General features: G+C 28.5%; 120 protein-coding genes, 4 tRNA genes and 1 pseudogene (2 of these 125 only partly in view). 82 read left to right on the top strand and 43 right to left on the bottom strand.

What is annotated here, in order from left to right; translation table 11 throughout:
• Together CRV03_RS04205 and CRV03_RS04200 are read left to right on the top strand one after the other, a co-directional pair.
• Nucleotides 1-5, top strand: partial view of a phosphate-starvation-inducible PsiE family protein gene (locus tag CRV03_RS04205; RefSeq protein ID WP_129083891.1) — the final stretch only. 421 nt of this gene lie to the left of the window's left edge; 5 of the gene's 426 nt are visible here — the last part of the coding sequence; its start codon lies beyond the left edge, outside the window; it ends in the stop codon at nucleotides 3-5.
• On the top strand, nucleotides 2-889 hold the full coding sequence (locus CRV03_RS04200; RefSeq protein WP_258239002.1) for a radical SAM protein: 888 nt from the start codon (nucleotides 2-4) through the stop codon (nucleotides 887-889). Before CRV03_RS04205 ends, CRV03_RS04200 begins: the two co-directional genes overlap by 4 nt.
• On the opposite strand, the gene CRV03_RS04195 is transcribed toward CRV03_RS04200, so the two are convergent.
• The 6 genes from CRV03_RS04195 to CRV03_RS04170 form a co-directional block, all read right to left on the bottom strand.
• Nucleotides 886-1,917, bottom strand: coding sequence for a cytochrome-c peroxidase (locus tag CRV03_RS04195; RefSeq protein ID WP_129083890.1), 1,032 nt, complete (start codon nucleotides 1,915-1,917; stop codon nucleotides 886-888). The two genes, CRV03_RS04200 and CRV03_RS04195, sit on opposite strands and share 4 nt — an antisense overlap.
• A 205-nt stretch (nucleotides 1,918-2,122) precedes the next feature.
• On the bottom strand, nucleotides 2,123-2,812 hold the full coding sequence (locus CRV03_RS04190; RefSeq protein WP_129083889.1) for a bifunctional 2-polyprenyl-6-hydroxyphenol methylase/3-demethylubiquinol 3-O-methyltransferase UbiG: 690 nt from the start codon (nucleotides 2,810-2,812) through the stop codon (nucleotides 2,123-2,125).
• Between the two features lie 9 nt (nucleotides 2,813-2,821).
• Complete coding sequence (locus CRV03_RS04185) at nucleotides 2,822-3,613, bottom strand: exodeoxyribonuclease III (protein ID WP_129083888.1); 792 nt, start codon at nucleotides 3,611-3,613, stop codon at nucleotides 2,822-2,824.
• 9 nt (nucleotides 3,614-3,622) lie between these two features.
• Entirely contained in the window at nucleotides 3,623-4,195 is a 573-nt protein-coding gene (locus CRV03_RS14095) for a TetR/AcrR family transcriptional regulator (RefSeq protein WP_164968612.1), read from the bottom strand.
• Nucleotides 4,196-4,203: 8 nt separating this feature from the next.
• A complete protein-coding gene (locus tag CRV03_RS04175; RefSeq protein ID WP_129083887.1) occupies nucleotides 4,204-4,857 on the bottom strand; it encodes a peroxiredoxin-like family protein in 654 nt (217 codons plus the stop codon).
• 88 nt (nucleotides 4,858-4,945) lie between these two features.
• Nucleotides 4,946-5,176 (bottom strand): hypothetical protein, encoded by a 231-nt coding sequence (locus CRV03_RS04170; protein ID WP_129083886.1) that lies wholly within the window; start codon nucleotides 5,174-5,176, stop codon nucleotides 4,946-4,948.
• Nucleotides 5,177-5,492: 316 nt separating this feature from the next.
• On the opposite strand from CRV03_RS04170, the gene CRV03_RS04160 reads away from it, so the two are divergent.
• Genes CRV03_RS04160 through CRV03_RS04145 form a run of 4 tightly spaced genes read left to right on the top strand, consistent with a single transcriptional unit; the run spans nucleotide 5,493 to nucleotide 8,451 of the window.
• Nucleotides 5,493-6,209 carry a sulfite exporter TauE/SafE family protein gene (locus tag CRV03_RS04160; RefSeq protein WP_129083885.1) on the top strand — a complete coding sequence of 239 codons (717 nt, stop codon included), beginning with the start codon at nucleotides 5,493-5,495 and terminating at the stop codon, nucleotides 6,207-6,209.
• Nucleotides 6,210-6,220: 11 nt separating this feature from the next.
• Entirely contained in the window at nucleotides 6,221-6,571 is a 351-nt protein-coding gene (locus CRV03_RS04155; protein WP_129083884.1) for a CidA/LrgA family protein, read from the top strand.
• A complete protein-coding gene (locus CRV03_RS04150; protein WP_129083883.1) occupies nucleotides 6,568-7,281 on the top strand; it encodes an LrgB family protein in 714 nt (237 codons plus the stop codon). Before CRV03_RS04155 ends, CRV03_RS04150 begins: the two co-directional genes overlap by 4 nt.
• A gap of 42 nt (nucleotides 7,282-7,323) precedes the next feature.
• Nucleotides 7,324-8,451: an MFS transporter gene (locus CRV03_RS04145; protein ID WP_258239001.1), complete on the top strand. Its 1,128-nt coding sequence runs from the start codon at nucleotides 7,324-7,326 to the stop codon at nucleotides 8,449-8,451.
• A gap of 7 nt (nucleotides 8,452-8,458) precedes the next feature.
• On the opposite strand, the gene CRV03_RS04140 is transcribed toward CRV03_RS04145, so the two are convergent.
• Complete coding sequence (locus tag CRV03_RS04140; RefSeq protein WP_258239000.1) at nucleotides 8,459-8,947, bottom strand: MarR family winged helix-turn-helix transcriptional regulator; 489 nt, start codon at nucleotides 8,945-8,947, stop codon at nucleotides 8,459-8,461.
• A gap of 112 nt (nucleotides 8,948-9,059) precedes the next feature.
• Here CRV03_RS04140 and CRV03_RS04135 point away from each other — a divergent pair, with 112 nt between their 5' ends.
• On the top strand, nucleotides 9,060-9,923 hold the full coding sequence (locus tag CRV03_RS04135) for an MBL fold metallo-hydrolase (RefSeq protein WP_129083881.1): 864 nt from the start codon (nucleotides 9,060-9,062) through the stop codon (nucleotides 9,921-9,923).
• Nucleotides 9,924-9,936: 13 nt separating this feature from the next.
• Here CRV03_RS04135 and CRV03_RS04130 read toward each other — a convergent pair whose 3' ends face one another.
• Nucleotides 9,937-10,764: a LysR family transcriptional regulator gene (locus tag CRV03_RS04130; RefSeq protein WP_129083880.1), complete on the bottom strand. Its 828-nt coding sequence runs from the start codon at nucleotides 10,762-10,764 to the stop codon at nucleotides 9,937-9,939.
• Nucleotides 10,765-10,862: 98 nt separating this feature from the next.
• On the opposite strand from CRV03_RS04130, the gene CRV03_RS04125 reads away from it, so the two are divergent.
• Together CRV03_RS04125 and CRV03_RS04120 are read left to right on the top strand one after the other, a co-directional pair.
• The gene (locus CRV03_RS04125; protein WP_129083879.1) at nucleotides 10,863-12,053 is read left to right on the top strand and encodes a YbfB/YjiJ family MFS transporter; all 1,191 of its coding nucleotides are present in this window, start codon (nucleotides 10,863-10,865) and stop codon (nucleotides 12,051-12,053) included.
• A 20-nt stretch (nucleotides 12,054-12,073) separates the two neighbouring features.
• Nucleotides 12,074-12,280, top strand: coding sequence for a 2-hydroxymuconate tautomerase family protein (locus tag CRV03_RS04120; RefSeq protein ID WP_129083878.1), 207 nt, complete (start codon nucleotides 12,074-12,076; stop codon nucleotides 12,278-12,280).
• 16 nt (nucleotides 12,281-12,296) lie between these two features.
• On the opposite strand, the gene CRV03_RS14220 is transcribed toward CRV03_RS04120, so the two are convergent.
• On the bottom strand, nucleotides 12,297-12,419 hold the full coding sequence (locus tag CRV03_RS14220) for a hypothetical protein (RefSeq protein ID WP_258238999.1): 123 nt from the start codon (nucleotides 12,417-12,419) through the stop codon (nucleotides 12,297-12,299).
• A gap of 153 nt (nucleotides 12,420-12,572) precedes the next feature.
• Between CRV03_RS14220 and CRV03_RS04115 the strand changes: the two genes are divergently transcribed.
• The 7 genes from CRV03_RS04115 to CRV03_RS04085 all read left to right on the top strand — a co-directional run bounded on the left by CRV03_RS04115 (nucleotide 12,573) and on the right by CRV03_RS04085 (nucleotide 20,329).
• Nucleotides 12,573-14,015, top strand: a complete 1,443-nt coding sequence (locus CRV03_RS04115; RefSeq protein WP_129083877.1) for a sodium:alanine symporter family protein — start codon at nucleotides 12,573-12,575, stop codon at nucleotides 14,013-14,015.
• 47 nt (nucleotides 14,016-14,062) lie between these two features.
• Nucleotides 14,063-15,187 (top strand): sensor histidine kinase, encoded by a 1,125-nt coding sequence (locus tag CRV03_RS04110; protein WP_129083876.1) that lies wholly within the window; start codon nucleotides 14,063-14,065, stop codon nucleotides 15,185-15,187.
• 3 nt (nucleotides 15,188-15,190) lie between these two features.
• Nucleotides 15,191-15,874 (top strand): response regulator transcription factor, encoded by a 684-nt coding sequence (locus CRV03_RS04105; RefSeq protein WP_129083875.1) that lies wholly within the window; start codon nucleotides 15,191-15,193, stop codon nucleotides 15,872-15,874.
• A 74-nt stretch (nucleotides 15,875-15,948) separates the two neighbouring features.
• Nucleotides 15,949-17,355: an aspartate ammonia-lyase gene (gene aspA, locus CRV03_RS04100; protein ID WP_129083874.1), complete on the top strand. Its 1,407-nt coding sequence runs from the start codon at nucleotides 15,949-15,951 to the stop codon at nucleotides 17,353-17,355.
• Between the two features lie 11 nt (nucleotides 17,356-17,366).
• Nucleotides 17,367-17,861, top strand: coding sequence for an asparaginase domain-containing protein (locus CRV03_RS04095; RefSeq protein ID WP_129083873.1), 495 nt, complete (start codon nucleotides 17,367-17,369; stop codon nucleotides 17,859-17,861).
• Between the two features lie 60 nt (nucleotides 17,862-17,921).
• Nucleotides 17,922-18,842, top strand: coding sequence for a manganese-dependent inorganic pyrophosphatase (locus CRV03_RS04090; RefSeq protein ID WP_129083872.1), 921 nt, complete (start codon nucleotides 17,922-17,924; stop codon nucleotides 18,840-18,842).
• Nucleotides 18,843-18,982: 140 nt separating this feature from the next.
• On the top strand, nucleotides 18,983-20,329 hold the full coding sequence (locus CRV03_RS04085) for an FRG domain-containing protein (RefSeq protein ID WP_258238998.1): 1,347 nt from the start codon (nucleotides 18,983-18,985) through the stop codon (nucleotides 20,327-20,329).
• A 14-nt stretch (nucleotides 20,330-20,343) separates the two neighbouring features.
• Here CRV03_RS04085 and CRV03_RS04080 read toward each other — a convergent pair whose 3' ends face one another.
• Nucleotides 20,344-21,093, bottom strand: coding sequence for a TIGR00266 family protein (locus tag CRV03_RS04080; RefSeq protein WP_129083871.1), 750 nt, complete (start codon nucleotides 21,091-21,093; stop codon nucleotides 20,344-20,346).
• A 92-nt stretch (nucleotides 21,094-21,185) separates the two neighbouring features.
• Here CRV03_RS04080 and CRV03_RS04075 point away from each other — a divergent pair, with 92 nt between their 5' ends.
• From CRV03_RS04075 to CRV03_RS04050, 6 genes are all read left to right on the top strand, one after another.
• A complete protein-coding gene (locus CRV03_RS04075) occupies nucleotides 21,186-22,262 on the top strand; it encodes a DNA alkylation repair protein (protein ID WP_129083870.1) in 1,077 nt (358 codons plus the stop codon).
• Nucleotides 22,263-22,365: 103 nt separating this feature from the next.
• Entirely contained in the window at nucleotides 22,366-24,711 is a 2,346-nt protein-coding gene (locus CRV03_RS04070) for a diguanylate cyclase (protein ID WP_129083869.1), read from the top strand.
• A 19-nt stretch (nucleotides 24,712-24,730) separates the two neighbouring features.
• The gene (gene ybaK, locus CRV03_RS04065) at nucleotides 24,731-25,201 is read left to right on the top strand and encodes a Cys-tRNA(Pro) deacylase (RefSeq protein ID WP_129083868.1); all 471 of its coding nucleotides are present in this window, start codon (nucleotides 24,731-24,733) and stop codon (nucleotides 25,199-25,201) included.
• Nucleotides 25,202-25,273: 72 nt separating this feature from the next.
• Entirely contained in the window at nucleotides 25,274-28,474 is a 3,201-nt protein-coding gene (locus tag CRV03_RS04060; RefSeq protein WP_129083867.1) for an NAD-glutamate dehydrogenase domain-containing protein, read from the top strand.
• A gap of 85 nt (nucleotides 28,475-28,559) precedes the next feature.
• On the top strand, nucleotides 28,560-28,769 hold the full coding sequence (locus CRV03_RS04055; RefSeq protein ID WP_129083866.1) for a hypothetical protein: 210 nt from the start codon (nucleotides 28,560-28,562) through the stop codon (nucleotides 28,767-28,769).
• Nucleotides 28,770-28,844: 75 nt separating this feature from the next.
• Entirely contained in the window at nucleotides 28,845-29,612 is a 768-nt protein-coding gene (locus CRV03_RS04050; protein WP_129083865.1) for a GGDEF domain-containing protein, read from the top strand.
• Between the two features lie 4 nt (nucleotides 29,613-29,616).
• On the opposite strand, the gene CRV03_RS04045 is transcribed toward CRV03_RS04050, so the two are convergent.
• The 3 genes from CRV03_RS04045 to CRV03_RS04035 form a co-directional block, all read right to left on the bottom strand.
• Nucleotides 29,617-30,054 (bottom strand): globin, encoded by a 438-nt coding sequence (locus tag CRV03_RS04045; protein WP_129083864.1) that lies wholly within the window; start codon nucleotides 30,052-30,054, stop codon nucleotides 29,617-29,619.
• A 91-nt stretch (nucleotides 30,055-30,145) separates the two neighbouring features.
• Complete coding sequence (gene ciaB, locus CRV03_RS04040) at nucleotides 30,146-32,020, bottom strand: invasion protein CiaB (RefSeq protein ID WP_258238997.1); 1,875 nt, start codon at nucleotides 32,018-32,020, stop codon at nucleotides 30,146-30,148.
• A gap of 76 nt (nucleotides 32,021-32,096) precedes the next feature.
• Nucleotides 32,097-32,279 (bottom strand): hypothetical protein, encoded by a 183-nt coding sequence (locus CRV03_RS04035; protein ID WP_129083862.1) that lies wholly within the window; start codon nucleotides 32,277-32,279, stop codon nucleotides 32,097-32,099.
• A 194-nt stretch (nucleotides 32,280-32,473) separates the two neighbouring features.
• Between CRV03_RS04035 and htpG the strand changes: the two genes are divergently transcribed.
• Together htpG and CRV03_RS04025 are read left to right on the top strand one after the other, a co-directional pair.
• Nucleotides 32,474-34,387, top strand: coding sequence for a molecular chaperone HtpG (gene htpG, locus CRV03_RS04030; protein ID WP_129083861.1), 1,914 nt, complete (start codon nucleotides 32,474-32,476; stop codon nucleotides 34,385-34,387).
• 172 nt (nucleotides 34,388-34,559) lie between these two features.
• A complete protein-coding gene (locus CRV03_RS04025) occupies nucleotides 34,560-35,579 on the top strand; it encodes a DUF6602 domain-containing protein (RefSeq protein WP_129083860.1) in 1,020 nt (339 codons plus the stop codon).
• A gap of 60 nt (nucleotides 35,580-35,639) precedes the next feature.
• Here the strand turns inward: CRV03_RS04025 and CRV03_RS04020 are convergent, their stop codons facing one another.
• A complete protein-coding gene (locus tag CRV03_RS04020; protein WP_129083859.1) occupies nucleotides 35,640-35,978 on the bottom strand; it encodes a DUF6172 family protein in 339 nt (112 codons plus the stop codon).
• Between the two features lie 218 nt (nucleotides 35,979-36,196).
• Between CRV03_RS04020 and CRV03_RS04015 the strand changes: the two genes are divergently transcribed.
• The 7 genes from CRV03_RS04015 (at nucleotide 36,197) to CRV03_RS03985 (ending at nucleotide 42,830) form a co-directional block, all read left to right on the top strand.
• Entirely contained in the window at nucleotides 36,197-36,817 is a 621-nt protein-coding gene (locus tag CRV03_RS04015) for an ATP-binding protein (RefSeq protein ID WP_129083858.1), read from the top strand.
• Between the two features lie 99 nt (nucleotides 36,818-36,916).
• Nucleotides 36,917-37,660, top strand: a complete 744-nt coding sequence (locus tag CRV03_RS04010) for a sulfite exporter TauE/SafE family protein (RefSeq protein ID WP_129083857.1) — start codon at nucleotides 36,917-36,919, stop codon at nucleotides 37,658-37,660.
• Between the two features lie 9 nt (nucleotides 37,661-37,669).
• Nucleotides 37,670-38,488 (top strand): LysR family transcriptional regulator, encoded by an 819-nt coding sequence (locus CRV03_RS04005; protein WP_129083856.1) that lies wholly within the window; start codon nucleotides 37,670-37,672, stop codon nucleotides 38,486-38,488.
• 173 nt (nucleotides 38,489-38,661) lie between these two features.
• Nucleotides 38,662-39,612 (top strand): TAXI family TRAP transporter solute-binding subunit, encoded by a 951-nt coding sequence (locus CRV03_RS04000; protein ID WP_129083855.1) that lies wholly within the window; start codon nucleotides 38,662-38,664, stop codon nucleotides 39,610-39,612.
• 11 nt (nucleotides 39,613-39,623) lie between these two features.
• Complete coding sequence (locus tag CRV03_RS03995; RefSeq protein ID WP_129083854.1) at nucleotides 39,624-41,423, top strand: TRAP transporter fused permease subunit; 1,800 nt, start codon at nucleotides 39,624-39,626, stop codon at nucleotides 41,421-41,423.
• Nucleotides 41,424-41,506: 83 nt separating this feature from the next.
• Entirely contained in the window at nucleotides 41,507-41,989 is a 483-nt protein-coding gene (locus CRV03_RS03990) for a GNAT family N-acetyltransferase (protein ID WP_129083853.1), read from the top strand.
• Between the two features lie 10 nt (nucleotides 41,990-41,999).
• Nucleotides 42,000-42,830 (top strand): tetratricopeptide repeat protein, encoded by an 831-nt coding sequence (locus tag CRV03_RS03985; protein ID WP_129083852.1) that lies wholly within the window; start codon nucleotides 42,000-42,002, stop codon nucleotides 42,828-42,830.
• Here the strand turns inward: CRV03_RS03985 and CRV03_RS03980 are convergent.
• On the bottom strand, nucleotides 42,827-43,675 hold the full coding sequence (locus CRV03_RS03980; RefSeq protein WP_129083851.1) for a YitT family protein: 849 nt from the start codon (nucleotides 43,673-43,675) through the stop codon (nucleotides 42,827-42,829). The genes CRV03_RS03985 and CRV03_RS03980 overlap by 4 nt on opposite strands.
• A gap of 116 nt (nucleotides 43,676-43,791) precedes the next feature.
• Here CRV03_RS03980 and CRV03_RS03975 point away from each other — a divergent pair, with 116 nt between their 5' ends.
• A complete protein-coding gene (locus CRV03_RS03975; RefSeq protein WP_129083850.1) occupies nucleotides 43,792-44,355 on the top strand; it encodes a hypothetical protein in 564 nt (187 codons plus the stop codon).
• On the top strand, nucleotides 44,342-44,956 hold the full coding sequence (locus CRV03_RS03970) for a hypothetical protein (RefSeq protein WP_129083849.1): 615 nt from the start codon (nucleotides 44,342-44,344) through the stop codon (nucleotides 44,954-44,956). The genes CRV03_RS03975 and CRV03_RS03970 overlap by 14 nt, the downstream gene beginning before the upstream one ends.
• A 22-nt stretch (nucleotides 44,957-44,978) precedes the next feature.
• Here the strand turns inward: CRV03_RS03970 and CRV03_RS03965 are convergent, their stop codons facing one another.
• The gene (locus tag CRV03_RS03965) at nucleotides 44,979-45,785 is read right to left on the bottom strand and encodes a DUF4197 domain-containing protein (RefSeq protein ID WP_129083848.1); all 807 of its coding nucleotides are present in this window, start codon (nucleotides 45,783-45,785) and stop codon (nucleotides 44,979-44,981) included.
• A gap of 66 nt (nucleotides 45,786-45,851) precedes the next feature.
• Between CRV03_RS03965 and CRV03_RS03960 the strand changes: the two genes are divergently transcribed.
• Nucleotides 45,852-46,286 (top strand): hypothetical protein, encoded by a 435-nt coding sequence (locus tag CRV03_RS03960; protein WP_129083847.1) that lies wholly within the window; start codon nucleotides 45,852-45,854, stop codon nucleotides 46,284-46,286.
• Here CRV03_RS03960 and CRV03_RS03955 read toward each other — a convergent pair.
• Nucleotides 46,283-46,825, bottom strand: coding sequence for an HPP family protein (locus tag CRV03_RS03955; protein ID WP_129083846.1), 543 nt, complete (start codon nucleotides 46,823-46,825; stop codon nucleotides 46,283-46,285). The genes CRV03_RS03960 and CRV03_RS03955 overlap by 4 nt on opposite strands.
• Before the next feature lie 165 nt (nucleotides 46,826-46,990).
• Between CRV03_RS03955 and CRV03_RS03950 the strand changes: the two genes are divergently transcribed.
• Both CRV03_RS03950 and CRV03_RS03945 read left to right on the top strand, forming a co-directional pair.
• Complete coding sequence (locus CRV03_RS03950; RefSeq protein WP_129083845.1) at nucleotides 46,991-47,665, top strand: response regulator transcription factor; 675 nt, start codon at nucleotides 46,991-46,993, stop codon at nucleotides 47,663-47,665.
• Entirely contained in the window at nucleotides 47,652-49,379 is a 1,728-nt protein-coding gene (locus CRV03_RS03945) for a sensor histidine kinase (protein ID WP_129083844.1), read from the top strand. The genes CRV03_RS03950 and CRV03_RS03945 overlap by 14 nt, the downstream gene beginning before the upstream one ends.
• Before the next feature lie 12 nt (nucleotides 49,380-49,391).
• On the opposite strand, the gene CRV03_RS03940 is transcribed toward CRV03_RS03945, so the two are convergent.
• Together CRV03_RS03940 and CRV03_RS03935 are read right to left on the bottom strand one after the other, a co-directional pair.
• Nucleotides 49,392-50,303 carry a DUF2860 family protein gene (locus CRV03_RS03940; RefSeq protein WP_129083843.1) on the bottom strand — a complete coding sequence of 304 codons (912 nt, stop codon included), beginning with the start codon at nucleotides 50,301-50,303 and terminating at the stop codon, nucleotides 49,392-49,394.
• A 73-nt stretch (nucleotides 50,304-50,376) separates the two neighbouring features.
• Entirely contained in the window at nucleotides 50,377-50,997 is a 621-nt protein-coding gene (locus tag CRV03_RS03935; RefSeq protein WP_129083842.1) for a TIGR00730 family Rossman fold protein, read from the bottom strand.
• 160 nt (nucleotides 50,998-51,157) lie between these two features.
• Here CRV03_RS03935 and CRV03_RS03930 point away from each other — a divergent pair, with 160 nt between their 5' ends.
• The 8 genes from CRV03_RS03930 to CRV03_RS03895 all read left to right on the top strand — a co-directional run bounded on the left by CRV03_RS03930 (nucleotide 51,158) and on the right by CRV03_RS03895 (nucleotide 58,586).
• The gene (locus tag CRV03_RS03930) at nucleotides 51,158-52,687 is read left to right on the top strand and encodes a cache domain-containing protein (RefSeq protein WP_129083841.1); all 1,530 of its coding nucleotides are present in this window, start codon (nucleotides 51,158-51,160) and stop codon (nucleotides 52,685-52,687) included.
• 2 nt (nucleotides 52,688-52,689) lie between these two features.
• Complete coding sequence (locus CRV03_RS03925; RefSeq protein WP_129083840.1) at nucleotides 52,690-53,373, top strand: response regulator transcription factor; 684 nt, start codon at nucleotides 52,690-52,692, stop codon at nucleotides 53,371-53,373.
• A 68-nt stretch (nucleotides 53,374-53,441) separates the two neighbouring features.
• The gene (locus CRV03_RS03920; RefSeq protein WP_129083839.1) at nucleotides 53,442-54,398 is read left to right on the top strand and encodes a TRAP transporter substrate-binding protein; all 957 of its coding nucleotides are present in this window, start codon (nucleotides 53,442-53,444) and stop codon (nucleotides 54,396-54,398) included.
• 9 nt (nucleotides 54,399-54,407) lie between these two features.
• The gene (locus tag CRV03_RS03915; protein WP_129083838.1) at nucleotides 54,408-54,890 is read left to right on the top strand and encodes a TRAP transporter small permease subunit; all 483 of its coding nucleotides are present in this window, start codon (nucleotides 54,408-54,410) and stop codon (nucleotides 54,888-54,890) included.
• The gene (locus CRV03_RS03910; RefSeq protein ID WP_129083837.1) at nucleotides 54,883-56,217 is read left to right on the top strand and encodes a TRAP transporter large permease; all 1,335 of its coding nucleotides are present in this window, start codon (nucleotides 54,883-54,885) and stop codon (nucleotides 56,215-56,217) included. Before CRV03_RS03915 ends, CRV03_RS03910 begins: the two co-directional genes overlap by 8 nt.
• Before the next feature lie 27 nt (nucleotides 56,218-56,244).
• On the top strand, nucleotides 56,245-56,994 hold the full coding sequence (locus CRV03_RS03905; protein ID WP_129083836.1) for a 5-oxoprolinase subunit PxpA: 750 nt from the start codon (nucleotides 56,245-56,247) through the stop codon (nucleotides 56,992-56,994).
• Nucleotides 56,995-57,672 carry a 5-oxoprolinase subunit PxpB gene (gene pxpB / locus CRV03_RS03900; protein WP_129083835.1) on the top strand — a complete coding sequence of 226 codons (678 nt, stop codon included), beginning with the start codon at nucleotides 56,995-56,997 and terminating at the stop codon, nucleotides 57,670-57,672.
• Entirely contained in the window at nucleotides 57,669-58,586 is a 918-nt protein-coding gene (locus tag CRV03_RS03895) for a biotin-dependent carboxyltransferase family protein (protein WP_129083834.1), read from the top strand. The genes pxpB and CRV03_RS03895 overlap by 4 nt, the downstream gene beginning before the upstream one ends.
• On the opposite strand, the gene CRV03_RS03890 is transcribed toward CRV03_RS03895, so the two are convergent.
• Nucleotides 58,583-59,380: a diguanylate cyclase domain-containing protein gene (locus CRV03_RS03890; RefSeq protein ID WP_129083833.1), complete on the bottom strand. Its 798-nt coding sequence runs from the start codon at nucleotides 59,378-59,380 to the stop codon at nucleotides 58,583-58,585. The genes CRV03_RS03895 and CRV03_RS03890 overlap by 4 nt on opposite strands.
• Nucleotides 59,377-60,522 carry an EAL domain-containing protein gene (locus CRV03_RS03885; protein ID WP_164968611.1) on the bottom strand — a complete coding sequence of 382 codons (1,146 nt, stop codon included), beginning with the start codon at nucleotides 60,520-60,522 and terminating at the stop codon, nucleotides 59,377-59,379. Before CRV03_RS03885 ends, CRV03_RS03890 begins: the two co-directional genes overlap by 4 nt.
• Before the next feature lie 291 nt (nucleotides 60,523-60,813).
• Between CRV03_RS03885 and CRV03_RS03880 the strand changes: the two genes are divergently transcribed.
• The gene (locus CRV03_RS03880; protein WP_129083831.1) at nucleotides 60,814-61,344 is read left to right on the top strand and encodes a DedA family protein; all 531 of its coding nucleotides are present in this window, start codon (nucleotides 60,814-60,816) and stop codon (nucleotides 61,342-61,344) included.
• A gap of 209 nt (nucleotides 61,345-61,553) precedes the next feature.
• On the opposite strand, the pseudogene CRV03_RS03875 reads toward CRV03_RS03880, so the two are convergent.
• Nucleotides 61,554-63,773 (bottom strand): annotated as a pseudogene (locus tag CRV03_RS03875) (methyl-accepting chemotaxis protein); the annotation flags it as partial.
• 159 nt (nucleotides 63,774-63,932) lie between these two features.
• On the opposite strand from CRV03_RS03875, the gene dbpA reads away from it, so the two are divergent.
• The 3 genes from dbpA (at nucleotide 63,933) to CRV03_RS03860 (ending at nucleotide 66,358) form a co-directional block, all read left to right on the top strand.
• Nucleotides 63,933-65,303 (top strand): ATP-dependent RNA helicase DbpA, encoded by a 1,371-nt coding sequence (dbpA, locus tag CRV03_RS03870; RefSeq protein ID WP_309109185.1) that lies wholly within the window; start codon nucleotides 63,933-63,935, stop codon nucleotides 65,301-65,303.
• A 61-nt stretch (nucleotides 65,304-65,364) separates the two neighbouring features.
• Nucleotides 65,365-65,751 (top strand): thioredoxin family protein, encoded by a 387-nt coding sequence (locus tag CRV03_RS03865; protein ID WP_129083828.1) that lies wholly within the window; start codon nucleotides 65,365-65,367, stop codon nucleotides 65,749-65,751.
• A 10-nt stretch (nucleotides 65,752-65,761) separates the two neighbouring features.
• A complete protein-coding gene (locus CRV03_RS03860) occupies nucleotides 65,762-66,358 on the top strand; it encodes a pentapeptide repeat-containing protein (protein WP_129083827.1) in 597 nt (198 codons plus the stop codon).
• Here CRV03_RS03860 and CRV03_RS03855 read toward each other — a convergent pair.
• Genes CRV03_RS03855 through CRV03_RS03820 form a run of 8 tightly spaced genes read right to left on the bottom strand, consistent with a single transcriptional unit; the run spans nucleotide 66,355 to nucleotide 74,410 of the window.
• Entirely contained in the window at nucleotides 66,355-67,155 is an 801-nt protein-coding gene (locus tag CRV03_RS03855) for a YihY/virulence factor BrkB family protein (protein ID WP_129083826.1), read from the bottom strand. The two genes, CRV03_RS03860 and CRV03_RS03855, sit on opposite strands and share 4 nt — an antisense overlap.
• A gap of 12 nt (nucleotides 67,156-67,167) precedes the next feature.
• Nucleotides 67,168-68,562, bottom strand: coding sequence for an FAD-binding oxidoreductase (locus CRV03_RS03850; RefSeq protein ID WP_129083825.1), 1,395 nt, complete (start codon nucleotides 68,560-68,562; stop codon nucleotides 67,168-67,170).
• Nucleotides 68,549-69,640, bottom strand: coding sequence for a plasminogen-binding N-terminal domain-containing protein (locus CRV03_RS03845; RefSeq protein ID WP_129083824.1), 1,092 nt, complete (start codon nucleotides 69,638-69,640; stop codon nucleotides 68,549-68,551). Before CRV03_RS03845 ends, CRV03_RS03850 begins: the two co-directional genes overlap by 14 nt.
• A gap of 8 nt (nucleotides 69,641-69,648) precedes the next feature.
• Nucleotides 69,649-70,158, bottom strand: coding sequence for a peroxiredoxin (locus tag CRV03_RS03840; RefSeq protein ID WP_129083823.1), 510 nt, complete (start codon nucleotides 70,156-70,158; stop codon nucleotides 69,649-69,651).
• Between the two features lie 28 nt (nucleotides 70,159-70,186).
• Nucleotides 70,187-70,897, bottom strand: a complete 711-nt coding sequence (gene cmoA, locus CRV03_RS03835) for a carboxy-S-adenosyl-L-methionine synthase CmoA (protein WP_129083822.1) — start codon at nucleotides 70,895-70,897, stop codon at nucleotides 70,187-70,189.
• Between the two features lie 28 nt (nucleotides 70,898-70,925).
• A complete protein-coding gene (locus CRV03_RS03830) occupies nucleotides 70,926-72,866 on the bottom strand; it encodes a thioredoxin domain-containing protein (RefSeq protein WP_129083821.1) in 1,941 nt (646 codons plus the stop codon).
• A 31-nt stretch (nucleotides 72,867-72,897) separates the two neighbouring features.
• Nucleotides 72,898-73,734: a bifunctional riboflavin kinase/FAD synthetase gene (locus CRV03_RS03825; protein WP_129083820.1), complete on the bottom strand. Its 837-nt coding sequence runs from the start codon at nucleotides 73,732-73,734 to the stop codon at nucleotides 72,898-72,900.
• A complete protein-coding gene (locus tag CRV03_RS03820) occupies nucleotides 73,703-74,410 on the bottom strand; it encodes a TlyA family RNA methyltransferase (protein WP_129083963.1) in 708 nt (235 codons plus the stop codon). Before CRV03_RS03820 ends, CRV03_RS03825 begins: the two co-directional genes overlap by 32 nt.
• Before the next feature lie 85 nt (nucleotides 74,411-74,495).
• Here CRV03_RS03820 and CRV03_RS03815 point away from each other — a divergent pair, with 85 nt between their 5' ends.
• From CRV03_RS03815 to CRV03_RS03805, 3 genes are all read left to right on the top strand, one after another.
• Nucleotides 74,496-75,071: a YigZ family protein gene (locus CRV03_RS03815; protein WP_129083819.1), complete on the top strand. Its 576-nt coding sequence runs from the start codon at nucleotides 74,496-74,498 to the stop codon at nucleotides 75,069-75,071.
• A 56-nt stretch (nucleotides 75,072-75,127) separates the two neighbouring features.
• On the top strand, nucleotides 75,128-76,546 hold the full coding sequence (locus tag CRV03_RS03810) for a type II secretion system protein GspD (RefSeq protein WP_129083818.1): 1,419 nt from the start codon (nucleotides 75,128-75,130) through the stop codon (nucleotides 76,544-76,546).
• A 79-nt stretch (nucleotides 76,547-76,625) separates the two neighbouring features.
• Complete coding sequence (locus CRV03_RS03805; RefSeq protein ID WP_129083817.1) at nucleotides 76,626-78,272, top strand: BCCT family transporter; 1,647 nt, start codon at nucleotides 76,626-76,628, stop codon at nucleotides 78,270-78,272.
• 4 nt (nucleotides 78,273-78,276) lie between these two features.
• Here the strand turns inward: CRV03_RS03805 and CRV03_RS03800 are convergent, their stop codons facing one another.
• The 3 genes from CRV03_RS03800 to murA are packed head-to-tail and all read right to left on the bottom strand — an operon-like array spanning nucleotide 78,277 to nucleotide 81,285.
• A complete protein-coding gene (locus CRV03_RS03800) occupies nucleotides 78,277-78,897 on the bottom strand; it encodes an HNH endonuclease (protein ID WP_129083816.1) in 621 nt (206 codons plus the stop codon).
• Between the two features lie 9 nt (nucleotides 78,898-78,906).
• The gene (locus CRV03_RS03795) at nucleotides 78,907-80,004 is read right to left on the bottom strand and encodes a DUF5644 domain-containing protein (RefSeq protein ID WP_129083815.1); all 1,098 of its coding nucleotides are present in this window, start codon (nucleotides 80,002-80,004) and stop codon (nucleotides 78,907-78,909) included.
• A 15-nt stretch (nucleotides 80,005-80,019) separates the two neighbouring features.
• Nucleotides 80,020-81,285: a UDP-N-acetylglucosamine 1-carboxyvinyltransferase gene (gene murA, locus CRV03_RS03790; protein ID WP_129083814.1), complete on the bottom strand. Its 1,266-nt coding sequence runs from the start codon at nucleotides 81,283-81,285 to the stop codon at nucleotides 80,020-80,022.
• Between the two features lie 90 nt (nucleotides 81,286-81,375).
• Between murA and CRV03_RS03785 the strand changes: the two genes are divergently transcribed.
• The 16 genes from CRV03_RS03785 (at nucleotide 81,376) to CRV03_RS03710 (ending at nucleotide 92,873) form a co-directional block, all read left to right on the top strand.
• On the top strand, nucleotides 81,376-82,260 hold the full coding sequence (locus tag CRV03_RS03785; RefSeq protein ID WP_129083813.1) for a DMT family transporter: 885 nt from the start codon (nucleotides 81,376-81,378) through the stop codon (nucleotides 82,258-82,260).
• A 1-nt stretch (nucleotide 82,261) separates the two neighbouring features.
• Nucleotides 82,262-84,013, top strand: a complete 1,752-nt coding sequence (locus CRV03_RS03780; protein WP_129083812.1) for an FMN-binding glutamate synthase family protein — start codon at nucleotides 82,262-82,264, stop codon at nucleotides 84,011-84,013.
• A complete protein-coding gene (locus CRV03_RS03775; protein WP_129083811.1) occupies nucleotides 84,000-84,377 on the top strand; it encodes a DUF6394 family protein in 378 nt (125 codons plus the stop codon). Before CRV03_RS03780 ends, CRV03_RS03775 begins: the two co-directional genes overlap by 14 nt.
• Before the next feature lie 19 nt (nucleotides 84,378-84,396).
• The gene (locus CRV03_RS03770) at nucleotides 84,397-86,082 is read left to right on the top strand and encodes a TrkA family potassium uptake protein (RefSeq protein WP_129083810.1); all 1,686 of its coding nucleotides are present in this window, start codon (nucleotides 84,397-84,399) and stop codon (nucleotides 86,080-86,082) included.
• Between the two features lies 1 nt (nucleotide 86,083).
• Nucleotides 86,084-86,884 carry a 3-deoxy-8-phosphooctulonate synthase gene (gene kdsA / locus CRV03_RS03765; RefSeq protein WP_129083809.1) on the top strand — a complete coding sequence of 267 codons (801 nt, stop codon included), beginning with the start codon at nucleotides 86,084-86,086 and terminating at the stop codon, nucleotides 86,882-86,884.
• Nucleotides 86,885-86,935: 51 nt separating this feature from the next.
• Entirely contained in the window at nucleotides 86,936-87,406 is a 471-nt protein-coding gene (gene ribH, locus CRV03_RS03760; protein ID WP_129083808.1) for a 6,7-dimethyl-8-ribityllumazine synthase, read from the top strand.
• A 1-nt stretch (nucleotide 87,407) separates the two neighbouring features.
• Nucleotides 87,408-87,806, top strand: coding sequence for a transcription antitermination factor NusB (gene nusB, locus CRV03_RS03755; RefSeq protein ID WP_129007145.1), 399 nt, complete (start codon nucleotides 87,408-87,410; stop codon nucleotides 87,804-87,806).
• Between the two features lie 9 nt (nucleotides 87,807-87,815).
• Nucleotides 87,816-88,502, top strand: a complete 687-nt coding sequence (pyrF, locus tag CRV03_RS03750) for an orotidine-5'-phosphate decarboxylase (RefSeq protein WP_129083962.1) — start codon at nucleotides 87,816-87,818, stop codon at nucleotides 88,500-88,502.
• 57 nt (nucleotides 88,503-88,559) lie between these two features.
• Nucleotides 88,560-88,649 (top strand) — tRNA-Ser (locus tag CRV03_RS03745).
• A gap of 28 nt (nucleotides 88,650-88,677) precedes the next feature.
• A tRNA-Met gene (locus CRV03_RS03740) sits at nucleotides 88,678-88,754 on the top strand.
• A gap of 14 nt (nucleotides 88,755-88,768) precedes the next feature.
• Nucleotides 88,769-88,845: transfer RNA gene (locus tag CRV03_RS03735), tRNA-Gly, on the top strand.
• A gap of 46 nt (nucleotides 88,846-88,891) precedes the next feature.
• A tRNA-Gly gene (locus CRV03_RS03730) sits at nucleotides 88,892-88,968 on the top strand.
• A 65-nt stretch (nucleotides 88,969-89,033) separates the two neighbouring features.
• Complete coding sequence (locus CRV03_RS03725) at nucleotides 89,034-90,614, top strand: PAS domain-containing sensor histidine kinase (protein ID WP_129083807.1); 1,581 nt, start codon at nucleotides 89,034-89,036, stop codon at nucleotides 90,612-90,614.
• A gap of 9 nt (nucleotides 90,615-90,623) precedes the next feature.
• On the top strand, nucleotides 90,624-91,160 hold the full coding sequence (locus CRV03_RS03720) for a hypothetical protein (protein ID WP_129083806.1): 537 nt from the start codon (nucleotides 90,624-90,626) through the stop codon (nucleotides 91,158-91,160).
• Between the two features lie 9 nt (nucleotides 91,161-91,169).
• Entirely contained in the window at nucleotides 91,170-92,045 is an 876-nt protein-coding gene (locus CRV03_RS03715) for a radical SAM/SPASM domain-containing protein (protein WP_375153733.1), read from the top strand.
• Between the two features lie 9 nt (nucleotides 92,046-92,054).
• The gene (locus tag CRV03_RS03710; RefSeq protein WP_129083804.1) at nucleotides 92,055-92,873 is read left to right on the top strand and encodes an EI24 domain-containing protein; all 819 of its coding nucleotides are present in this window, start codon (nucleotides 92,055-92,057) and stop codon (nucleotides 92,871-92,873) included.
• Here the strand turns inward: CRV03_RS03710 and CRV03_RS03705 are convergent, their stop codons facing one another.
• The gene (locus CRV03_RS03705; protein ID WP_129083803.1) at nucleotides 92,874-93,554 is read right to left on the bottom strand and encodes a response regulator transcription factor; all 681 of its coding nucleotides are present in this window, start codon (nucleotides 93,552-93,554) and stop codon (nucleotides 92,874-92,876) included.
• Nucleotides 93,555-93,625: 71 nt separating this feature from the next.
• Between CRV03_RS03705 and CRV03_RS03700 the strand changes: the two genes are divergently transcribed.
• Nucleotides 93,626-95,173 carry a cache domain-containing protein gene (locus CRV03_RS03700; protein ID WP_258239004.1) on the top strand — a complete coding sequence of 516 codons (1,548 nt, stop codon included), beginning with the start codon at nucleotides 93,626-93,628 and terminating at the stop codon, nucleotides 95,171-95,173.
• Nucleotides 95,174-95,189: 16 nt separating this feature from the next.
• Here CRV03_RS03700 and CRV03_RS03695 read toward each other — a convergent pair whose 3' ends face one another.
• Together CRV03_RS03695 and CRV03_RS03690 are read right to left on the bottom strand one after the other, a co-directional pair.
• Nucleotides 95,190-96,212: a HAMP domain-containing sensor histidine kinase gene (locus tag CRV03_RS03695; protein WP_129083801.1), complete on the bottom strand. Its 1,023-nt coding sequence runs from the start codon at nucleotides 96,210-96,212 to the stop codon at nucleotides 95,190-95,192.
• On the bottom strand, nucleotides 96,202-96,888 hold the full coding sequence (locus tag CRV03_RS03690) for a response regulator transcription factor (protein WP_129083800.1): 687 nt from the start codon (nucleotides 96,886-96,888) through the stop codon (nucleotides 96,202-96,204). The genes CRV03_RS03695 and CRV03_RS03690 overlap by 11 nt, the downstream gene beginning before the upstream one ends.
• Nucleotides 96,889-97,055: 167 nt before the next feature.
• Between CRV03_RS03690 and CRV03_RS03685 the strand changes: the two genes are divergently transcribed.
• From CRV03_RS03685 to CRV03_RS03665, 5 genes are all read left to right on the top strand, one after another.
• Nucleotides 97,056-98,372, top strand: a complete 1,317-nt coding sequence (locus CRV03_RS03685; RefSeq protein ID WP_129083799.1) for a sulfite oxidase — start codon at nucleotides 97,056-97,058, stop codon at nucleotides 98,370-98,372.
• A 10-nt stretch (nucleotides 98,373-98,382) separates the two neighbouring features.
• Complete coding sequence (locus CRV03_RS03680; protein WP_129083798.1) at nucleotides 98,383-98,730, top strand: hypothetical protein; 348 nt, start codon at nucleotides 98,383-98,385, stop codon at nucleotides 98,728-98,730.
• A gap of 76 nt (nucleotides 98,731-98,806) precedes the next feature.
• Nucleotides 98,807-99,637 carry an AraC family transcriptional regulator gene (locus tag CRV03_RS03675; protein ID WP_129083797.1) on the top strand — a complete coding sequence of 277 codons (831 nt, stop codon included), beginning with the start codon at nucleotides 98,807-98,809 and terminating at the stop codon, nucleotides 99,635-99,637.
• 46 nt (nucleotides 99,638-99,683) lie between these two features.
• Nucleotides 99,684-100,367 carry an AzlC family ABC transporter permease gene (locus CRV03_RS03670; RefSeq protein WP_129083795.1) on the top strand — a complete coding sequence of 228 codons (684 nt, stop codon included), beginning with the start codon at nucleotides 99,684-99,686 and terminating at the stop codon, nucleotides 100,365-100,367.
• Complete coding sequence (locus tag CRV03_RS03665) at nucleotides 100,360-100,668, top strand: AzlD domain-containing protein (protein ID WP_129083794.1); 309 nt, start codon at nucleotides 100,360-100,362, stop codon at nucleotides 100,666-100,668. Before CRV03_RS03670 ends, CRV03_RS03665 begins: the two co-directional genes overlap by 8 nt.
• 10 nt (nucleotides 100,669-100,678) lie before the next feature.
• On the opposite strand, the gene CRV03_RS03660 is transcribed toward CRV03_RS03665, so the two are convergent.
• Together CRV03_RS03660 and CRV03_RS03655 are read right to left on the bottom strand one after the other, a co-directional pair.
• Entirely contained in the window at nucleotides 100,679-101,626 is a 948-nt protein-coding gene (locus CRV03_RS03660; protein WP_129083792.1) for an L-lactate dehydrogenase, read from the bottom strand.
• 238 nt (nucleotides 101,627-101,864) lie between these two features.
• The gene (locus CRV03_RS03655; RefSeq protein WP_129083791.1) at nucleotides 101,865-102,890 is read right to left on the bottom strand and encodes an MFS transporter; all 1,026 of its coding nucleotides are present in this window, start codon (nucleotides 102,888-102,890) and stop codon (nucleotides 101,865-101,867) included.
• A gap of 519 nt (nucleotides 102,891-103,409) precedes the next feature.
• Here CRV03_RS03655 and CRV03_RS03650 point away from each other — a divergent pair.
• Nucleotides 103,410-103,676: a hypothetical protein gene (locus CRV03_RS03650; RefSeq protein ID WP_129083789.1), complete on the top strand. Its 267-nt coding sequence runs from the start codon at nucleotides 103,410-103,412 to the stop codon at nucleotides 103,674-103,676.
• Between the two features lie 371 nt (nucleotides 103,677-104,047).
• Here the strand turns inward: CRV03_RS03650 and CRV03_RS03640 are convergent, their stop codons facing one another.
• Nucleotides 104,048-104,617, bottom strand: coding sequence for a recombinase family protein (locus tag CRV03_RS03640; protein WP_129083787.1), 570 nt, complete (start codon nucleotides 104,615-104,617; stop codon nucleotides 104,048-104,050).
• A 426-nt stretch (nucleotides 104,618-105,043) separates the two neighbouring features.
• Here CRV03_RS03640 and CRV03_RS03635 point away from each other — a divergent pair, with 426 nt between their 5' ends.
• A complete protein-coding gene (locus CRV03_RS03635) occupies nucleotides 105,044-105,502 on the top strand; it encodes a hypothetical protein (protein ID WP_129083786.1) in 459 nt (152 codons plus the stop codon).
• 105 nt (nucleotides 105,503-105,607) lie between these two features.
• Here the strand turns inward: CRV03_RS03635 and CRV03_RS03630 are convergent, their stop codons facing one another.
• The gene (locus tag CRV03_RS03630) at nucleotides 105,608-106,501 is read right to left on the bottom strand and encodes a DMT family transporter (RefSeq protein ID WP_129083785.1); all 894 of its coding nucleotides are present in this window, start codon (nucleotides 106,499-106,501) and stop codon (nucleotides 105,608-105,610) included.
• A gap of 39 nt (nucleotides 106,502-106,540) precedes the next feature.
• Nucleotides 106,541-107,344, bottom strand: a complete 804-nt coding sequence (locus tag CRV03_RS03625; RefSeq protein WP_129083784.1) for an AraC family transcriptional regulator — start codon at nucleotides 107,342-107,344, stop codon at nucleotides 106,541-106,543.
• A 234-nt stretch (nucleotides 107,345-107,578) separates the two neighbouring features.
• On the opposite strand from CRV03_RS03625, the gene CRV03_RS03620 reads away from it, so the two are divergent.
• Nucleotides 107,579-108,142, top strand: a complete 564-nt coding sequence (locus CRV03_RS03620) for a hypothetical protein (RefSeq protein WP_129083783.1) — start codon at nucleotides 107,579-107,581, stop codon at nucleotides 108,140-108,142.
• Between the two features lie 43 nt (nucleotides 108,143-108,185).
• Here CRV03_RS03620 and CRV03_RS03615 read toward each other — a convergent pair whose 3' ends face one another.
• Both CRV03_RS03615 and CRV03_RS03610 read right to left on the bottom strand, forming a co-directional pair.
• Nucleotides 108,186-108,800 carry a LysE family translocator gene (locus CRV03_RS03615; protein WP_129083782.1) on the bottom strand — a complete coding sequence of 205 codons (615 nt, stop codon included), beginning with the start codon at nucleotides 108,798-108,800 and terminating at the stop codon, nucleotides 108,186-108,188.
• 149 nt (nucleotides 108,801-108,949) lie between these two features.
• Complete coding sequence (locus CRV03_RS03610) at nucleotides 108,950-109,594, bottom strand: hypothetical protein (protein WP_129083781.1); 645 nt, start codon at nucleotides 109,592-109,594, stop codon at nucleotides 108,950-108,952.
• 564 nt (nucleotides 109,595-110,158) lie between these two features.
• Between CRV03_RS03610 and CRV03_RS03605 the strand changes: the two genes are divergently transcribed.
• The 6 genes from CRV03_RS03605 to CRV03_RS03580 all read left to right on the top strand — a co-directional run.
• On the top strand, nucleotides 110,159-111,124 hold the full coding sequence (locus tag CRV03_RS03605) for a TRAP transporter substrate-binding protein (RefSeq protein ID WP_129083780.1): 966 nt from the start codon (nucleotides 110,159-110,161) through the stop codon (nucleotides 111,122-111,124).
• Nucleotides 111,125-111,126: 2 nt separating this feature from the next.
• Nucleotides 111,127-111,669, top strand: a complete 543-nt coding sequence (locus tag CRV03_RS03600) for a TRAP transporter small permease (protein WP_129083779.1) — start codon at nucleotides 111,127-111,129, stop codon at nucleotides 111,667-111,669.
• Entirely contained in the window at nucleotides 111,657-112,907 is a 1,251-nt protein-coding gene (locus CRV03_RS03595; RefSeq protein WP_129083778.1) for a TRAP transporter large permease, read from the top strand. The genes CRV03_RS03600 and CRV03_RS03595 overlap by 13 nt, the downstream gene beginning before the upstream one ends.
• A 1-nt stretch (nucleotide 112,908) precedes the next feature.
• Entirely contained in the window at nucleotides 112,909-113,694 is a 786-nt protein-coding gene (locus CRV03_RS03590; protein ID WP_129083777.1) for an amidohydrolase, read from the top strand.
• A gap of 13 nt (nucleotides 113,695-113,707) precedes the next feature.
• Nucleotides 113,708-114,190: a ribonuclease E activity regulator RraA gene (gene rraA, locus CRV03_RS03585; protein ID WP_129083776.1), complete on the top strand. Its 483-nt coding sequence runs from the start codon at nucleotides 113,708-113,710 to the stop codon at nucleotides 114,188-114,190.
• Between the two features lie 210 nt (nucleotides 114,191-114,400).
• Nucleotides 114,401-114,505: the 5' end (the start) of a cache domain-containing protein gene (locus CRV03_RS03580; RefSeq protein ID WP_164968610.1), read on the top strand. It continues 1,293 nt past the right edge of the window; 105 of the gene's 1,398 nt are visible here — the first part of the coding sequence; its start codon is at nucleotides 114,401-114,403; its stop codon lies beyond the right edge, outside the window.

Raw genomic sequence — 114,505 nt, 5'->3', positions numbered from 1 at the left:
AATGATAAACTATCACGAACCTGTATATAGACCTCCTGCAGAGGCAAATTCAATAATCATACAAGTTACACTTGGTTGTTCATACAACAAGTGTAGCTTTTGCTCTATGTATGAAACAAAAACTTTCCAAACTAGAAATTTAGACGAAATATTTAAAGACATAGATAGTATGTCTGTTTACTCTGACGAAAGAAGAGTATTTTTAGCAGATGGTGATGCATTAGCTTGTGATACTTCTTTTTTAGTTGAGGTTTTAACTTATCTAAAAAAGAGTTTTCCAAAACTTCAAAGAGTCTCTTCTTATGCAAGTCCTTATAACCTTTTACAAAAATCACAAGAAGAGTTAAATCTTTTAAGAGAGCATGGTTTATCTTTGGTTTATTATGGAATTGAAAGTGGAAATCATGAGTTACTAAAATATGTAAATAAACCTATGAATCCTGACAAAATGGTAGAAGGTCTAAATAAAGCAACAAAAGCAAATATGAAAATATCAGCAACTCTTATCTTAGGGCTTGGTGGTAAAAATCTATCAAAAGAACATATTGAAGATAGTGCAAAACTTATCAATAAATGTGAACATATTAACTATCTATCTACTTTGCAGCTTGGACTTACAAGTACAAAAGAGGATAACTTTTTCAAAAGATTTGAGAAGAAAAATAGTGAGTTTGTTTTTTGTGATGATAAAGATATGTTAGAAGAACAAAGAAGCTTGATATCTTTAATCAATCCTAAAAAGCCTATTGTATTTAGGTCTAACCACGCTTCAAATGCCTTACCTTTAAAAGGAACACTTCCTAGAAATAAAGAGGATTTAATAGGGACATTGAGCCTAGCAATAGAAGACTCTTCTATGCTAAGACCAATGTTTTTAAGAGGTTTTTAGTTCATATCAGGTTTTGGAGTTTTTGAACTACTCACTGGTAACTGAGGATATGAAATATCTGGTTTATCACCTGTAAGAGCTTTTAAGAAAGTAGTAATCTTTTTAGACTCTTTATCAGAGATATTGATACCAAGTTGTACAGAACCCATCTCTTTTACTGCATCTGCAAGTGACCAAATAGCTCCATTATGGAAATATGGTGCTGTCTCTTCGATGTTTCTAAGTGTTGGTGTTTTTACCATACCATTTTTATCACCTTGGAATCCACCTAAAGAAGCAAATTTATATTTTTTTGCTACTTGGAATGGTTGCATTGTTCCACCTAAACCTATGTCATTGTGGCATGATACACAGCCTTTGTCCACAAATAGATTTAAACCTTCTTTTTCAGCAGGAGTTAGAGCATCTAAATCTCCATGCATAAACTCATCAAATCTTGATGGAGTAACTAATGTTCTTTCAAATACTGCAATTGTATCTGCAATAAGTTTGAAGTCGATTTTTACATCATCACCATAAGCATCTTTGAACTCTTCAACATATGCTGGCATAGAAGTAACTCTAGCTTCAACTAAACTTTTCGGTGCTGCCATTTCTGGTCCAGCTTGAATAGGTCCTTGTGCTTGGTCTTCTAAGTGAGGACTTCTTCCATCCCAAAACTGCACTTTGTTTAAAACTGAGTTATAAACAGTTGGTGAGTTTAAGTGAGCTGGATTTGGTGTCCACTTATGTCCTACAGCTGCTGCTACACCATCAGCTCCACCCATACCAAGGTTGTGACATGTATTACATGAAATAAGACCACTTTTTGATAGTCTTGGTTCAAAGTATAACTTCTTTCCTAACTCAACTTTCTTCTCAGTAATTGGGTTGTTGGGGTCATCTACAAGTTTTAAAACTTCTAATTGACTTTGAGGTATTGCTTTAACACCTGCTTTTTTAACTTTGTTTATAAGTTGCATATCACTTGAAGCGAATGCACTTACACCTACTAACGCTAAACTTAAAACTACACTTTTAGTTTTCATTATTCTCTCCTTTTAGTAGATAAATAAAATCATAGGATAATTTTTATTAATTGAAAATTAAAATAAATAAAATATCTTTATTATTGAATAAAATTAATCTTTTATTAAGTTAAGTAATTTGTAATGATATTTTTATAATGAATTTATTTATATTTTATTAGCGGGTTATTTCTTGAAATAGGAAGAATTTTATTTTAGGGTATTATTATTTTTTATATATCCCAAAAAAGTGAGGTACAGGAGGTTCCTGCGTATCATCATAGGCTAAAAAGCTTACTTCAGTAAGCTTATCAAGAGTGACAAATTCGTCCATTTCTGATTTTGATAAGGGAAGAGGAATTACATCTAACATAGTTCCTTCTTCTCTACTTCTACATGATACTAAGATATATCCATCTTTTGCTAAAAGAGAACTCATAGCTTTTCTTGCTTTTTTTCTATATTGGTCAGGCAATACTTGAATAGTGTTACACTCATAAACTACATCAAAACTTTCAAACCAATCTTTTGGATAATCAAAAAGGTCAGCAACTATATAAGATACTTTAGATTTAGGAAATCTTTTTTTGCATAAATTTATTGCAGTAGGGGAGATATCAAAAGCAGTAACTTCAAAACCAAAAGAGCTTAAAGCTTCTGCATCATCTCCAACTCCACAACCAATTACAATAGCTGTTTTATTTTCTTTTGTGATTTTTTGTTCTTTTAACCAAGAGATTAAGTAAGGGCTTGGTTCTAAATCAGCCCAAAAAACTTCTTTATAGTCGCCATTTGCACTTTGGTAGATTTTATCAAACCAGCCAGTAGGGTTGTCATTTTCTTGGAAGACTTTTACCATCTTTTTATATTCTTCAGGTGAAAAAGTTTCTTTTTTTAGAAAGTCTAAGTCTTCCATTTTGTATCCTTACAGTTCTATCTCTAAAGCAACAGGGCAATGGTCACTTCCCATTACTTCTGCCATAATATAGGCATTTTTGATACTATCTTTTAAGTCTTCACTTACATAGAAATAATCAATTCTCCAGCCAACATTATTTGCTCTTGCATTTGCTCTATAACTCCACCAGCTATATGAATCTTTCATATCACCATTTATATGTCTAAAAGTATCAATATAACCATGGGCTAAAAACTTATCAATCCATTCTCTCTCCATAGGTAAGAATCCAGAAGTCTTTTCATTTGCTTTTGGTCTTGCTAGGTCGATTTCTCTATGAGCAGTATTTACATCACCACATACGATGATAGATTTTCCTTCTTTTTTTAGGTTTTCACAATGCTCCAAAAATCTATCGTAAAACTCCATTTTATATGTAAGTCTTTCTTCTTTTGATTGTCCATTTGGGAAGTATACATTAAAGTAAGCAATCTCTTTATCCCCAAGTTTAAAGTGAGCTTCGTTGATTCTTCCTTCATCAAGTATATCAACAGTCGGGCAGTTACAAGTAAAGTGTGGCTCTAAATCAGTAAAAAGTGCAACACCACTTCTTCCTTTTATAGCTGAACTTGATACATGAAGATTTTTATAGTTTTTATCAAAAATAGTTTCTGGGATTTGCTCTGCTTGTGCTTTTGTTTCTTGTAATCCAAGAATATCAATACTTGCATCATCTACCCATTTAAGTGCTTCTTTTTTATCAACTGCTCTAACACCATTTACGTTCCATGAAATAAATTTATAATTTTGTTTCGACATATAGTTCCTTTATTTTTTAAGAGAGTTTAAAAAGATAGTTAGTTGAGACATGCAGTCTTCATAGTTTTGTGAATCTTTTGATTTTTTGCTAAGAAGAATAGCTCCTTCTAAAGTAGCTATTATAAAAGTAGCGCACTGTTGTATATTTGTATTTTCTTTTAATTGATTGTTTTTAAGTGCTTTATTAAGTGCATCTATAAATAGATTTTTCCAGTTTTGAAGTATTTCTTCTAAAACTAAAGCGAAGTCTTCATCTTGGTCAAAAGACTCTTGCATCAAGTTTCCAAAGGCACAACCATTTGTTAAATCCCAACTTTTAGTATCTAACAAAATAGATGTTAAGACAGAGATAGTATCCTCTTTTTCATCTATTAGTGGTTTCCATTTTCTTTCTATTCTTGTTTGTTGTTGCTCTTTTATCATAGCAAGTACCATCTCTTTTTTTGAAGAGAAGTAGTGGTACATAGCTCCTTTTTTTACTTCTGCACGATTTAAAATATTTGCTAGTGAAGCTCCGTTGTAGCCTTTTGTAAAGACTTCTTCAAAGGTAGCTTCTATCAATTTCTCTCTTACCGTACTCATTAAACCTCTTATGAATTTTTCTGTATTATATCCAATATTGTTTGAGGTTCGCTTCGTTTAGTATAATCTTCATCTATGAAACTGTAGATTATTTCTTGGTTTTTATTTATGATATATGTTGCTGGCATCGGCAGTTCGTATGAGTCCTCTTTATTTGAACTTTCAATATCTATTCCAAAACTTTTATAGATAGGTCTTAATTCTTCAGCAAGAGAAAATACTAGTCCATACTCTTTTGCAACCTTGTTTTCTTTATCACTTAAAACCTCAAATGCTAACTCATTTTTCTCTTTTGTTGAAAGAGATGAATCAGGAGTTTGTGGAGAAATAGCTATGATTTTTGTATTTAATTTTGCAAGTTCTTCATTGATAGTTTGTAAAGCTTTTAGTTCTAAATTACAATAAGGGCACCATTGACCTCTGTAGAAGTTTATTACTACAAACTCATTGTTTTCTAAAGCTTTTTTTAGTGAAACATGTTTATTAACTGCATTTGGTAGTTCAAAGTTGATTGCTTTGTCACTTACTTTTAGTGCATCTTTTGAAAGACTTAATCTTTTTAACTCTTCCGTTGCATCTAACATAATTTTTTGAATATCTTCTGGAACTTTCTCTTTAAAAGCTTCTTGGTATTTTTTGATTTCATCTAATAATCTAGACATGATTTTTTCCTTTTAAAATAAAACCGACCAGTTGGTCTGTTGAAATATTAACAAGATTTTTCAATCTTGTCAAGAACTTTTAAAAAAATTATTTTTCTATTTTGATAGTTGGTTGTTTTGGTTTAGAAGGTTCTTTAGGTTTTTTTATTGTTAAGTCTTGTAAAGAGTTAAGACCTTTTTGATTTGAAAAGTGTGATGAGTTTCCAAGTAGTTTATCACCTTTTCCGCCATGCATATCGATTTTACCTTTTTCTTGGTTGTAGTAATTGTTTGCAAACAGTGATGTACAAAGAAGTGCTACAAAAATACTAAGCTTCACTTTTTTTCCTTTTTAAGTTTTTAGCCATACCATAAAGCGTGATTAGTATCCAAAATACTTCAATAATAAATGAACCTAAGTTAAAATGCACACATAATGATATGAATAACAATATTGCACCAACTAGGTTTAAAACCTGATAAGGTAGAGAACTTATAGTATATTTATTAGTTTGTAGTAAAAAATATGCCAATACAACAAAGAGCATTCCTACAAATCCTATAAACTGATATATATCCATTTCCAAATTATTTTACCTTTAATTTTAAGTTTGAGTGTGGTATTTTACTAAAAATTATTTATAAAGATATTAGAGATGTCACAAGAGATTTTGCTGGGAATTATTACCTTTTTTACATCTACTATTGCAGGGGTTGTTGGTCTTGGTGGAGGAATGATTTTGATCGCTATTCTTCCTTCTTTTTTACCCATAAATGCTTTAGTTCCTGTTCATGGTTTGACACAATTAAGTAGTAACTTAAGTCGTGCAGTTTTTGGATATAAAGATGTAAAAGTAGAAGTTATACCTAAGTTTTTGATTGGTTCACTTGCTGGTGTATCTTTTTTTGCTGTTATTTTGTATTTTGTTTCATTAACATACATTCCTCTTTTTATAGGAATTTATATTTTGCTTTCCCTATGGAGTCAAAAGTTTAATGAGAAAATCAAAAAATTTGAAAGTTATTATTTAATTGGTTTTATTCAAAGTGGTTTTTCTATTGTTGTTGGTGCTACTGGACCACTTGCAACTACACTTTTAGTTAAAGATTACAATGACAAACACACAGTTGTAGCTACTGCTGCTGCTTTGATGAGTATTACTCACTTGCTTAAAGTTTTTGCTTTTATGATTTTCGGGTTTATATTTTTTGATTATATTGGTATCTTAGTTGCCATGATTATAGGAGCAGTTGCTGGAAGTTATGCAGGAACAAAACTAAGAGATAAAATAGATGGTAAAAAATTTATGTTAGCATTAAAAATTATCTTATCACTTATGGCTATCAAGCTTGTTATTTTTGTATTTATGTAAAAAGAGGACACATGTTAAAAGGAATTATTACACTATTATTTTTTCAATTTATAGGTGAATGTATTGCTAAACTTTTTGATTTATTAGTACCAGGACCAGTTATTGGTATGGTTTTATTACTTATTTTCTTAATCATTAGAAAGGCTAGTTTTCCAAGCCTTGACAATGCAGTTTCAATTCATTTAAGATATTTACCTATGTTATTTATTCCTGCTGCGATGGGAATTATTACGCAAGTTGATATTATCTCAAAAGAGTTTTGGGCTATTACAGTTTCACTATTTGTAGGAACAATTATTGCATTAGGTTTTTGTGCTAAATTAATGGATTACTTAACAATCAGACAGGAGAATAAAAAATGAATATAGATGCACTTATACAGTACGTTACAAACACTCCTCTTGTATGGTTGTTATTAACTTTAGGTTCATTCAAAATTGGAATTATTGTTTATGAAAAGTTTGATAAACACACACTTTTACAGCCAATTATTATCACATATTTAATTATTATGACAGCCCTTATTACCACAGGGGTTTCTTATGAAGAGTATTTTAAAGGAGTTGAGATTATTCACTTCTTTTTAGGTCCTGCAACGGTTGCATTAGCACTTCCTTTATATAAGAATTTAAAGCATATTAAGTCGCTATTTTTCCCAATATTTATTACACTAGTTGTAGCAGGGACATTTACTATTGCAATTGCAATTGCTTTATTGTGGGCTTTAGATGCGCAACTTCCAACGATGTTGTCAATGACTACAAAATCAATCACAGCTCCAATTGCAATTATTACATCTGAGCAAATTGGTGCAATACCTTCTTTAGCAGTTGGTTTTGTGATTATTACTGGAATTATTGGGGCACTTTTAGGAACAGCTATTTTTAAACTTTTAAAAATCAAACATGATACTTCAAAAGGTTTTGCCCTTGGAGTAGTTTCTCATGGTATAGGAACTGCAAGAGCTATTGAAATCTCTGAAAAAGCAGCAGCCTTTGGGGCTTTAGCTATGGGACTAACAGGAATATTAACAGCAGTTTTTCTTCCTTTAGTTGTACAACTTTTTAAATAGATGGGAAAGATATTTAAATCACGTGTAGCTTTGCTATACATTATGTCTATATCTATGGTTTTCTCTTTTTCTGCATGGATGAGCCTGCTTAATAACTTTGTTATTGAAGCAGCTTCATTTGATGGAAGCCAAATAGGGATTTTACAAAGTTTAAGAGAGATACCTGGATTTTTAGCTTTTACAGTTGTATTAGTGATAATATTTGTAGCTCAACAAAGACTTGCATATATCTCTATGATGATGCTTGGTGTTGGGGTTTTATTAACTGGGTTTTATCCTTCTGCACTTGGGCTTTATATTACAACAGTAATTATGTCTATAGGTTTTCATTATCTTGAAACTTTAAATCAGTCATTAGCCTTGCAATGGCTAAGTAAAGAGAAAGCACCTATTATTTTAGGAAAGATAACTGCGGCTAAATCTTTTACTTCACTTGTAGTTTTTGTACTTATTTATGTGATGATGAAGTTTTATTCTGTAGAGTATAAATATGTTTATGCCTTTTTTGGTGGAGTAACTTTAGTTGTTGGTATTATCTCTTGGATGGCATTTGAACATTTTAAAGATGATGTAGTTCAAGAAAAGAAAATCACACTTAAAAAAGAGTATTGGCTTTTTTATGTTCTAACTTTCTTTGCAGGAGCTAGAAGACAAATCTTTATTGTATTTGCAGGATTTTTACTTGTAGAAAAGTTTGGTGTAGATGTTCATAATATGGTTGCACTTTTATTTATAAACTCTGTTTTAAATATGTATTTTGCTCCAAAAATAGGAAAATTTATTGTTAAATTTGGGGAGAGAAATACTCTAAGATTTGAGTATATTGGACTTATGCTTGTATTTGTTTCATATGCTTTTGTTGAAAATCTTTATGTGGCATATTTTCTTTTTATAATTGATCATATTCTGTTTTCTATGGCAATTGCTCTTAAAACATATTTTCAAAAAATTGCTGACCCAAAAGATATCGCAAGTGCAAGTGCTGTGTCATTTACTATAAATCACATTGCAGCAGTATTTTTACCTGCTCTTTTAGGATTAGTTTGGCTTTATTCTACTTCTTTAGTATTTATTATTGGTGCAAGTATTGCTTTACTATCTTTTTCTTTATCATTTTTGATACCAAGGCATCCCGACCAAGGTGTGGAAACTACTTTAAAACAAAGATAAAAAGAGCTTATTTTTTTAGAAGCTTTAAAAGTAAGCTTCTAAAAAGCTCTAACTCTTCTTTATTTAGTTCAGAAAAACACTCTTCTTCAAAGTTTAAAACATCTTTCATAACTTTGTCGTGAGTCTCTTTTCCTAAAGAGGTTAGTTGTACTAATTTACTTCTTTTATCAAACTCATTTTCAAGTCTAATAATATAGTTTTTCTTTTCTAACTTTTTTAGAACCTTTGTTATTGCTCCACCAGTAAAAAGAAGTCTTTCGTATAGTTTTGTAGGTGAAAGAATATGTTCATCATTTTCACTCATTCTTAAACATGATAATACATCTAGTTCACTATGAGTTATTTGATATTTATCTTCTTCTAGTTTTGTTACACCACCAAACATTTTGTTGTAAAACATATAAAAAGGAATAGTTACATTTGATATTTCATTATATGTTTCTGGTGACTTTTCTTTATTTCTTTGAATGTCTTTTTCTAAATCTTTTATTTTCATAGGGTGATTATATACAAACTCTAGTTAAATACAAGTATTTTAAAAGTATTTTACTAGTAAAGTAAATTAAGTTTTAAAATGATATTATTCAAAAAAAAGAAAAAGGAAACAAATGAAAAGAGGACTACTTGTAGTTTTTTCGATGCTTTTATTTATATCAAATAGTTTAATAGCAAAAGAAAATGAACTAACATATAAAGTTCATAGAGCAGGGGAAGATGGATTTAATCTTGCTTCTGTTTTAGTTTTAGGGAAAAAAGAGGCTGTATTAATAGATGCACATTTTACAAAAGCGGATGCACATAAAGTTGTAGCACAAGTTTTAAAAAGTAAAAGAGAACTAAAGAAAATCTATGTAAGTCATGGTGACCCTGATTATTATTTTGGTTTAGAAGTTATTACAAAAGCATTTCCAAAAGCTAAGATATACGCTACTAAACAAACTGTTGCACATATAAAAAAGACTTATCAAGATAAGTTAAACTATTGGGGTCCAAAGCTAGAAAACAATGCTCCTTCATATGTATTGATTCCTTCTATTTTAGAAAAAGACTTTATAGAGTTAGAAGATAAAAAATTAAAAATTATGAATTTTAACTCAACAAGGTCTTATGTTTATGTACCAAGTATAAAAGCTATTTTTGGAGGTATTAATATTACTGATAAAGAGCATTTATGGATGGCAGATACTTCTACTAAAAAAGAAAGAGAACAGTGGTTAAAAGTTTTAAAAGATATGAAGAAACTTGAGATAAAAACTGTTATTCCTGCCCACTCAAAAGAGGGAAGTAAAAATGATATAAGTGCTATTGAGTTTTCTATAAAGTATCTTGAAACATATGAAAAAGCTGTATCAAAAGCAAAAAACTCAAAAGAGCTAATCTCTATAATGCAAACTATTTATCCAAAGTTAGATAAAGATAGTTTTTCTTTAAAGCTAGGTGCGCAAGTAGTAAAAGGAGAAGTAAAGTGGTAAATCCACTTTCTTCTTAATACTCAAGAGTTTTTAAGTACTCAGCTATTTTAGGGACATTGTCTTTTCTACAAATAAGACAAGTAGGAATATAAGCTGTCTTTTTATCTAGTTTTGTGATTTTTAAGTCTTTGCTAAAGCCTAATTTATCAACTAAGTTTGTAGGAAGTAAAGTTTTTCCCATACCAGATTTTACACAAGCTAAGATTGTCTCTAAACTACCAAATGCAAGTGATTTTTCTATATCTTCACCTTTTTGAATATAGTAGTTTTTTAAAAACTCATCATAAGCACAACCCTCTTTAAAGGATAAAATCACATTTGGACAAGCTTCATCTTGTGGTTCTAAGATGGCTATTTCTTCCTCAAGTTTTTGTAAAACCATAAGCTCTTCGTGGTTTGGTTCTCCACTTATAAAAGCGATATCAACTTTATAGTTTAAAATCATTTGTATCACATCTCTTGTTGTTCCAGTTAGAAGTTCAAGTTGAATTTTTGGATAGTCTTTATGAAGTTTCATTAAAAATGAAGAGATTCGAACTGCTGCATTACAATCTGTTGAACCAACTACAAGTTTTTTTTGATACTGCATATTTTGCATATCTAAGACTGCATTTTCTACTTTTTTTACTATTTCAACTGCGTGTTTATAAAGCTTTTCTCCCTCATAAGTTAGAACTACACCTTTAGGAACACGATGAAATAGTGAGTAGCCAACTGATTTTTCAAGTTGTTTTATTCTTGATGTAACATTTGATTGAGCAAAGCCTAGTTTTTTTGCAGCTAAAGTAATACTTTGTTCTTGGGCAACTGCTACAAATACCTTTAATAAATTTGAGTCCATCACTTTTCCTTATATCATTAATCACGATTTGATATTTGACACATCATCATTTTTAGTGATATTATACACAAAAGTTTTTAAAAAGGGAAAAGAAACTTATGAATATTAATTTACTGGATAGAAATAGTAATCCAGCAATTATCTTAGCAGGAATACTTGCTTTAATAGTAGGAGTTGGAGTTGCAAGATTTGTATTTACTTCACTTCTTCCTCCTATGTTAGATGATTTTCTAACGATTACTTTTGCAGGAGTATTAGCTTCAATTAACTTTGTTGGTTATTTGGGTGGTTCTATTTTTGCAATCTTTATTAAAGATATCAATACAAAAGTAAAGTTTTTTAGATTTGGAATATTTTTATGTCTAGTTACTACTTTAGTATTAGGTATAAGTTCAAATGAAACTTTATGGGCTATTTCAAGGATAGTTGCTGGTTTTGGTGCAGCTATGGCACTTGTTGTTGGTTCGGCAATTGTTATGACAAAACTAAAAATGGATAATAAAACAAAAGCTATGGGAATCCACTTTAGTGGTATTGGTTTTTCTGTTTTTGTAACGGATTTAATTGTAAGAGCTGTGTTTGCTTATGAAGGAAGTTGGAGAGATGCTTGGATAGTGTTAACTATCTTTGGTTTTATAGCTTCAATGTATTCTATGTATATTTTATCTTTTGATAAAGAGTTAAAACAAAACGTAGTAAAACACAAGTTTGATAAGTCTTTATTTTCACCTTTTGTGATTTTACTTATTATTGCATACTTTACAGAAGGTGTAGGTTTTGTTGTTCAAGGAACATTTTTACCTGATATTATTAATTCACTTGAAGGTTTAGATGGTTATGGAAGTTTTACTTGGACTTTAGTTGGACTTGCTGGTATTCCATCTTGTATTATTTGGATGACATTAGCAAATAAGTTTGGAAGTGTGAATATTATTATAATAGCTATGCTTTTACAAGTAGTTGGGATACTTATTTCGGCTCTTACAACAAATGTTTATTTAAACCTTTTTTCTGGGGTTTTATATGGTGGAACATTTGTAGGACTTGTAGCACTTTTTATGAACTTAGGTGGAAAACTAGCTGGAAGTAATCCTGTTATTTTGATGGGAGCTTTAACAACAGCTTATGGAATAGGGCAAGTTGGTGCGCCACTTTATAGTGTAAAGTTAATTGAGATTTATGGAAACTATTCAAATGCACTTTATGTAACAGCAGCAATTGTTTTAGCAGGAGTTGTACTTTTATTTGTAGCAAAGAAGTTTGCAACGCAAGAACAAAGTAGAATATAAAAGAATAAAGGAAAAAAATTATGCCAATAATAAATGTAAAAATGACACATGAAGATGGTGGAGCAACAAAAGAACAAAAAGAACAATTAGCTCAAAAACTTACTCAAGCCTTTGTAGATGTTTTTGGTAGAGGTGAGAAAACTTGTGTTGTAACTATTGATGAAGTATCTACTGATAATTATGCAATTGGTGGAAAAACAATCACAAATATTAGAAAAAATAGCTAAATTTTTATCTAGGATTTTAAAAATATCCTAGGTATTTATGGTTTTTGTATACAAACTGTATAACTCTTTCTGACATCTCATCTAAAAAAGTATGTAACTCATCAAGAAATGTTTTTTGAGCATATGCGCTATTAGTCATTGCCATACCTTATCCTTTTTTACTTATGTTTAGAGTATTTTAAAATAGTAATTATTAAAAAAACATATAAGTTACAATTTACTTTAATAACATAAATCACACTTTTACCCCTCTTTGGCATGTTACAATTTTCACACATTTAAAGGAGAAAAAATGTTAGCTGAAATAAATGACTTTTTAAATAACCTGATTTGGGGTAATATTCTAATATATTTACTTCCTGCTTTAGGTATATTTTTTACAATAACATCAAGATTTGTTCAATTTAGATATTTCTTTAAGATGTTTAATGTATTAAGAGATACAGTTCACGATAAAGAAGGACATATTAGTTCTTTTCAAGCTTTAATGTTAAGTGTTGCTGGACGTGTTGGTGGTGGTAATATTGCTGGTGTTGCTGTTGCTATTACACTTGGTGGACCAGGTGCAGTATTCTGGATGTGGATTATTGGTCTTATTGGAATGAGTACAAGTTTCTTTGAGTGTTCATTAGCTCAACTATATAAAGAAAAAGATGGGGAAGACTCTTGTGTATACAGAGGTGGACCAGCTTATTATGTAACAAAAGCATTAGGTCAAAGATGGCTTGGTGTTATTATCTCAGTTTTACTAATGATTACTTTCGGGTTTGCATTTAATGCAACTCAATCTTTTATTATCTCAACTTCTTTTGAAGCATCTTTTGATATTCCTACTTGGATTACAGGTGGAATTGTTACTTTAGTTTTTGCAATTGCTATTTTTGGTGGTGTAAAAAGAATTACTAGATTCTCAGAAGTTATTGTTCCTGTTATGGCAATGGGATATTTACTTATTGCAATAGTTGTTATTGCTCTTAATGTAGAGAAAATTCCTGCACTTATTACTATGATCATAGAACAAGCATTTAATCCTTCTTCTGCTATTGGTGGTGGTATTGGTGCTGTTATATTACAAGGTGCAAAAAGAGGTATGTTCTCAAATGAAGCTGGATTAGGTTCTGCTCCAAATGTTGCAGCAGTAGCTTATGTAGCTCACCCAGTTCAACAAGGTATTGTTCAGTCATTCTCTGTATTTATTGATACTATTATTTTATGTTCTTGTACAGCATTTATCATTCTTTTATCGGGTGTTTATACTCCTGGACAAGAAGGTGTTCAAGGTGTTCTTCTTACTCAAAATGCACTTATTGAACATATTGGACCATTTGGTGGATATTTTGTAACTGTTGCATTATTCTTATTTGGACTTTCATCTATGTTATACAACTACTATCTTGCAGAAAATAGTTTAAACTTCTTCTCAAAAGGTAATAGGTCTTTATTTAATGGATTTAGAGTTTTATGTGTAGCACTTATTGTTTGGGGTTCATTCCAAGATTTAAGTTCAATCTTCTCATTTGCTGATTTATCAATGGGATTACTTGCAGTTATCAACTTAGTAGTTATTGCAATTTTATATAAACCAGTTCTTAGACTAATCAAAGGTTATGATAGACAATTAAAAGAGGGAAGAAAACCTGTTTTAAGATATAATGATTATCATGAGTTTAAAATTGATAAAAATACATGGAAAGAGATTGTAGATAATATCAATGATAAAAAACAAAAAGCTTAAATAAAGAAGTAAGATTTTCTTACTTCTTTATGTTTTATGGAGTTAAGATGTTTAATAAAGAAGGGATTCCTTTTTTTACTGTTACCATTCCTTTTTTAAGTATTTTATTTATCGCTTTTTTTGCTACTTCATACCACTTAAAAGTGACAAATGAAACCTTTGAGCTAAATATTCAACAATATAAAAAACTTTACGCTTCTTCAAAAATAGAAAAAGAAACTATAGATATATTAATAAAAGAAAAAACTAAAGAGCATGAAATCTATCAAAAAAAGTTTACTGATTTTATGATGGTTTTAACTATTGCAATTATTATATTTATGGCTTTATTTTCACTTCTTATGATTTCAATTATAAATGATGTTGTAAAGAAGTATAAACAGCAAGTTGAAACAGAAGAGAAAAAACTTCAAAACCTAAATAAAAACCTAGCAAGTAAAGTAGCTATTGGAATTGAAGAGGGTAAACGAAAAGATAAAGCTATTTTACAACAATCAAAATTAGCAAGAATGGGTTCTATGATAAGTATGATTGCCCATCAATGGAGACAGCCTTTAACAGAACTTTCTGGTGTGTTAATGGAGCTTGAAACTGCAACTAGATTTAAAAAAGTTACAGATAAACATATTCTAAACTCAATTGAAAGAAGTGATAAGATGATTGAGTTTATGTCAAATACTATTGATGACTTTAGAAACTTCTTTAAACCAGATAAGAAAAAAGAGCAGTTTTCTATTTTAGATTCTTGCCAAAAAGCAATTAATCTAATAAACGCATCTTTAGATGATAGCAATATAAAATTAGTAGTGGATGTTAAGAATGATAAAGAGATAAATGGTTATCCAACAGAGTATTCACAAGTGATTTTAAATCTTTTAATGAATGCAAGGGATATCTTAGTAGAAAAGAGAGTTGAAAATCCACAAATAACAATAACAATTGATACAAAAGGTATCTTAAGTATAGTAGAATTAAAAGATAATGCAGGTGGAATAAAATATGAGCATTTTGATTTGATTTTCGACCCATATTTTAGTACAAAAGATTCTTCAAAAGGTACTGGATTAGGATTATATATTTCAAAACTTATTATTGAAAGAAATATGGGTGGAGAATTAAGTGTCTCAAATGATAAAGAAGGCGCAGTGTTTAAAATAGTATTAGCAGGATAAAGCATGGATGAAAAGTTATTAGAAGAGTTAAAAAGTGTTCCAATTTTATGTGTTGAAGATGAAGATGGAATTAGACAGATTATAGTAGAGACTTTAAAGTATTATTTTGATGAGGTTTATGAAGCAAGAGATGGTGAAGAAGCTTATGAAATATACCAAGAGTATAAGCCTAAAATCATTCTTTCAGATATACAAATGAAAAACTGCAATGGAATAGAGTTTGTAAGAAGAGTTAGGAAAGAGGATACTTCAACTGTAATATTTATGTTGACAGCTTACTCTAATGAAGAGTATTTATTTGATTTAATAAACTTAAATATTAATCACTTTATTTTAAAGCCTTTAAATCTTAAAAAGCTAAATGAAGCTTTAATGAAGTATGTAAGTAAATCACAAGAGCCAATTGAACTTTGTGAAGATATGTATTTAGATTTACAAAAGCGTGAGATTAGTTATAATGGTGAGACTATAATATTAAGAAAAAGAGAGAAAGAGTTTTTACAACTTTTATATGAGAAAAAAGATTCCATATTAACTTATATTCAAATCGAAGATGAGCTATGGGCTGAAAGAGAGATGACAAGCCATGCTTTAAAGTCATTTATCAAGGATTTAAGACATAAGTTACCAGTGAATGTAATCAAAAATGTTCCCCAAGAAGGGTATACTTTAGCAAAATTTGATTAATTTTTAAAAAGCACACTTTTTTCTTACTTCGTTTTTATATGATTGTGCTTTAAAACAGAAAAAGGCAAAAAATAATGGAAGAGAATTTCAGAATTGAAACAGATTTTTTAGGTGAAAAAAAGATTCCTAAGGACGCTTACTACGGTATTCAAACATTAAGAGCTAGTGAAAACTTTGACATCACACACACAAGTTTATCACTATTTCCTACTTTTATTAAATCACTTGCAAAAGTTAAAAAAGCTTGTGCTTTAACTAACTATGAATTAGGTGATTTAAATGATATGCAAAGGGATGCAATCATTCAAGCTTGTAATGAGATAATTGATGGTAAGTTCCATGACCAATTTATTGTAGACCCAATTCAAGGTGGAGCAGGAACTTCTACAAATATGAATGCAAATGAAGTAATTGCAAATAGAGCTTTAGAGATATTAAAAAAATCAAGAAGTACATATGATATTGTTCATCCAAACAATCATGTGAATATGTCTCAATCTACAAATGATGTTTATCCAACAGCTATTAAAATCACTCTTTATGAGTTAATCTATAAGTTAAAAGATTCTCTTAGATATTTAAGAGATTCATTCAATGAAAAAGCAGTAGAGTTTAAAGACGTACTTAAAATGGGAAGAACTCAACTTCAAGATGCTGTTCCTATGACTTTAGGTCAAGAGTTTAAAACTTATGCTGTAATGATTGATGATGATATTTTTAGATTAAGAGATTGTCAAACTCTATTAAAAGAGGTAAACCTTGGTGCAACAGCTATTGGTACAGGAATTAATACTAAAAAAGCATATAGAAAAAAAGTAATCAATAATCTTAGAGATGTAACTGGTATTGATTATGAGAGTGCAAGTAACTTAATTGAAGCTACACAAGATACTGGTGATTTTGTTCATATCTCTGGTATTTTAAAAAGAGTTGCAATTAAAATCTCTAAAATATGTAATGACTTAAGACTTCTAAGTTCAGGACCTAGAGCTGGGCTAAATGAAATAAACTTACCTAAAATGCAACCAGGAAGTTCTATTATGCCAGGAAAAGTAAATCCTGTAATTCCAGAAGTTGTAAATCAAGTTGCTTATGAAGTAATTGGAGCTGATACAACTATCGCTTTAGCTTGTGAAGGTGGACAACTACAGTTAAATGTATTTGAACCTTTAGTTGCATATAAACTATTTACTTCTATTAATATGATGAGAAGATCTTTTTATACTTTAGCTGAAAAATGTGTGAAAGGTATTACTGCAAATGAAGAGATTTGTATGAACAATATCTTAAACTCAGTTACTCTTGTAACTTGTCTAAACCCAATTTTAGGATATGAAAAGAGTTCAGCTTTAGCAAAAGAAGCACTTGCAACAAACAAAAGAGTATATGATATTATTTTAGAGCAAGAGCTATTTACAAAAGAAGAGTTAGATGAGCTTCTACATCCAAAAAACATGGTAAATAACTACGACGATATTTAAAGGAAATATAAATGAAAGTAACTGTAATAAATACAGGTGGAACATTTAACAAAAGATATAATCCAATAAAGGGACAACTTGAAGTCCCTTCGGATAATATTGCTTTAGATAAGATAATCGCTTCTTGTCATAATGTAGAGTTTGAGATTAAAAATATAGTTTCAAAAGATAGCCTTGATATGATAGATTCAGATAGAGAAAAAATTTGTGAAGCTATTAAATCAAGTGAAAATGACAAAGTGATTATTGTTCATGGAACAGATACTGTTCACTTAACTTCTGAACTAATAAAACAAAGAAAAATCAATAAAAAAATAGTATTCACTGGTGCTATGGTTCCTATGAGTATTGATGAGGTTGAAGCTACAATGAACTTCTCTCAAGCACTTGGTTTTTTAAGTGCAGATGTTGAGAATGGAACATATATTGCTATGCATGGAGTTGTAGTAGATTGTTCAAAATTAGTAAAAAATAGAGAATTAGGACAATTTTTAATTCAAGAATAATAATAGTTTTTTTACTAAACTTTAGATAAAATCAGCCAAAAATTAAAATAGGATATTTTTATGGCAATTTATACATGTGGACATACGACTCCTGATTCAGATTCTATTTGTTCAGCGATTTCGTTAGCTTATTTATTAAATAAAATTGGAAGAGACGCAACTCCTGCTAGACAAGGACCAGTTTCTCCTGAGTCTCAATTTATTTTAGACAGATTCGGTTTTGAAGCACCTGAGCTTAAAACTGAGTTTGCTGGTGAAGAGATTTTCATCACTGATTATTCTGATAGAGGACAAGCTCCTGCTGATATTGATGAGGCAACTATTGTTGGTATTGTTGACCACCACAAATTAGGTGACTTAACAACTTCAACTCCACTTGAATGTTGGATTAGACCTGTTGGTTGTACAAATACAATTGTAAAAGAGATGTATGATTATCACAAAGTTGAAATTCCTGCAAATATCGCTGGTGTAATGCTTTGTGCAATTCTTTCTGATACAGTTATTTTCAAATCACCAACTTGTACTCCAATTGATATTGAAGTAGTAAGAGAACTTGCAGAGATTGCTGGAGTTGAAGATTTTGGTGCTTTAGGTATGGAAATGTTCAAAGTAAAATCAGCAGTTGAAGGTGTTCCTGTTAGAGATTTAATTTTAAGAGACTATAAACCATTTGATATGCATGGAAATGCAGTTGGTATTGGTCAATTAGAAGTTATTGATTTAGCAATTTTTGATTCAATCAAAGATGAATTACAAGCTGATTTAGACAAATTAAGAGAAGAAAATAACTTACATACTGCATGTTTAATCTTAACTGATATCATGAAAGAAGGTTCAGAAGTACTTGTTTCTTCAACTGATACAGCAGTATTTGAAAAAGCATTTGATGTAAAACTAGAAAATGGAAAAGTTTGGTTAGACGGTTGTCTTTCAAGAAAAAAACAAATTATTCCTTTCTTAGAACCTGCATTCGCATAATTATAAAAGAAGAACTTTTTAGTTCTTCTTATCTTCAATGAAAACACAAATTTTCAAATCTCCAAAACTAAACTTTTTAGAACTAAGATATATAGAAAAATAATATGTTAATATATAATTAAAAATATTTAGGAATATAAATGTTTAATCTTCTTGTAACAGGACAAAGAGAAGTATGGAAAAATAGAGAATATATTTATCCTAGAAGTAGATTTCTTGAGTATACTGATGAAAAAATATTAAAAAAGTTCAAAAACCTTACTGATAAAAATATTAGTGAATTAAAATCTTTTCCTTGTTTGTTTATGTATGAGCTAAAGAACGATAGTAAAAATGATGTATATCTTGGTTTTCTAAAAAACATAAAAGAACGTGAAAATGGTACTAATCTTTTAATAGAATTTGAAATTGATTTTGATGTAAATATTTCTCTTGATGATATACTAAAATTATCAGAGTATCTTGATATTCGTAAATGGGAAAAGTATAGAACACATTGGGCAATTAAAGATGATGATTTATTAACTAGACTTGTAGATAATTCAATAATTAATATTCAAAAAAAAGAAGAGTTAATTGAAAGAATTAATAATAGATTGAAAGAATTAATACAAATTAAAGAAAATAAGTATCTTACTGATAAAAGAAATGAAGATGGTAAAGTATCAAGTTTAAGAGGTTTTATTAATAAGGTTTTGGATTTTGATGGTAAAGATGAATCAGAAATTTTTTATAGAGGGCACTCAGATAAAGATAAATATAAATTAGAACCATCTTTATTTAGAAAAGATATAAAAGGAAATTATTTATATTTAGAAAATGAAGATAAATTATATAAAGAGTTAATAGCTACAAATCCATCAGAGTTTATGACAGATAATTCTACAATAGATATCTTAATGAGAATGCAACATTACTCTTTACCTACAAGGTTATTAGATATTACTTCAAATCCACTTATTGCTCTTTATTTTGCTTGTAAATCAAATATTGATAAAAAAGGAGAAATTGTAATTTTTAATATAAAAAAAGATTTTATTAAATACTCTGATTCTGATACTGTAAGTTGTATTGCTAATTTGGTTAAACTTCCTAAACAGGAAAAAGATAGAATAGATTTTACTTTAGTAAAAGAAGATTTTAATCAACAATCTTCGATAAAAAGATTGTTACATTTAATAAAAGAAGAAAAGTCTTTTTTTGAACCTAAAATTGAACCAGATGATTTAAAAAAAATAATATGTATAAAAGGGAAAAAGAATAATGATAGAATTTCTTCTCAATCAGGTTCTTTTTTATTATTTGGCTTAGACTCCATATTTCAAGAGGGGGGGGGAATAGAAGATATTTCTATTTCAAGAATACTAATTGAAGATAAAGAAAAAATACTTAAAGAGCTAGATTTGTTAAATATAAATGAAAGTACAGTTTTTCCATATATAGAAAATTCAGCAAAATATGTTGCAAACAAATTTAAATTTAAATAATCCCTTTTTGGGGATTATTTATCTGCTATATCAAAATGCCCTTCACCTTGTGGTATTTGTGCAATTATTCTATCAGCAAGTCTAGAGAATGGTAGAGATTGTAAATATACAGTTCCTGTTCCTTCTAAAGTAGTTAAGAAGATTCCTTCTCCACCAAATAACATTGATTTGATACCTGAACTAACTTCAACTCTATAATCTAAACCTTCAGTAAATGCAACTAAACTTCCTGTATCAACTATTAGTTTTTCACCATTTAGCTCTTTTTTTACAACTGTTCCTCCTGCATGAATAAAGGCTTTACCATCTCCAGTAAGTGATTGTAAAATAAAACCTTCTCCACCAAAGAACCCAGTAGTAAGTCTTTTGTTAAACTCTAAATCAAGTTTTGTTCCTCTTGCAGCACATAAAAAAGAGTCTTTTTGACAAATCAGTTTTCCAGTTTGTTTTAAATCAACAGCCATGATTTTTCCAGGGAAAGGAGAAGCAAAAGCAACTTTTTGTTTTTTATCAACAGTATTTGTAAAGTGAGTCATAAATAAAGACTCTCTTGTAAGAAGTCTTTTCCCCATTCCCCATACTTTTCCAAAGAAGCCTTCATTTAGACTACTTCCATCACCTGCTTTAGTTTCAAATTTTATATTTGCATCCATCCAAGACATCATTCCTGCTTCTGCAATTACAGTCTCATCTTTATCAAGTTCTATCTCTACAACTTGCATAGAATCACCTAATATTTCATAATCAATTTCATGTGAAGTCATCTTTTTCCTTTTTATTAAAGCTAAATTACATTTTGCAATATATATTATGGTCAATATAATATTTATATATAATAAAATAAAAAAGTGAAAAGATGGCAGAACAACTAAAAAATGTCTATACAAAAGAGTATATAGGAAACTTAGCAAACAAAATAAAAGAGTATTATTCTTCTTTTGATGAAGAAAAATTCTGCAAAGAAATCTTTGATTCCTCATGGGAAAGTTTAGAGTTAAAACAAAGAATGAGACATATAGCAATAGTTTTAAACAATAATATAAAACTAGAGTATAAAAAGCAGTTAGAGGTTTTAAAGCTTGTGTCTAAATACTTTTACTCTTTTGAAGCGATGTTTTTTCAAGATTTTGTAGAGGTTTATGGTTTAGACGATTATGAGAACTCTATACAAGCTTTAGAAATTTTTACCCTTGAATCTTCTTCTGAGTTTGCAATTAGGCAATTTATTTTAAAAGAAGAAAATAAAACAATGTCTCAATTAAAACTTTGGGCAAAATCTGAAAATGAACACTTAAGAAGACTTGCAAGTGAAGGGTGTAGACCAAGACTTCCTTGGGCAGTTGCTTTGCCAAATTTTAAAAAGAATCCTAAAAAAGTATTAGAGATAATTGAGCTTCTAAAAAACGATAAATCAAAGTATGTCCAAAAAAGTGTTGCAAACAATCTAAATGATATCTCAAAGGATAATCCAAAATTTGTAATTGAGTTTATAAAATCAAATCTTGGAAAAACAAAAGAGTTAGATTGGATTTGTAAACATGCAGCTAGAACCTTACTTAAAAAAGCAGATAAAGAGATACTTGTTTTATTTGGTTATGAAAAAAGTAAACATGTAAAAATCAATAATTTTCTTTGTAAAGATAGTCTTCTTCTAGGAGAAGAGTTACTTTTTTCTTTTGACTTAATAAGTGAAAATGAGCCTTTAGGTAAACTAAGAGTAGAGTACTGTATCTCTTATTTGAAAGCAAATGGTTTGTATTCTAATAAGATATTTATAATAAACCAAAATGAGATAAAAACATTAAAAAAGAGTTTCTTTAAAAAGCAAAGTTTTAAAAATATGACTACAAGGAAACACTATAAAGGGAAACACAAAATTTCTATTTTAGTTAATTCTTTGATATTATTAGAACATGATTTTGTCTTAAAGTAAGTGCTTAACTGAAATAATGTAATTTAAATGTAACTATTTTATTTTTCTAATAATAGTTTTATTTGTTATAAGTTAGTATAGGTTGTAACAGAAAGGTAATATTATGAAGACTCTATTCAAAACCTTTTTTTTCTTTCTTATTCTTTTATTACCATATACTTATTTAATGGCTAAAAAAACACAAGTTACACTTCAACTTTCATGGTTACATCAGTTTGAATATGCAGGGTATTATGCTGCAAAAGAGAAAGGTTATTATGACAATATAGGCCTTGATGTAATTATAAAAGAGATGAATTACCTTAGAAAAGATTCTGTTATTGATGATGTATTAGCTGGTAAAATTAATTTTGCTATCTCTTATTCAAGTATTATTGAGAGGTATTTAAATGGTGATGATTTAGTATTTATTGCAAACTTTTTAAAGCATTCACCTTTAGTTTTAGTTAGTCAAGAAGGAATTAGGCTTCCAAGTAATATTCGTGGAAAAAGGTTCATGGGTGGAAGTGATGCTTTAAGAAATACAGCTTTTCATCTAATGCTAAAGCAGTTTGGTATTTCAAAAGATGATTTTATAGATGTTCCTCAAACTTTTAGTATAAATGATTTTATAGAAAAGAGAGTTGATGTAACTTCTATTTTTCTTACTAATCAAGTATATAAACTAAATAAAGCAGGTGCCAAATATAATATTATAAATCCAGAAAATTATGGTGCAGAATTTTATACAAATAACTTATTTACTTCAAAGGCTCAATATTTAAAATATCCAAATAGAGTAAAAGCTTTTAAACAAGCCACTATAAAAGGCTGGAGATATGCTTTAGAAAATAAAGAAGAGCTTGTTGATATTATTTTAAAGAAATATAACTCTCAAAATAAATCAAGGGAAGAACTTCTTTTTGAAGCAAACCAAATAGAGAGCTTAATAGTAAAGTCAGTATATCCTTTAGGAAGTATAAATTTAAGTAGAGTAAAAAGAATTGCAGATACTTATGTTCAAATGGGTATTGTAAAAAAACAATCAAGAATAGATAAGTTAAAAGAGTTTGTTTTAGAACCAGTAACAAATAATCCAATACTTACAAAGAAACAAAAAAAATATTTAGAAAAGAAAAAAGAGTTAACTTTATGTATCGACCCGAATTGGATGCCTTTTGAAGAGATTGATAAAAAAGGAAGACATATAGGTTTAAGTAGCGAGTACTTTGATATATTTAGAAAAGAGCTTGGTTTTCCTATTACTTTAGTTAAAACAGAAAGCTGGACTCAAACTTTGGATTATCTAAGAACAAGAAGATGTGATATTTTATCTTTAGGAATGAAAACCAAAGATAGAGAAGAGTATTTAAACTTTTCTGCTCCTGTTATTTCAACACCTTTAGTATTAGCAACAAAACCTGATATTCCCTTTATTGATAATATTAGTAATTTAGAAGGAAGAAAAATAGGGATTGTAAAAGACTACAGTTTTGAGAAGACTTTAAAAAGAAAATATCCTTTTTTAGATTTTGTGAGTGTAAAAAGTGTTGATGATGGTTTATTAAAAGTGATAAATGGAGAGTTGTTTGGTTTTGTTGGGGCTTTACCAATAGCTGCATATAAGTTTCAAGAGTCTTATTTAGGACAATTAAAAATAGCTGCAAAGTTTGATGAAAAACTAGTCTTAAGTATGGGGTTTAGAAATGATGAACCTGAGTTAAGTATGATTTTTTCTAGTTTATTATCACAAATAGCGCCAGAAACCAGAGACTATATTTACAATAAATATGTAGCGATTTCCTATGAGAGTAGAAAAGATTATGCTTTAGTTATATATACAATCTTCTTTTTTGTATTTATTATAGTCTTCTTTGTATATTGGAATAGAAAGTTAAGACTACAAAAAGAACAGACAGAAAAACTATTATATGAGTTAAAACTTACCGAAAAACTTTTAGAAGAAAAAAATGAGAAACTAGAAAAACTATATATTACAGATAAGCTAACAAATATCTATAATAGACAAAAATTAGATACGGAGTTAGAAAAAGAGATTTACAGAAGTAGTAGAACAGGATACAAGTTTTCTCTTATTTTAATTGATATTGACCATTTTAAAGAAGTAAATGATGAATATGGTCATCAAGTTGGAGATAAGGTATTAATTGAGTTTGCCAAGGTTTTAGGAAGAGACTTAAGAAGAATGGATGTTCTAGGAAGATGGGGTGGAGAAGAGTTCCTAATAATTTGTCCTTATACTGATGAAAAAGGTGTTCAGGCAAAAGCTGAATATATAAGAGAATCAATAGAAAAAGAAATTTTTCCTTATATTGGTAAAAAAACGGCAAGTTTTGGAGTCACTACATTTAGGCATACAGATACAGAAGAGACTATTTTAAATAGAGCAGATAAAGCTTTATATGAAGCAAAAAATCAAGGTAGAAATAAAAGCGTATTTTTGATATAGTTCATCAAAAAGAGACTATATGACTCCTGCAATTAATTTTCTTAAAAAAAATAAATGTGAATTTTCTATACATAAATATGACCATGACCCCTTATGTGAAAACTATGGCTTAGAAGCTGTAGAAAAACTAAACTTAGATGCAAACCAAGTATTTAAAACTCTTCTTGTGGAACTAAATCCCAAAGAGTTAGCTGTTGGTATTATTCCTGTTAGTTCTAAAATGTCTTTAAAAAGTATAGCTAAGGCTTTGGGTGCAAAAAATGCAATTATGGCAAATAAAGATGAAGCTCAAAAAGTAACTGGATATTTATTAGGTGGTATTTCTCCTTTTGGTCAAAAAAAGAGATTAAGAACAGTATTAGATGAAAGTGCATTAAACTTTGAAAAGATATATGTAAGTGGAGGAAAAAGAGGTATAGATATAGAGGTAAAAGTAAAAGATATTGAAAAGTTACTAAAACTTAAAATTATGGATATCTGTATCAAATAATTATACTTTTTTAACAAAATCTTAATTTTTAAAGAGTAGTATTATAGATAATAACAAAAAAAAGGATATTTTATGGCTACTACTTCTTCAGATATGAATGCAATATGTTCTCAACTTCTAACACCAGATGACTTAAAAATCTCAAATGAACTTTTTGAAAAAGTTATGAAAACAGCCGTTGTAACCCAAATAGAGGATGTTAAGGGTTCAAGTAGTATTAAGATATATTCTAAAAAGCAAATATTCTTATCAGAGATAACACCTATATTACATGATATAGGTTTTGTAATTGTTGATGAGGTTACATATAATATTAATAATAGCAAAGATATGGTTTTTGTTTCACGTTTTAATCTAAAGATAAAAGATAAAACAGAAGAGAAGAAAATCAAAAACTCTAAAGATAATTTAGAAGCTATAATAACTACTTGTTTAAAAGATAGTTCAATGGTTCATTCAAAGGTTTTCTCTCTTGTTTTTAATGAAAACTTTAACCTACGAAATATTATGTTAGTAAGAGCATTTATTGAGTACATAGACCAAGCAGTTTTAACTATAAACTCAGCTACTGTCTTACATACACTAACTACTCATCATAAAATCACAGATCACTTTGTAAGCTACTTTTGTACAAAGTTTGACCCGAAGGTTGCAAAAAGAGAAGATAAGTTAGCAAAGCTAGAAGAGATTATAACAGAGGATATTAAACAGATTCCTCAAATAACTGATGATAGAATTTTAAAACTTACATTCTCTTTCTTACAATCACTATTAAGAACAAACTTCTATTTAAATAAAGAGACTATCTCTTTTAAAATAGATGCTAAAAGTTTTGGTGAAAACTTAAAAGGTTTACAACCAAACTTTGAAAACTTTGTTTACCACCCAGACTTCTATGGAGTTCATTTAAGAATGAGTAAGATTTCAAGAGGTGGTTTAAGATGGTCTGATAGACATGAAGACTATAGACAAGAAGTAAAATCATTAATGATTACTCAAGAGGGTAAAAACTCTATTATTATTCCTGATGGTTCTAAAGGTGGATTTGTAATTAACAAAGATACAAGTGAAGTTACAAAAGAGTATTTTAAAGAAATTTATTCAATGTATATTAACTCAAACCTTGATTTAGTAGATAATATGGTTGATGGAAAAGTAGTTATTAATCCTAATATTATAAATTATGATGGTGAAGACCCATACTTTGTAGTTGCTGCAGATAAAGGAACAGCTGCAATGAGTGATGTGGCAAATGAAATAGCTATTGAAAGAGGATATTGGTTAGGCGATGCTTTTGCTAGTGGTGGAAGTAATGGATATGGACATAAAGATTTAGGTATTACAGCTCGTGGTGCTATTATGTCAACAAAAAGATTCTTCATTGAAAAAGGAATTGATATTTACAAAGATGAGGTATCTGTTGTAGGTATTGGTTCTATGAGTGGAGATGTTTTTGGAAATGGTTTAATAGAGTCAGACAAATTCAAACTTCTAGCAGCAATATCTCATAAAGATATATTTATTGACCCTAATCCTGATATGGCAGTTGCATATAAAGAGAGAAAAAGACTATTTGAGTCTAAAAGTGGAGGTTGGAAAAACTATAACACTAAACTAATCTCTTCAGGTGGTGGAATCTTTAATCGACATGATAAAGAAATAGAGTTAAGTGCTGAGATTAAAAAGCTAGTGGGAACTAATAAAAAAGTAGTAAGTGGTGAAGAGCTTTGTAGAATGTTACTTACAATGGAAGCAGATTTACTATTTAATGGTGGAGTTGGAACTTATGTTAAAGCAAGTGATGAAAACTCTATTGATATTGGTGATAAACAAAATGAAGCAGTAAGAGTTGATGCTTCTGAGATTAGAGCTAAGATTGTTTCAGAAGGTGGAAACTTAGGGTTTACACAAAAAGCTAGAATAGAGTATGCTCTAGCTGGTGGAAGAATAAATATTGATGGTATTGACAATGCAGGTGGAGTTGATACTTCAGACCACGAAGTAAACTTAAAAATCCTTCTAAATACAATTAGTGTAACAGATAATATCTGTAAAGAAGAGACACAAAGTACTTTAAACTCTATGACTGAGCAAGTTGTAAATTTAGTATTACAAAGTACATATAATCAAGCTTTAGCAATTTCTATTGATGAAAGATTCTCAAGAAGATATCAAAATGACTTTCTAAAAGTTATTGAAGTATTAGAGCAAAATGTAGAAGCCTTTGATAGAAGGTCTTTCTTTATTCCAAAACGTGAAAATATCCATGAAGTAGTTGATATCGATGGTTCTATTGTAAGACCAGTTATTTGTTCACTATTTTCATACTCAAAAATCTTTGTTAAGAAAATATTATTAGAGTCAACACTTATTGATGAACAGTTTGCATTAAGATATCTATATAGATATTTTCCTAAATCATTTGTGGGTGCATATGAGCATGAAGTGTTAACTCATCCTCTAAAAAGAGAGATTATTGCTACTAAAATAGCAGATGTGATTTTAAATTCACAAGGATGTACTTTCGTAAGTGATTACTTAAAATTAGGACACGAAAGATTCTTATTAAAAATCAAATCATATTTAATAGCAAAACAGCTATTTGGAGCAAGGGATATTAGAGAAAAACTATATTCACAAGATTATATTATGGATGTAGAGTGTCAATACAAGTTAATAGGCAAACTAGAATACACTCTATACGCAAGTACAAAATGGATGGTTAAATATCTTAAAAAGAACCAACTTGATGCAACTCATATTTTAGACCATAAAGAGGAGTTATTCTCTTTATTAGAACAAGTTCATCAACAAAAACCAGAAAACTTTATTGAAGGTGATATTGTATTTAATCAGTTCTTTACAGTGATTGATTATTTAAGATTTGCAATTCCTGCAATTACTATTAAGTCTTCAACTAGTCATTCATTTAGAGATGTTGTTACACTGTTCTATTTATTAGTGCATGAGTTCAATATTTTACATATTATAATTGCATTAAATAAAGTTAAAATAACAACTAGAAATGATATGGTTCTTAGAAATCAAGTTTTACAGTTTATAGACTTTATTGTAGTTGATTATACAAAGAAAATATTAGAGTTCCAAAGAGTAAATGAAGAACCAGAAATTGCCTTCTCAAGTTATATAAATAATGAAAAAGATATTTTTTATAAAGTAAGAGATAATCTTGACACATTTATGACAAAAGAGAATAAAGATATTAAAGAAATAGCAGTAACTGTTAACCAAATGATGGTATCATTATTATAAAGCTAACTTAATTTATATCATAAGTTTAACTTATGACTATAGTTTTAAGTTAACTTGATATATATTAAGAAAAAAAGGAGTTGTCATGAAAAGTAATATGGATGACGAATTATCTTTAGATAAAATTGACGATTATAATAATAAAGAATCAAAACAAAAAAGAAATACAGTAAGACTAGTAGTTGTATTTTGTCTATTAGTAGGTGCTTTCTTCGCTTATTTAAAATACAATAATGTACCTGATGATTATGTTGGGACTAAAGAAGCACCAGGAATAGACGTAAGTAAAAAATAGATTTTTGTGAAGCCCTAGAATATATTGTTAAAAGAAATTAGAGTATAATATTTTAATAAATCTTTTAGGGTATTCATGAATATTAAGAAGTTTAACTTTTGTAAGTTTTCTACTTTACTGTCAATAGTATTATTATCATATATTTCAATCACTACTTATATTGAGTTTTTTAGCTCAGATGGCTTTGCTTCAAAAGAGATGTTTAGAATAAAGATTGTCTCTTTAGCTATTATTTTTATTGCATTAGCACTTATTTTTACTTTTTTTAAAATATATAAAAATAAATATATTGAAAAAGAGATTATCGAACGAACAAATGAAATTATAAATGAAAATGAAAAGTTAAAAATTCACTCTCATATTGACCCTTTAACGCAATGTTTAAACAAAAAATATTTTATGGAAAGATTCAATGAAGAGGTTAAAAGAGCAATAAGAGACAAACAGTGTCTATCTTTGATAGTTATAAATATTGATGAGTTTAAAGCTTTCAATGATATTTATGGACGAAATGAAGGTGATGAGTGTTTAAAACTTATTGCAAATATTTTAGTAAATCATAGTAATAGACCAAGTGATTTAGTTGCAAGATTTAAAAATGATGAGTTTTATATTTTACTTCCAAATACAAAAGAACCAAAACTAATCGCAAATAAGTGTTTAGAGTCAGTTAGAAGTTTAAATATTCCCCATGATAACTCTATTGCTTCAAATATTTTAACTATTAGTGCAGGGGTTAATACTTTAATGCCTCTTCATCCAGACCAAAAAGATGAGTTGTTATTAAAAGCAAGACATGCTCTATCTCAAGCTAAAAAGTCTGGGAGAAACAGAGTAGTATAAGTTACTACTCTTCGTCGTGTGTGTTCATCATCCAAATTGAGAAGATGTCAATATAGTTCCAAAAAGATTGTTTAAGTTCTTCATCTAAATTAAGCCCATTTAAAACCATAATATAAGACTCTAACCAAATTCTTCTAGCTTCTTGAGTAATAGCAAACGGCATGTGTCTTGCAACCATTCTTGGTGCACCTCTACTCATATCAAAATATCTAGGACCTCCACAAATTTGAATGAAGAAATCAGCAGAGTGCTTTTTAGCCATCTCAAAACCTTCATCTGTAGGAGGGAATAATCCTCTGATATTACTTTGTCTTAATAAATCATAGTGGTCAGAAACCATTTTTCTCATGCCTTCTTCACCTAAAGCTTCTAAGATTTTTGGATTTGGTAAAGCTACTTGAGGTCTTGTTCCTATTTGTGCAGGAGTTACATTATATTGCATTATTATATTCCTATTTAAAAATTTGGAAAAATATACAACATTTTATTTATAAGTTTTAGAAAGTTTTTAAATTAAATAAGGTCTTTCAACCCTATTTAATATAATTAGATTTTTTATCCTCTTTATCTAGTTCTTGTCCTATTTCTTTGTATCTATTGAAATAAAACTCTACAAAGGCTTTAATTTTTGAATCATTTGGCATAAAGTATTTAGACTCTTTTTTAGCAAAGTTTTCTAAAAATAACGTTGCATCTTTTTTATCTAAATAGTGTTTTGCTAAGTCTGTGTATGTTTTTACATACCACTGTTTTAACTCTTCAATTTTTGACTCATTTAAATCAATATTTAGTTTGTTTTCTTCAAAGTCTAAGATACCAACTGTAAATAATCCACTTAAGTGAATCAGACCTTCACAATAGTATGGTTGTACTTCATCTACTTCCATCCAACCTATAAGTCCTACAGCTCTTTTTACAAGGTCAATTAAAACTTGCTCTTCTAACTCTTTTTCATCATCTTCACTATCTAAAAAGAATGAAATAAGTCCACCAGTTGTAGCTTTAAACTCTTCTATGTTTTTAAAGTTTCCAGTTTCATTCATAAGAGTTTCTGTTTCATCATCACACCATAAAATATGTCCATATTCATGTCCAATAGTACTTATGTCATACACTTGATGCCATTTATCAGTTTCATTGAATAAGAACTCTCTATCAAGTGTAAGTAACTCTTGACCAAAAATCTCTTGGCTTAATTTTAAAAATGGTTTCGCACGGCTTATTTGTAAAATCTCATCAGAGAATGCAAATATCTTTTTACCTTCTTCTTTTGAAACTATTTCATCATTTGGTACAACTTGTGCAGAAAATAATCCATTAAACTCAGCTCCAAAAAATAGTGCAGGTCGTCCAACGTATAATTGAACTTTGTCAAGAGATTTTAATGAGAAATCATAAATAGCTTTGTATTCATCACTTTGTTCTACATTATCAAAGATTTTTGCAAAGGCTGATTTGATTTTATTTACTCTGTGGTCATTTTGTGCAAAGTGTGGGTTTGTAAGTCTAATATCCCACTCTAAGGCAACTGCTTTTCTAAAGTGGTCTTCATAATACTCTAGTGGATGTCCTATTTGAACAGGAGATTTTATCTTCATCCAAGCTCTATCTACATCTGCCCATCTTTCAACTAGCAAGTGAGTTTTATTTTCAGAGAAAGCTTTGATAAGTGCTTGAATATATAAAATATAATCCCATTTTTGATTATAGATTTCATCTTCTAGTTCAATAAGTACTTCTTCAAAATCTTCTAAGGCATCAACTACAGCAGTTGTTTGCTCTTTGAAGCTTTCAATATATGCTTTTGATTTGTATTCATCTTTTTGTTTTACTAAAGCAGAATATGATCTATCTGCTTCAATATTGTTATGACCTAAATCAAATAGTTTGTGTTTTTTAAGGTATTCAAAAACTTTTGTTTCATCACCATCAAACATATTTAAAAGCTCTTTATTTACACCATTTATAATATGTGCTGTCCAAGAACTTTGCCATGAAGACATTTTAAGACCAACATTGTAAACACCTTCAAATATAGCTTGATAAAAAGGAGTTAATAAGTTGTTGTGCTTGATATATTCAACTGTGTTTTTATGTTTTTCATGCCAGAAATCTCTTACAAAGCAGTATGCTTTCTCTTGTAAGTTTATAACTTCTTCTTCATTTTTTCCAAGTTTTTTAAGAACTTGAACTAAAGAGTCATCTCTTAAGTTAACTAATCTTGTAACAAGTGCAAGTCTAAGATTTGAATCAAGTTCTAAACCTAAAGTTTTTGCAAATTCATCAATAATAGTTAGTTTTTCATACTCTTCATTTTCTAGGTAAGTTATTAGTTTGTTTGTATTGTTTTTTTGTAAATCTAAATATTCGTAAACTTCTACTAAATCATTTAAAAATTTTTCATTCATTATAAAACCTTTTTTGTAGTTTGAAAGATTTTATCTAAAAATGCTTTTAGAAGAAGTAATTATTTTAAATTAGTGATTAAGTTTTTTTATAGTCTATATTTCTTTTTCCACAATTAGGACAAGGGTTTGAGTCATTCATATGGCAGGTGAAACAGTACATCGCATCGCATGATTTACATGTAAGTTTACAGTGTTTACAAACATAAATAGGTCTTTTTTCATCTTTCCATACTTTTTTCTTGAATAAATTAAAAAACATGAGCATCCTTCTATTGTAGTGTAATATATTATAAGTTTTAAAGCAAGTCAATGATTGTAATCAAAATAGATTTTACATCTTAAATTAGCACTTAGAAATAAAAAGTGCTAATTTTTATTAAAACTTTAGCTTCCTTTTATAAAGTTGTGATAAAATTCTTCTATAAAAAATTAAAAACTATAGGAGAAATTAGCATGGCAAAACATCAATTTCAGACTGAAGTAGGTCAATTATTACACTTAATGACTCACTCTTTATACTCAAACAAAGAGATTTTTATTAGAGAGCTTGTATCAAATGCAAGTGATGCTATTGATAAATTAAACTATTTAAAACTAACAGATGACGAAATCAAGTCAAAGTTACCAGCAGATTGGTCAGGTGAGATTAATATTGCTTTTGATGAAGCAGATAAGTCTTTAACAATCGTTGATAACGGTGTTGGTATGAACCAAGAAGATTTAATCGCTTCTATTGGTACAATCGCAAAATCAGGAACAAAATCTTTCGTTGAAGCTTTAACTGGTGATGCAAAAAAAGACTCAAACTTAATTGGACAGTTTGGTGTTGGTTTTTATTCTGTATTTATGGTAGCTGATAACGTAGATGTTATCTCTAAAAAAGCAGGAGAAGAACAAGCATACAAGTGGTCTTCAAATGGTTCTGGTGAATTTGAAATTATTCCTGTAACTAAAGAGTCAGCAGGTACTGTAATTTATATCAAATTAAAAGATGAAGAAGCAGAAGAGTTTGCATCTAAACATAGAATTGAAAATATCGTTGGAAAATATTCTGACCATATCGCTTATCCAATCTTCTTAAACTATAGTGAAGAAGTAGAAGAAGAGCTTTCAGAAGAAGATAAAAAAGCTGGAAAAGAAGCTAAAAAAACAACTGAAAAAAGACATGAGCAAATCAATAAAGCAACAGCTTTATGGACTCAACCAAAATCAAAAATCAAAGAAGAAGAGTACAATGATTTCTATAAATCAATCTCTCATGATTCACAAGATCCATTAGCAACTATTCACACAAAAGCAGAGGGTGTAAATGAGTATACTACACTATTCTATATCCCTAAAACAGCACCAATGGATATGTACAGAGCTGATTATCAACCAGGTGTAAAACTTTATGTAAAAAGAGTATTTATTACTGATGATGATAAAGAGTTATTACCAACTTACTTAAGATTTGTTAGAGGTATTATTGATTCTGAAGATTTACCATTAAACGTTTCAAGAGAAATCTTACAAGAAAACAGAATCTTAGCAAATATCAAACAAGCTTCTGTAAAGAAAATCTTATCAGAAATCAAAAAACTTTCTAAAGATGAAGAGAAGTACAAAGAGTTTATTGAACAATACAATAGGGCTCTTAAAGAGGGTGCTTACCAAGACTTTACAAACAAAGATAAGTTATTAGAGCTTATTAGATTTAAGTCAACTAAAACTGAAAAAGACGCAATGACTTCTTTAGAAAAATATAAAGAAAATGCAGATTCAGAACAAAAAGCTATCTTCTATATCGTAGGTGAAAATGAGAAGGTTCTTAGAAACTCACCACTTCTTGAAGCATACAAGAAAAATGATATTGAAGTTCTTATTTTAGATGATAAAGAAATCGATGAAATCGTAACTCCAATGTATGCTGCATACAAAGAGTGGGAATTCAAAGATATCACTTCTTGTGAAGCTCCAAAAGTAGAGCAAACAGAAGAAGAGAAAAAAGAAGTAGAAGAGAAGTTTGAAGATATCACGAAAAAAATCAAAGATATTTTAGGTGAAGCTGTAGCAGACGTAAAAGTTACAAATAGACTTTCAGAGTCACCTTCTTGTGTAGTAAAAGATGCAGGTGATGCTCAAATGGCACAAATGGCTCAAATGATGAAAGCTATGGGACAAGAGATGCCAGAAACTGCTCCAATCTTAGAAATCAACCCTGACCATGAGATTGTTAAGAAGTTAAATGGTTGTGCTGATGATAAAATGATTGATGATGTATCATGGGTACTATTAGACCAAGCGAAACTGTCTGAAGGTATGGAAATTACTGATGCGGTATCATTCGCACAGAGACTTTCTAGAATCACTGCAAAAGCACTATAAAATAATGATTTAGGTTCATCTTCGTCGTCGAAGAGAACCTATCTCTCAGTCACTTACCTGACGTAAGCTCCTTCGAACTAGAACCTCTTCTTCTAGAATCTAAACCAAACTCATTATTCTATAAAATATATAATATAAGTATTTATGTTTTATAATCTCTTAAAGGAATATTATGAGTAATTATATAAATGAAATAATAAATACAAAAATTGACTTTTTAAAATCTTCTTATATCTCAAATAAGAATGTAAATCATCAAGGAATAAAAGGCAGTCTAAATGAAATATTATTTCTTGAATTAGTAAAAGATTTAGTACCAAATAGATTTAAACTATCAAAAGGTATTGTACAAGATTCTTCTGGATTCCAGTCCAATGAAAGTGATATTATTTTATATAACAATGAAATTCTTCCTGCTCTTCTTTTTGGTGTAGAATTAGGGTTTGTACCTTGTGAAGCAGTTGAATATATTTTTGAAATAAAAAGTACAATAAATTCTAAAGAATTAGATACAACAATTGAAAAGTTTAAAAACTTAAAAAAGTGTATTGGATATAAAGGAAGAAATGTATTATTTTCTTTTTCAAGTGATATTCAAAGTAAATCAGAATTAAGAAGATATTACGAAAAGGATAATGCCTTTTTATATAATCCTCGTATTAAAGCATATTGTGTTTTAAACAAAGGATACTATTTTTTCACTTTCCAGAAAATTTATTTAAAAGACTCTATAAATAAAAATGATTTTGTAAAACAATTCATAAAACAAAATAAGTGTCATGATATGATAGTTGGGGACAATAGCTTCAAAATTGAATATGAAACAGAAAATATTGATGTTAATATAGAAAAAGATTTAATAATTAATGATGTAAATTATGAAGATATATACTTTACTTATTATTGCTGGGCAGGAATAGAAGATAAAAAAGGTAACTGTAATTTACTTGGGCTTTTATCTGGTATTTCAAATACTTTGTGTAAAGAAAAATTTGGAACTTATTTGTTATCTAATTGCATTGATAATAGTTTTAATATTTATACGGAATATATTGTAGATATGTGGAATAATGAAAGTTATAAAGAAATAGATTTTAATGGATTTAAAGAGACTATTTTAAATTCAAATACATTTACTTTATCTTCAAACAATGATGGAAAATTAAATAAACTTATAGTTAATAAAAAATAGAATAAAACCATTAAAAAGTGAAATCGAAGATTTGATTTCAACTTTCTAATAATAAGAAGATTAATTCTCTAAATTATCCTCATCTTCTGATTCAAGCTCTTCAGTTTCCTCTTCTTCTTTCTCAGGTCTTTTTTCTGCTCTTGCAAGTATCTCTAAGTAAAAAGTATCAGCTTCAGATTTAGCTGCTTCATCAATAGATTTTGTGATATCTGCAAACTCTATTACTTTATGTTCATCATTGCCTATTGCAAATTTGCAATCGAAAAACCAAAAATCTTTATCTTCTGGAAGAGTTTTTCTTTTTTCTCTTTTGATATATTTTCTTACTTCATATTTAATAGAATCTACAACTCTATCAGGGTGTTTGTTTTCTTGCTTTAATTTAAAAGTCTTTTTCAAGTCTTACCTTTGGTTTTTTTATATTTTTGCAATTGTATCTAAAGTTTTAGTGTATCGGAGTATTTTTGAATAGATATTCAAAATTTTGTAAGTTTTTATGTGAATACAATTATGACATAATAGATTTAAAATATTCTTTCAAATAATTTTACCTTATATAAATAATTATTTAACAAATAATTTAAGCTAATATTACATTTTTAAATTTGGAGAATAAAATGAATACATATAAAAATATTGAACAAATAGAAAATTATCTATCTATATTAAAAAACAGTACATTTAAAAAAGAGCTATTTTTAAAAGAGTTACTTTTAAATGCAAACAAAGCTTTACATACAAAAGAAAACTGTGAAGACAAAGAAGCAGACTTTGAAGCTATGATGGAAGTATATTTTGAGCCAAGTGATAGTTCTATAACTATTGTTGACAATGGTATTGGTATGAGCAAAGAGGAGTTAAACTCTTTTGTAACTGAAAGCTCATATAAAAAAGTAGAGAAAGTACTATTAGATAACTCTTTAGTAGAAAAAGAGCTTGGTTTATATTTCATATTTGCCTTAGCACAAAAAATAAGTATCATCTCAAAAAAACACAAAGAAGATACAGCTCACAAGTTTATCTCAGACCTAAATAGTTTTGATATAGCTCCTTGTATAAATGAAGATTATTCAGGAACTGTTATTTATATCAAGTTAAAAGATGAGTTTGCAAAAGAGTTTACAAACAAAGAAAATCTAATCACATATTTAAATGATATAAAAGAGTTTGTAGACTTTGATTTATTCTTAAGTTATTATGATGAGAACTTTCAAGAGAAAATAGAGAAAATCAACTAACAAATTATATTTTAGGCTACCTTTATAAAACTCAGATATAATACTTAGTAATACTATTTGGTATTACTCATAGTTATATGTAATATTAAAGGTAGTCATATGGAAACAGATTTTATAATCGTTTTTACACTTGTTATTCTTATCTCTTCTTTTATACATGGAAGTATAGGTTTTGGTTTTGGTCTTATTTCAACTCCAGTAGTTGCACTTTTTACAGATATTCAAACAACAATCACATATATAATAATCCCAACAATGATAGTAAATCTTGTAAGCATACTAAGCGAGGGCAAGTTTTTTGAAGCTTTACGGAAGTTTTGGCTTATCATTTTACTTATGGTTATAGGAAGTATAGTTGGAACATATATCTTGGTTTATTACAACTCTGAGTATTTTAAACTTATTCTTGCATTTATAATATTCTTTTATCTTTTCCAATCACTAGTTAAACTAAGAGCTAGCTTTATAGCAGATTATCCTAAGTCTTCAACTTATGGATTGGGACTTGTAGGAGGAGTTGTATCTGGACTTACAAATGTAGTTGCTCCACTTACTATTATGTATACTTTAGAGTTAAAATACTCAAAAAAAGATACAATTCAACTATCAAATTTATGTTTTCTTTTTACAAAAGTAGGGCAGGTTGCTACTTTTGTTTACTTTGGAGAGTTTAGTTCTCAAGCAGTACAAATATCATTTGCAAGTATGTTTATAGTTGCTATTGGTCTTTATTTTGGAATAAAAATAAAGAAAAAAATAGATGCAAAATTTTATGCAAAGATATTAAAAGTCTTATTGTTTATTATTGCATGGGTATTAGTTTTTCAAACAGTTGAATTTTAAAGGTTAAAAATGGACTCAAATTTATTAAAAGTTTTTATAACAGTTGCAAATACAAACTCTATATCACAAGCAGCTAAAGAGTTGGAGTTTACTCAATCAAACGTAACTTTACGAATAAAACAGCTAGAAAAAAATATAGGCTACTCTCTTTTTCATAGGACAAACAGAGGGGTTATTCTTACAAACGAAGGTGAAAAGCTTTTCCCCTATGCCATAGATATTATAAAAAAAGTTGAAGAAGCCCAAGTTCATATGAGAAATATAGACTACCAAGAAGTACTTAAAATAGGAGCAACGCAAACATTTACAACAAGTAGCTTGATGCCATTTTTAGAAAAACTAAATAGTGATTTTAAAGAAATGAATTTAGAGTTTACAGTTGATAGTAGTTTAAACTTAATAGAGAAACTTCTTGATTATAAACTTGATGTAGCCTTTGTAAATGGAAATCCACATCATAAAGATTTAGAAATTTTAAATGTCTTTGAAGAGAAAATGGTTTTAGTTGAACCAAAAGACAAAGAGCCTCAAAAGACTTGTTTTGTATTTAAAAAGTCTTGTGCAAATTGTGCAACTTTGGAAAACTATATTAAAAATACAAGAGATGAAAACTACAAAACAGTAGAGCTAGAAAACTTTGAGTTGATACTTGGTTGTATAAAAGCAGGTTTTGGAATAGGTCTTTTATCTCCAAAGATTATAGAGAAATTTGGTTATACAAATAAGGTGAAAACTACAGATATAGAAAACCATCTTGATACACATTTGATTTGCAGAAAAGATTATCTTCCTATTATCCATGAATACCTAAGAAATAGTAGTTTATAAAATAACTTTAAAATTATTTGATAAACAGTACAAAGTCAGTCAAAATAATTTTTAGATAATAAATATACAATTTTATTGACAAAATGTAACTTTTACAATGTAAAAATGGCAAATTCCAAGCTAGTTTAAAAAACTCTTGTTATAATTTTTCACATTTTATGACAGGGAGAAACATGAAATTATCTAAAATACTATCAATAGCTACTATTTTCGCAGTAGCAGTATCTGCAAATGCAGGTGAGAGATTGACATTAAAAGCAGCTAAATCTTCTTCATCATACTACCAAATGGCAGTACAAGTTGGAGAAAATGTAAGTAAGCTTACAAATAAAGATTTAAGTATCACAATCGAAGAGAGTCAAGGTTCTGTTCAAAACGTAAAAGAAGTTAGAAAAAGAACTGGTAACTATGTGTTTACAACACCTCCTGTTTTACTTAAACTAGCTAAGTCTCAAAAAGCAATGTTCAAAAGAGACAATCCAGCTGATTATGAAAAAGTAAGATCACTATTTCCTATTCCATACCTTACAATGCACATGGTTGTAAAAGCTGATTCAGGAATTAACAGTTTTGAAGATTTAAAAGGTAAGTCTTTACTGATTGGTAAAGGAAGTTATGGTGCAAGAGAAGCCAAAAAATACATTGAAGTATTTGGTCTAAAAGATGATGTTAAACTTGTAGGTGCAGAACTTTCAGGTGCAGTATCAGCACTTAAAAATGGTCAAATTGATGGATTTGCAACATCAGGTTCGTATCCAGCTCCAAATGTAATTGAAGCAGCAGCAAGTACAAAAATCAAACTTCTTTCTATGAGTGATGAGCAAATTGCTCTTACAAAAAGAGATAAACTTATTATTCCATCAGGAACTTATTCTGGTGTTGAAGAAGAGATTGCAACAACAACTTTACCTGTTGGAGTTTATACAACTACAAATATGAGTGAAGAGACAGCGTACAAACTTACAAAAGCATTTTGGGAATCAAAACCTGCATTAGAAAAACAAAATATCTGGTGGAAAGCTATTACTTTTAACAACCTAGATATGTTTAAAACTAAACTTCATAAAGGTGCATTAAAGTACTACAATGAAGTAAATGCAACTATTCCTGAGAGTATTAAATAAGAGTTTAGTATATGCAAGAAACAAATAAAAAGTTACTATCACCAAAGTATGTGATAGTAGCTGCTTTAGCTTTATTTACCGTTGGATTTCATATCTATTTAATTTTTACAGGTCTAATGCCAAATTTAGTAAGTAGACCAATTCACTTAGCATTGGTATTACCTTGGGTTTTTCTACTTACAACTGATGAAAACATATCAAAGTTTACTAAATATATAGGATATATCTTATTAGTTTGTGCTATGTTTTCTTCTTATTATATAGTTACTAACTACTCTTATTTAGAAGAACAATATGGTTCACTAGAAGGCAATTTACAATATTTTGTTGCAATAAGTTTAATCTTAGCTGTTTTAGAAATGGCAAGACGTGCAGTAAAACTTGCACTTCCTTTAACTGCTGCAATTGCTTTAGCTTATGGATTTTTTGGGCATCTTATTCCTGGGGATTTTGGTCATCAAGAAATACCTATGGATAGTTTCTTAGGAACACTTGTTATTGCAGAAGGTGGTATTTATGGAAGTCTTACAGGAGTTTCTGTAAATGTTGTTGCTGTATTTGTTATCTTAGGAGCTTTTGTTGGAGTTGGTGAAGGTGGAAATGCTTTCATGTCCTTATCAACAAAAATAGCAGGAAGACTAAGAGGTGGAGCAGCTAAAGTATCTGTTTTAGCATCTGCATTTTTTGGTTCTATTTCTGGTTCTGCTTCTGCAAATGTTGCTTCAACAGGTGCCTTTACAATTCCAACTATGAAAAAACTAAAATACCCTTCAAGTTTAGCAGGTGCTACAGAAGCAGTTGCAAGTACTGGTGGACAAATTATGCCTCCACTTATGGGAGCGGGGGCTTTTATTATGGCTGAGTTATTGGGAGTTCAATACTCTTCAATTATGGCAGCTGCAATATTTCCTGCTATTTTATTTTTCTTTACTGTATGGATTGGAATTGATGTTTTTGCTAAAAAGTATAAGCTTATAGCAATGAGCGATGAAGATATTCCAAAACTAAATATAGTTTTAAGACTTAGTCCATTTTTTGTGATTCCTTTCGGGATACTTTTATATGCACTTTTAGTTATTGGAAAAACTCCACAGTTTTCAGCTGCTTTAGCAATCTTTGCTTCAGTATTTTTATTGCTTGTAAATAGAGAGTGGAAAGTATCATTTAAAGATTTTATCATCAAGTTTTTAGATGGTTGTATCACTGCTTCAAGACAGATTGCTACAATTGCTTCTGTTATCATTTGTGCAGGTATTATTATTGGTGTTTTAAACGTAACTGGAGTTGGAGTTAAAATTACATCTGCAATTTTATTTTTATCAAATGGTGAACTATTTGCAGCACTATTACTAACAGCACTTGCTTGTTTAATCCTAGGAATGGAAGTTCCTACAACAGCAGCATATATTATCTGTGTTTCAATTGCTGGACCAATACTTCAAGATTATGGATTAAGTGCTATTCAAGCTCACTTATTTATTTTCTGGTTTGCTCTTTTATCAACTATTACACCACCTGTTTGTGGAACAGTATTTATTGCTTCTGGAATAGCACAAACAAACTGGTTAAAAGTTGCAGGAAAAGCTATGAAACTAGGTATTGGTTTATATATTATTCCTATGGCATTTATTGTAAACCCATATTTAATTAAACCAGATACTCACTTCTCATTTGCCTTAATGTCATTTGTAAAAATAGCCCTTGGTTTATGGCTTATTTCAAATGCTTTAGTAAATGATAAACAAAAACCTCTATTAAGAGTTTTATTCGCAATTTTTGCTCTTATAATTATATTTATTCCATTTCAATGATAAGCTACTTTTTTAGTAGCTTATTTATAATAAATTAAGCATATAATGTTATATTTCCTTCATTAAAAATATGAAGGAAATTTATGTCAAATATTATAATTAGAGATGCAGTTATTGATGATTCTGCAACTATTTTAAACTTTATTACAGAACTTGCAATTTATGAAAAAGCTGAGCACGAAGTAAAAACTGATGTTGAGCAAATAAAAAAATCTATTTTTGGTGAAAACTCAACTGTTAATGCTTTTATTTGTGAAGAAGATGGAGTTGCAATTGGTTTTGCAGTATATTTTTACAACTACTCAACTTGGCTTGGTAAAAATGGTATTTATTTAGAAGATTTATATGTTAGCAAAGATAAAAGAGGAAGTGGCGCTGGAAAAGCTATCTTAAAACATCTTGTTAAAAAAGCATACGATGAAGGTTGTGGAAGAGTAGAGTGGTCTTGTTTAGATTGGAATACTCCTTCAAGAGAGTTTTATGAAAGTATTGGTGCTAAGTCACAAGATGAGTGGATTGGTTATAGATTAGAAGGTGATGCAATAGCAAATTTCATAAATAGTTAAAAGGTATTTAATGGAAAATATAGATAGTTTTTATACTTTAATGGGTGAAGCTTCATCTTTAACAAAAGAGGCAAAATATGATGAAGCACTTAGTTCTTATGACAATATTTTAGAAAAATATCTAGATACAAAAGATGAGTCTATAATTGAATATTTGCCTTATACTTTTTATAATAAAGCTTTAATCTATGCACATAAAAAAGAGTATGAAAAAGAGTTAGAGGTTTATAATGAACTTCTTTCAAGATTTATCTCAAATATCTCACAAAATAGTGAAATCATATTTGCAAAAGCTTATATGAATAAAGCTATTTGTATTCAAGAGTTAAAAGATGAGAAAGAGTCTTTAGCTGTTTATAAAGAGTTTGTACAAAACTTTGAAAACTGTTTAGATGAAAAGGTTTTAGAAGATATTGTTCAAGCAAAATATAACATAGCTTATATTTTAGGAAACAACGAACAAATAGAAGAGTCTATAAAAGCTTATGATGATGTTATTGAGTCATTTCAAACTAGTAAAGAGAAACATTTCTTAGAGTTTGTTGCTAAGTCTTTAGTAAATAAAGCAAATAAAAATAAAGAACTTTATGAGTATGAAAAGGCTATTGAGTCTTTAGATAAAGTTATAAATGAGTTTTCAATTTTTGAAAAGCAAGTTGCTATTGCATATCATAACAAAGCAACTGTTTTAGCTGAACTTCAAAATGAAAAAGAGATGAAAAAAGTTTGTGATGAATTAATCCAAAAGTTTGGAAATGTCCATGATGAGTTTATCATGAACATTGTCTCTTCTGCTGAAGTTCTAAAAGATAAGGACACTTTTAACAAAAACTGTTTTTAGTGACCTCTTCCTAACATCTCAGATGCTTCCATAACAATCATGAAAGCATCTTTGTCTGTTTCTTCAATGATTTGTCTTAATTGTCCTAATCTTTTAACATCAATTACCATAAAAATAAGAGTTTTATCATCTTTTTTATTTAAAGCGTCACCTTGAATAAGAGTACCTTCATGCTTTAGTTTTTGAGTGATTTGTTCACCTAACTCTTGAGGTTTAGAAGTTGTAATATGAATAACCTTTGTTGTTAAAGTACCTGTTAAAACTACATCAATAGCTTTTGCTGTAACATAGATACTCATGATACTTAGAACAGCTTTTTCGAAGTCTTTAAATACATAAATAGATGAAACAACAATAAGTACATCAATCACTAATATAACTTGTGCAGGTTTTATATGAGAGTTTGATGCAATAATCTTTGCAACAATAGTTGAACCACCAGCACTTGAATGTCCTTTTATAATAAACCCAACCCCAAATCCAATAACAGCTCCACCAAAAATAGCAGCAACTAAAATATTTGAAATAAGTAAATCAAAGTTTAAAGAGTAAGAAAAAAAGTCTATAAAAATAGAGATAAGTGCAACGGTTATAATGGTTCTTATTGCAAACATCTTTCCAAAATATTTCATTCCCCAAATAAGTAAGGGAATATTTATAGCAATAACCATAGTACCAATAGAAAATCCAGTTAGTTTGTGTAATAAAATAGCAGCACCAGGTGTTCCACCAGTTGTAAAGTTATGTGGTGTAAAAAATAGTACAACAGATAATGAGATAAAAAGAGTACCCAATATTAGGTAAAAAGTATTTAGAAGTTCTTTTTTACTAAAAATAGTTGGCATATGTTCCTTTCTAGTTTTTTTGGATTATATCAAATTAATTAAAATATTACATAATGTCTTGAAAAAGCGGGGTATTTATGATAAAGTAGTAATAAAAAAATAATTAGGTTTTATATATGGGAATCTTTCAAAAAATAATTAGTGCAATCGCTAATGCCTCAATGCCGATTTATAAGTTTGAAAACAATCAAATAGCCTTTAAAACGGACTCAGAAGAGTATGTTTACCATGACTTAGATGTTTATGATATGAAGACTAGACATGACCCTTTTGTAGTTGACGCCTATACAATAAATAACGACGAAATATTTTTAGAGTATGTAAAAACTGATACAAATACAACTTGGAATGGACAAGCTCTAAGTATGTATGAAGATTTTTTTAAACAGAAACTTCAAATAAAAGAGTTTGAAACTTTAGAGTCAAAGGATATTTCAAACTATACTTTTAAAGTAAAAAAAGTAGATGATGCTTTTGTTTTACACATAATTTATATTTGGGCTGCAAATACTGATGTTTTTATTGTTGATATGAAAGGAAACTTATATAAAAAGCTATTGTCAGAGTTTGAGAAAGAGTATACATATAGTTTTGATGAAAAAGAAAAAGGACATGTGAACTTTAATATTTCACTTGTAAAAGAGAATTGTATTCAAGGCTTTTTTAATGCAAGTCATTAAAGTAATAACTCTTTGTTTTATAGCTTTGTTTTTTGTAGCTTGTAGTACTACGAGTTTAAATAACTATACTTCAAAGACTAAAGAGTTATCTTTTTATTCTAATAATAATCTTGTATCAACGTTAAAGTTTGATAATCCAAAACAAAGACACTATCTATCCACACCTTGCGTTATGAATTCCTATACAATCGAAGAAAAAAACAGTAACTATGGAAAACTATTTTTTGAGTATATTGATTTAGATAGTAATTGTTTTTGGACAGGTTTAGCAAGTGGTTTTTTTGAAACAAGTTTAAATTATGAATTGAAGTTAGACTCTATAGAGATTGTTGAGAGTATCGATATAAATAACTATACTTTTAAAACATACAAAGTAAATAATGAGAGCTACTTAAGTGTTATTTACTCTTATTATACAAATACAAATATGTTTTTAGTGGATTATGAAGGAATGTTTTACACAAAGCTTTTAAAAGAAGTAAAACCAGAATATATTTCAAAGTACCTTGATAAAAAAAGATTTGCAGGAAATTACAATAAAAGTTTAGTTAGAAAGAATATCTTTGAAAACTATTTTAGATATGAAAGATTAGACCTATAAGCTCTAAAAGAGCTTATAAGTTTTAGTTTCCAAATACTTTTTTAAGTATTGAAGTTGTTTGCTCAACAGGGTTTTCTCTAATAGAAGCCTCTTTTTCAGAAATCATTTTAAATAAACCATCAATCGCTTTATTTGTAACATAATCATCTAAACTTTCATCACTAGAACTTGGAATATACTCATCTACTCCAAAGTTTTTAGCTAAGTTCATTACCGAGCTATTTTCTACATACTCTTTTCCATACTGTTTATAATAAGTATTAAAAGTATCGTAGTATTTTGAAACACTATTTTCTTGCATAGTTTTATTTACTATTGGTTTGATTAGTTTTTTTAATGCTTCATTTGTATTTTCTTTAAAATAGTTTGTTGCTGAGTGTTCATTTCCTGCTAAAATTTTTTTAGCATCTTCAAGATTCATTTTTTCAATTGCATCAACAAAAATCTTTGCTGTTTCAGGTGCTGCATTTGTTGCTGCATTGTTCATAGACTTGATTAAATCATCTGCAATTTTATCTCCTCCTGCACTTCTTATAAGAGCTTCTGCTTTTTGAAGGTTTTCAGGTAGTGGAATTTTAACATCGGCATTATTTAAATAACCATTTTGTGCTCCTAAAGTTTTTGTAGCATAGTTTACACCAACTTTTAATGCTTCTTTTAAACCCTTTGATACTGTATCTTGAGATAAAGAGCTTGAAACTGTTTGGTCTTGTTTTGTTTCTGTTTTAGTTATGTCATTTACAATCTCTTTTGTGAAGCTATTTAAATCAAAAGCAAAAGATAATGTACTGCATAGTACTAAAGATGAAAGAATTATTTTTTTGTTCATTTGTTTCTTCCTAAAGTTTTTAATATTATATGCTAAAATGCTACAAATTAAAATTAGTGGGATAAAATGATAGAAGAGATTTCGCAATTTTTCTATAGCTTTAAAACAAAAGTTGTAGAATCAAATACTTTAGAAAAAGAGTATGCAAATACAATCTTTGATTTTGCACAGAGAATTAAAGATGAAAAACTAGATGAAGAGTTTAGAGAAAACTTTTTACTTATTTTAGGTTATACCTTAAGATTAGAAGATATTTCACAAAGACTTTTTTTTACTTTCCAAGAAGCAATTTATGCTATTGATTTAGATTTTCAGATGAGAAATGAAGAGTCTAAAAAACTTAACTCAATCGTTTATATCTTAGTTTTAGAAGTTATTTTAAAAGAGCTTCAAAATAAACAAGTAGATGAAAGTTTAAGACAAGAAGCAGTTCTTGCTTATGAAAAACTAGAGAAACAAAAAGCAAAAGAGAATAAAAAATACCATATGTATCAGTACTAGGTATTTTTGTTCCTTGAGTTTGGATAATATCTTTTTTTAGGGATATTATTTATAATTAATGCAATAAAAAGCATTATAAAAGCACCTGTTGCAACAGGAATTAAAACATATAAAAAACCTAGGTTGTGAATCTGTTCACTCCCTATAACTGCAATCAAAGCAGTTGCTCCTCCTGGAGGGTGTAAAGTTAAGGTTACTTGCATCACTAAAATAGAACTAGCCACAGCTAGAGCTGAACACAACCATAAGTAATCACCTAAAAGTTTAAAACTAGTAACTCCAATAATCGCACTTAAAATATGTCCACCTACAAGGTTTCTTGGTTGAGCTAAGGGAGAGTGAATTGCACCATAGATTAAAACAGCACTTGCTCCAAATGAACCAATAACTAAAGAGAGGTCAGTATCATTTAAAAAGCTAAAGTGAATAAATGCAATAGCAATAATTCCTATAAATGAACCTATCCAAGACCAAATAAGGTTTTCAAACTCTATTTTTTCTGTATTTATTTTTTTAAATTTTTTAAAAAACTTTTTCATAAATCATAGTTACCTTCAAAAAATGAAGTATAACTATAATGATTAGCTTATTCTATGACTTGAGTCAATAAGAACTATCATAAAATCAAGAAATGTGAAAAAAAGGGGAAAACTCAGAATTTCCACATTTTTTTTTAATATAATTATTTTTTAGAAAGAGAGAATATGGAAGAGTTAAAAAATTTAAAGATTTTATATATTGATGATGAAGAACCAATTAGAGCCAATGCCGTTGAATATTTAGAGTTTCATTGTGATAATGTTTATGAAGCAAAAGATGGTTTAGAAGGTTTTAATGTCTACAAAGAAGTAAAACCAGATATTATAATTTCAGATATAAAAATGCCATTGATTTCTGGCTTAGAAATGGTTAGAAAAATAAGAGCAACAGATAAATCAACTAAGATAGTTATTGCTACAGCATTTTTGGATACATCATATTTACTTGAAGCAGTTGAGTTAGGATTAGTAAAATACCTTATAAAACCTGTAACAGAAGATAAACTTTTACCAGTTTTAAAAACTTGTGTAAGTGAAATAAGTGATAAAAAGAGTATTTTTACCCTAGAAGATGATTTTGCATTTGATTATTTGAATAAGACTCTTTTTAAAGGAAAAGAACAAATTATCTTGACTAAGAAAGAGTTGCTTTTTCTTGAACTTCTAATAAAAAATCAAAAAAGAACTACAAGTTATGATGAACTAAATACTTATGTTTGGAATGGAAATATGAGTGAAGATGCAATACGTTCAGTTGTAAGAGATCTTAGAAAAAAGATTTCAAAAAGAGCAATAAAAAATATCTCTGGAATAGGTTACCAAGTAAATGTTCAAGAGTAGTATCAAAGTAATTTTACTTTTAGTAGCTTTGGGTATTAATCTTTTTGCTGAAGTAAATAAAGATTCTATAATGAATAATCTATTTGTTTCTTCAGATGGAAAAAACTATAAAAATCTAAAAAGCTTTACAAACTATAGTTTTGCAAAAGAGTTTAAAAACTCTTTATTTATCAAAATTGATATAGATGAAGAACAATTAAAATCAGACTATTATTTAGCATTAAAAGTTAAAGAGGAGTTCTTTTTAGAAACAAATGTATCTTTTACTATTAAAGATAATAAAAAGATAATAAGACTTCATAAAGATATAAAAAAGGATTTGATTCTTCACTTTGATTTTAAAGGAAATATTCCTAATTTTAATATAAATATTCACAATGAGTTTGAGTATAAATATGTACTAAGTGATGAAAAACTCTTTTTTGGTTTAGTTTATGGAATAATGTTATGTGCCTTTTTATATAACTTTGTTTTCTTTTTATATAATAAAGAGAAATCTTTTTTATACTATTCTCTTTTACAGCTTTCAACTTTGATGTTATTACTTGTAGTTGCAAGACCAACAAGTGCATTTGATTATTTTGAGTCAGTTGAAGCAGTATTGATTTTTTTGATAACCACAATATATGTTGTTTCTATTTTATTTAATATGGAGTTTTTAGATACAAAAAGAAACTCTCCTTTAATACACAATATTCTAAAGTTTTTATTAGTTCTGAATTTCCTTGATTTAGCTTTAATGTTTATTATTGAAAGGTCTTTTCTTTATGATTATGTACCTTCTTATGTAATCATTTTAGCTTTATTGATTTCTGCTTTTGTAGTTTTAATAAAAGGTTATAAACCAGCACTTTTTTATATTGCAGGATGGGTAACTCTTTTTGTTTTTATTTTTATTTCAGAGAATAGTTTTTCTGAATATAATGAAGTCTATTTATTGCATATTGGTATTGCTTTAGAGGCTTTGATTTTTTCTTTAGCTTTAGCATATAAAATGAGACAAGCAAGAATTGAAAAAGAGAAAAATCAACAAATAGCTATTAGTCAAAGTAAGCTAGCCTCAATGGGTGAAATGCTTGCTAATATCGCCCACCAATGGAGACAACCTTTAACTCATATTTCATATGTTTTAATGAATTTAAAAACAGCCCATGAAAAACAAAAACTTACAGATGAGTATTTCAAAAGAAAATCAGAAGAAGCAAAGGCTCAATTAACTTTTATGTCAAATACTATTGAAGACTTTTCTAACTTTTTTAAAGTATCAAAAGAGAAAGAGTCTTTCTCTTTGAAAGAGGTAGTAGAAGAGACATTAAATCTTTTAACTGCTAGTATAAAATTAAATAATATAGAAGTTAAAATAGATTCAAAGGAAGATATTTTTATAAACTCTTATAAAGGTGAGTTAGTACAAGTATTGTTTAATATTCTTAATAACTCAAAGGATGAGTTTATTAAAAAACAGATAAAAGAACCTAAAATAGAGATAGTTTTAAGAAAAGATAGAAAAAATGTTTTTATAGAGATTCTTGACAATGCAGAAGGAATAAAGTTTAAAGATATAAATAAAGTCTTTGAACCATATTTAACTACAAAAGAAAAAGGCTTAGGAATTGGTTTATATATTTCAAAAACTATAATTGAAAACAGTATGAAAGGTCAGTTATTAGTTGAAAACATAAAAGAAGGTGCAAAGTTTATAATAAAACTTTGACCCTTTATATATTTAAAACTTGTATCCTATACTTACAAGCGCAAATTTCTTTTCTTTATCAAAGAAGTTTGCATTTGCTTCTTCTTTTATATAGCCATTTTGAAAACTAAGATAAGTGTTTTTATAGTTAAATGGTTCATTCCATTTAAATGTACTTATAAAACCATAAATATCACTACTAACTTTTTCATCAACAAAACTATTGTGTTCTTCATAATCTTTTCTTGCAAAGCTATTTAGTAGTGTTAAGTCAAATCTTTTGCTTATTTGTAAGTTTGCACCTATAGCAAAAGATGCTTTTTTATAAGAGCTTGCTTTTCCATCAGCATCATAAATTTTATATGCAACATTTGTTAAATAAGTTATAGGTAGGTTTTTTATATTTGAGCTAAAATTGTTATCTACTGAGATAGTATGTTCTTTTGCATCTCTTTTTAGTTTTTTAGTTAAAGTATCTTTATCATAATCTACTTCTTTATACTTGTGAGTAATTGAAAATTCATGTGAAGGAAAAAATCTTTTTCCATAGCTAAAATAAGTTCCATTTTTTTTAACTTTAGTTTTTTCTCTTTTTTCATTTGTTAAGTAAGGATTCTCCCATGCTTCATCATAAAAGTTTGTAGTAAATCCAAAATCAAATGAACCGTGAGGTGTCTTTATGTTAGAACCTAAACTGAAATCTCCTAATTGACTATTTACATAAATAGAAGAAGTTTCATTTAAATTGTAGTTAAAATTAAATCCTACATAAGGGAAGTATATTGTTTCTGAGTCAGCTTTTCCTAAAGAAGAGATAGACTTATCACTCTCAACAGAGAAGTTGTCTTTTTCTTTTAATTGTCCAAAGCCTAATTCTATATAATTAGTTTGCTCACTAGCATATAGTGAACAAACCATAAGAGAAAAAAGTAATCTTTTTTTCATTTATAATCCTTTTTTTTAGATTATAAAAGTATAAAAGTAAAAAATGTAGATATTTAGGTATTTTACTTTTTTATTAAATTTTTACAATTTCCTCTTTTACTTCATTGATATCATCAATCACTTTGATAATACCTAAGTCACCTGGGTCAATCATTTTTTCATCTATTAAAGTAGTTTCAATAAACTTCATTAATCCACCCCAGAATTCACTTCCTACAAGGTAAACTCTAAACCCATCTCTCATTTTTCCAGTTTGAGTTAAAGTTACTACTTCAAATAGTTCATCTAATGTCCCAAATCCACCAGGGAAAATAACACAAGCTTTTGAGTATTTTACTAACATATATTTTCTAGAAAAAAAATAGTTAAATGTTAAGTGTTTATTTGTGTATGGATTAACTGATTGTTCAAAAGGAAGGTCAATACTTAACCCTATTGATTCTCCATTTGAAGATTTAAATGCACCTCTATTTGCAGCTTGCATAATTCCATCACCACCACCAGTGATAATATTAATACCTTCTTTAGCTAAGATATATGCTAACTTTTGTGCTTGCATTGCATATACATTTGTTTGTTTTGTTCTTGCACTTCCAAAAATAGTAACGTTGTTTTTTAAACCTTTTAAAAGTTCTCTACCATTTGTGAAGTCATCATTTATTCTTGGACTATATATTACATTGTTTTTTTCCATGATTAACTCCTTTAAATCAAAGCTATGATTATATTTATATTTTCATTATAAACCTTGTAATCTTTTAGAAAACTATAGAGTTTTATATAATTTTAGATTTAATACTCACTTTTATCTCACTAATTTTGGATAAAATGTCATTTTTAATCAGGAGAAATTATTGTTTGACGAAAAAAATATACCTAAACTTATTATTTTTACACCTATTATTACAGCAATATTAATTGCTTTTTTTACAATCTATTTTTTTATTGACAATCAGAACAATTATTTTGAAGAAGAGAGTTTAATTGTTGAAAAAGAGTATTTACAAAAACAAAAGAATATTTTAAAAAAAGAGATTGATTACGCAATAAATTACATAAACCATAGAGTTAAAAACAATGAGTTACTAAGTGAAGAAGAGTTAAAAAAAGATATTTTAGAGTACTTAGAAACTATTAGATATGGAAAACATGGATATTTATGGATACATGATACAAACTACTATTTAAGAGGGCATCCTTTTAGACCAGATAGTATTGATACTTTTGATATTGATTTAAAAGATGCAAAAGGTGGGCTTATTACAAAGAGGTTTATTGATGAGACAATCAAAAATCCTGAAGGTGTTTTTATTGAGTATTATTGGCAAAAGCCACAAGAAGTTAACTTCTCAAAGAAACTTGGATTCTTTAGGCTTTTTGAAAAATACAATTGGGTAATTGGAGCAGGGCTTTATATTGATGATATTCAAGACTCAATAAATGCAAATAAAAAACTTTTAGAAAAGAAAATTGATAAGCACATTAGACTTGTAGTTACAGTTTCATTTTTAGCTATTTTGATAATTGGTGTTTTATCTTTTATCATGTCAAAAAAGATTACACAAGTTTTTAATGCTTACCAAGAAAATGTAAAAAGAAAAGAGTTATTACTAGAAGATTTAAATAGAAACTTAGAATTAAAAGTTCAAAAAGCTATTAAGGAAGTAAAGAAAAAAGATAGAGCAATGCTTCATCAATCAAGACTTGCAAGAATGGGAGCAATGCTTTCAATGATTGCCCACCAATGGAGACAACCCTTAAGTGAAGTTTCTGGGATATTGATGGAACTTGAAACAGCAAATAAGTTTAATAAAGTAGATTCTTCAATGATTGAAGAGACTGTAAAAGAGTCAAATAAACAAATAGAGTTTATGTCAAATACAATTGAAGACTTTAGAAACTTCTTTAAACCTGATAAATTAAAGGTTGATTTTTATATTGAAGATGCTTGTAATGAGGCTTTAACTTTAGTTGATGCTTCATTGAAAAACTTTAATATCCAAGTGGAAAAGAAAATAAAACATAATCCTTTAATTCACGGTTATGAAAGGGAGTTTGCACAAGTTATTTTAAATCTTTTATCAAATGCAAAAGATGCTTTAACTCAAAGACAAATAGCTAATCCTACAATTAAGCTTATAGTTACAAAAAAAGATAATAATGTTATTATCAAAGTAAAAGATAATGCAGGTGGAGTAGAAGAGGATTATCTTGATTTAATTTTTGAGCCATACTTTACTACCAAAAGTTCTTCAAAGGGAACAGGGCTTGGACTTTATATGGCAAAAATGATTATTGAAAAAAATATGAATGGAGAAATCACTGTGGATAACAAGAAAAAAGGTGCAAACTTTTTAATTGTACTTCCTATAGAAGAGGTTTGAGTATGGATGAGAGTATAATAAAACAACTTCAAGACTATACTGTACTTTGTGTTGAAGATGAAGACGGTATTAGAAAAAGATTAGTAAACACTTTAAAATACTACTTTGGTGGTGTATATGAAGCCAAAAATGGTGAAGATGGATACTATTTATATAATGAGTACAAACCTGATTTAATCATCACAGATATTGAAATGCCTTGTAAAAGTGGTATTTCACTTGTTGAAGATATTAGAAAAAAAGATAGCGATACTTTAGTAATCATGGTAACAGCTTACTCAAATGAAGAGTATCTTTTAGAACTAATAAACCTAAATGTAAATCAATATATCCTAAAACCTATAAACTCTGATTCTTTATTAACTGGTATTGTAAAAGCCTTTGGAAAAAGATTAAAAGAGAAAATACAGTTTCATAAAGATCTGTTTTTTGATATGCAACAAAGGGAACTATACTATAAAGATGAGGTAGTAACTTTACGAAAAAGAGATAAAGAGTTCTTGCTTTTACTTCACAGAAATAGAAATGTAGTAGTATCTTATGATTTAATAGAAGAGTATTTATGGCGAGATAAGTCTATGAGTATCACTGCTTTAAAAACATTTATTAAAGAGTTTAGGAAACGTATTCCTGTAGAGATTATTACAAATAAGCCACAAGAGGGCTATAAATTAATTAATTTTTAATAAAAACTCACTTGAAACTCACTTGATTGTTTTATGATGAATTTCATAAACTAAAAAAGGAGTCTTAAATGTTTAAGAAAAGTTTACTTTTAGCTGCTCTTGCAAGTGTTGCATTAGCAGGTAATATCAAGATGGATTTAAATGCCAAATATGGTGCAAATAACTTCCATACAATCGGTGCTGTAAAGTATGCAGAACTAGTTAAAGATTACTCTAAAGGTTCTGTAGACATTACAGTACATGCAGGATCTGCACTTATCAAAGGGAACCCACTAAAAGCAGTAAAAGATGGAACAGTTGCAATGACTGATATGTTCATTCCTTTTACTTCTGGTGGAGGAAAAGTGTTCGGAATCTCTGCTTTACCATTTATTGCTAACTCATATGAAGATGCATTCAAGTTATATCAACTTGCAAAACCAGCTTATGACAAAACTGCAAAAAAATGGAATCAAAAGATTCTTTACTCTGTAACATGGCCAGCTTCTGGTTTTTATTCAAAAAAAGCAGTTACAAAACTAGCTGACTTTACTGGTGTAAAAACAAGAACTTATGACAAAAACTCAGCTGCGTTTATTAATAAAGCAGGTGGAAATGCTGTTGCATTACCTTGGGGAGAAGTTTATTCTTCACTTAGAACTGGTCTAGTAGACTCTGTAGTTACTTCTTCAGCATCTGGAAAAGATGGTAAATTCTGGGAAGTATTATCAAACTATACAAAAATTAACTATGCATATCCTTTACAAGCAGTTTCAATCAACTTAGATTACTGGAACTCTTTAGATAAAGCACAACAAGATGCTATGTTAAAAGCAGCAAAAGAGATTGAAAAAGCTCAATGGGAAGCTGCAAAAGAAGAAGATAGAGTTGCTTTAGAGATGCTTACTAAGAATGGAATGACTGTAAGTGAAGCAACACCTGAATTAAAAGCTCAATTAGACAAAATTGCTAATGAGTTATTAGAAGACTATTTAGATGGTGCAAATTCTCAAATTAAAGCAATTTTTGAAGAATATAGAAAGTAGTTAGAACTTATGAATTTTATTTCTAACTTTATAGATAAGCTTACCAAAATGGGAGCTTATCTGTCAGCATTTATCTTAGTATCATTGGTTTCTTTGATTCTTATTGAAATCTTTATTAGAGCATTTTTTGATATGTCTACAATGATTGCAGATGAGTATAGTGGATATTTTTATTTAGCATCTATATTCTTTGGATTAGCATATACTTTTTCAAGTGATTCGCATATAAGAATTAACATAATTACTTCAAGGTTATCAAAAAAGACTAATAACAAGATTGATATTCTTGCAGCAGTTATTACATTAGCTGTATTAGCTTTTGCTCTTTATAGAACAATTTTATTTACTTATGATTCATATGAATTAGAGATGTTGTCAGAAAATGTTTCTGAAACACCACTATATTTAACACAACTTGCAATGCCTATTGGAATTACAATGTTCATGTTAGCTGTAGTATTATTTATTTTCAAAGGATTTACAAATGATTAGTGATCCTTTAGTATTATCAGTTATTTTAATTGCCGTAATGTTTGTATTTTTATTATCATCATTATGGATTGGTGTTTCGTTAATGTTAACAGGTATTATTGGTATGTTACTGTTTGATCACAACTTACCTCCTGTGATTTCTGTTTATGACAAAATTGGAGATTTATTAGCATCTTCACTTTATGATGCCTTAAATTCTTGGTCCCTTGCAGCTTTACCAATGTTTATTTTAATGGGTGAGATTTTATATAAATCATCTATTTCAACAAGATTGTTAAATGGTTTAAAACCTTGGCTTGCATTTATTCCAGGTGGATTACTTCATGTTAATGTTGCTGCATGTTCTTTATTTGCTGCTGTTTCTGGTTCGTCTGCTGCCACAACTGCCACTGTTGGTAAGATTACACTAGAAGAGTTAAAAAATAGAGGATACTCTAAAATGTTGGCTATGGGTTCTTTAGCTGGTTCTGGTACATTAGGATATTTAATTCCTCCATCATTAATTATGATTATTTATGGTGTATTATCTGATGTATCTATTGGTAAGTTATTTGTTGCTGGACTTATTCCTGGTCTTTTACTTGCATCTTTATATTCCTTTTATATCATGTATAGAGCTAAGGTTGATCCAAGCATTTTACCAAAAGAAAAAGAAGTATTTACAACTAAAGATAGACTAAATTCATTTAAAGATTTAGCACCAATTTTCTCACTTATTGGACTTGTTTTAGGTTCTATTTATGGTGGATTTGCCACTCCAACTGAAGCTGCCGCTCTTGGGGTATTAGGAAGTTTAATCTTAGCTTTCTATTTTAAATCTATCTCAATAGAGATTCTAAAAAATGCCCTTTTAAACTCTGTTAAAACATCTGTTATGATTGGGTTTATTATTGCTGGTGCTGTTTTCCTTTCTCAAGTAATTGGATTCTTAGGAATTGCAAGAGCTATGAGTGAATTTATTGCAGGTCTTGGACTTTCTCCAATGATGCTGATTTTATTAATTGGTGTTATGTATATTATTTTAGGAATGATTTTAGAAGCTATTTCTATTGTAGTTATGACTTTACCAATTGTTTTACCAATTATCATTTTAGCTGGATTTGATCCACTATGGTTTGGTATTTTCTTAGTATTCATGGTTGAAATGGCACAAATTACGCCACCAGTTGGGTTCTCACTATTTGTAATTCAAGGAATTAGTAATGAAAAGATACAAACAATTTTAAAAGCAACATTCCCATTCTTTATCCTTATGATTGTTACTGTTGTATTAATTACTGTATTCCCAGAAATAGTGTTCTTCTTACCAGACCAAATGATTAAATAATATTTTTGGTAAAATAAGGTTATCTAAATGGAAGGTAATGAAATGAATATTCGATTAAATTGTGACATGGGTGAGAGCTTTGGTATTTGGAAGATGGGAGCAGATGAAGAGATTATGCCGTACATTAGTATGGCAAATCTTGCTTGTGGATTCCATTCAAGTGATCCTTTAACAATGAATCGTTCAGTTGAACTTGCAAAAAGACATAATGTAACTATTGGTGCACATCCTTCATACCAAGACCTTGTTGGTTTTGGTAGAAGATCAATCCAATGTACACTTGAAGAGATTAAATCAAAAGTTTTATATCAATTAGGTGCTTTAAGTGCTTTTTGTAAGTCTCATGGAACAACTGTATCTTATGTAAAACCACATGGAGCTTTATATAATGATATGATGAGAGATGAAAATATTTTCAAAGCAATTTTAAGTGCAATCTCTTCATATGATAAAAATGTAAGGTTAATGATTTTATCAAACCCGAATAATGAAGCTTATGCTTACACTGCAAAAATGTATGGAATAGATTTAATCTATGAAGTATTTGCAGACAGAAACTATAATGACGATGGAAGTTTAGTTTCAAGAATAAAACCAAATGCCGTAATTCACGATGAATTATTAGTATTAGAGAGAATTCAAAATCTAAAAGATAGAGGATTCTTAGAGAGTGTAAATGGTCAAAGACTATTTCTAAAAGCTGATACTGTATGTGTTCATGGTGATGGTGAAAATGCCCTTGCCTTTATACAGGCTTTACAAAAAGTAGTGAGTTAGATGGAAATAAAAGTAGCCTCTGTTGATTCTGTAATTATCTATTTTGACAAGAGTATCTCAAAAGAGATCTCTAATAAAGTAAAAGCTTCATATGCCCATTTAAAATCTTTAAAAAATGAAGCTTTTATTGACATAATCCCGTCTTATAGCTCAATTCTAATTTCATACCAATTATTAAAATATGATTTTGAAACAATTAAAACATATTTAGAAGAAGAGCTAAAAAATATAAAAGTAGATGAAGAATCAAACTCAAAACTTGTAGAAATTGATGTATATTATGGTGAAGACGTAGGTTTAGACTTACAAAGGGTTGCTACAATAAATAATATAACTTGTGAAGAGGTAATAGGTCTGCACTCTTCTAAAGTTTATGATGTTTATACAATTGGTTTTTTACCTGGTTTTGCATATTTAGGTGTAGTTGATGAAAAAATTGCAACTAAAAGATTAGAAACTCCAAGAAAGAAAATCCCAAAGGGAAGTGTTTCCCTTGCTGATACTCAAACTGCTGTTTATCCAAAAGATAGCCCAGGTGGTTGGAATATTATTGGAAAAACTGCTTTTGAGTTTTTCGATAAAAATTTAGAACAGTTATCGCAAATAGATATTAATACAAAAATAAAATTTAATCCCATTACAAAAGAAGAATTTTTAAAACAAGGTGGAACTCTATGAGAGGCTTTGAGTTAGTAAAAGCTGGAATTTATACAACTATTCAAGATAAAGGAAGATTCTCTTTCATGCATCTTGGTGTTACAAATTCAGGGTTTATGGATGAGTATTCTGCCAATGCTTGTAATAAACTTTTAGATAATAACCTTGAAACAAATCTTCTTGAAATCCTTTTTGCTGGTGTAGTTATAAAATCTCATCAGAATACAACTATTGCAATAACTGGAGCTAAATGTGATTTTTATATCAACGGTGTTTTGAAAAACTGTTGGGAAACACATAAAGTAAGAGTAGGGGATGAACTAAAAGTAGGTAAATTTCACGAAGGTCAAAGAGTTTACTTAGGTGTAAAAAATGGCTTTAATATTGAAAAAGAGTTTGGAAGTAATGCTACATCTATGAAAGAAGGCTTTGGTGGTCTTGATGGAAGTAAACTTAAAAACAATGATATCTTAGAGTTTGAAGAAAATTTATCTTTTGTAAAAAGAAGATGGAAAGAGAAGTTTATTCCTAAATATGAAAAAGAGTTAACTTTAAGAGTACTTCTTTCTTACCAATGTGATGACTTTGAAAAAGAGCAAGTAGAAAAGTTCTTTTCAAGTGTTTATACTATTACCCCTGATTTTAACTCTATGGCTTGTAAACTTGATGGAGAGCCTATTGAGTGTACTATTTCAAATCTAGTTTCAGAAGCAATTGCTTTTGGAAGTATTCAAATCCCTAAAGATGGTAAACCAATAGTTCTTTTAAAAGAGAGACAAACAATAGGTGGATATCCAAAGATTGGGACAGTTTTAAATATAGATTGTTTTAAATTAGCTCAGATGAAACCTGGAAGTAAAATAAGATTTGAAAAAATCGAAGTTAAAGAAGCAAGAGAAAAAGTTGTAGACTTTTTAGAGGCTTTCTCTTTTTAAGCTTCTTGGTTTTTCATAAGTGAATTAAGTACTTCATGGAAAGAGTCATCTTTTTTAACTGCAAGTGTTGAGTACTTATAGTTTGGCTTAATCATAACCCCTGAATTACTTTTTAGTGTTGTTCCAAATAGAACAGATGATGTGTTTTTAATTAAGTTTGAAACACTACTAAAGTTATTGTTTTTAACTGAAATAATAAATTTACTACTTAAATATCTACAAATTTCAAAATCAATATCTTCTTTTTTAAACTCTTTATTTATAAACTCATAGATAAAGATTAATAAGTTATTTGAGATAAGCTTGTTATATGTTTTCTTTATATATTCAAAATCTTTCACATCAATAAGAATGATAATAGCATCTTCTTTGATTTTAGAATTAGCAGCTAAATACTTATGATACAGCCACTTTTTATTATAAGCACTTGTTAAATAGTCTTTATAAATATTCTCTGTCATATCTTGAAGCTCTTCTTGAAGCTCTTTTATTTGTGAATATAGTTTCTTTAAAGCAGATGAGTTGTTCTCTTCAATTGCTTTTTGTGCATCTAAAGTTAATGCTGCTGCACTATCAATATTTTTTGTTGCGCTTTTTACGTAGTTATTTATACTACTAATTTCATTTAAAAGTAGCTCATCAACTTCTTTTTCAAAGCTATCATCTTTTAACTCGATTTCTGAAAGTTTTGCATGTTTATCAAAACACTCAAAATACTCAGAAGGAAGAATTACTTCTTCTTCAAGTAGTTCATTTATTGTTAAGTCAGTAATCTCTTTTAATTTTTCTTTCATTGCATATCTTCCATTATTTCTTTAATAGGCATCGGTTTTGCTATATAATACCCTTGTGAATAATCAATATTAAGTGATTTTACATATCTTAAAATTTTTAAATCACTTACAAACTCTGCTACAACTTTTATGTTTTGTTCTTTAGCAAACAGAACAATACTTTTTACAAGATTATAATAAACATCTTCATCAAGTTTTTTAATCAAACTTCCATCAAGTTTAATGTAATCAGTATTGATATTTAATATGTGTTCATAGTTAGAAAAGCCACTTCCAAAGTCATCAATGGCAATAGAAACATTATAGTTTTTTAAGTCTCTAATAAACTCATTTACCAAATAGTAGTTTGATATTTTTTTGCTTTCTAAAATTTCAATTGTTAAGTATTTACCAATATCATTGTTTTTAATATTTTCAATAATTAACTCTTTCATTGAAGGGTTTAGAATATCATTGTAGTCTAAATTTATACTTACATTAATTTTGTATCTTTTAATATACTCAATTACTTTTAGAATCATTACTTCCATAAGTTTATTAAAGAGCCTGTATTTCCTTGATTTATCAATAAATACAGCAGGCATTAGAACTTCACCTTCATGGTCATAAATTCTCATTAATGCTTCATATTTAATATTCTCTTTTGAATTATTATCTTGTATTGCTTGAAAAAATGGTTCAACAGTTTTCTCTTCAATGTTTTTTCTAAGAATTGATAGAAGCTCTCTATTTTCAAAATGATTTTTATAAAGATTTGCATCATAATACATAAAATTTATGTAGTTCATTTTTGCATTATGTAAAGCTTTTTCAGCATAAACTAACAACTCTTTACCTTTTCCTTTAGAACAACCAATTGTTATATCAATATCAATTGTAAGGTCGGAGTTTAAAAGTGAGAATTGGTGAGAGATAATTGTATTAAATATGATATTTTTAATTTCAACAACTTCTATTTTTGATAGGTCATCATAAATTATTAAATTAAAAACATCAACATGAGTATTTTCAACTGTTATGTTAAGTTTTCTCTCAAGATTGAAAAGGATTTCATTTTTAATATTTGAAGTTAAAAGTCTTTTTAATTGCTTTATTATGTAGTCGCCATTATCAAATCCATAGACAGCATTGATATCTTTCATATACAAAATATCAATTAAAAAAGTTGTCTTAATATTATTTTTATAAAAATATTTGCATAAACTATTGTATATGGACATTTGGCCTTCTTGATTTTGATTATTAAGTATATAAGATAAACTCTTTAATAAAAGTCAAAATGGTAAAAAAAGTTGTTAAAATTGTGATAAATGTAATATTGATTATACACTATGTATAATAACCCTTAATTTATGATACTTTAGTTAAAATCACGTCCAAATAGTAAAGGCAAAAAATCTTACCTTTATCTAAATATTTATTAAGGCTTTTAAGTGGAAGAATTTATTAGGGAATGGGGATATATTGCTCTTTTTGCATACTCTTTTGGTGGGGGATTTGTAGGACTAGTTATTGCAGGTGTATTATCTTACGCAGGTGATTTAAATATTTATATTGCAATATTAGTAGCTGGTATCTCAAACTTTTTAGGTGACCAATTTTTATTTACTCTTGCAAGACAAAATAAGTCTTATGCAAAAGATATGATGAAGAAGTATGGAAGAAAAGTTGCTTTAGCTCATGTTCTTATGAGAAAGTATGGTTCTTTTGTTGTTATCCTTCAAAAATATATTTATGGAATAAAGACTTTAATTCCTTTAGCAATGGGACTTACAAAATACTCTTCAACGAAGTTTGTTGTATTTAATGCTGTTGCTACTATGCTTTGGGCTTGTATCGTTGGATTTGCAAGTTATACGGCTGGTGAATATATTTTAAATAGTACAGAAGAGTTTAAGTATGTAGGAATTGCAATTGTTGCTGCTATTTTAATAGCTGTAACTTACCTTTTCAAAAGGGTTTAATTTTTTTGAGATAGGAAAGCTTAGAAGCTTTCCCACTCGTCACTATCATCATTTGAGCTACTAATTACTGTAGCTTCTTTTTTAGGTTTAATAGGAGCTTGTCTTTGTTTTACATGAGTGTGCTCTTTTCTCATAGTTTTTTCAATACTTCTTTTTTCATTTCCATTGTATGAAAGGTCAGTTGTACTTTTTCTGATTTTTATATCATCTTTTCCATCAAACTCTTTTGCATCTGCATGGTCAATAATCATATTTGAAATCTCTAAGGTTTTTTGTGCAATAGTATCTGCTTGTGAAGCATTTTGTGCATTTTCTTGAGTGATTTTATCTAGGTTATTTACAACATCATTGATTTGTACCATACCTGCTGATTGCTCTTTACTTGCAGTTGTAACATCATCAATTAAATCAATAGTACTTGAAATATTAGCATTAAGCTCTTCATAACCATTAATCATATTAGAAGCAATTTTCTTACCTTCATTTGTTTTCAACTGTGCATTTTCAACTAAATCTTTAATCTCTTTTGCTGCTTCAGCTGATCTATTTGCTAAGTTTCTAACTTCCCCTGCAACAACTGCGAAACCTTTTCCAGCTTCACCAGCAGTAGCTGCTTCAACTGCTGCATTAAGAGATAGAATATTTGTTTGGAATGCAATTTGATCAATTACTGTAATTGCTTCATTAATTGCAGTAGTTTGCTCATTTATATCTTCCATAGATTTTGCAGTATTATTTGCTAATTCTTGACCTGTTAATACAGAGTGTTTAACTTTATCTCCATATTCTGCCATTTTTACTGTAGTTTCTGAGTTACTTTTAATATTTGAAGTAATCTCTTCAAGTGCAGCAGCTGTCTCTTCTAATGAAGCAGCTTGACTATTTGCAGCATTAGCAATTTCATCCATATTTCTAGTTAATGTATTTGCATTTTGACTTAGGATTAAACCACTTCTTTTGTTTTCAATTAACGTCTCAGTGATTACATTTCTTAAAATATTTACATCATCTTCAAGCTCTTTAATAATACCTTCTAAATCATTCTCTTCAAGTTGTGGTCTAAAGTCTAGTTTAGAGTAAGAGTTAAGAACTTTCATAATATTCTCAAAGTTTTCATTTAGAGTATGAAGCATTTCATTAATAATATTTTTAAGTTCACTTAATGCAGGGTTATTAGAATCACTTGTAATTCTAGTATCTAAGTGACCTTTATTAATCTTATTTGCAACTTCAATAGTATTTGAAATAAGGTTTCTATCTGCTTGAATATTTGCTTTTGTTTTATTAATATTTTCATTAATAAGTTTAGACATTCTTCCTAGTTCATCATCTGATTCAACAACTTCTAAATGAATATCATCTTTTTCGTAGTTAATAAAGGCAAAAAAGTCATCTAAACCTTTTCTAACTTGGTCAACATCTAAAAGAATTGTAAAGGCAATTGTTCTTGCTAATACAAGAGTTAAAATAATACCAATAGCACTTAAAATACCAAAAAGAATAACTTCAAAAGTAGCATTACTCATCTCTTCATCAATAGTTTTTATAAGATGTTCAGCAAGGTAGTTTTCTACTTCTTTTAGAAGATTGATTTTATTTGTAATTGTACTAAACCAATAAGAAGAGTCAACTCCAAAGTTTGAATCTAAACCTTTGAATAAAGCAACCTCTCTCATTCTATTTACTTCTTCAACTGGTTTACCTTTTACAGTATTGTTATAAAACTCTTTTGATGAATCATCAGATACTTTTAAGAAGGCATCCATGTATGCATTTTGAGCTGCAATAAGAGTATAGAATTTTGCTTTCATTCCTTCACCGAAGTTATCTCTAGCAAAAGTATTTGTACCTACTGCTCTTTCAATTCCGGCTCTCTCTTTTGATAATAAGAAGTTTAAGTATGCAATGATATCTTGCGAAACTTTTGCATTAGTAGAAAGTTTTGAAATACTACTAATAGTATTTAATAAAGAAGTATTAACTCCTGTATAGTATCCAATCGCTTTAGAAGTTTGGATATTTAATCCTGTAACATTTGATCTAATATTTGAAAGGTTTGTTAACATATCTAAACTCTTTTCTAGATTGTTATTAAACTCTTTTCCATACATAGAAGCATCAAAAGTAGATAGGAAACTTTTCATTTCAGAAAGTCTATTGTTTGTAAGGTCTCTTTGATTTGGTAATTTATCGTGGAATTTATTTCCTTTACTCCCTAAATAACCAGCTGTCATCCCTCTTTCTTTTTGAGTTTCATGCACTAGTGCACCAATTTTTGTTGATAATATAATTACATTATCTAAACTCTTTAAATTATTATAGTACATAAAAGAGTTGTAACCAAGTTTTGCCGCTAATAGTATTACAATACAAAGTGGTATTGACATTATTAAAATAAGCTTTTGCTTAATAGACATTTTTGAAAGCATCCTGTCTCCTTTGAGGTATGATGATATGAAAATAATTTTCACAAAATTATAAAAAGCTTATAATATTTATACTTTAATATAATTTAAATTGTAACAAAGCAAAAATATAATTTTATTACATTTATAATAATTTAGTTATAATGTATTTAAAAAGAGGTTATCATCAAAAAATTTAATGAACTAAAATTACCAGAAAAGTTTTTAGAAAACTTAGACTCTCTAAACTATAAAGAAATGACCAAAATACAGGAAAAGTCTTTACCTATTTCCTTAGAGGGAAAAGATTTAATTGCACAAGCAAAAACAGGTTCTGGAAAAACTGTCTCTTTTTCTATTCCAATTGTAAAAAAATTGAAAGTAAGAAAGTTTACAATTCAGTCTTTAGTATTAGCTCCAACAAGAGAATTAGCAAATCAAATTGCACAAGAAATTAGAAAAGTTAGTAGGCATATTCATAATGTAAAGGTTTTAACTTTATGTGGTGGAGTTCCTTATAAGCCTCAAGTAGCTTCATTAAGACATGGTGCTCATATTGTAGTTGCTACTCCTGGACGAATACTTCAACATATTTTTGAAACAAAAATTGATTTAAGCGATTTAGAAATGCTTGTATTAGATGAAGCAGATAAAATGCTTGATATGGGCTTTTATGAAGATATTATAAAAGTAGTTGAGGCAATTCCAAAAAATAGACAAACTATGCTTTTTTCAGCTACTTACGAAGAGGATATTGAAAAGTTAGCAAGTTTGATTACAAATGAACCTGTTTTTATAGAAGATAATTCAGTCCATGAAAAACAAGTTATTAATCAAACTCTTTATGAAGCAAGTGAGGGAGAAAAAGATTTATTAATTCCTTCTCTTATTGAATCAAGAGAAGCTAAAAGTGTATTGATTTTTTGTAATACAAAGGTTAAATGTGATGAATTAGCAGATATTCTTTATGAAAATGATATTGATGTTTTAACATTACATTCTGATTTAGACCAAAGAGAAAGGGATGAGACTATTATTATGTTTTCAAACAAGTCTTATCCTGTTTTAGTAGCAACTGATGTTGCATCAAGAGGTTTAGATATTGATGATATTGATTTAGTTATTAATTATGATTTAGCAAAAGATGTAAAGACTCATATCCATAGAATAGGAAGAACTGCTAGAGCTGGAAAAAAAGGTTTAGCAATATCATTTTATGATGAAGACTCAAAATATAAATTAGATATGTTAGAAGAAAGATTTGATGATTTAATTTTTGGTAAAAAAGAAGAAATAGAAGCTTGCAATTATGAAATTGACTGTGATTTTAGAACACTTTTTATAAATGGTGGAAAAAAACACAAAGTTAGAGCAGGGGATATTTTAGGAGCATTAACTGCTGGAATTGGTTTACCAAAAGATGCAATAGGAAAAATTGATATTTTAGAGTTTGTTTCATATGTTGCAATTAAAAAAGAGTATATTGATAGGGCTTATGAAGGACTTTGTAAAAATAAAATAAAGGGAAAATATATTAAATGCTATATTAAGTAATTCTTCTGTTTATGACGAGTTTAAGATAGAATCTAATACTATTTTTACAAAGGAGACTATTATGAAAATATTATCTTTATTATTGTTTTTTGTTACATTTGTTTTTTCTTCTAGTATTAACTTTGAAAGTTCTTTACAAGAAGCAAAAGAAGAAGCTATTAAAAAGAATAGACCATTAATGATTATGTATTCAACTCCTACTTGTCCTGAGTGCAATTACATGAAGAAAAAGGTTTTTAAAGACAAAGAAGTTAGTTCTTATGCAAATAAAAACTTTGTATCTGTAGTGATGGATATAAATGAAAATAAAAAAGAGCTTCCTTTTAAATTTATTGGAATACCTAGCTTCTTTTTTGTAGATGCTCGAACTATGACTTTACTTGATAAAAGTTTAGGTGGTATGAGAGAAAAAGAGTTTTTATCAGTATTAAAAAAAGTAGATAAATAAAGGATACTTTATGAAATATTTTATTTTAATTATTTTGCTTATCTCCAGTTTGTATTCATATAATCAAGAAGATTTAGAGAAGTATTTATCAACAAAATCTTGTGAAGAGTGTGACTTATCAATGGCAAACCTTAGTAATAAAGATTTGCAAAACTCAAATCTTGTAGGTGCCAACCTAACAGGTGTAAACTTTCAAAACTCAAATTTACTTAAATCAAATCTTTGGGGTACAACATTAGAAAACGCAAACCTAAATAATACAAATCTAAGAGCTTCTAACCTTGAAGCTTCTATTCTAATCAATGTTCAATGTGATAATACAATTTTAAAAGGTGCAAACCTTTCAAATGCGACACTGGAAAACCTTAAGTGTGAAAACTTATCTCTTTGGGCAACAAAATTTTTAGATACAAGCTTTGATAATGTAGATTTTTCAAATGCAGGGGCTGCATATTCTATATTTGATTCTGTTAATTTTACAGATTTAAAAATTGATGGAGCTATTTTTTGGAATGCAAAAGTCTCTAACTCAATATTATCAAAACAGAAGTGTGAATACTTAGAAAAAGAAGAAGCTTTAGCTTATGAAAATAGGTGTGAAGATTAATCTTTCTTTACCCCTTTGCTAAGTTGTTGTATATTTAGTTTGTGACACATTTTTATTCCATATAAATAAATCACCCAAGAAATATAAATCCAAAAAAATGAAAATAGTAAAATAGCTAAAGAACCATAAATCGTTGTATATGTTTTATTATAAACAACATAGTAGATAAAAAGGTTTTTAGTAATAGAAAGTACTACTAAAGTAAATAGTGATGAAATAGCAGCTGCTCTTGTATGAACAAATCTATTTACACTAAGTTTAAAAAGTCCAAAAAATACTAACCAAGCAAATGAAAAAGTAATCAGCCAGTTAAAAATTGTATTATCATAAAAGGATAGAGCAATATTAAGTGCAGCTAACATTAAAGGTAAAGTAACTAAGAAAAACAGGTAAAAGAAAAATGAAGCCAATAGAGGTTTTCTTTTTGCATGATGTATTTTATTTACTATATATTCATAATCTTTAAAAAACATAATAAATACAAACAACATATACAAAATCCCTAACCAACCTAGTTTATTTGAGTTTGAGATATAGTTTTTAAAGGTTTTGATAAAGTCTTCTGAGTGAGTAGGATTTAAAATATCAAAGGTATATTTGATAAATATATCAGCATAGTTTTGAACAACATCTAAGCTTGAAATAATAGCAATAAGAAGTGCTATTATTGGAAGAATGGAAAAGATTGTAAAGAAGCTAAGACTTGCTGCATAATAAGTTGTATCATCATTAAAAAATGAGTCTAATGCTTTAAGTAAGGTCTTAACTGGACTCTTTACAATTTCTGGTTCTTCCATTTTTATTCTTTTTTAGATAAGCCCCATTTTAAAAGGATTTAAAATATTTTTAGGGTCAAATGCTCTTTTGATACTTTTGAAAAGTTCTATTTCTGCATCATTAAAAGCAATGTTCATAAATGGTGCTTTAGATAAACCAATTCCATGTTCACCTGATAAAGTACCACCCATATCAACAACAAGTTGGAAAATCTCTTCAATGGCTTTGTGTCCATCTTCCATCTCTTTTTCATTTGTTTTATCTTTAACCATTACATTTACGTGAATATTTCCATCACCTGCATGTCCAAAACAAGGAACATTGAAACCATATTTTTCACCAATTGCATAGATTGAATCTAATGCTTCTGGAAGTTTAGATCTTGGAACAGAAATATCTTCATTTAACTTCTTAGTTCCATAAATCATAGTTGCTGGACTTGCATTTCTTCTTGCAAACCATAATTGATTTCCATGGGCTTCATCTGTAGCTTCAATAAAATCAATTGAACCATATTTTGCAAATGCTTCTTTTAGTGTAGCTATTTGTGAATCAATTTCAGCTTGGCTTGAACCATCAACATCACCAACTAAGATTCCTCCTGCATTTTCAGGAAGTTCAATTTGAGGAAACTTTTGTTTTAATGCTTTAATTACAAGAGCATCTAAAAACTCCATAGCAACAGGATTTGCACCAGCAGCAAGTGATTTAAATACTGCATTCATAGCTTTATTTACATCAGGGAAAACACCCATATATGTTTGCTTGAATTTTGGTTTAGGAATTAGTTTTAAAGTAATCTCTGTAATAACAGCAAGAGTTCCTTCACTAGCAATTAAAATACCTGCAGTGTTATATCCTGCAACATCTTTAATTGTTTTCTTACCAGCAGTGATTATCTCTCCATTTGGTAAAACAGCTCTTAATGCAACTACATAATCTTTTGTAATTCCATATTTAGCAGCTCTCATTCCACCTGCATTTTCAGATACATTTCCACCTAAAGTAGAGTACTCTTCACTTGCTGGGTCTGGCGGATAAAATAGTCCTACTTTTTCAACAGCTTTTTGGAACTCCATATTAATAAGTCCTGGTTGAACAACTCCAACCATATTTTCCATATCAATTTCAAGTAGTTTATTCATATGTCTTTCTAATGAAAGGATAATTCCACCATTAGCTGGTAAAGAACCACCTGTGAAACCACTTCCTGCACCTCTTGGTACAATTACTATTTCATTGTCATTACAATATTTTAGTACTTTTGAGATATCTTGCTCATCTCTAGGAAAAACAACTGCATCTGGCTCAAATCTCTCTTTTGTTGCATCATAGCAGTAAGCGATTAAATGTGCTTTGTCAGCTTTAACATTCTCTTCACCTACAATAGATTTAAAATATTCAATATGTTCTTTATTTAGCTGCATCTTTTAAACCTAAAATTGTTTTGTAATAGTTGTTATAAATCTCACCTTTAACTTGTAAAGCACCAGATTCAAGTTCATCTTCTAATAAAATTTGTTCTTCAGTTCTTTCATCATCACCTAAGAAAGTTTTTAAGAATCCTAACCAGTTTTCATAATCTAACACAGAATCAAATGCATTTTTTTCAATCTTTTCAATTCTTGTATAAAATGGCATTTTTTCATCTTGTGTAAAGTTATATGAAAGTGAACCTTTTTCTAAAATAGCAAATGTTTTACTATCTACAATATAAGTAGTACTTCCAATTACAAAGAAAATAGTCCCAATATTTTGAGTTGCAGCAAACTCTTGAATAGTCTCTTTTGAAGGTAATGGTTCACCTTGAACTTTTAGTTTTGCAGCAAAAATATCAGCATGTAAAAAGTCATTGTCTTTGTATTTTTCTCTTGTAGCTAAAAATGCATCTTGTGAAGGAGCAATAATCATAGATGAATCATATAAATAATTAACTATTACTTTATCTCCATTTACAGGCTTTCTAGTTGAAGTAGGGATTGCATTTTGCTTAATATCTAAAAATGGAATAATTTTTAGTGTTGAACCATTTGCATTTGAGTCTGTAACATAAGCATTTGCTACAATAAGTGATTTACCATTTTTATAAGTATGCTCAATAATTGCACTTTGCCCAACTCTTAGGTTTCCTACATTTATAGATGCAGTATCTCCATTAATATCAGAGATTCTTGTAGTAATTGGATTATATTCTAGTTTTGTATATTTGTTTTCCATGAATTTTGCGTTATCAATTGAGATTAACTCTTTATCCGTTAAAACATAAATATAGTTTAAACCTTTCTCTCCATTTTCGATTTTTAAATCTTTTAATTTCCAACCATTTTTTTTCATTTGTGCAAATGAAAGTTCACCTTTACATTCTCCACCTTCAAGCTTTGTTGTTTCAATAGTAGAAGGAGATTTCCAATCTTTTTTATAACAAATTGTAGTTTGAGCACTTAATCCTTGTGCTAATACAAAAGTAGATATTGCTGCAATTAAAGTTTTAGATAATAGTTTCATTGTTTTCCTTAGTTTGCTTGTTGAAGTTCTTGAAGTCTTTGTTTTACTACATCAGAGTGTAAAACTTCAATCTTTTCACCTTTTACAGTTTTTTTCTTTCTAACATTTACTTTTTCCCAGATCTCTGCAATTTTTCCTTCTGGGTTAATAATGAATGTACTTCTTACTACACCCATGTTTTCTCTTCCCATAAATTTTTTAAGTTGCCATACTCCATAGTCTTCACACATTTTTTTATCAGTATCAGCTAATAAAGTAATAGATAGGTCATATTTTTCAATAAATTTTCTATGTTTTGCACTATCGTCAGGACTAACTCCTAAGATAATTGCATCTAAGTCATCAAACTCAGGTTCAGCAGCTGTAAAGTCACAAGCTTCATTTGTACAACCTGGAGTTAAATCTCTTGGGTAGAAGTATAATACAATCCATTTACCTTTTAAGTCTCTAGAACAAATTTCAATATCATCTTGGTTTGGTGCACAAAAGTCTGGTGCTACTTGTCCAACTTCTAACATAATAGTCTCCTTTAAAATCTATATATATTTATTTTTTTATTGCAATAAATGTAGCAAAATTTACCCATTTGAAAAGTGTTTCACAATGTTCAAATCCTGCATCAAGTATCATTTTTTTGTTTTCTTCATCCGTATAAGGTATAAGCACATTTTCTAACGCTTCTCTTTTTTGAGAAATCTCATATTCACTATAGCCTTGAGTCTTCTTAAATTCATAATACTCATCAATGTATTGTTTTCCTAAAACTTTATCAGATGAAATTACTTTTTCACTAAAAATAAAAACACCACCAGGTTCTAGGGCTTGATATATTTTTTTAACTAGTTTTTCTCTTTGAAGAGGTCTTATAAATTGAAGTGTATAGTTAGAGATGATTAGTTTTGCATTTGGATAATCAATAGTATGTAAATCTTCATTTAGAAGTTTAATATCTACTCCAAAAGCTTTACACTTATTAGCTGCTCTTGCAAGCATTGCAGGAGAGTTATCTATACCTATTAAGTTTAATTTTTTAGAAGTATGCTTTGATAGTTCTATTAGCGTCGAAGCTGTAGAACATCCTAAGTCATACACAGTATCATCGTCTTCTAAATAGTTTAGAGCAAAATTTATTGTTAATCGTTGCATCTCTTTATAAAAAGGAACAGAACGATTTAACATATCGTCAAATACTGATGCTACTTCTTCATCAAACTCAAATTGTTTTGTTATTGATTTTTCAAATACCTTATCTGTCATAGAGATATTTTAGCTAAATGAAGTTTAATTATAATTTATCAATTGATTCAATTACTTTATTTAAATCAATATCATAGTAAAAACAAGTTTTTTCGTCGCAGGCAAGATAGTTTTTTGTATTTTCTACTTGAGTTAAAAGGTAAGGATATTTTATTGTTTCTATAAGCTTTTTATTTTTTAAAAGATTATTTTTATTAGTTTTTAAAATTACATCTTGATGTTTTATTCTTGTAAATAGTCTTAGTGCATTTGGAAACCTTGAAATATCATTTAGTATTTTTTGTTTCTGTTCTTGAATTTTTATTTTAGTACTCTCTAAAAGTTTTAAATCATAGTTTAGGTTTGCTATTGAATATAGATTGTTTAGATGTATAGAAATAGGGGAACTATAATGTCTATCACTAAAATAGGCTTTGTAGTTTTTTTCTTTATCATAAAACCAAGTTTTATCTTTATAGAAATTCTCATTTACAAAAAAGGATAATTTTTTGGCTAGGTCTAAATATTTATTTTCATAGGTTTTTAAAAAAGCGTTTATTAAAGCCTCACTTAAAAATACATAATCTTCTAATAAAGCTTCTTGCAAAGGAGTTTTATTTTCTACTTTTTGATGGTAAAGTGTATTTTTTACATAAAGATTTTTAAGTAAAGAATCAAGGGAGTTAATAGCTTGTTTTAAATAGTTTTTATCTAAAGTAGAAATTTTAAATAGTGAGCTTATCATCATGGCATTCCAAGAAGTGATAATCTTTTTATCGATAAAAGGAAAGTTTTCTTTTTCTCTAAACTCTTTTAGTAAAGCTTTTAAATCTTTGTTTAGAATCTCTTTTTTTACGAGATTTAGGTTATTGCTTAGATTTCCAAACTCATCAAAAGCAATTTTTTCTAGTTCTTCTTCAATATTTTCAAACTCATTTTCTTCTAAAAAACTATATAACTTTTCATAATCATATAAATAGTATTTTTCCTTTGCATCTACTGCACTATAAAAAAGGCTTTGTTTATTTTGTAAATACTTATTTGTAAAAGCAATTGTATTTTTAATAGCTTTTAAATAGGTTTCATCTTTTGTATTTAAATAGAGTCTGTAAAAAAGAGCTAAGAGTTCTGCTTGGGTATAAAGCATCTTTTCAAAGTGAGGAAAGGTGAAGTTTTGATTTACTGAGTATCTATAAAAACCACCTTGTATATGGTCTTGTAAAGCATTGTTTATTAAAGTTTTACTTGTATTTAAAACAATTGTTTTAAGAGTTTCATCTTTATTTAAGAGGTGTAAATCAAAAAGAAAATTTAAATGAGAAGTTAGAGGAAATTTATTTTGCTTATCAAAACCATGAAATTTCTCATCATATCTTTCAAGCATAGTTTTTACAAAAGCTTCTTCGTGATTTGAGATAGTTTTCTTTATATTTTGATTGCTTTTCTTCAAAATTTTTAAACTATTCTTTTCATTTTGTTTGGCATACTTTTGTAGTGTTTCAATTAGCCCAACTGTTTCATTTAAACTGTTTTTTGGAAGATAAGTTCCTAAAAAAACAATCTGCTTTTTATGGTTTAAAATGACAGTTAAAGGCCAGCCTCCATTTTTATTTTTAAATTCTCTATATTTCTCTTGGTATTTAAAATCTATTTGTGGAAGCTCTTCTTTATCAACTTTTATACTAATATAGTGTTTATTTAAAATCCTTGCAACTTCAATATCTGAAAAAGACTCTCTATTCATTTCATGGCACCAATGACAAGTACTATATCCTATTGATAAAAAGATTAGTTTATTTTGTTTTTTTGCTTTATTAAATAGGTTTTCATGGAATGGTTGCCAAAAAATTGGATTAGTAGAGTGTTGTTTTAAATAAAAAGAGTCTTCCTTTACAAGTTCATTTGCAATCTCTTTTGTAGTGCTACTAGCAAAGGAAAATTCTATTAAAAATATAAAAAGAATAATTTGTTGTAAAAATATCTTTTTCATAAAGATATTCTATCTAAGTTTGAAGATTTTGTTAAGCTAAAATATCTCTAGCTTGGTTTATATCTTCATCAATCTGTTTTTTTAATTCTTCAAAAGAGTCAAATTTTTTATTGTCTCTAATTTTATCAATGAACTCAACTTGTACAGTTCTATAGTTATTTTTAATAGTTTTATCTAAGATGTGAGTTTCAACTGCAAAGCTACCATCTGTCGTAACTCTATGACCTAAAAATGTCACTGAATTAAATTTCTCTTCAGCAATAATTGTACGTGTTGCATAAACACCTTCATTTGGAAGTAGAAAATCAGATACTTTTAAATTTATTGTTGGAACAAAGCTTTTGCTACCTAATCCTTGACCTTTAACTTGGTCACCAAAGATTTTATAGTTTTTTGCTAAAAGTTTGTTTGCAAATTTGATATTTCCATCTTTTAGGTATTCTCTTATAATTCTTGAGTGAACACCTACTTCATCGATTTTGATTTCATCAATTACTACTACTTCTCCATGGAAAAGTTCTCTTAGTTGAGGAATACAGTTTTGTCTATTTTTTCCAAAACAAAAATCAAAACCTACAACTATCTTTTCTAGGTTTGGAAACTCTTCTTTTATTAGATTTAAAAACTCAATTCCATTTAGATGTTTTATATTTTCAAGCTCATAATAATAAATAGGATAAATAGAATACTCTTGTCTATAACTTTTAGGTGTTAAGTTTGCAAAACCTGATTCTATTGAAAGAACTGCACCATTCTCTCCTAGGTTTTCAAATAGTTTTTGGTGGGCATAGTGCATACCATCAAAACCACCAATTGCAATTGCTGTTATGCTTTTTTTATTTATCAAAATAGAAGAGCTCTTCTTCATTTCCATCTTTTCCTTCAAGTTTACTTTTTGCACAAGCTTTTAGATTCCAACCTAATAGTTTACATTCATCTAAAAACTTATCCCTTGATTTAGTGATAGCTTTGTTGTCTTTTACAACACCTTTTTTATCTCTTTTTACATTTGTTCCAACTTCAAATTGAGGTTTAAACAAAATTATAATTTCATTTTTTGCTTGTAAATCTATATGCTTGATAATATTTAAAATAGAAATAAATGAAACATCACAAGTTACTACTTCAAACTTTTTTTCACTTTCAAAAGTTCTAATATCTTGGTTTTCATAAAAGGTAATTCTTTTATCGTCTCTTATTCTTTCATGTAGTTGGTTTGAACCAACATCAACGCAAACGACGCTTTTAACACCTTTTTCTAAAAGTATTTGAGTAAAGCCTCCTGTACTACTTCCAATATCTAAAGCCTCTTTGTTTTCAAGGTTTATATTAAACTCTTCTACAAAATACTTTAGTTTATAAGCAGCACGACTTACATAAAACTCATCTTCTAAAAGTTCTACATTGTGTTCTTGAGAAGTTATAAAAGATGGTTTTGAAATAATTTTTCCATCTACTTTTACTTTTTTTGCTTTTATAAGTTCTGCAGCTTTATTTCTACTTTGAATATCAAAATAGTTCGTAAGATATAAATCTAGTCTCATCTCTTTCATTGAGGAATTATAATAAAAAAATACTTCTTATTTGATTATTTATGCCTTTATTAGTCATTTTGAGTAAAATAGGAAAATGTATTTTGTAAAAGAAGAAAGCTCTTATACTTATGAAGAGAAAAAATCAAAGTTTATTGCCCACTTAGCTCCTTTTGGTGAATTTGATTCACTTATGAAAAAATTAAGACAAGAACATCCCAAAGCAAGACATTTTGTATATGCCTATAGACATTTAAATGAGTTCAATCAAGTAGTTGAAAACTCTAGTGATGATGGTGAACCCCGTGGAACAAGTGGAAAACCAGCATTAAATGTATTAGCTGGAAATGAACTTATTAATTCTGCTGTGATTATAATAAGATATTTTGGTGGAATAAAACTTGGAACTGGTGGTTTAGTTAGAGCTTATAGTGATGCTGTTAATTTAGTTATAAATGAAAGCAAGCTAATAAAATATGAAGACAAAGAGAAGTTTTCTTTGACCCTTGATTATTCAAGACTTTCTAAGATAGAGTATATTTTAAATGAATTAGAAATAGAAGTTGCAAACAAAGAGTTTGTAAGTGATGTAACTTTAACTCTTCTTTTAACTAAAGAACAAAAAGATGAACTTGAGATTCAACTTCCAATTGACTTGAAACTAAATAATTAAAATAGTTATAAATAAAGTTTCATTATAATAATTTAATTTATTATTTTGGAGCTTTTATGAAAACTTTACTTCTTACTCTTGTATTCACAACCTTTTTATTTTCAAAAGATAAAATAGATGTAAACTTCAACAATCTTGAGCTTTTACAGCTTATTAAAATCACCTCAAAAACTTTAGGTAAAAATATTTTAGTCTCACAAAATATAGATGCTAAAGTAAACTTTGTATCAAATGAACCTATATCTAAAAAAGAGTTATTGGATATTTTAAAACTCTCACTTAAAGAGAATGGCTATACCCTTGAAGAAGAAAAAGGTCTTCTAAAAGTTGTAAAGATAAAAGAAACTAAACTAAAAGCAGTTGAAGAAAAAAAACTAAAAGTAGAAAAAAGAAAAATAGAAGTAGTTAAGTTAATAAATCTAGATGCAAAGCATATTCAAAAAATACTATCTAAAATGTTAGAAGAAAGAAAAGATAAAAACTCTAATAAAACAGCAGTGATTTATGAAGAAAGCTCAAACTCTATTATCTTAGATGGAAAAATAGATGATGTAAACTCTATGTTAGCAGTTATAAAAAGTTTAGATAAAAGAAAAAAGCAAATATATGTAAAGGCAAAAATCGTAGAGCTTGATGATTTTTTGTTAAATGATATTGGCTTTAAATTTGGAATATTAGGTGCTAAATCTTATAGTTCAGGACTTTATACTTTTAGTTCAAATTTAAATAATGGCACAGCTCTTACTTTTAATACTTCATCTATTGGCTTAGAGATTCCAAATCTTACTTCTTCTCTTGCCCTTGGTGCTTCTTTGAATTTACTAAATAAAACTTATGCCCTTGATATTGTTTCAGAACCAACTTTACTTTGTCTAAATAACAAAGCAAGCTCAATTTATGTTGGTGAAACAGTATCTATTCAAACAGGAAGTACCACAACTGATGGAGGTACAACTAAAAATGTTTTCGAAAGAGAAGATATTGGATTAACTTTAAAAGTAAAACCTAGAGTTGATTCAAACAAAGTCTTATTGGATATTGAAGCTATTTTAGAAGGAATAAAAAACAATAATACAAACAACAACCCTGATACTTCAAAAAAACAAATTAAAACAACTGCTTTTGTAAACAATGGAGAAAGCATAGTTTTAGGTGGACTTATTGAAGAAAAGAGTGAAAAAACAATAGAAAGTGTTCCTTATGCTAGTGATATTCCACTTATTGGAGAGCTTTTTAAGAATAGACATAAAAATAGTAGAAGAAAAAATTTAATCATAATTATCACTCCTTATATTGTTCCAAAAAATAAAGACTTAACATATGTGACAAATGAGTTAGCAAAAATAAAAGCCTTGGAAGATAAGCTTTTAGAAGAGTTACTTCTTGACTTAAAAAAGAAAAAAGATAGTTCTGTTTCTAAAGAAGAGACTTCCGTATCCCATGAAAAAAGGCTCAAAATATTTTTAGGTTCATAGAATATTAACTGCAAGTTAAGCTTTATTTGTTAACCTTGTTAAAAAATAACGTAATTAATGACAAAAAAGGTACTACGATATGAAAGTTGCTAACGTAGGTATATTCAAAGGAATGAATAGAAAAATGTCAATAATATCTATATTATTGATACTTATTTCTGTATTTTTTACTGGATATTTTCCCAATAAAAGTGAAAATTTTTTACAGAATATTAGAGAATTTCTAAATCCTTTTTTAGAGTGGTATTATGTTTTATTAGTTGCCTTTTTGCTTTTCTTTATGATTTGGCTTGGAATGGGAAGATATAGAAATGTAAGACTTGGTTCTGATGCAGAGCAACCTGAGTTTACTTTCTTTTCTTGGGTATCTATGTTATTTGCTGCTGGTACTGGTGTTGGTATTTTATTCTGGTCTGTAGCTCAGCCTATTATGCAATTTCAAAACAATCCTTTTACTAACTCAAATATGGACCCTGAAGCAGCGATAGTTGGTTTATCTCTAAGCTATTTTCACTGGGGATTAAATGGTTGGGCAATTTTTTCTTTTATTGCAATAACTATGGCATATTTTGCTTATAGGCACAACTATCCTTTAACTATTCGTTCTGCTTTATATCCTATTTTAGGAAGAAGAGTTGATGGAGTATTAGGTGATGTTGTAGATATTCTTGCAGTGTTTGGTACTATTTTTGGTATTGCGACAACTCTTGGGCTTGGTGTTGAACAAATGAATGCTGGACTTAGTCATGTCCTTGGTGTAAAAAGTTCTATATCTTTTCAATTGATTGTAATGGCAGTAATTATGCTTATAGCAACTATTTCTGTTGTTTCAGGGGTAAGTAAAGGAGTAAAACTTTTATCAGAAGGAAACTTTTGGCTAAGTATTTTTGTATTAGCTTTTTTACTTGTTTATGGACCAACTCAGTATTTAATAGGTGTAACAATTGAAGCAACTGGACATTATGTTCAAAATATTATTAGATTAACTTTCCATACAAATGTTACAAGAGATAGTGACTGGCAAACTGTTTGGACTGTATTCTTCTGGGGATGGTGGATTGCTTGGTCTCCTTTTGTTGGAATGTTTATTGCAAGAATTTCAAGGGGTAGAACCTTTGGTGAGTTTGTTGCAGGTGTTTTATTAACTCCAACACTTATTACTATTATTTGGATTGGTCTTTTTGGTGGTACGGCTTTATATGAACAATTATTTACTGGTAAGGATGTAGTAGGGGCTGTAAATAGTGATGTTTCATCCGCGCTATTTATTATGCTTGAAAATATGGAAGTAGGCTTTATGTCTGAAATTATGTCAATACTTATGATTGTACTTATTGCCACATATTTAATTACTTCTGCCAATGCTGGAACACTAGTAATTACTACAATTTTAGCTTCTGGTTCAATTTCTCCTCCTTCAGGTCACAGGGCTTTATGGGGAGTTATTATGACTTTATTAACAGGAGTTTTAATTGTTGCAGGTGGTTTACAAACTCTTCAAGCAGCAGTAATTACAGCAGCACTTCCATTTTCAGTTGTTATGATTGTTATGATAGCTGGACTATTAAAAAGTCTAAGTTTAGAAGATACTCCTGCAAGATCAGGAAATGAACAAATTGCTGTTAGAGAACCATGGATCTTAGATAAAGATGTAGGGGAAGAGGGAACTTTAATTGATGAATTAAACCCTGATATAAAAAAGTTAGAAGAGCCTGAGTATAAGTAGAGGTTTAACCTTCTACTTTTCTCATAAGTTTATATGTAAGATTTAAATCTTTTGCTGTTCTTTGTTTGTTTTCTGATTTAATTACTTTTGTACAATCAGAACAAAGAATAACAATATTTTCTAGATTGAAACCTCCACCATCTTTCATCTGTTTTGCTAAAAGAGCTTGTGAATCAACAAGTTTTGTTTTTGTTCCGCATCTATTGCATTTACCATTATCTCTATTCCAAGCAGCTTCTTTTCTTCTTGCCCAATCAGTTGGTCTTTTATTGTCTTTTACAAGTCTAGAGTTAGCTTCATATCCTCCCCAAAGACTCTCTTTTGGAAGTGAAGTTTGCGTTGTTAGTTCATATTCATACTCTAGGTATTGGTTTACAAAGTCTTCAACAATTAACGTCTCTTTTACTCTAATATCTTTTTCATCTTGATATTTTTCTTCAATATTAAAATCAAAAGGAATTTTTGGATGATTTGAAACTAAATAAATTTCACAATCTTTCATAAAGGCTTTAGTACTTCCTTTTTTATATAGTCTTCTATAAATAGCTTCTCTATAAAAGTATAAAGGAACTATTGAACCAATAATTAAAAAGCCAATAAGTATATATTTTAAATCTAAAACCATTTTTACTCTTTATATTATCTCTGGATCAATTTCATGTTTTGTTAAATCTTTTTTAATTTTTTCATGTTCATTAAAACTTAAATTGAAAAGCTCACTTTTATGAAGTACTGGAATAATTACTTCTCTTCCAACAGCTTTACTTAGACTTGCTCTATTTGTATCAAATAGTTTAAATACTTCAACGCTATCAACAATTAGTAAATCAGCTCCTGCATCAAAAGCTTCAAGCATTATAGTTGCAGCAAGTTTTATAGTAAGATTTTGATTGATATGGAAAGTTTCAAGGTTTAAATCTATACTTTCATTTTCAAGTTTTATCACTTTTGCATTTAGTTTTTCTAAAAATTTTTCAACTTCAGTGTCTTTATTTTTACCATAATAGTAAGCAAGGTTAAAGTCGTGGAAATCATGTTTTATAACAGAGTTGAAATCATAATTATGAAACTTTACACTTGAAGATTTGTCTAAACAAAAGTTTTGTTCTTCAATATTTTTTATAAGTCCTAACTCATTTTTTATTTGATTGATTTTTTCTTCAATTGTTTCATCAAACTCTAGTAAGCTATTTTCTAAGCTTGTATGGTACTCAACTGAGTAATCTTGATTTTCAAGTGCTTCAAGAATCTTTTGTTTGTTGTTTGGATTTTTTTCAATAAGTTTGTGAGCAAGTAAAATGATTGCATCACCAATATAATCATATTGAAAGTTTAGAGTATTTGAAGCATAAAAGTATAATTTATTATTTAAATACTCTGTTCTTTCTTCTTCATTTATAAACTCTTTAAGAATATCAAGCTTTTCAGTGAAGTCACTTTCGTCAATGATAAAGTCTTTGTTAGCTCTTCTAATTGATAAAGGCTCAATTGTTAAATCTTTTCCAAAAGTTTCAACAAGTTTTTGTATACTAACTTCAAGTGTTGTGTATTTTTTATTTACTACAAGACCAAAGTTTTCGCAAGCTTCATAATCAAAAGGCTCATCTTCATTTATTTCATTAAAGATATCTAGTAAAGTTTTTTGCTCTTTTATTTTTATAAAATGCTTTTTGTAATAGGGTAAATAATCAGATTTGGCATCAAATCTAAATATTGCTAATTCTAGTGTCATTTTTAAACCTTGTGACTACTCTTTGTGTCTACTAACTGTAGCACCTATTTTACTAAGTTTCCCTTCTAAATCTTCATATCCTCTATCAAGGTGATAGATTCTATGAATTGAAGTTTCTCCCTTAGCAACTAATGCACATAATACTAATGCCGATGAAGCTCTTAAATCAGTAGCCATAACATCTGTACCATTTAATTGTCCAGCTTGTCCATTGATTGTTGCAATATTTCCATTTAGATGAATATCTGCACCAAGTCTTAGAAGTTCACTAACGTGCATAAATCTATTTTCAAATAGTCTTTCATCAATAGTACTTGTTCCATTTGCTTGAGTTGCAAGTGCCATGAATTGTGCTTGCATATCAGTAGGGAAACCTGGATATTCTGTAGTTACAATATTTACAGGTTTGATTTCATCTGTTGGCATAACTGTAACAGAAGTTTCATCTTGAATAATTTCAAAATTCATCTCTTCTAGTTTTGAAATAACAGCTTCAAGATGTAACGGAATTACTTTGTTAATTTTTAATTTAGTGTTAGAAATAGCAGCAGCACACATATATGTTCCTGCTTCAATTCTATCTGGGATAACATCAAAGTCTTTAAACTCTAGTAACTCTTTATTTGTACCATGAATTACAAGTTTTGAAGTTCCAATTCCTTCAATCTTAACACCAGCATTTGCAATAACTTCACAAAGTTGAACAACTTCTGGCTCTTTTGCTGCATTAATAATTGTAGTAATACCATCTGCTAAAGCTGCTGCCATAACTGTATTTTCTGTTCCACCAACAGTTACTTTATCAAATACAATTTTAGCTCCTTTAAGTCCTTTTGGAGCAGTTGCTTCAATATATCCGTGTTTGATTTCAATATTTGCACCCATAGCTTCTAATGCTTTTAAGTGTAAATCAACAGGTCTTTGACCAATAGCACAACCACCTGGAAGTGAAACTTCACAATGACCAAATCTAGCTAAGATAGGACCTAAAACTAAGATTGAAGCTCTCATTGTTTTAACGATATCATAAGTTGCAGTTGTGTTATGTAGTTTTGAAGTATCAATTTTGATACATTCATCTGTTTTTACAAAACTTCCACCAAGTTTATCAATAAGTTTTAAAAGTGTATTAATATCAACAACATCTGGCATATTGCATATATTTACTTCATTTTTAGCTAAGATTGTTGATGCGATTAGAGGTAAAGCTGCATTTTTTGCACCTGAGATATTTACTTCACCTTGAAGAGGATTTTGACCGATAATTTTTAAATATTCCATTTGTTTCCTAATAAAGTCTTCGATATTTATGTAAATGTTGATATTTTATCTAAAAGTTAATAAAATTCGCTTTTTAATAGAGGATACTAAATGACAAATAATGTCTCTTTGGGAATTAAGTATATGCTTTTCGCTTCTTTTATGTTCGCTTGTATGGGCGCATTTGCAAAAGAGTTAAGTGATTCAATGACTTCAATAGAAGTTGTATTTTTTAGAAATGTATTTGGAGTAATTTTAATACTTATTTCTATATATAAAAAACCTCTGGATCAAAAGGGTGGAAAACCTTTTCTTTTATTTTTTAGAGGTGCTGTTGGTTTTTCTGCTTTACTATTTTTCTTTTATAATATTGCAAATATTCCACTTGGTGAAGCTATGACTTTTTCAAAAACATCTACAATATTTACAGCTATCTTTGCATTTATTTTTGTGAAGGAAAGATTAGCTTTTAGAGGATGGCTTGGTGTATTTATAGGTTTTATTGGAATTTTATTTATTACAGGTTTTGATGGAAGTAGTTTAGACAAAACAGATTGGTTAGGAATTTTATCAGGAGTTGGTGCTGCTTTAGCATATACTTCAATTAGAGAACTTAGAAAATATTATGATAGTAGAACTATTGTTTTATCATTTATGTTAATTGGAACAATAGGACCAGTTATTTTAATGGGAATTTCTGAATTTTATGTAAATGAAAAGTATGATTATATCTTTGGTAAGTTTGTAATGCCTCAAACTGATGATTGGCTTTATATTGTTTTATTAGGATTAGTTTCTACTTTAGCACAAGTTTATATGACAAAAGCCTATTCAGTTGCAAAAGCTGGAATAATTGGTACAATATCTTATGCAAACATCGCCTTTAGTATTTTAATAGGACTTCTTTTAGGTGATAGTTTCCCTGGTATTTGGATAATATTAGGTATAATTTTAATCGTATTTAGTGGCGTTTTAGTCTCTTCAAAAAAGGATTAGTATGGATATACTAAATGAATTTTTTCTATATATTGAAATCATAATTCTAGTTATATTAGTTATTATTTTAGCTTGGTATGTACATGATAAATATGTACAAAGGGATCATCAACTGTTGGTTAACTACCCAATTATTGGAAGATTAAGATATGTTTTAGAAGAGGCTAGAGAGCCTTTTAGACAATATTTTGGTGATGAAAAGTTTTATGAATCAAAAGATAAGTTGGATTGGGTATATAAAGCTTCTAGGGACTTACCTAATTATGCTTCTTTTTCTCCTTCTCAGCCTTTGCCTAAACCAAAGTTTATGTTAAGACATGCAACGATTGTTTTAAATGAAGATGAAGTTGATACAGACTTCTCTGTAACATTTGGAACTAATAGAAAAAAACCATATACTGCAAAATCGATTATTGCAAGATCAGCTATGAGTGATGGTTCTATTTCTCCTGAGGGAACAAGAGCTTTTGTTAGAGGTTCTTTTATGGGAGATTTCCCTATAAACTCAGGTGAGGGTGGACTTACATCAAACTTTTTTGTAACACATCAAAACTATGATGAAAAGTATATGGAAATAGTAAATGGTACAGCTTTTCAGAAGAAAGTTAAAACCGCTGTTTTAAAACTATTTAATGGTGCTTTAGCAGCAGATGCATATAGAAAATTAGTATTTAAAGACAATCCTGAAGCAGAAACATATGTTTTTGATGCAAGAACACAAGTTTTCCATAGACCAAACTGGAATGCTCCTTTAGAGTTTTTCCCTGAAGAAGTTCCAGAAGATATGCCTGATATTATTTTACAAGTAAGTTCAGGACTTTATTCTGTTAGAACAAAAGATGGTAAGTTTGACCCAGAAAGATACCAAAAAGTTATGAGGTTTTGTAAGATGACTGAGCTAAAAATAGCTCAAGGTGCAAAACAAACAGGTGGAAAACTTATTGCTGAAAAAGTTAGCCCAGCAATTGCTTATTATAGAAATGTAGAAGCACATAAAGATTTATTCTCTCCAAATAGATTTCCTTATGCAAATAGTATTGAAGAACTATTTGATTTTATAGGTCAAATGCAAGAGTTATCAGATAAGCCAGTTGGTATTAAAATAGTTATTTCTGATTATGAGAATATTGTTCCTTATGCAAAAGAGATTAAAAAAAGAATAGAAGAAGGAAATAGTGCTTACCCTGATTATATCTCTATTGATGGGGGAAGTGGAGGAAGTGCCACAGCTCCAATTGAGATGATGGAAAGAATAGGTCTTAATATTAGAGACTCTATTTATTTAGTAAATAAAGTTTTAGAAGAGTATGGCGTAAGAAAGCAAGTAAAATTAGTAGCTAGTGGAAAACTTCTAACTCCTGATGATATCATTGTAATCATGGCTTTAGGTGCTGATTTTGTACAAATTGCTAGAGGATTTATGATGAGTGCAGGTTGTATCCGTGCTAGATACTGTTCTGGAACTACTGGGCATGATTGTCCTGTTGGACTTGCAACTCAAAATAAAGAGAAAAGAAAAAAATATTTTGTACATAAACAAGCAAAAAAAGTAAGGGATTATCATAAGAACTTACTAAAAAGTGTAAGAGGCTTACTTGCTGTTATGGGATTAAAAAATATTAATGAACTAAATAAACATAAAATCATGTTCTTAGATAGAAACTCAAAAGTACATGATAATATTGATGATGTATTTGGTAGAATATTAGATATTGGTAAAGATATGGAGGATGAATATCATGAATCTAGATAAGGTTATTTCAGGCTTTTTTATTATTTTAGCTATGACATTAAACTTTGGTTTTTTTTACGGGGATATGGACTCGTTAGTATCTCATAGTAAATATGAACTTATGGCAGCAATTATTGTAAACTTAATTGCTACAACATTAAAGCTTGGGGATAAGACTCAAATGGGTTCTGTATTATTAGCAACATCTTTAGTTGCAGATATTCAACTTATTGCAGCAGCAACAGTTTGGGCAATAGCAGCATATGCATATACAATTGACCAAGAAGTTACAAGTGTTATTATTTCACTTTCAGGTGGAGCATTATTAGCAAACCTTGTTTCTGTAGCACTTTATATTGGCGATACATTAAAGTCAAAAAGATAAATAAAACTAAAGAGCAGTTTTGAAAAATAGTTCACTATTTATAGTCTTACAAAGAATGAGAAAACCATTTTTGGTTTTAATTATTACATATACAATTGCTATTACTGGTTTATTGATTATTGATGGGGTTGATAATAATGGCAACCCTTATCATATGACTATCTTTGATGCTTTTTATTTTGTGACTTATACTGCTACAACTATTGGTTTTGGTGAAACTCCTTATGAGTTTACTTATGCTCAAAGAATATGGGTAAGTGCTTCAATATATATTACAGTTTTAGGTTGGTTTTATGCTGTTGGTACTTTAGTGTCTTTACTTCAAGATAAACTATTTATTAGAGAAATAAAAAGAACAAAGTTTAAAAGACAAGTAGAATCAATAAAAGAAAAGTTTATTATTATCTTAGGATATAACCAAATTACAAATGAGATTGTAAATAGAGCTATTGAACAAGGTATTAGAGCTGTAATTATTGAAAAAGATGAAACAAAAGCAAATGAGGCTATCTTAGAAAACTTTACTCCTACAGTTCCTGTTTTGGTTGCGGATGCCCATAGTGCATGGGCAATTGAATATGCAGGAATAAAAAGTAAGTATTGTAAAGGTTTAGTCTCTTTATTTGAAGATGACTCATTAAATTTAAGAATTGCTCTTACTTCTAAACTTTTAAACCCATATGTAAAGCTTGTTGTTAAATCTACTACAAAAAATCATTCTGATAATCTAAAAGATTTAGATGTAGAGATTGTTGCAAATCCTTTTTCTATAATCTCTAGTGAAATATCTATGGCTTTAACTGCTCCAAACCTTTTAAAGCTTGAAAAATGGATTTATAGAATGGAGGATTTAAATGCAAGTCTTCCTCTTTTTCCAAAGGGTAAATATATAATTTGTGGATATGGAAGAATGGGACAACATATCTACAAAAGATTGAAGTATTATAATATAGAAGCTCAATTTGTAGAGATAGATAGAGGTAAAGGTCGAAGTTTTACAAGTGATGATTTTATGCATATAACTTATGGAAATGCAGATGATAAAGACTTATTACAAGAAGTAGGAATAGAAGATGCTGTTGCCATTATCTCTGCAACAAATGATGATACTACTAACCTTTCAGTTTTAGCAACTGCTAAAAAGTTGAATCCAAAGATTATGACAATTGCTAGAGAAAATGAGATGGAAGATTTCTCTATTTTTAAAAGTGCAAAGATAGACCATATTTTTATGCCATCAAGAATTTTAATCAATAAAACTACAAATGCTTTAATAAATCCACTTTCTGATAAGTTTATAAGACTCATGTCAAAAGAGGATGATAAGTGGGCATCAAGTTTAGTTAGGGATTTAAGCTCTAAGATTGATGAATTCCCTTTATTAAAAGAGATAACAATAGATAAGAAAAATGCCTTTATGATTTACGAGGCAATAGATAAAAAAGAAGAGATAACTTTAAAACTATTTACTAGGTCTTTATATAATAGAGATAAAGAAAATAATATAATACCACTTTTACTTCAAAGAGGTGAGGAATACATTTTATTACCAAGTTTAGAAGAGAAGATACAAAAGAATGATGCAATACTATTTGCATGTGATGAAAATGCTCAAAGTGATATAGAGTATATTTGTCAAAATATATATGAATTTCATTATGCCTTAACAGGAAAAGAAAAAAGTACGATTTTTAAAAAGGATTAACATGACAGTATTAACAGGACCATGTGTTTTAGAAGATAGAGATACAGTATTTAAAATTGCAGAAAAACTAAAACCATTAAGTGAAGACAAAAGAGTAGACTTTTATTTTAAAGCCTCTTTTGATAAAGCAAATAGAACAAGTTTAAACTCATATAGAGGACCAGGTTTAGAAGAGGGATTAAAACTATTTCAAGAGATAAAAGAGCAGTTTGGATATAAGCTTGTAAGTGATATTCATGAGTCATATCAAGCAAAACCTGCAAGTGAGGTTTTAGATATATTACAAATTCCTGCATTTTTATGTAGACAAACAGATTTACTTGTGGAAGCAGCAAAAACTAATTGTAAAATTAATATCAAAAAAGGACAGTTTTTAGCAGCAGATGCTATGAAACATCCTGTAGAAAAAGTACTTCAAACAAGAGGTGTTGATGAGGTAAATTATATTAACTCTCAAGAGAAAGGTGTTTGGCTTTGTGAAAGAGGAAACACTTTTGGTTATGGTGCATTAGTTGTAGATATGAGAAACTTAATTCTTATGAGAGAGTATGCTCCTGTGATTTTTGATGCTACACACTCTGTTCAAATACCAAGTACTGGTGGAACAACTGGTGGTAACTCTGAGTATGTTCCTTATATGGCAAGAGCAGCAGCTAGTGTTGGTGTTGATGGTTTCTTCTTTGAAACACATACGGACCCTAAGTCTGCAAAAAGTGATGGTCCAAACATGCTACAAGTTGATAAGTTATATAAAACAATTGATGAGATATTTGCTATTAAAGAAGCGCTTCAAAGCCTTTAATATTTTTTTAGATATAATGGCTAAATATTAGAAAAAATTTGGAGAAATTTTATGAAGATTATTGAAGGAAAAATGAGATTAAATGGTAACGAAAAAGTTGCTATTATCAATGGAAGATTTAATCATATTATTACAGATAGATTAGTTGAAGGTGCAAAAGATGCATTCGTAAGACATGGTGGAAATGAAGAGAACTTAGATTTAATTCTAGTTCCTGGTGCTTTTGAAATTCCATTTGCTTTAGAAAAAGCTTTAGAGACTGGAAAGTATGACGCAGTTTGTTGTGTTGGTGCAGTAATTAGAGGAGCAACTCCACACTTTGATTACATTTCAGCTGAAGCTACAAAAGGTATTGCAACAGTTACTTTAAAATATGGTAAGCCTGTATCAAATGGTGTTTTAACAACTGATACAATTGAGCAAGCTATTGAAAGAGCTGGTTCAAAAGTTGGAAACAAAGGTGCAGAAGCTATGACTACAATCATTGAGATGTTAGACCTTTATTCAGAGATGGGGAAATAATTTGGCAACTAGAACACAAGCGAGAGAATCAGTAATAGGTTTACTTTATGCATATGATCTTGGAAATGAAGGTATTGTAACTTTTATTGATGAGATTTTAGAAGATAAGAAAATTAGAAACAAACAAAAAGATTTTGCACTAGACTTATTTAATGGTGTAGTTGACAATATTGAAGATATCAGTGAAGAGATTGTTTCACACTTAAAGCAAGGTGGAATCAAAGATATTGGAAGTGTTGAAAAATCAATATTAAGACTTGCAATTTATGAAATTAAATTTAAAGGTCTAGATAAAGCAATCGTTATTAATGAAGCAATTGAGTTATCTAAAAAATTAGCTTCTGATGGTGCTCCTAAGTTTATAAATGGAGTATTAGATAAAGTAAACAAGGCATCATAAATGAGAGATATGAAATTATGTATTTCTCTTGATTTACCAAGTGCAAAAGAGAATCTTGCACTTGTTGAACAAATCAAAGATTATGATGTTTGGTTAAAAGTTGGATTTAGAAGTTATATTAGAGATGGAAAAGCTTTTTTAGAAGATTTAAAAGCTATAAACCCAAACTTTAAAATCTTTTTAGATTTAAAACTTTATGATATTCCTAACACTATGGCTGATGCTGCACAAGAGATTGCTTCTTTTGGTCTTGTAGATATGTTTAATGTACATGCAAGTGCTGGTAAAAGAGCAATGAGTGAAGTAATGGAAAGAATTAAAGATATACCAAATAAACCTATTGTTATAGCAGTAACAGCACTTACTTCTTTTGATAATGATGAGTTTAAAGCTGTATATAATGAAGATATTGAAACAAAAGCAACTAAACTAGCAGTTGATACATATGAGTCTGGTGTAGATGGTGTTGTATGTTCTGCCTTTGAAAGTTTAGATATTAAAAAGAATACTTCTGATGAGTTTATTACTTTATGTCCTGGGATTAGACCTTTTGGTGAAGCTGCAGGTGATCAAAAAAGAGTTGCTGATATTCCTTTTTCAAAAGAGAACTTAGTAGATTTTATCGTAGTTGGAAGACCAATTTATAAGTCTGAAAACCCAAAAGAGGTTGTTAATAATATTTTAAAGAACATTTAGTTTAAAATTAAGATGTTTTTAAGTACATATTCATTAAAATCTCATTCCTAATTCGTTGGACAAGTGGGTGAGTGGCTGAAACCACACCCCTGCTAAGGGTGCGTCTCTTTACGGGGACCGAGAGTTCGAATCTCTCCTTGTCCGCCACTAATTATGGATTTTTATTAGTGTGGTTGGGTTCTTAGCTCAGTTGGTCAGAGCACTCGGCTCATAACCGAGTGGTCCGGAGTTCGAATCTCCGAGAACCCACCACTTTAATATTTTGAGCGGGAGTAGCTCAGTTGGCTAGAGCCTCTGCCTTCCAAGCAGATTGTCGCGAGTTCGAGTCTCGTCTCCCGCTCCACTTTTTAATTTTATTTTAAGAAATTTTTGCTAAAATTTCACCCGTTGCGGGAGTAGCTCAGTTGGCTAGAGCCTCTGCCTTCCAAGCAGATTGTCGCGAGTTCGAGTCTCGTCTCCCGCTCCACTTTTTTTAACTACATATTAATCAAAACTTCAATAAAATTACGAAAAACTATAAAGAACCAATCAATGAATGATTTTGTAAATAATAACCTTAATTCTATACTTGAAGCTTCATTCTCTCTATCAAATCAAGCAATATATCTTTTAAACCAAGAAGGTGAAGTTTTATTTGCTAATAATAATGCACTAGAAAGCCTAGGCTACACAGAAGAAGAGATTACTAAGCTTCATGTATGGGATATTGATGCAAATGTAAATACTAAAGAGAAGTATTTAGATGCTGTAAAGATGTTTCAAGAAAAAGGTCCTGATGGACAAGCAAATACTTTAGAAACATATCATAAAAGAAAAAATGGAAGAGTTTTCCCTGTAGAAGTAGTTTCAAAGTTTACTAAGATAGATGGAAAAGAGTATTTATTTTCTTATGCTAGAGATATTACTAGTAGAGTAAGAAGAACAGAAGAGATAAATTTATACTTTGATTTAATAAACTCTTCAAAGGATATGATTTTTGTTGTTGACCATGAAAGCGAGCTTGTAGAATTTGCAAATGAAACTGCATGTGACCAATTAGGTTATACTCTAGCAGAACTAAAGAAAACAAAAATATCTAATATTAGAAAACCAATGGAAAGTGCTGATAATATAGCTATTCCTGAAGTTTTAAAGAAGATAAAAGAGGAAAATACTTTAACAACTTTTGGTGTTTATACTTCGAAAGCTGGAGTTAATATTCCTGTTGAGACTTCACTTCATTTAAAAGAGTACCAAGGGAAATTTTTTGTAACTGCAATTTCAAGGGATATTTCAGAAAGACTTGAAATTGATGGAAAAAGAGAAGAGTTAAACTTAAAACTAAAAAACTATAATAAAACACTAGAAAAAGAGATTAGTAAAGTTAAAAAAGACTTGATTGATTATGAATCAATAATGAAAAGACAATCCAAAATGGCTGCAATGGGTGAGATGTTAGAAAACATCGCTCACCAATGGAGACAACCTTTATCTGCTGTTTCTGTATTATCAACGGGAATGATTTTACAAAATGAGCAAGATTTATTAAATAAAGACCTTTTAGATGCTGGATTAAATGATATAAATGAACAAGTTCAGTATCTATCAAAAACAATTGATGATTTTAGAAACTTTTTCAAACCAAATAAACAAAAAAATAGATTTAATTTAAAAAGTGTTATTAAAACATCAATCAAATTATCAAAAGCAAGATATACAAAAAAACATATTGAATTTATAACAAGTATTGAAGATATGGAACTATTTACTTATGAAAATGAACTTCTACAAGTTTTATTAAATATCATTACAAATGCAAAAGATGAATTAATCAAAAAAGAGGGTAAGAAGTTTATTATCATAGATACTTGCTGTGATGAAGACTATTTATATATAAAAATCAAAGATAATGCAGGTGGAATAGATAAGTTTATTTTAGACAGAATTTTTGAACCATATTTTACTACAAAACATAATTCTCAAGGTACAGGAATAGGTCTGTATATGTCTAAAAATATTGTAAAACATATGAATGGAAAAATAAGCGTAAAGAATGAGAATATTGAATATAATAGCTCAGTATATTTAGGTGCTTGTTTTGAAATTAAACTACCTTTTGTACAAAATAGATAAGGTTTAAAAATGAATGATAGATTACATGAAATATTAGGTGAAATTGGAATTATCCATAAATCACTTTTAGATAACCAAAAAATTGATGATGTTGAATATGTTTTAGAGTACTTAGATGGATTTGAGGATGATGTAAAAGATCACTATTTAAAACTTTTATTACAGTATTATTTCCAACAAAATAATCTAAATAATGTAAAAGAGTTACTTCTTTTAGGATATAAATTCGATTTAAGAATGGAAGATATTAAATTAGCCTTTTTAAATATTAAATCAAATGAAGAAAATGTAATTGATTTCTTAGATGATAATGTTGTATTTTTAAAAGATTCAAATATGGAAGAGCCATTAAAAAAGATGTATACTTACTATATGGAAAATGAAGCTTTACAAGCGACTTTAGAAGAGACTGTAGAGCTTTTAAAGAGAAATAGATACATTTGTGCTTATGCATATAAAAATAGAGATTATGATTTTGCAAGATTCTTTTTAAATGAAGATTTATTACAGTCTTTAAAAGAAGATATGCCTTATCTTTTAAAGTAGGGATTAGTTATAGCAAAATTTAAAAAAGTACATGTTGAAATAACAAATGTATGTAATCTAAAGTGCAGCTTTTGCCCTCCAAAGCTTCAGCCAAATGAGACAATGAAGCTTTCAAAGTTTGATGAATTAAACAAAGAGCTAAAAGAGGTAACTAATGAGTTAGCTTATCATGTAGTTGGTGACCCTTTAGTTTTAAAAAATTTAAATGAATACCTAGATATAAGTTTAAACCATGAACTAAAAGTAAATATTGTAACTACCGCAAACAATATAAATCAAAGTTTCCATGAGACTTTGATGCACAAAGCAATAAGACAAATAAACTTCTCAATAAACTCATATAATGCAAACTCGCACAAGAAGTCTTTAGAAGAGTATTTAAACCCAATAGTTGAGTTTACAAAATATGCAATTCAAAAAGAACAACACTTTTTTATAAACTTTAGAATTTGGAATTTAGATGATAGTAAAAGTGCTAAAGAGTTTAATAGCAAAGTGTTTAATTATTTAGAAAAGCATTTTGATGTAAACTTGGATTTAGATGCAATTTACAAAGAGAAACCAAAAAACATAAAACTTGCAAGAATGGTTTTTATAAATTTTGATGAATATTTCAATTGGCCAAGCTTGGATAATGAGTTTGTATCAGAAGAAGGAACTTGTTATGGATTGGATTCTCACTTTGCAATTTTAAGTTCTGGAAAAGTAGCTCCTTGTTGTTTAGATAAAGATGCGATTATAAATTTAGGAGATATTAATAACTCTTCAATTAAAGAGATTTTATCTTCTAAAAGAGTTCAAGATATAAAACAAGGTTTTAAAAGTGGCAAAGTAATAGAAGAACTTTGTCAAAAATGTGAATACAGAACAAGATTTGATAAATAAAGGTTTTAGATGTTAGAAGGACAAATGATAGCTTTAAGTGTTAGGGACTTTTTTACAAAGTCAATGCTTAAAATAGCTTTTTTACCACTTATAATTACAATGGCAGTTTTATTAATAGCTTTTTATAGTGCAGCAGATTATGGTTTTGACTCACTACAAGTTTATATTGAAACTACACAAAATGGACAAGATGTAGCAGTTGACCCAAATGCTCCTTTTTATTATATTTGGGCGACAGCAGTTATTGGGTTCTTATTTCAATACTCAGTAACTTCTTGGTTAGTAGGTTTTTTATTTTATACAATTGGAACACTATTTGTAATGATGTTCTCGGTGTTTACAACACTTATTATTATAGGTTTTTTAACACCTTTTATTTTAGAGATTATTCAAAAAAGACACTATCCTGAGATAAAAACAAATGGTTTTGGAAATATTCTAAGTCCTCTTTGGGTTTTAGCTAGAAGTGGTCTTATTATGGTGATTATGTTTTTTGTATTAATGCCTTTATACTTTATTCCTTTTATAAATATAATTGCATTTAATTTTCCTCTTTACTACTTTTTTCATAAACTTTTAAATTATGATATTGCTTCAACTATTCTTACTAAAGAAGAGTATGCAGTAATTCATGCAAAAAAAGCAAGCTCTTTTAGAGGAAGAACTATTTTCTTATATATTTTATCTATGATTCCTTTTATTACACTATTTACAGCTGTATTTTATATTATATATTTAGGTCATGGATATTTTCAAGAGTTAAAAAAGATTAGAAATAACGAAGATAGTATAATAAATAATTTAGATAAAAAGCAGATAACAAACTAGTTATAAAACTAGTCTGTATCCTGTTCCTTGAACATTTTTAAGAACATCAGAAGGAAGTTTCTTTCTGAAGTTTTTGATGAATAATCTCATAGCATTTGGTGTCATAATATCTTCATTCCAAATGATATTTTCCATCTCTTCATAAGTAATAATTCTATTTTTTTGAATTAGTAGTTTTAAAAATTGATTCTCTTTTCTTGTTAGTTTAAACTCTTCATCTGGTGATTGAATAATTGATTTACTCTCATCAAATAACCAACCTTCTAAAAGATTATAAACTCTAGCACTATCAAAACTTTTAACAAAAGCTTCTAAGGCTTCAATTAGTTTTCCTTCTGTAAGAGGTTTGATAATATATTTTACAAGATGAAGTTCAGTAGCTTCAAGCATATACTCTAAATCTGTGTGTGCAGAAGTTATAATAACTCTTACTTTACTATCAACTTTTCTAATTCTTTTAATTAGTTCAATACCTGTTTCATTTGGCATTTTAATATCTGTAATGATTAAATCAGGTTTATTTTGTTCATAAAGTTTGTAACCTTCTTTTGCATTTTTGGCTACATATGTCTCTTTAAATAAGTCCTTTAATACCTCGGTAATGTTCTTTCTAATACCTTCTTCATCTTCAATATATAAAATAGTGAAGTTTTTCAAGTTTGAAATTAGTGATTTGTCCATACAAAAAACCCCTATTATTAAAAGTATGGTATCATATCGAAAATAGCATTAGGGTTTAGAATTTGCAGTTAATGACAGAAAAGAATATCTCAAAAATAATAATTTATGTTTTCATAATTATCATGACAACAATGATTCTTATGATTTCTTATTTCTATGTAAAAAAGACATATGAAGATTTTGATAGACAGATGGACAAATATGTTCAAGATTATTATAAAAATCAAAAAATAATGTTAAAAAAAGAGATTGATACAATCATTGATGTAATCAAATATAATGCAACAAAAAGTGATGAAGAGAATGAAGATGAACTAAAAAGAGATACAGTAAGACTTCTAAATAATATCTCTTTTGATGAAGATAAAAGTAACTATATTTTTGTATATGAGGTTTTAGATATAAATGGTGGTGATGACTTTGCCAAACTACTTGTAAACCCAAATAGACCTGATTTATTAGGACGTATGCTTTCTACAAACTACAAAGATGCAAATGGCAAAAAGTTCCGTCAACAGTTTATGGAAGATATAAGACAAAAGGGTGAGTCCTTTACTGAGTATGCATATAAAAAAGTAAATAGTGAGACATCTAATCAAAAACTTTCTTATTTTAAATATTTCCCTAGATGGAGATGGGTTATTGCAGTTGGGGTTTATACAGATGATATTGAAGAAGAGATTTCAAGAAATAGAGAGCAACTTCAAAAGAGTATCCAAAATCAAATAGTTCAAAATATTTTACTATTTACACTGTTTTTATCAATAGCAATTGTTATTTCTATCTTAGTTTCACAAAAAATTGACGATGTTTTAAAGTCATATCAAAGAAGAGTAAAAGCAAAAACAGATGAGTTAAATGAGCTTAATGAGAACCTTGAAAAAAGAGTTGAAGATGAGATTGAAAAGAATAGGGAGCATGAACAGCTTCTTGTTCAAAAATCAAAGTTTATAGCCCTAGGAGAGATGATTTCAAATATTGCTCACCAATGGAGACAACCTTTATCTGAACTCTCTTCTATCTTTATGAATATCAAGTTTAAGTATTATATGGAAAGACTTGATGAGAAAACAATGGATAAAAAAGTAAGAGAAGCTGAGGCTGTATTAGAGTTTATGTCTCATACTATTGATGATTTTAGAAATTTCTTCATGCCTAAAAAGTCTAAAGAGGAGTTTTATTTAAGAAGTTCAATGGACTCTATTATGACTATTATTTCAAGTGCTTTATCAAATAATAGTATCTTAGTAGATATGGATATTCCTGAGGATATTAAGCTAAATACATATGCAAATGAGTTCCAGCAAGTAATTTTAAATATCATCACAAATGCAAAAGATGTTCTTATTCAAAATAAGATTCAAGAACCATGGATAAAAATCTATGCAAAAGAGACAGAAAACAATGTTATCTTACTTATTGAAGATAATGGTGGTGGAATCAAAGTAGAACCAAAAAGTAAAGTTTTTGAACCATATTTTACTACAAAAAAAGATAGTGATGGAACAGGTATTGGGCTTTATATGTCAAAGATTATTGTTGAAAAAAATATGAATGGAAAACTAAGAGTTAGAGATACAACTCATGGTGCAAGATTTGAGATTTATTTACCTAAATAGAAAGTAGTTTTACTTTCTATTTAATTATTATCTCTTTTTTTTCAAGACTAAAAATAGTCTTCTCTTCATCACTTGATTTTAAACTACATTTGTAAGAGTTGTTAGTTGATAAGTTACTAACAATTGATAAACCTAAGCCAAAACCATTTTTTCTGTTTTTTCTATTTTTACTTTTTGATGTTGTAAAAAATGGGTCAAATATTTTTTGACTATACTCTTTTTCTATTTTATTTCCATTATTTTCAAAGTAAATATTTTCACCCTCTGAATATACTTTTACATAGCCTTTTTCAATATGTTTTATTGCATTACAAATGATATTTATACAAATCTTTTTTAAATCAATTTTATTGAACTCTATCACTAAGTCTTTATTTATCTCATTTATCAATTGTACGTTTTCATTTTTTGGTAAAAGTGGGAATAGTTCATTTTCTAAAAAATAGTATAAGATGATTTTTTCTTTTGCTTTATGTCTTTCCATAGATGAAATAAACTCTAACATATCTACAGTAAGCTCATTTAAAAAGTTAATCTCTTTTTTCATATAATCAAGTGCTTCAGGAAGTTGTTTTTTAGATACTAATCCATCTTCAATCTCTTCTATATAACCATTGATTATTGTTATTGGTGTTTTAATATCATGGGACATTGAAATAAGAAGATTTGAAAGATTATGGTTTTTTTGTCTTAAATCTCCAATTAACGTTTCAAGTTGATTTGATAAATAGTTTATATCATCATTTATCTCATGAACTTCACTAATAAAGTTTTTACTGTTATTTTGTGTAAACTCTTGGTCTCTAATCTTTGCTAATCTTTCTTGTATAAAAAGAAATTTTCTTGAAAGGTAAGTTCCAGAAAATAGGCTAAGAAAACCAATTACTGGTAAAACTGATAATACTGTTAGAGAAATTTTTATAAGCATTACACTACAAATAGGTTTACCTATAATTACAAAAGTCATAACAGCAGTAAAAGTTGAAACAATAAGTCCTGCAACAGTAGCAAGTATTACAATAAATGTTTTAATTTTCATCTATTTTATATCCTATTCCTCTAATTGTTTTAATTATATTTTTATTGTGATGAAGAGATATCTTTTTTCTTATATTACAAATATGACTATCAATTCCTCTATCATCAATTTCACCTAAGTAGTTGTCATAAATCAGTTGAGCTAACTCTTGTCTTGAATATACTCTGTTTTTATTATTTGTAAAAACAGAAAGAATAAAATATTCACTAGGTGTGAAGTCAACTATGAAGTTATTTATAGAGATTTCTTTTGCCTCATCATTTACAACAATACTACTTGTCTCTTCTTGATTTTTAGAAACAATTAGTTCATCTCTTCTTTTTAAAAGTGATTTTATTTTAAGTGATAACTCTTTTGCAGAAAAAGGTTTGGCTATATAATCATCAATCCCATAGTTATAACCTTTTGTTTTAAAATCCTCTGTATCTAAAGCACTTATCATAATAATAAGTGTTTTTTTAGACTGATTTCTTATTGAGTTACAAAGTGTAAAACCATCTACATGTGGAAGCATAATATCTAAGGTAACAAGGTCATACTCTTTTGCTTTTATAAACTCTAAAGCACTTTTCCCATCTAGGGCAATATCCACATTATAAACTTTAGAATCAAGTCTATTTTTTATAAAGTGTACAATAGATTCTTCATCTTCTATTATCAATATATTTTTTTTCATTTAATACTCAATTTTTATTTAACTATAGTGTACTTCTCGTGATTATACAATTGTATTGTTAAGAAAGTATGAAGATTTTATCTTGACAATTTCTTAATAATTTCTTCATAAAATCTCAATAGTCTTAAAATAAAATGCACACATATAAAAGTACTAAAGGATATGTAATGAAAGAAAAAAAAGAAATTGGGCTTCATGAAGCTTATTATAATGATCCAGTAAAAAGTGATTTAGATATATTTGGGAGAGAAAGCGATGAGTCAAGAAGAGGGTTCTTAAAAAAATCTTCTATTTTAGCAATGGCTGCAATGGTTGGTTCAAATATACCTTTTGGTTCAAATATGCCATCTGGTCTTATTCCTGCTGCATTAGCTGATTCAACTGAACCTTTTAAAATAGAAGGAAAAGATGGATTAGTTTATCTAAATGATAGACCTGTAAATGCAGAAACACCGCCACATTTATTAAATGATGAATTTACACCTGGAAAACACTTCTTTATTAGAAATAATGGTGTTCCTCCAAAGAAAACAGAAAATCCAGATGAGTGGACTTTAGAAATTGCAGGAGAAAGCTGTGAAAAACCTACAACATTTACACTAAAAGAGTTAAAAGAGAAGTTTAAACACTATACTTATGCTTTACAATTAGAGTGTGGTGGAAATGGTAGAAAAGAAGTTAATCCTCCAGCAAAAGGAAATCAATGGACAACTGGTGCTATAGGTTGTGGTAGATGGACTGGTGTTAGATTAAGAGATGTTCTTGAGTATTGTGGTATTAAAAAAGATGCTGTTTATATTGGATATTATGGAAGAGATACTCACTTAAGTGGTGACCCAACAAAAGAGGTTATCTCAAGAGGTGCTCCAATGGAAAAAGCTTTAGAAGATGAGTCTTTAATCGCTTGGGCATATGAAGGCGAAGATATTCCTTTATATAATGGTTATCCTTTAAGATTAGTAGTTGGTGGATGGCCTGCCTCTGTATCTGGAAAATGGCTTAAAAAGATTGTTATTAGAGATAGAGTTCATGATGGTAAGAAAATGAATGGACAATCTTATAGAGTACCTAAAAATCCAGTTGCTCCTGGAACAAAAGTAGCCGATGAAGATATGGAAATTATTGAATCAATGCCTGTTAAGTCATTGATTACTTTCCCTAAATCAGGTGTAAGACATGAGTTAAATAAGAAGTTTAAATTCAATGGAAAAGCTTGGGCAGGTGATTTAGAAGTAACACAAATGGAAGTTTCAATTGACTTTGGAGCAACATGGAAAAAAGTTAAGAAGTTAAATAAACCACTAAACAGACTTGCTTGGCAATCATGGGAAGCATCAGTTAAGTTCCCTAAAACTGGTTATTATGAAGTTTGGGCAAGAGCTATGGACTCAAATGGTGTTAAACAACCAATGATTTTACCAGGTTGGAACCCAAGAGGTTATTTAAATAATGCTTGCCATAGAATAGCTGTATTAGTAGTGTAAGGAGTTTTAAATGAAATTATTCAAAAAAACTTTTGTAGCCCTAGGGCTACTTACACTTCTTTCTTCTTTTTCTTTTGCAGCTGAAAAGCAATATGATAAAGAGACAGGACTTATTATTGATTCTGGAATGGAAGTAGTTAGAGCAAACTGTACAGTTTGTCATAGTGCTAAGTTTATTACTTTACAAAGAGGTGATAGACAAACTTGGCTTGATATGATTAGATGGATGCAAGATTCTCAAGGGTTATGGCAGTTTGATGCACAAACTGAAAAGACTATTTTAGACTATTTAGAGAAAAACTATGCTCCTGATAAGGCTTCAAGAAGACAAAATCTAAGTAAAGACCTATTACCATAAATCAATTATTAGGGAAAATCTTCCCTAATAGCAATCTGGTACAATAAAAACTTCTAAAAATAGTATATAATTGCATATGGCAAAAAATCAAGACACTGCTTTTCAAACTAAAATTTGGAAACCAAAGTTTAGTGATGACATTACTTTTCATAAGGCTTATTTTCTAAACTACGGTTTTGATAAGCATGTTCACGAAGACTATACTATTGGACTAATCCAAAATGGACATATGGATGCATTTGTTGATGGTGAAAAAAAGAGCTTAGATAGTTCTACTATTGTTAGTGTAAATCCTGATGAAACCCATGCTTGTCAAACTTTTTACCATAAAGACTATACTCTTTATTCAATCTATTTAAAACCAAATTTATTTAAAGAGCTTGTAAATGAAAACTTTCATACAAGTGAACTATATTTTAAAGAAGGTGCTTATTTTGATAAAGAGCTTTCAAGTAGATTTTTGAAGATACTAAACTTTAGTGAAAATCAATATCTTTCTAACTTAGATTTTGAGTGTGAGCTTTTAGATTCTGTTAAAAGTTTAGTCTCAAAAAACGTAAAATACAGTATTGACAAAAATATTTCAAATCATCAATCAATGATAAAAAAAGCAAAAGAGTTTATGAGTGAAAACTACCATTTAGATTTAAACTTAGATGATATCTCAGATGCTTTAGATGTATCAAAATACCATTTTCTAAGAACTTTCAAGGACAAAACTTTTCTTTCTCCCCATAATTACCTTATGCTAAAAAGAATAGAAAAAGCAAAAGAGTTACTTCAAAAAGGTGAAAGTCTTACAAATACAGCGCATATTTGTGGCTTCAATGACCAAAGCCATTTAAATAGAAGATTTAAATCTATCATGGGCTTAACTCCTGGGGAATACAAAAAGTTTTTTAATTAGCAATTTCATACAAGACAATAATTTCTTTCTTTGATAATATTCTTTTATGGATAAAAATTTTAGAAACGGATTTATAGCTAATCTTCCAATTGGAATTAGTGTTTTTGCTTACGGTGCAGTTTTAGGTGTACTTTGTGTTCAAAAAGATATTGAGTTTTACCAATTAGCTTTGATGAATATCTTTATTTTTGCAGGTTCTTCTCAATTTGTAATTGTAGATATGTGGAATACAACTCTTGATATTATTGGAGTGACGATTGCAGCACTTCTTGTAAATCTTCGATATTTTTTAGTTACTGCTTCATTGAATACTCTTTTTGTAGGCACAAGTAAAACTCAAAAATTTAAATATATGCACTTTGTGACTGATGAGTGTTGGGCTATTACAATGCAAAGATTAAAACAAGAAAGTATTACTCCTATGTTTTTATTGGGTGGAGGAGTTTGTATTTTTTCAGTTTGGTTTGCAGGAACTTCCCTTGGATATTTTTTAGGTGATTTTATTCAAAGTCCAGAAAAATACGGTTTAGACTTTGCCTTTATTGCAATCTTTTTAGCTCTAGCTATTAGTATGTATAAAGGAAAAGAAAATATTATTCCTTGGCTTATAACTATTGTAAGTGCTTTTGCTTTTGAGCAGTTAATAGATGGAAAAATATATATAGTTTTAGCAGCTATTTTAGGTGCTTTTTCAGCTGTAGTTTTTTCAAAGGATGAAAGATATGGATAGTTTTACATTTAGTGCCTTAGCTATAATATTTTTAGTTGCATTGGGAACTTATAGTTTAAGGGTTTTTGGAATTCTTCTTTCAAGTAAGTTATCAAAAAACAAAAAGATAGAACTATTTTTAGACTATCTTCCTTCTACTTTACTTTTAGCCTTGGTTTTTCCAAGTATTATAAAAGAAGGAGTTGCTGGAGTAATCGCAAGTTTACTTATTGTTTTGATTATGTATAGAACAAATAATGTTCTTCTTTCTATGTGTGTTTCTATTTTATTTATAGCTCTTTTTAGAAACTATATGACATAAGCCTTTTGGCTTATGCTTTGATTTTTTTGTATGCTTCACCTAAACTTTTAGAGGCTTTTAGAAGTAGAACTTTTTCTTCTTTATTTAAAGAGACATTTAGTCTATATTCAACACCTTTACTTCCAATTGTACAAGGAAGACTAAGAACAGTTCCTTTTTCTAGGTTGTACTCTTTATTTGCTTTTACTGATACAGAGAATATTTTCTTTTCATCTCGAATAACACTTTGAATAAGTTTTGCAACAGCAACTGCAACCCCAAAGTTTGTATATCCTTTTCTTTGGATAATCTCATAGGCTCTATTTTTTACTATTTGCATAGTATTCTTTTTTAGTTGCTCTAATTTCAAACCCTTTGGAAGAGGGAAATTTTTTAGTTTGATTGAACCAATTATTGCATTTGACCAAACAGCAAACTCACTATCTCCATGCTCACCTATAACATGAACATGAACATTTTTTCTATTTACATTTAACTCTTTTCCAACTTGAAATCTTAATCTTGAAGTATCTAAAAGTGTTCCTGAACCAAAAATCTTGTTAGAGTCTCTTTTACTTGCTTCTTGTGCAACTCTTGTAAGAATATCAACAGGATTTGATACCATAACTAAAACAGCATTTGGCACGTATTTATCAAGGTTTTTGATTATATCTTTTATGATTTTTGCATTTCTATCAAGAAGTTCTAATCTTGTCTCACCTTCTTTTTGTCTAGCTCCTACTGTAATAGCTACAATACTACACTTAGCTAAGTCTTTATAATCATTTGTAGCTTTTACAGTCATCTCTGAAAGTAGTGGAATAGTGTCATCTATATCCATAGCTTCTGCTATTGCTTTGTCTTTGTCTCTATTGAAAAGAACAATCTCTTTTCCAACATTTCTAAGAACTAAAGCATTTACAATAGCTGCACCTACATTTCCTGCACCAATTACACCTATTTTTGTAAGACTTGACATATGAAAAACCTTTTGTTTTTTATTTGAATTGTAGCTAGATAATTTTAAGGAAAAGTTATTTTAGGAAGTCTATTTTTCTTTCGTCTTTCCATCTTTTTTTATTTCTTCTTTTAAAAGAGGTGAAAGCACTTATTCCTATCAGTAACGCTAGTAGATAATAAGCATAAGTCTCCATGATATCCTTTCATTTTATATTTTGAAAGTATATCAATAAAAACTCTGCTTACTTAAAAGTATTTCATTTTGCAATGTTTTTGTTTTTGTAAAAACTATAAGAAAAATATGTCAGTATAACTAGCGTACCAATTACGATATAAATAAGGGAAATATCCCTTGCTGAAGATAGGTTTATAACAGTTGCTAAATAAGTAGCTCCCATAGAAGAAAGCCCAAAGTTTAGTGCTGAAAATAGACCCGATGCTGTTCCTGCATTTTCTTTAAAGTCTTCTAGTGCAAAAGCAGGGCAAGCACTTACAAAAATAGTACAACCTACAGCGATAATAGCCATAGGTAAAACATATGTTTGCCAAATACCAAAAGATGAAAGAGCAAAGATTAATACTCCTCCAAAAGTATAAAATAAGATACCAATACTTACTGTGTTTTTTATTCCTATTTTTTCTACAACTAAAGGAACAGTAAAACTACCAATCATAAAAACAAAAGCTATAAGCATAAACATCCAACCAAATGATACTTTTGATACACCTAAATACCCAATCAAATATAAAGGTGCAATAGTTAAAAAGAACATAAACCCAAGAAAACCAACAAGTGTAAGACTAAGATATAGTACAAAGTTTTTATTTGTCACTACACTTTTGTATACTTCTATTGTTGACTGCTTTTCTAAGATATCATCTTTTTTACTTTTTACTAAAGTCTCTGCTGTAAAAAGATAAGTCCAAACAATACTACATAAACCAATAATAGAAAACAGAGTAAATACATATTGCCAAGAGTTTGTTTCTAAAATAAAAGCCCCAATAAGTGGAGCAGATACGGGAATAATCGCTAAAGAACCGTTTAGATAACTATAAGCTCGTCCAAGTTTTACTCCATCAAAGGTATCTCTGATAATTGCAAAGATTGCAGCAAAACAAGCACTTCCTCCAAAGCTTTGTAAAGCTCTGTATGCTAAAAACTGAGTTGGGCTATCTTGAGTTATCTTTGATATTAAGTATGAAGCTATAGAAAAAATAACAAGTCCTATAAGCGCTACATTTCTTCTTCCTATAATATCACTGATTCTTCCCCAGAACATCTGTCCTATTCAAATCTTATATTTATGTGTAAATTTACTCGTATTTTAGGACTATCTACTATTAAATGACATTTCTGTAAACTTTTAATCTTAAAATTTTAGCATACTTAATCTCCCTTCGTCAAATTTTGTGCCAAATATTACAGGTTATTGAACTTGTCTTTGTAACTCATCTTTGTAGCAATTTTCTTTCCACATTAATCCTCTTAATATATTTAACATTTGCAGGTTAATTACGATATCACCTTAATATACATTATGTATTATTATCATCTAAATATCCACATTAAACATACATTAAAAGCATATCATATACTTAAAATTTATTTAAGAAACATCTCAATCTCTAATGTTTTTTTATAGTAACATCTACAAAAATACCTTATTTAAGGTGTTTGTAGATATTTTGATATACAACACTTTTTGTACATGTTATTTGTTCATTTTTAGGTTCTTTGATCTATAATATATATTCAATAAATAGTTAGGCACTAAAACCAAAAAATGGAGAATATTCAAATGAAGAAATATAAGGCATTTACAATAAATGATGATGGAACAAGAAATAAAATAGATGCTAATTCTATTGTTATTGAATTAACAGAAAATAAAATTATAGAGTTAGACTTGAATCCACAATCAAATCATTTTGGTGGTTTACCTATAATCACCCCTGCAGATGAAGAACAAAATACATTCCCTGTGTTTAATGTAAAGCCAAGTGCAAGTAATGTTTTGCATATTTATGTTGAACATATCGAACTGAAAAAAAATGAAAAAGAATAAATTATTATTATTTAGCGTTAATCTTTTTACCATAGGGATAATCTTTCTTTATCTTGAAACTAATTTTTATCAATTTGTTGATCACAATAATTTTTTGCAAGAAAGTTGGTTTATGCCACTTGGCTTTTTTAGCTTAATTTTTGGAGCTCTTGGATTATTGTTAGTGTTTGTAAAAACAATTTGGTTGAAAATTAAAAATAATTAGTACAAAGAAAAGCCTAACACAGCCCTCAAGAGGAACGGCAAGAGGCTATGCTGTTTGCCAAACTCAAAATTGAATCAAAACTTATAAATGCTAAATCAGTTTCGGGATAAATCACTTGCCACCCCCCCCTTAGCTAAACGTTAGATCATAAATAGTTAAAATACTCTTATAACCTCTTCTTTTTAGCTACATCTTGAATCGCTCTATAGATTGTATTACGAGCTACATGAAAAATCTTTGATAAGAATGCAACAGATTTTCCTTTTTCACGCTGTTTGTATATAATATTCTTTTCTTTAGTACTAAGAATAGCTTTTCTACCAAAATGAACACCTTTTTTCTTTGCAGCTTCAATTCCTTCCCTAACACGTTCATTTATTAAATCACGTTCGAATTCTGCAATAGCACCTAACATAGTAAATAATAGTCTACCTGCTGGAGATGTTGTATCAATATTTTGATGTAATACTTTTAAGTTTACATCCTTGCTCTCTAAAAACTTTGCAATATTATGAAGATCTATTACAGACCGTGCTAACCTGTCAAGTTTTGTAATATAAAGTACATCACCTTCTCTTACAAAATCCATCATAATATTAAACTGTTCACGATCTGCTTCATTCTTTCCTGATCTTTTTTCTGAGAAGATCTTTTCACAGCCAGCACTTTTGAGTTGCTCTATTTGATTCTCAAGATTTTGACTAGAAGTTGAAACTCTTGCATAACCTACATTCATAATAAATCCTTTGTGTTGAACTTACTATTTATCTCATATATTTGAAGGATTGTAAAGTAATGTAGTTTTCCCTAAAAGAACAGATAAAGAGTATAAAAAAATCATTTTAATTGAGTTACTAGCAATAGTATATACAGATAATATAATGCATCCAGCAAAAAACAAATTATTTATACTATTGTAGATACATGGAGCATCAATTCAAGCTTAGTAGTTGTATATGGTGAGTGTTCTAGAAGTTTACTGTCTCTTTATATTCAAGGTAAGGCTTTACTTGATTTGAATTAGTTTAAATTTTAAATAGAAATAAAATAATTATAAAATGAGAAAAACTAAAAAATAAATTATTTCTATCTTTTAAATTAAATAATGTTAAAATTAAACAATTATAAAAATTAGATTAATTTCTAAAAAAAAGAGAAATCAATGAAAATTAATTTTACTAATAATCAAGAAATATATTTATTCAGTAATAAAAATATAGAAAGTAAAGAAATAAATACTGTAGAAAAAAGTACATTAAAAAATCACACTAACGGTAGCTCTAATAATTTGCTTATTATTCCGACTAATAGTATTGAAAATGTTTCAACAGAAAATTTTTTTAAATTAAAAAATGAAATTAATGAAACAGAAGAAAATATAAAAAATGATAAGAAAAGAGTAAAAAAAAGTGAATCTTCTGATGAATTAGGATCTCTTGAAATGTTATATAAAAAACAACAAGAACTACAAAAACAAATAGCTCAGTTTATGTCAAAAATGGCAGAGGCAAGTGAAGAAGAAATAAAAGTACTTATGGAAAAAGTTTCAGGATTAAGTGCACAAGTAAGTACTATTAATGAACAAATTCAAAAAGTTTTAGAAAAATCTAGATCTAAATAAAAATTTTTATAGTAGACGTTTGTTTTTTAATCATATATATAAAGAACAATTTTTTTGTTTAAATTAATATTATTTATTATGAACAAACTTTTTTATATATTAATTCTATTTATGTTTTTTTGGAAATTTTATATTATTTAATATTTTTACAGCAATAATTGTTAAAAAAGTTCCTAAAATAATTGAAGGAGTAATTACTTCATTTAAAAATATTCCACTTAGAGTTATTGCTGCAAAAGGAACTAAAAATATAAATGAACTTACTTCACTTGCACCTAATTTTTCAATCCCTAAGAAATAAATGGTATTTGAGAAAGTTGATGCACCTATCGATAAAACTAACATATTAACCCAAAATATTGAATCTAAAGATGAATAGTCTATACTTACCAAATCTACAAAGAAAAATATATTTAGAATACAAATTACCATATACAGATAAAATGTAAATACAATTGGCGAAATATTAGATGCCTTAGAGCTTAATATTGTTACTATAGCCCAAAGAAGTGCTGCTAAAATAAAGTAAAGATTTTGTATTACTAATACTTCTTCAAGATTAAAAGACCAAATATCTAACATGGTCATAACACCTATTGCTCCTAAGGATAAAGCAATCAGATCTTTTTTTGTAATTTTCTTTGTTCCTAAAATAGCTAATATTAAAAAAGTAATTATGGGAATTAGACTTGTTACAAAAGCTCCTCCAAGACTTGCAGTACCATATTTTGTTCCTAAATAAAAATACTTCATATATCCTATTAATGTAATAGATGTAAGGAAAACCCATATAAAACTTTTAAAATCTATTCTGAATGATTTTTTGAGAAATATTATAATTGGAACCATTGTTATTGCAGTTATGAAAAACCTAAAAAACATGGTTTCAAACTCGTTAAGATAATTACTTAATACCTTTATATTTACCCAAGAAGCTCCCCATCCTATCATTGCTAAAAAAAGTAAAAAATAAAATAAGTTTTTGTTTGTTGTAGTCATAAAGCCTCTTTTTAATTAATAAAAGAAGTTTATCTAATGTTAGTAATTATTGTATAGAATAAAGTTGCGGTTTTTGTTTATCCATGTAGGAGAAAAATCAAAGATTCGTTTGAAGTTTCTATTAAAGTGAGATTGGTCATTAAATCCAGACTCAATTGATGCCTCAATTATACTGTAACCTTTCTCTATTAGCTTTCTTGCATTTTCAACTTTTTTATTTATTATATATTGATGAGGAGTTAATCCAATTTCTTCTTTAAATATTCGTATAAAATGATATTTACTCAATCCTATATTAGTTGATAGTTCATCTAAACTTGGGGAGTTGTATAAAGTATCGTTTATCAATTCTATGCTTTTAGAAATAACTATATTATTGTTGAAATGACTATCTAACTGTTTTCCAACTACTGTATAATTTTTAATTAAATAAGACAAGGCATCGATACAGTATGTTTCTAATTCAATATAATCTTTTTTATATATTACAGATTCAAAGACATCTCTTAATTTTGAATATAAAAGTAAATCATTAATAATATGCTTTTCAAATATAGGCTCTTTCTTCTCATAAAAAATCTCAAAATAAATTTCACTCATCAATTCAACAGAAGGATAAAAATAATGGTTAAACCAATTTTGTGATATACCTCCATGAAGTTCATATGGATTGTTTACTCTTGTAGAGTTTGCATAAAAGTCAAATGTATTATTCTTATTTCTAGATTTATATAAACCTTGATGTGTAATACCTATAGAATAAGTATCATGGAAATGCATACTAAAATTTTTATTAGATTCTTTTACATTAGTGAAAAGAATATTATTCAATAATTTATTCATTTTATTATTATACACTAAAGAGAAAAATTTTATTAAAAGAACTGGTTATATATTTTCTATATTGGCATCTTTTTATAGAAATTTTTAAATGATTAATCCTAAACTATTTTTCATATTTACTGTTAGTAGGTTTTAAAATAAATATAAAACTCACTGTACTATAATTATTAATGAATCTAATGTTAGATATTATATATGTATAAACTAATTATTATATGTTAAAAAAGGTTTATTATGACAATATCTTATAATACTAAAAATAGCTACATAAATGAACTACAAAAGAAAAATAGAGAAAAAAGAATAGAGATTAGAAAAGAGCTTCTCGAAAAAGCAATTGGTATAAAAAAAGATGAGAATAAAATTGCACTAATAATAAAAGATGAAGTTATTGCATTGGATAAAGAAGTTTATAATATGCAAAATAAATATTTTAAAAATTCTTTTATCTCTTATCAAGGTGCTTTAATAGCAAAGGAAGAGGATACAAACTATATCAATGCTACAATAAATAATCTACAAAAAGAAGAGGAAAAACAAGAAGAAAATGGCATTTTCCTTGATATTTCAACAGATGCAAAAACAAAAGGTTATCAGGCTGCTAATAGTCCTGCAACACAACTTCAAAAATTATATAAAAAACTAAGAGAGTATGAAAGTAAAGTTGCATCGCTAATGAAAAAGTTGAATTTTACAGACAATCCACATCAAGCGAATCAGATAAATGAAAAGATAGTAGAGCTGAATCAAAAAATATCTGCAATAAAAGAACAAATACAAAATATTACAAAAGCATAACAATATATTAAAATGTGAATTAACTTAAATTCTGGTGGAGAACTTATGGTTTTGCAATTAATACTCCACCAGCTGTTATCATTACACTTCCAGCTACAATATTAATTTTTCTTTTAGCACTTTTACTTTTAAATAGTTTTTTTGCACTATTTGCACTATATGCATAAGCTATAAGTACTACACTAAGTACTATTGTAACAAGAGTCGTAACAATAACAATATCAGAAATAGTCAATGTCTCTAAATTTATAAAAGTAGGTAGAAAACCTAAATAAAAGAAAATAACCTTTGGATTACTTAGTGTTATTAATAGACCTGCAATAAAGTTTTTCTTCCACGGTAAACTTTTTATTTCTTTTATATTTGTTTCTTCTTCTTTTGTAGTTATTATTTTATATCCTAAATATAATAGGTACATACCTCCAATATATTTTACAATAATAAAAAAATCACCTAATATTGAAGCTATTGCGCTCAATCCAAAAATAGCTAAAAGTAAAAAAACTATATCACCAATAACCATTCCAATTACTAAAAAAGAAGTGTTTTTTAAACCTGAAGATAGAGCATTTGAAATAATTGCAAATAATCCAGGTCCAGGACTAAGTGCAAATAAAAACATTGCTCCAGAAAATGTTAACATATCAATTAATGACATTGGCTTTCCTTATTTAATTTAAATTTTATCCAAATTCTTTTATTTTAATTATCATCTAATCTACTTTACACTTAAAGAATATACTACATTTCCATTCAGATTGAGTCATTTTACTACTTAGTTGTATTTAAATTCCCATATAAAGTTTTTTAACAAGATGCTTGTAACAATTTTAAGATTCTTTTAGATTCTTCATTACATTTATTATATATATCAATTGGAAAATTATCTTCATCTGGTTTATTTAATAAATCCTCAATAGTTGAGTTTCTATTATTGTTATCTTTTATAATTTTTGATATATTAGAAATATAGCCATCTTCAGGGACATCATCTCTAAAATAAGCAAGAAGAGGAATTGAATTAAGAATCAATGTTTGAAATTCCTTTTCTACTACTCTAATGTAAATTAATGAATCTATTATAAAATTTTCTTTTTTAAATGGTAATTTAGATGAATGCCTTATTTCTTCAATTTCTAAAGGATTTAATTCAAGATATTTCCCATAAGCATTTATATTATCAATATATTTAAGAAGTTTCTTCATATTATTATCTTTTTCTTTATCCATTTTATTCCATATATAAAGAACAAAACCTGTGATGACTATAAACATTATAATTTTCGTATTTACATCTTTTCCAAGACCCCATGAAAAAAAACCAATAAGACATATCGTTGTAAATCTTTTTAATTTTTCTAATTTACTTTGGTAAATAAAAACTAATAAGATTGAAATTAATATTATTGAGCCGATGAGAATCTTCCCCACATAAGGTAATAATACTTCCATATAAACACCTATCTATTATATTTTATTAATAATAACATAGGTTACTATTCTAGAGACTGAATATAGTAAACATGATTTAAACTTTAACAATCAATAAATAGACTTTATTTCCATTTTCAGACTATTAACTACTGATAGAGTACTCTTTATGGGCTAGATTATTTTATAACACTATTTTTAATAATCATCATAAATGAACTAAAGTTGAAGTATTAACCTTTTTATTCAAACTTTTACATGTCTCTTAATTTTAATAAATTTAATTAATTAAAAATAACTACTAGGTTCTTAGTAGACACTAATTTTAGCTAGAAAGTTATTTGTATTATTTTCTTTAAAAGTTTGTATTAAATATATGAAATGATTTAGAAGAATCTTTACATATTAAGTTTAATCCTTCTTTATTAAAAAATTAGTTACTAAATTTCACGAAGACTCTTAATCTTTAGAATGAATCATAAATTGCATAAAAATATTCTAATCCCAATATTTTCCCAACTTTTTACCAATAATATCAAAATTTTCGTACGTCACAATTAATAAATTTAAAAAAAAGGATTGATTATGACTAGGATTTTAAAACCAGTTTTTCCATTAATTTTGCTAGGAGCTAGCTTATTAAATGCACAAGAGGTAAGAATAGCTTCTCATGTATCTGCTTTAGCACCATTATATTATCAAGGAAAAAATTTTGCAGAGGGAGTAAATTCAAAAGTTAAGAAAGCTTATGATTTTAAACTTTATCCAAGTGCACAGTTAGGGAAAGAGAAAGCTTTAATTACAAATCTAAAGGCTGGATCTTTAGAAATGATTGTAGTTGCTTCAGGGGTACTTAAACTTGATAAGAAACTAGGTATTTTTGATTTACCTTGGTTATTTAATGATAGGGCACATGTTCAAAGAGCAATGAATGCAGGTCTTTATAATGAGATTAAAAATACTATTGAAAAGGATAACAAAACTATTAAGGTTTTAGGTATTTATGAAAATGGATTTAGACATATCATGAATTCGAAAAGAGCTATTAATACACCAAAAGATTTAAGAGGATTAAAAATTAGAATTTCAGGTGGAAAATTTAGACAAGATGTATTTAGAAAGATGGGGGCGACACCTCAAAAGGTTGCATGGAAAGAGACTTTCACAGCACTTCAAACAGGGGTTGTTGATGGTGTAGAAGCTGCTACATATGGTTTTTATGGACAAAAACATTATGAAGTACTTAAACATTTAAGTATTACAAATCATGTTTATACACCAAGTTTCTTATTAGTATCAAAAAAATTCTTTGACTCTTTGTCTAAAGAAGATCAAGAGATATTTGAAAAAGTTGGTAAAGATATTACTGCTACACAATATGATGAGGCAGCAGTTCTTGAAGCAAAATATTTTGAAGATATGAAAAGTAAAGTTCAAATCAACAATGTTGATATTGGTTCTTTCAAAGAAAAAGTTACTAGATTATATACTAATTATGAGAAGAGGTACGGTAGAGATTGGTTAGATATTATTGAAAAAACTAAGGAGTAGTTATGACTTCTTTTACAAAAAAGCTAGATAAGATTATTCTTATCTTAGCTAGTATCATTTTATTGTGTGCAACTTCAATGCTAATTTTTGCTGTTTTTTATAGATATGTAGTTATTGATTTTTTAGGAATTTATTTAGAAGAGTTTGTAATTGCAAATACAATTTATGAGTTTTTTACAATATATTTTGATACCTTAAGTGCTACTACGGATGAAATCCCAGGATATCTATTAGTATGGCTTAGTTTCTTAGGTGCTTATTTAGCAGAGAGAGAAAATCTTCATATAAAATTTGATTTATTAGTTGATAGTCTACCTACAAAGTTAAAAAATCTATTTCAAATGATTCCAACTATTATGTCGATTATATTTTTTGCACTGCTTTTTTATTTTTCAATAAAAATGATTGATATTGATGGTTCAACATATATAGAAACTATTGATATTTATCAAGGTGTATTTATGATGATTTTTCCTATTGCATCTTTTATATTAATAATTGCCTTGTCTATAAATATTTATAAGGAGTACAAATGTATATCATAGCCATTTTATTAGTACTTATTTTTCTAGGTAGTCCTATTGGTTTTGCTTTAATGATTACTGCATCAGTTGCAATGTATATTGAAGGGATTGATTTAATTACAGTTCCTATACAAATGTTTTCAGGAACAAATAGCATTGTTCTTTTAGCTATCCCTATGTTTATTTTAATGGGTGAGATAATGAGTTTATCAAATATTTCAAAAGCAATGATTGATTTAGCTTCATCACTTGTAGGATGGATTCGAGGTGGACTTGCTCATGTTAATGTAACTACTTCTATGTTTATGGCAGAAATGAGTGGTTCTGCTGTTGCTGATGCAGCAGTTATGAGTAAAGTTTTTGTACCTCAAATGAAAAAGAAAGGCTATCCAGCTGAGTTTGCAGCTAGTGTAACAGCATCAAGTGCAACACTTGGCATTATAATTCCCCCATCAATTCCAATGGTTTTATATGGAGTAAGTACAAATTCTTCTATAAAAGACTTGTTTATTGCAGGTATTTTTCCAGGAATTCTATTGGGTATTGCGTTTATGGTTACAAACTATATTTTTGCAAAGAAAAATAACTATCCAAAAGATCATAAGTTTAGTATTACTGAAGTTATAAAAGCACTTACCATTGCTTTTTTCCCTCTTATGATTCCTATAATTGTAGTAGGTTCATTAATTATGGGACTTATTACTCCAACTGAAGCTGCTGCACTAGGTGTATTTTTAAGTGCTTTCTTTTTATTTCAAGATAAGAAAAATCTTTTTAATAACCTAAAAATAGCTTTTACGAATACAGTTAAACAAACTTCAATTGTAATGATGATTGTAGCTGGCTCATCCATTATTGGACAGTTTTTGGCAAATGAACAATTGCCTCAAGAAATTGCAATGTCATTATCAGCTTTAGTAGATAGTCCAATTATCTTAATTTTAGTATTAAATATATTTTTATTATTACTAGGAATGTTTTTACATGCATCTGCAGCAATTATTATTGTTGTTCCAATTCTTTTACCCATTGCTACAATGATAGGAATCGATCCAATTCATTTTGGTGTTATTGTATGTTTAAATTTAGGTATTGGTCAACAAACACCACCTGTTGCATCTGTATTATTAACTGTTTGTTCAACTACAAGTCTAAAGGTTAATAAAGTGATGTCATATTCTAAATGGTATATTTTAACAATGTTTATTGTTTTAGGGATTGTTACTTTTGTACCTTGGTTATCAATATGGTTTAAGTAAGATGAAAATAGATACGCATACCCATATTTGGGATAGTTTAGATTTTTCAAATGAGGTAAAGAGATATACTCCTAAATATCTCTTTACTCAAAGTGATTTAGAAAAAACAATGAAAAATCATAATATTAAGAAAGCAGTTTTAGTTCAGCCGAGTTTTCTTGGAAATGACAATAGTCTCCTTGTTAAAACGGTGAGTAAAAATCCAAAAAAATATAGAGGTGTCATAGTTTTAGATGATTTTGACACGTATGAAAATTTGAAACTTTTACTGATTAGTTATAATAATTTGGGGATAAAAGGAATTAGGTTTAATTTAATTGGGAAAAAATTACCAAACTTTAGGCTAAAAAAATATCAAGACCTTTTTTATATATTAAATCAATTAAATTGGCATCTTGAAATTCATGCAAATGAAGATGATATTTGTAAACTATTTACAAGTTTTAATAATTTTAACCTAAAGATAGTATTAGACCATTTTGCTAGACCAAAAAAATTAGAATATAGCGAAGAATTTATATCACTACTAAAGAGAGATTTTAACATTTATGTAAAGTTGTCTGCAAACTATAGATTTAATGATTTGAAAATTGATAATTTCATTAATGATCTTATAACAATAATTGGAAAAGAAAAATTATTGTGGGGAAGTGATTGCCCTTTTACTAGATTTGAAAATATTTGGAGTTATAAAAAATCAATTGATTTATTGACAAAAAATATATTAACTAAGGGGTTAGAAGAAGTATTAGATAATAATGCAAAGAAATTATTCCAGTGGAATTGATAAAAGGAAATATATGAGAAAATTTAAAACAGCAGATTTATGTGATGAAAATCAAGATAAAAATATACAAGTACTTTCTTCAAAATTTAAGAATTTTGGTGGAAAAAAGATATTTCAAGGAGAAGTCAAAACAGTTAAACTAAACAAAAGTAATTGGTCATTAATTGATATTTTAAATAAAAGTGATGGATTAGGAAAAGTTTTAGTTGTTGATGTTCAAGGAGAATATTATGCAGTTGTTGGAGATAAGTTGTCTTTTTTAGCAGAAAAAGCTAATTATGAAGCTATGATTATAAATGGTTATGTAAGGGATACAATGGAAACAAAAAAATTCAATATAGGGCTTCTTGCTTTAGGTACTTGCCCTTTACGAAGTTTTGAGAAAACAAATGGAAAGATAGGTGTTAATTTAACTTTTGAGAATGTCTCATTTAAAGAAAATAATTATATTTATTGCGATGAAGATGGGGTTATAGTTTTAGATAAAAAGTTATAATATATTTTATAATCAAGAAACTATTAATCCATTAATACAAATGAGAAGGTATAAGTAATGATAAAAAACAATCATTATAAAAAAATATTACGTAGAAACTTAATCTTTTATATGCTGTTGGTTCTTATGATATCAATAGTGTTCTCTCTTTTTTTTACATATACCTACTATAATAAGGTGAATAGTAGTTTAATTAACTTTGAAAGAACAATGAAGTTAAAAGAAAAAAACAAAACAAAAGAAAAAGTATTAAAATTAATATTACAGTTAGAGTTATATCAAAATTTTTTATTAAAAGATAAGAAGAATAACGAA

The organism is Arcobacter sp. F155, assembly GCF_004116455.1.
GTDB lineage: Bacteria > Campylobacterota > Campylobacteria > Campylobacterales > Arcobacteraceae > Halarcobacter.
This window is presented reverse-complemented; position numbering and strand designations above follow the sequence as displayed.

Excerpts from the sequence above, each read along its gene's own strand:
- CRV03_RS04200 (WP_258239002.1), top strand. The coding sequence starts at position 2 with ATGATAAACTATCACGAACCTGTATATAGACCTCCTGCAGAGGCAAAT.
- CRV03_RS04195 (WP_129083890.1), bottom strand. The coding sequence starts at position 1,917 with ATGAAAACTAAAAGTGTAGTTTTAAGTTTAGCGTTAGTAGGTGTAAGT.
- CRV03_RS04190 (WP_129083889.1), bottom strand. The coding sequence starts at position 2,812 with ATGGAAGACTTAGACTTTCTAAAAAAAGAAACTTTTTCACCTGAAGAA.
- CRV03_RS04185 (WP_129083888.1), bottom strand. The coding sequence starts at position 3,613 with ATGTCGAAACAAAATTATAAATTTATTTCATGGAACGTAAATGGTGTT.
- CRV03_RS14095 (WP_164968612.1), bottom strand. The coding sequence starts at position 4,195 with ATGAGTACGGTAAGAGAGAAATTGATAGAAGCTACCTTTGAAGAAGTC.
- CRV03_RS04175 (WP_129083887.1), bottom strand. The coding sequence starts at position 4,857 with ATGTCTAGATTATTAGATGAAATCAAAAAATACCAAGAAGCTTTTAAA.
- CRV03_RS04160 (WP_129083885.1), top strand. The coding sequence starts at position 5,493 with ATGTCACAAGAGATTTTGCTGGGAATTATTACCTTTTTTACATCTACT.
- CRV03_RS04155 (WP_129083884.1), top strand. The coding sequence starts at position 6,221 with ATGTTAAAAGGAATTATTACACTATTATTTTTTCAATTTATAGGTGAA.
- CRV03_RS04150 (WP_129083883.1), top strand. The coding sequence starts at position 6,568 with ATGAATATAGATGCACTTATACAGTACGTTACAAACACTCCTCTTGTA.
- CRV03_RS04145 (WP_258239001.1), top strand. The coding sequence starts at position 7,324 with ATGTCTATATCTATGGTTTTCTCTTTTTCTGCATGGATGAGCCTGCTT.
- CRV03_RS04140 (WP_258239000.1), bottom strand. The coding sequence starts at position 8,947 with ATGAAAATAAAAGATTTAGAAAAAGACATTCAAAGAAATAAAGAAAAG.
- CRV03_RS04135 (WP_129083881.1), top strand. The coding sequence starts at position 9,060 with ATGAAAAGAGGACTACTTGTAGTTTTTTCGATGCTTTTATTTATATCA.
- CRV03_RS04130 (WP_129083880.1), bottom strand. The coding sequence starts at position 10,764 with ATGGACTCAAATTTATTAAAGGTATTTGTAGCAGTTGCCCAAGAACAA.
- CRV03_RS04125 (WP_129083879.1), top strand. The coding sequence starts at position 10,863 with ATGAATATTAATTTACTGGATAGAAATAGTAATCCAGCAATTATCTTA.
- CRV03_RS04120 (WP_129083878.1), top strand. The coding sequence starts at position 12,074 with ATGCCAATAATAAATGTAAAAATGACACATGAAGATGGTGGAGCAACA.
- CRV03_RS14220 (WP_258238999.1), bottom strand. The coding sequence starts at position 12,419 with ATGACTAATAGCGCATATGCTCAAAAAACATTTCTTGATGAGTTACAT.
- CRV03_RS04115 (WP_129083877.1), top strand. The coding sequence starts at position 12,573 with ATGTTAGCTGAAATAAATGACTTTTTAAATAACCTGATTTGGGGTAAT.
- CRV03_RS04110 (WP_129083876.1), top strand. The coding sequence starts at position 14,063 with ATGTTTAATAAAGAAGGGATTCCTTTTTTTACTGTTACCATTCCTTTT.
- CRV03_RS04105 (WP_129083875.1), top strand. The coding sequence starts at position 15,191 with ATGGATGAAAAGTTATTAGAAGAGTTAAAAAGTGTTCCAATTTTATGT.
- aspA (WP_129083874.1), top strand. The coding sequence starts at position 15,949 with ATGGAAGAGAATTTCAGAATTGAAACAGATTTTTTAGGTGAAAAAAAG.
- CRV03_RS04095 (WP_129083873.1), top strand. The coding sequence starts at position 17,367 with ATGAAAGTAACTGTAATAAATACAGGTGGAACATTTAACAAAAGATAT.
- CRV03_RS04090 (WP_129083872.1), top strand. The coding sequence starts at position 17,922 with ATGGCAATTTATACATGTGGACATACGACTCCTGATTCAGATTCTATT.
- CRV03_RS04085 (WP_258238998.1), top strand. The coding sequence starts at position 18,983 with ATGTTTAATCTTCTTGTAACAGGACAAAGAGAAGTATGGAAAAATAGA.
- CRV03_RS04080 (WP_129083871.1), bottom strand. The coding sequence starts at position 21,093 with ATGACTTCACATGAAATTGATTATGAAATATTAGGTGATTCTATGCAA.
- CRV03_RS04075 (WP_129083870.1), top strand. The coding sequence starts at position 21,186 with ATGGCAGAACAACTAAAAAATGTCTATACAAAAGAGTATATAGGAAAC.
- CRV03_RS04070 (WP_129083869.1), top strand. The coding sequence starts at position 22,366 with ATGAAGACTCTATTCAAAACCTTTTTTTTCTTTCTTATTCTTTTATTA.
- ybaK (WP_129083868.1), top strand. The coding sequence starts at position 24,731 with ATGACTCCTGCAATTAATTTTCTTAAAAAAAATAAATGTGAATTTTCT.
- CRV03_RS04060 (WP_129083867.1), top strand. The coding sequence starts at position 25,274 with ATGGCTACTACTTCTTCAGATATGAATGCAATATGTTCTCAACTTCTA.
- CRV03_RS04055 (WP_129083866.1), top strand. The coding sequence starts at position 28,560 with ATGAAAAGTAATATGGATGACGAATTATCTTTAGATAAAATTGACGAT.
- CRV03_RS04050 (WP_129083865.1), top strand. The coding sequence starts at position 28,845 with ATGAATATTAAGAAGTTTAACTTTTGTAAGTTTTCTACTTTACTGTCA.
- CRV03_RS04045 (WP_129083864.1), bottom strand. The coding sequence starts at position 30,054 with ATGCAATATAATGTAACTCCTGCACAAATAGGAACAAGACCTCAAGTA.
- ciaB (WP_258238997.1), bottom strand. The coding sequence starts at position 32,020 with ATGAATGAAAAATTTTTAAATGATTTAGTAGAAGTTTACGAATATTTA.
- CRV03_RS04035 (WP_129083862.1), bottom strand. The coding sequence starts at position 32,279 with ATGTTTTTTAATTTATTCAAGAAAAAAGTATGGAAAGATGAAAAAAGA.
- htpG (WP_129083861.1), top strand. The coding sequence starts at position 32,474 with ATGGCAAAACATCAATTTCAGACTGAAGTAGGTCAATTATTACACTTA.
- CRV03_RS04025 (WP_129083860.1), top strand. The coding sequence starts at position 34,560 with ATGAGTAATTATATAAATGAAATAATAAATACAAAAATTGACTTTTTA.
- CRV03_RS04015 (WP_129083858.1), top strand. The coding sequence starts at position 36,197 with ATGAATACATATAAAAATATTGAACAAATAGAAAATTATCTATCTATA.
- CRV03_RS04010 (WP_129083857.1), top strand. The coding sequence starts at position 36,917 with ATGGAAACAGATTTTATAATCGTTTTTACACTTGTTATTCTTATCTCT.
- CRV03_RS04005 (WP_129083856.1), top strand. The coding sequence starts at position 37,670 with ATGGACTCAAATTTATTAAAAGTTTTTATAACAGTTGCAAATACAAAC.
- CRV03_RS04000 (WP_129083855.1), top strand. The coding sequence starts at position 38,662 with ATGAAATTATCTAAAATACTATCAATAGCTACTATTTTCGCAGTAGCA.
- CRV03_RS03995 (WP_129083854.1), top strand. The coding sequence starts at position 39,624 with ATGCAAGAAACAAATAAAAAGTTACTATCACCAAAGTATGTGATAGTA.
- CRV03_RS03990 (WP_129083853.1), top strand. The coding sequence starts at position 41,507 with ATGTCAAATATTATAATTAGAGATGCAGTTATTGATGATTCTGCAACT.
- CRV03_RS03985 (WP_129083852.1), top strand. The coding sequence starts at position 42,000 with ATGGAAAATATAGATAGTTTTTATACTTTAATGGGTGAAGCTTCATCT.
- CRV03_RS03980 (WP_129083851.1), bottom strand. The coding sequence starts at position 43,675 with ATGCCAACTATTTTTAGTAAAAAAGAACTTCTAAATACTTTTTACCTA.
- CRV03_RS03975 (WP_129083850.1), top strand. The coding sequence starts at position 43,792 with ATGGGAATCTTTCAAAAAATAATTAGTGCAATCGCTAATGCCTCAATG.
- CRV03_RS03970 (WP_129083849.1), top strand. The coding sequence starts at position 44,342 with ATGCAAGTCATTAAAGTAATAACTCTTTGTTTTATAGCTTTGTTTTTT.
- CRV03_RS03965 (WP_129083848.1), bottom strand. The coding sequence starts at position 45,785 with ATGAACAAAAAAATAATTCTTTCATCTTTAGTACTATGCAGTACATTA.
- CRV03_RS03960 (WP_129083847.1), top strand. The coding sequence starts at position 45,852 with ATGATAGAAGAGATTTCGCAATTTTTCTATAGCTTTAAAACAAAAGTT.
- CRV03_RS03955 (WP_129083846.1), bottom strand. The coding sequence starts at position 46,825 with ATGAAAAAGTTTTTTAAAAAATTTAAAAAAATAAATACAGAAAAAATA.
- CRV03_RS03950 (WP_129083845.1), top strand. The coding sequence starts at position 46,991 with ATGGAAGAGTTAAAAAATTTAAAGATTTTATATATTGATGATGAAGAA.
- CRV03_RS03945 (WP_129083844.1), top strand. The coding sequence starts at position 47,652 with ATGTTCAAGAGTAGTATCAAAGTAATTTTACTTTTAGTAGCTTTGGGT.
- CRV03_RS03940 (WP_129083843.1), bottom strand. The coding sequence starts at position 50,303 with ATGAAAAAAAGATTACTTTTTTCTCTTATGGTTTGTTCACTATATGCT.
- CRV03_RS03935 (WP_129083842.1), bottom strand. The coding sequence starts at position 50,997 with ATGGAAAAAAACAATGTAATATATAGTCCAAGAATAAATGATGACTTC.
- CRV03_RS03925 (WP_129083840.1), top strand. The coding sequence starts at position 52,690 with ATGGATGAGAGTATAATAAAACAACTTCAAGACTATACTGTACTTTGT.
- CRV03_RS03920 (WP_129083839.1), top strand. The coding sequence starts at position 53,442 with ATGTTTAAGAAAAGTTTACTTTTAGCTGCTCTTGCAAGTGTTGCATTA.
- CRV03_RS03915 (WP_129083838.1), top strand. The coding sequence starts at position 54,408 with ATGAATTTTATTTCTAACTTTATAGATAAGCTTACCAAAATGGGAGCT.
- CRV03_RS03910 (WP_129083837.1), top strand. The coding sequence starts at position 54,883 with ATGATTAGTGATCCTTTAGTATTATCAGTTATTTTAATTGCCGTAATG.
- CRV03_RS03905 (WP_129083836.1), top strand. The coding sequence starts at position 56,245 with ATGGAAGGTAATGAAATGAATATTCGATTAAATTGTGACATGGGTGAG.
- pxpB (WP_129083835.1), top strand. The coding sequence starts at position 56,995 with ATGGAAATAAAAGTAGCCTCTGTTGATTCTGTAATTATCTATTTTGAC.
- CRV03_RS03895 (WP_129083834.1), top strand. The coding sequence starts at position 57,669 with ATGAGAGGCTTTGAGTTAGTAAAAGCTGGAATTTATACAACTATTCAA.
- CRV03_RS03890 (WP_129083833.1), bottom strand. The coding sequence starts at position 59,380 with ATGAAAGAAAAATTAAAAGAGATTACTGACTTAACAATAAATGAACTA.
- CRV03_RS03885 (WP_164968611.1), bottom strand. The coding sequence starts at position 60,522 with ATGAAAGATATCAATGCTGTCTATGGATTTGATAATGGCGACTACATA.
- CRV03_RS03865 (WP_129083828.1), top strand. The coding sequence starts at position 65,365 with ATGAAAATATTATCTTTATTATTGTTTTTTGTTACATTTGTTTTTTCT.
- CRV03_RS03860 (WP_129083827.1), top strand. The coding sequence starts at position 65,762 with ATGAAATATTTTATTTTAATTATTTTGCTTATCTCCAGTTTGTATTCA.
- CRV03_RS03855 (WP_129083826.1), bottom strand. The coding sequence starts at position 67,155 with ATGGAAGAACCAGAAATTGTAAAGAGTCCAGTTAAGACCTTACTTAAA.
- CRV03_RS03850 (WP_129083825.1), bottom strand. The coding sequence starts at position 68,562 with ATGCAGCTAAATAAAGAACATATTGAATATTTTAAATCTATTGTAGGT.
- CRV03_RS03845 (WP_129083824.1), bottom strand. The coding sequence starts at position 69,640 with ATGAAACTATTATCTAAAACTTTAATTGCAGCAATATCTACTTTTGTA.
- CRV03_RS03840 (WP_129083823.1), bottom strand. The coding sequence starts at position 70,158 with ATGTTAGAAGTTGGACAAGTAGCACCAGACTTTTGTGCACCAAACCAA.
- cmoA (WP_129083822.1), bottom strand. The coding sequence starts at position 70,897 with ATGACAGATAAGGTATTTGAAAAATCAATAACAAAACAATTTGAGTTT.
- CRV03_RS03830 (WP_129083821.1), bottom strand. The coding sequence starts at position 72,866 with ATGAAAAAGATATTTTTACAACAAATTATTCTTTTTATATTTTTAATA.
- CRV03_RS03825 (WP_129083820.1), bottom strand. The coding sequence starts at position 73,734 with ATGAAGAAGAGCTCTTCTATTTTGATAAATAAAAAAAGCATAACAGCA.
- CRV03_RS03820 (WP_129083963.1), bottom strand. The coding sequence starts at position 74,410 with ATGAGACTAGATTTATATCTTACGAACTATTTTGATATTCAAAGTAGA.
- CRV03_RS03815 (WP_129083819.1), top strand. The coding sequence starts at position 74,496 with ATGTATTTTGTAAAAGAAGAAAGCTCTTATACTTATGAAGAGAAAAAA.
- CRV03_RS03810 (WP_129083818.1), top strand. The coding sequence starts at position 75,128 with ATGAAAACTTTACTTCTTACTCTTGTATTCACAACCTTTTTATTTTCA.
- CRV03_RS03805 (WP_129083817.1), top strand. The coding sequence starts at position 76,626 with ATGAAAGTTGCTAACGTAGGTATATTCAAAGGAATGAATAGAAAAATG.
- CRV03_RS03800 (WP_129083816.1), bottom strand. The coding sequence starts at position 78,897 with ATGGTTTTAGATTTAAAATATATACTTATTGGCTTTTTAATTATTGGT.
- CRV03_RS03795 (WP_129083815.1), bottom strand. The coding sequence starts at position 80,004 with ATGACACTAGAATTAGCAATATTTAGATTTGATGCCAAATCTGATTAT.
- murA (WP_129083814.1), bottom strand. The coding sequence starts at position 81,285 with ATGGAATATTTAAAAATTATCGGTCAAAATCCTCTTCAAGGTGAAGTA.
- CRV03_RS03785 (WP_129083813.1), top strand. The coding sequence starts at position 81,376 with ATGACAAATAATGTCTCTTTGGGAATTAAGTATATGCTTTTCGCTTCT.
- CRV03_RS03780 (WP_129083812.1), top strand. The coding sequence starts at position 82,262 with ATGGATATACTAAATGAATTTTTTCTATATATTGAAATCATAATTCTA.
- CRV03_RS03775 (WP_129083811.1), top strand. The coding sequence starts at position 84,000 with ATGAATCTAGATAAGGTTATTTCAGGCTTTTTTATTATTTTAGCTATG.
- kdsA (WP_129083809.1), top strand. The coding sequence starts at position 86,084 with ATGACAGTATTAACAGGACCATGTGTTTTAGAAGATAGAGATACAGTA.
- ribH (WP_129083808.1), top strand. The coding sequence starts at position 86,936 with ATGAAGATTATTGAAGGAAAAATGAGATTAAATGGTAACGAAAAAGTT.
- pyrF (WP_129083962.1), top strand. The coding sequence starts at position 87,816 with ATGAAATTATGTATTTCTCTTGATTTACCAAGTGCAAAAGAGAATCTT.
- CRV03_RS03725 (WP_129083807.1), top strand. The coding sequence starts at position 89,034 with ATGAATGATTTTGTAAATAATAACCTTAATTCTATACTTGAAGCTTCA.
- CRV03_RS03720 (WP_129083806.1), top strand. The coding sequence starts at position 90,624 with ATGAATGATAGATTACATGAAATATTAGGTGAAATTGGAATTATCCAT.
- CRV03_RS03710 (WP_129083804.1), top strand. The coding sequence starts at position 92,055 with ATGTTAGAAGGACAAATGATAGCTTTAAGTGTTAGGGACTTTTTTACA.
- CRV03_RS03705 (WP_129083803.1), bottom strand. The coding sequence starts at position 93,554 with ATGGACAAATCACTAATTTCAAACTTGAAAAACTTCACTATTTTATAT.
- CRV03_RS03700 (WP_258239004.1), top strand. The coding sequence starts at position 93,626 with ATGACAGAAAAGAATATCTCAAAAATAATAATTTATGTTTTCATAATT.
- CRV03_RS03695 (WP_129083801.1), bottom strand. The coding sequence starts at position 96,212 with ATGAAAATTAAAACATTTATTGTAATACTTGCTACTGTTGCAGGACTT.
- CRV03_RS03690 (WP_129083800.1), bottom strand. The coding sequence starts at position 96,888 with ATGAAAAAAAATATATTGATAATAGAAGATGAAGAATCTATTGTACAC.
- CRV03_RS03685 (WP_129083799.1), top strand. The coding sequence starts at position 97,056 with ATGAAAGAAAAAAAAGAAATTGGGCTTCATGAAGCTTATTATAATGAT.
- CRV03_RS03680 (WP_129083798.1), top strand. The coding sequence starts at position 98,383 with ATGAAATTATTCAAAAAAACTTTTGTAGCCCTAGGGCTACTTACACTT.
- CRV03_RS03675 (WP_129083797.1), top strand. The coding sequence starts at position 98,807 with ATGGCAAAAAATCAAGACACTGCTTTTCAAACTAAAATTTGGAAACCA.
- CRV03_RS03670 (WP_129083795.1), top strand. The coding sequence starts at position 99,684 with ATGGATAAAAATTTTAGAAACGGATTTATAGCTAATCTTCCAATTGGA.
- CRV03_RS03665 (WP_129083794.1), top strand. The coding sequence starts at position 100,360 with ATGGATAGTTTTACATTTAGTGCCTTAGCTATAATATTTTTAGTTGCA.
- CRV03_RS03660 (WP_129083792.1), bottom strand. The coding sequence starts at position 101,626 with ATGTCAAGTCTTACAAAAATAGGTGTAATTGGTGCAGGAAATGTAGGT.
- CRV03_RS03655 (WP_129083791.1), bottom strand. The coding sequence starts at position 102,890 with ATGTTCTGGGGAAGAATCAGTGATATTATAGGAAGAAGAAATGTAGCG.
- CRV03_RS03650 (WP_129083789.1), top strand. The coding sequence starts at position 103,410 with ATGAAGAAATATAAGGCATTTACAATAAATGATGATGGAACAAGAAAT.
- CRV03_RS03640 (WP_129083787.1), bottom strand. The coding sequence starts at position 104,617 with ATGAATGTAGGTTATGCAAGAGTTTCAACTTCTAGTCAAAATCTTGAG.
- CRV03_RS03635 (WP_129083786.1), top strand. The coding sequence starts at position 105,044 with ATGAAAATTAATTTTACTAATAATCAAGAAATATATTTATTCAGTAAT.
- CRV03_RS03630 (WP_129083785.1), bottom strand. The coding sequence starts at position 106,501 with ATGACTACAACAAACAAAAACTTATTTTATTTTTTACTTTTTTTAGCA.
- CRV03_RS03625 (WP_129083784.1), bottom strand. The coding sequence starts at position 107,344 with ATGAATAAATTATTGAATAATATTCTTTTCACTAATGTAAAAGAATCT.
- CRV03_RS03620 (WP_129083783.1), top strand. The coding sequence starts at position 107,579 with ATGACAATATCTTATAATACTAAAAATAGCTACATAAATGAACTACAA.
- CRV03_RS03615 (WP_129083782.1), bottom strand. The coding sequence starts at position 108,800 with ATGTCATTAATTGATATGTTAACATTTTCTGGAGCAATGTTTTTATTT.
- CRV03_RS03610 (WP_129083781.1), bottom strand. The coding sequence starts at position 109,594 with ATGGAAGTATTATTACCTTATGTGGGGAAGATTCTCATCGGCTCAATA.
- CRV03_RS03605 (WP_129083780.1), top strand. The coding sequence starts at position 110,159 with ATGACTAGGATTTTAAAACCAGTTTTTCCATTAATTTTGCTAGGAGCT.
- CRV03_RS03600 (WP_129083779.1), top strand. The coding sequence starts at position 111,127 with ATGACTTCTTTTACAAAAAAGCTAGATAAGATTATTCTTATCTTAGCT.
- CRV03_RS03595 (WP_129083778.1), top strand. The coding sequence starts at position 111,657 with ATGTATATCATAGCCATTTTATTAGTACTTATTTTTCTAGGTAGTCCT.
- CRV03_RS03590 (WP_129083777.1), top strand. The coding sequence starts at position 112,909 with ATGAAAATAGATACGCATACCCATATTTGGGATAGTTTAGATTTTTCA.
- rraA (WP_129083776.1), top strand. The coding sequence starts at position 113,708 with ATGAGAAAATTTAAAACAGCAGATTTATGTGATGAAAATCAAGATAAA.